The 114,753-nt window shown below is 71.3% G+C and carries 100 protein-coding genes (2 of these 100 running past the window's edge); 59 read left to right on the top strand and 41 right to left on the bottom strand.

The genetic code is table 11. The features are described 5' to 3' along the window. The 6 genes in view from HNR67_RS37785 to HNR67_RS37760 are tightly spaced (at most 50 nt apart) and all read left to right on the top strand, a layout consistent with a single transcriptional unit that may run on beyond the window. Nucleotides 1-478, top strand: the 3' portion of a protein-coding gene (locus tag HNR67_RS37785; protein WP_185007951.1) for a type II toxin-antitoxin system RatA family toxin. 8 nt of this gene lie to the left of the window's left edge; only the last 478 of its 486 coding nucleotides appear in the window; its start codon lies off the left edge, out of view; it ends in the stop codon at nt 476-478. Between the two features lie 44 nt (nt 479-522). Then, nucleotides 523-1,461, top strand: a complete 939-nt coding sequence (locus tag HNR67_RS37780; protein WP_185007949.1) for a hypothetical protein — start codon at nt 523-525, stop codon at nt 1,459-1,461. 36 nt (nt 1,462-1,497) lie between these two features. After that, a complete protein-coding gene (locus tag HNR67_RS37775) occupies nt 1,498-2,727 on the top strand; it encodes a hypothetical protein (protein ID WP_185007947.1) in 1,230 nt (409 codons plus the stop codon). 50 nt (nt 2,728-2,777) lie between these two features. Beyond that, a complete protein-coding gene (locus tag HNR67_RS37770) occupies nt 2,778-4,979 on the top strand; it encodes an MMPL family transporter (RefSeq protein WP_185007945.1) in 2,202 nt (733 codons plus the stop codon). After that, nucleotides 4,888-5,655, top strand: a complete 768-nt coding sequence (locus HNR67_RS37765; RefSeq protein WP_185007942.1) for a hypothetical protein — start codon at nt 4,888-4,890, stop codon at nt 5,653-5,655. The genes HNR67_RS37770 and HNR67_RS37765 overlap by 92 nt, the downstream gene beginning before the upstream one ends. A gap of 25 nt (nt 5,656-5,680) precedes the next feature. Next, nucleotides 5,681-6,535: a putative RNA methyltransferase gene (locus HNR67_RS37760; protein ID WP_185007940.1), complete on the top strand. Its 855-nt coding sequence runs from the start codon at nt 5,681-5,683 to the stop codon at nt 6,533-6,535. Here HNR67_RS37760 and HNR67_RS37755 read toward each other — a convergent pair. Together HNR67_RS37755 and HNR67_RS37750 are read right to left on the bottom strand one after the other, a co-directional pair. Next, nucleotides 6,471-7,541 carry an rRNA adenine N(6)-methyltransferase family protein gene (locus HNR67_RS37755; protein ID WP_185007939.1) on the bottom strand — a complete coding sequence of 357 codons (1,071 nt, stop codon included), beginning with the start codon at nt 7,539-7,541 and terminating at the stop codon, nt 6,471-6,473. The two genes, HNR67_RS37760 and HNR67_RS37755, sit on opposite strands and share 65 nt — an antisense overlap. A gap of 9 nt (nt 7,542-7,550) precedes the next feature. Further along, nucleotides 7,551-8,666: a carboxylate-amine ligase gene (locus HNR67_RS37750; protein WP_185007937.1), complete on the bottom strand. Its 1,116-nt coding sequence runs from the start codon at nt 8,664-8,666 to the stop codon at nt 7,551-7,553. A 506-nt stretch (nt 8,667-9,172) separates the two neighbouring features. Between HNR67_RS37750 and HNR67_RS37745 the strand changes: the two genes are divergently transcribed. Beyond that, nucleotides 9,173-9,799, top strand: a complete 627-nt coding sequence (locus HNR67_RS37745) for a nucleoside/nucleotide kinase family protein (protein WP_185007935.1) — start codon at nt 9,173-9,175, stop codon at nt 9,797-9,799. 1,039 nt (nt 9,800-10,838) lie between these two features. Here the strand turns inward: HNR67_RS37745 and HNR67_RS37740 are convergent. Then, nucleotides 10,839-11,360 carry a GNAT family N-acetyltransferase gene (locus tag HNR67_RS37740; protein ID WP_185007933.1) on the bottom strand — a complete coding sequence of 174 codons (522 nt, stop codon included), beginning with the start codon at nt 11,358-11,360 and terminating at the stop codon, nt 10,839-10,841. Between the two features lie 39 nt (nt 11,361-11,399). Between HNR67_RS37740 and HNR67_RS37735 the strand changes: the two genes are divergently transcribed. Next, nucleotides 11,400-11,957 carry a helix-turn-helix domain-containing protein gene (locus tag HNR67_RS37735; RefSeq protein WP_185007930.1) on the top strand — a complete coding sequence of 186 codons (558 nt, stop codon included), beginning with the start codon at nt 11,400-11,402 and terminating at the stop codon, nt 11,955-11,957. A gap of 85 nt (nt 11,958-12,042) precedes the next feature. Here the strand turns inward: HNR67_RS37735 and HNR67_RS37730 are convergent, their stop codons facing one another. The 3 genes from HNR67_RS37730 to HNR67_RS37720 form a co-directional block, all read right to left on the bottom strand. Further along, nucleotides 12,043-13,227, bottom strand: coding sequence for a glycine C-acetyltransferase (locus tag HNR67_RS37730; RefSeq protein ID WP_185007928.1), 1,185 nt, complete (start codon nt 13,225-13,227; stop codon nt 12,043-12,045). 32 nt (nt 13,228-13,259) lie between these two features. Continuing rightward, nucleotides 13,260-14,291: an L-threonine 3-dehydrogenase gene (gene tdh, locus HNR67_RS37725; protein WP_185007926.1), complete on the bottom strand. Its 1,032-nt coding sequence runs from the start codon at nt 14,289-14,291 to the stop codon at nt 13,260-13,262. 94 nt (nt 14,292-14,385) lie between these two features. Continuing rightward, nucleotides 14,386-15,039 (bottom strand): LuxR C-terminal-related transcriptional regulator, encoded by a 654-nt coding sequence (locus tag HNR67_RS37720; RefSeq protein ID WP_185007924.1) that lies wholly within the window; start codon nt 15,037-15,039, stop codon nt 14,386-14,388. Nucleotides 15,040-15,228: 189 nt separating this feature from the next. Here HNR67_RS37720 and HNR67_RS37715 point away from each other — a divergent pair, with 189 nt between their 5' ends. Both HNR67_RS37715 and HNR67_RS46525 read left to right on the top strand, forming a co-directional pair. Continuing rightward, complete coding sequence (locus HNR67_RS37715) at nt 15,229-15,825, top strand: PadR family transcriptional regulator (RefSeq protein WP_185007922.1); 597 nt, start codon at nt 15,229-15,231, stop codon at nt 15,823-15,825. Between the two features lie 66 nt (nt 15,826-15,891). After that, entirely contained in the window at nt 15,892-18,636 is a 2,745-nt protein-coding gene (locus HNR67_RS46525; protein ID WP_185007921.1) for an ABC transporter permease, read from the top strand. A 176-nt stretch (nt 18,637-18,812) separates the two neighbouring features. Here HNR67_RS46525 and HNR67_RS37705 read toward each other — a convergent pair whose 3' ends face one another. From HNR67_RS37705 to HNR67_RS37675, 7 genes are all read right to left on the bottom strand, one after another. Beyond that, entirely contained in the window at nt 18,813-19,769 is a 957-nt protein-coding gene (locus tag HNR67_RS37705) for a threonine ammonia-lyase (RefSeq protein WP_185007919.1), read from the bottom strand. Next, a complete protein-coding gene (locus HNR67_RS37700) occupies nt 19,766-20,401 on the bottom strand; it encodes a helix-turn-helix transcriptional regulator (RefSeq protein WP_185007917.1) in 636 nt (211 codons plus the stop codon). Before HNR67_RS37700 ends, HNR67_RS37705 begins: the two co-directional genes overlap by 4 nt. Further along, nucleotides 20,398-20,748, bottom strand: a complete 351-nt coding sequence (locus HNR67_RS37695; protein WP_185007916.1) for a RidA family protein — start codon at nt 20,746-20,748, stop codon at nt 20,398-20,400. Before HNR67_RS37695 ends, HNR67_RS37700 begins: the two co-directional genes overlap by 4 nt. 54 nt (nt 20,749-20,802) lie before the next feature. Further along, the gene (locus HNR67_RS37690; RefSeq protein WP_221490184.1) at nt 20,803-25,140 is read right to left on the bottom strand and encodes a caspase, EACC1-associated type; all 4,338 of its coding nucleotides are present in this window, start codon (nt 25,138-25,140) and stop codon (nt 20,803-20,805) included. A gap of 20 nt (nt 25,141-25,160) precedes the next feature. Further along, nucleotides 25,161-25,547, bottom strand: coding sequence for an effector-associated constant component EACC1 (locus HNR67_RS37685; protein ID WP_185007912.1), 387 nt, complete (start codon nt 25,545-25,547; stop codon nt 25,161-25,163). Between the two features lie 82 nt (nt 25,548-25,629). Next, on the bottom strand, nt 25,630-26,223 hold the full coding sequence (locus HNR67_RS37680; RefSeq protein WP_185007910.1) for a Uma2 family endonuclease: 594 nt from the start codon (nt 26,221-26,223) through the stop codon (nt 25,630-25,632). A gap of 55 nt (nt 26,224-26,278) precedes the next feature. Beyond that, nucleotides 26,279-28,792, bottom strand: coding sequence for a DEAD/DEAH box helicase (locus tag HNR67_RS37675; protein ID WP_185007908.1), 2,514 nt, complete (start codon nt 28,790-28,792; stop codon nt 26,279-26,281). 496 nt (nt 28,793-29,288) lie between these two features. Here HNR67_RS37675 and HNR67_RS37670 point away from each other — a divergent pair, with 496 nt between their 5' ends. The 12 genes from HNR67_RS37670 (at nt 29,289) to HNR67_RS37615 (ending at nt 40,743) form a co-directional block, all read left to right on the top strand. Further along, nucleotides 29,289-29,909, top strand: a complete 621-nt coding sequence (locus tag HNR67_RS37670; RefSeq protein ID WP_185007906.1) for a DUF6801 domain-containing protein — start codon at nt 29,289-29,291, stop codon at nt 29,907-29,909. A gap of 3 nt (nt 29,910-29,912) precedes the next feature. Then, nucleotides 29,913-31,154 carry a DUF6801 domain-containing protein gene (locus HNR67_RS37665; protein WP_185007905.1) on the top strand — a complete coding sequence of 414 codons (1,242 nt, stop codon included), beginning with the start codon at nt 29,913-29,915 and terminating at the stop codon, nt 31,152-31,154. A 10-nt stretch (nt 31,155-31,164) separates the two neighbouring features. After that, nucleotides 31,165-32,415: an MCE family protein gene (locus tag HNR67_RS37660; RefSeq protein ID WP_185007903.1), complete on the top strand. Its 1,251-nt coding sequence runs from the start codon at nt 31,165-31,167 to the stop codon at nt 32,413-32,415. Then, nucleotides 32,412-33,431, top strand: a complete 1,020-nt coding sequence (locus HNR67_RS37655) for an MCE family protein (protein WP_185007900.1) — start codon at nt 32,412-32,414, stop codon at nt 33,429-33,431. Before HNR67_RS37660 ends, HNR67_RS37655 begins: the two co-directional genes overlap by 4 nt. Then, nucleotides 33,428-34,417: an MCE family protein gene (locus HNR67_RS37650; protein ID WP_185007899.1), complete on the top strand. Its 990-nt coding sequence runs from the start codon at nt 33,428-33,430 to the stop codon at nt 34,415-34,417. The genes HNR67_RS37655 and HNR67_RS37650 overlap by 4 nt, the downstream gene beginning before the upstream one ends. After that, complete coding sequence (locus HNR67_RS37645; protein ID WP_246492684.1) at nt 34,414-35,502, top strand: MCE family protein; 1,089 nt, start codon at nt 34,414-34,416, stop codon at nt 35,500-35,502. Before HNR67_RS37650 ends, HNR67_RS37645 begins: the two co-directional genes overlap by 4 nt. Before the next feature lie 98 nt (nt 35,503-35,600). After that, the gene (locus HNR67_RS37640; protein WP_407645161.1) at nt 35,601-36,773 is read left to right on the top strand and encodes an MCE family protein; all 1,173 of its coding nucleotides are present in this window, start codon (nt 35,601-35,603) and stop codon (nt 36,771-36,773) included. Next, a complete protein-coding gene (locus HNR67_RS37635; RefSeq protein WP_185007895.1) occupies nt 36,773-37,987 on the top strand; it encodes an MCE family protein in 1,215 nt (404 codons plus the stop codon). Before HNR67_RS37640 ends, HNR67_RS37635 begins: the two co-directional genes overlap by 1 nt. After that, entirely contained in the window at nt 37,984-38,544 is a 561-nt protein-coding gene (locus HNR67_RS37630) for a hypothetical protein (protein ID WP_246492683.1), read from the top strand. The genes HNR67_RS37635 and HNR67_RS37630 overlap by 4 nt, the downstream gene beginning before the upstream one ends. Nucleotides 38,545-38,569: 25 nt before the next feature. Next, a complete protein-coding gene (locus tag HNR67_RS37625; protein WP_185007893.1) occupies nt 38,570-39,238 on the top strand; it encodes a hypothetical protein in 669 nt (222 codons plus the stop codon). A 233-nt stretch (nt 39,239-39,471) separates the two neighbouring features. Next, on the top strand, nt 39,472-40,083 hold the full coding sequence (locus HNR67_RS37620; protein WP_185007891.1) for a DUF6801 domain-containing protein: 612 nt from the start codon (nt 39,472-39,474) through the stop codon (nt 40,081-40,083). A gap of 48 nt (nt 40,084-40,131) precedes the next feature. Further along, a complete protein-coding gene (locus tag HNR67_RS37615) occupies nt 40,132-40,743 on the top strand; it encodes a hypothetical protein (RefSeq protein WP_185007889.1) in 612 nt (203 codons plus the stop codon). A 63-nt stretch (nt 40,744-40,806) separates the two neighbouring features. Here the strand turns inward: HNR67_RS37615 and HNR67_RS37610 are convergent, their stop codons facing one another. Continuing rightward, nucleotides 40,807-44,502, bottom strand: a complete 3,696-nt coding sequence (locus tag HNR67_RS37610; RefSeq protein WP_185007887.1) for a S8 family peptidase — start codon at nt 44,500-44,502, stop codon at nt 40,807-40,809. 465 nt (nt 44,503-44,967) lie between these two features. Between HNR67_RS37610 and ispG the strand changes: the two genes are divergently transcribed. The 4 genes from ispG to HNR67_RS37590 all read left to right on the top strand — a co-directional run bounded on the left by ispG (nt 44,968) and on the right by HNR67_RS37590 (nt 49,298). After that, nucleotides 44,968-46,074, top strand: coding sequence for a flavodoxin-dependent (E)-4-hydroxy-3-methylbut-2-enyl-diphosphate synthase (ispG, locus tag HNR67_RS37605; protein WP_221491304.1), 1,107 nt, complete (start codon nt 44,968-44,970; stop codon nt 46,072-46,074). Then, nucleotides 46,071-47,114: a terpene synthase family protein gene (locus tag HNR67_RS37600; RefSeq protein ID WP_312988967.1), complete on the top strand. Its 1,044-nt coding sequence runs from the start codon at nt 46,071-46,073 to the stop codon at nt 47,112-47,114. Before ispG ends, HNR67_RS37600 begins: the two co-directional genes overlap by 4 nt. A gap of 90 nt (nt 47,115-47,204) precedes the next feature. After that, nucleotides 47,205-48,320: a glycosyltransferase gene (locus tag HNR67_RS37595; RefSeq protein ID WP_185007883.1), complete on the top strand. Its 1,116-nt coding sequence runs from the start codon at nt 47,205-47,207 to the stop codon at nt 48,318-48,320. 12 nt (nt 48,321-48,332) lie between these two features. Continuing rightward, a complete protein-coding gene (locus HNR67_RS37590) occupies nt 48,333-49,298 on the top strand; it encodes a hypothetical protein (RefSeq protein WP_185007881.1) in 966 nt (321 codons plus the stop codon). Here the strand turns inward: HNR67_RS37590 and HNR67_RS37585 are convergent. Continuing rightward, nucleotides 49,284-50,270, bottom strand: a complete 987-nt coding sequence (locus HNR67_RS37585; RefSeq protein ID WP_185007879.1) for an ArsR/SmtB family transcription factor — start codon at nt 50,268-50,270, stop codon at nt 49,284-49,286. The two genes, HNR67_RS37590 and HNR67_RS37585, sit on opposite strands and share 15 nt — an antisense overlap. Before the next feature lie 72 nt (nt 50,271-50,342). Between HNR67_RS37585 and HNR67_RS37580 the strand changes: the two genes are divergently transcribed. Continuing rightward, a complete protein-coding gene (locus tag HNR67_RS37580; RefSeq protein WP_185007877.1) occupies nt 50,343-51,566 on the top strand; it encodes an MFS transporter in 1,224 nt (407 codons plus the stop codon). Between the two features lies 1 nt (nt 51,567). Here HNR67_RS37580 and HNR67_RS37575 read toward each other — a convergent pair whose 3' ends face one another. Then, nucleotides 51,568-52,113 carry a MarR family winged helix-turn-helix transcriptional regulator gene (locus tag HNR67_RS37575; protein ID WP_246492682.1) on the bottom strand — a complete coding sequence of 182 codons (546 nt, stop codon included), beginning with the start codon at nt 52,111-52,113 and terminating at the stop codon, nt 51,568-51,570. 55 nt (nt 52,114-52,168) lie between these two features. Here HNR67_RS37575 and HNR67_RS37570 point away from each other — a divergent pair, with 55 nt between their 5' ends. The 13 genes from HNR67_RS37570 (at nt 52,169) to HNR67_RS37510 (ending at nt 66,198) form a co-directional block, all read left to right on the top strand. Further along, nucleotides 52,169-52,894, top strand: coding sequence for an SDR family NAD(P)-dependent oxidoreductase (locus HNR67_RS37570; protein ID WP_185007873.1), 726 nt, complete (start codon nt 52,169-52,171; stop codon nt 52,892-52,894). A gap of 78 nt (nt 52,895-52,972) precedes the next feature. After that, nucleotides 52,973-54,181 (top strand): cytochrome P450, encoded by a 1,209-nt coding sequence (locus HNR67_RS37565; protein ID WP_185007870.1) that lies wholly within the window; start codon nt 52,973-52,975, stop codon nt 54,179-54,181. Then, the gene (locus HNR67_RS37560; protein ID WP_185007868.1) at nt 54,181-54,384 is read left to right on the top strand and encodes a ferredoxin; all 204 of its coding nucleotides are present in this window, start codon (nt 54,181-54,183) and stop codon (nt 54,382-54,384) included. The genes HNR67_RS37565 and HNR67_RS37560 overlap by 1 nt, the downstream gene beginning before the upstream one ends. Then, nucleotides 54,381-55,640: a glycosyltransferase gene (locus HNR67_RS37555; RefSeq protein ID WP_185007866.1), complete on the top strand. Its 1,260-nt coding sequence runs from the start codon at nt 54,381-54,383 to the stop codon at nt 55,638-55,640. Before HNR67_RS37560 ends, HNR67_RS37555 begins: the two co-directional genes overlap by 4 nt. A 79-nt stretch (nt 55,641-55,719) precedes the next feature. Beyond that, nucleotides 55,720-56,826: a hypothetical protein gene (locus HNR67_RS37550; protein WP_185007864.1), complete on the top strand. Its 1,107-nt coding sequence runs from the start codon at nt 55,720-55,722 to the stop codon at nt 56,824-56,826. Beyond that, nucleotides 56,823-59,192: a hypothetical protein gene (locus HNR67_RS37545; protein ID WP_185007862.1), complete on the top strand. Its 2,370-nt coding sequence runs from the start codon at nt 56,823-56,825 to the stop codon at nt 59,190-59,192. The genes HNR67_RS37550 and HNR67_RS37545 overlap by 4 nt, the downstream gene beginning before the upstream one ends. Nucleotides 59,193-59,212: 20 nt before the next feature. Then, on the top strand, nt 59,213-60,175 hold the full coding sequence (locus HNR67_RS37540; protein WP_185007860.1) for a phosphotransferase family protein: 963 nt from the start codon (nt 59,213-59,215) through the stop codon (nt 60,173-60,175). 106 nt (nt 60,176-60,281) lie between these two features. After that, nucleotides 60,282-61,781, top strand: coding sequence for a CoA-acylating methylmalonate-semialdehyde dehydrogenase (locus HNR67_RS37535; RefSeq protein WP_185007859.1), 1,500 nt, complete (start codon nt 60,282-60,284; stop codon nt 61,779-61,781). Nucleotides 61,782-61,785: 4 nt separating this feature from the next. Further along, complete coding sequence (locus HNR67_RS37530; RefSeq protein WP_221490183.1) at nt 61,786-62,955, top strand: isobutyryl-CoA dehydrogenase; 1,170 nt, start codon at nt 61,786-61,788, stop codon at nt 62,953-62,955. Continuing rightward, a complete protein-coding gene (locus tag HNR67_RS37525) occupies nt 62,952-63,998 on the top strand; it encodes an enoyl-CoA hydratase/isomerase family protein (RefSeq protein ID WP_185007857.1) in 1,047 nt (348 codons plus the stop codon). Before HNR67_RS37530 ends, HNR67_RS37525 begins: the two co-directional genes overlap by 4 nt. Continuing rightward, complete coding sequence (mmsB, locus tag HNR67_RS45325) at nt 63,995-64,894, top strand: 3-hydroxyisobutyrate dehydrogenase (RefSeq protein ID WP_185007855.1); 900 nt, start codon at nt 63,995-63,997, stop codon at nt 64,892-64,894. The genes HNR67_RS37525 and mmsB overlap by 4 nt, the downstream gene beginning before the upstream one ends. Continuing rightward, entirely contained in the window at nt 64,891-65,664 is a 774-nt protein-coding gene (locus HNR67_RS37515) for an enoyl-CoA hydratase (RefSeq protein WP_185007853.1), read from the top strand. The genes mmsB and HNR67_RS37515 overlap by 4 nt, the downstream gene beginning before the upstream one ends. 72 nt (nt 65,665-65,736) lie before the next feature. After that, nucleotides 65,737-66,198 (top strand): hypothetical protein, encoded by a 462-nt coding sequence (locus HNR67_RS37510; protein ID WP_185007851.1) that lies wholly within the window; start codon nt 65,737-65,739, stop codon nt 66,196-66,198. On the opposite strand, the gene HNR67_RS37505 is transcribed toward HNR67_RS37510, so the two are convergent. From HNR67_RS37505 to HNR67_RS37490, 4 genes are all read right to left on the bottom strand, one after another. Beyond that, nucleotides 66,164-66,835 carry a TetR/AcrR family transcriptional regulator gene (locus tag HNR67_RS37505; protein WP_312988956.1) on the bottom strand — a complete coding sequence of 224 codons (672 nt, stop codon included), beginning with the start codon at nt 66,833-66,835 and terminating at the stop codon, nt 66,164-66,166. The two genes, HNR67_RS37510 and HNR67_RS37505, sit on opposite strands and share 35 nt — an antisense overlap. Continuing rightward, the gene (locus tag HNR67_RS37500; protein WP_185007849.1) at nt 66,832-67,284 is read right to left on the bottom strand and encodes an acyl-CoA thioesterase; all 453 of its coding nucleotides are present in this window, start codon (nt 67,282-67,284) and stop codon (nt 66,832-66,834) included. Before HNR67_RS37500 ends, HNR67_RS37505 begins: the two co-directional genes overlap by 4 nt. Then, the gene (locus tag HNR67_RS37495; protein WP_312988954.1) at nt 67,275-68,786 is read right to left on the bottom strand and encodes an AMP-binding protein; all 1,512 of its coding nucleotides are present in this window, start codon (nt 68,784-68,786) and stop codon (nt 67,275-67,277) included. Before HNR67_RS37495 ends, HNR67_RS37500 begins: the two co-directional genes overlap by 10 nt. A gap of 346 nt (nt 68,787-69,132) precedes the next feature. After that, nucleotides 69,133-69,894, bottom strand: a complete 762-nt coding sequence (locus HNR67_RS37490) for an enoyl-CoA hydratase/isomerase family protein (RefSeq protein ID WP_221490182.1) — start codon at nt 69,892-69,894, stop codon at nt 69,133-69,135. 95 nt (nt 69,895-69,989) lie between these two features. Here HNR67_RS37490 and HNR67_RS37485 point away from each other — a divergent pair, with 95 nt between their 5' ends. Next, the gene (locus tag HNR67_RS37485; RefSeq protein ID WP_185007845.1) at nt 69,990-71,603 is read left to right on the top strand and encodes an amidohydrolase; all 1,614 of its coding nucleotides are present in this window, start codon (nt 69,990-69,992) and stop codon (nt 71,601-71,603) included. Further along, on the top strand, nt 71,603-72,052 hold the full coding sequence (locus HNR67_RS37480; RefSeq protein WP_185007843.1) for a GNAT family N-acetyltransferase: 450 nt from the start codon (nt 71,603-71,605) through the stop codon (nt 72,050-72,052). The genes HNR67_RS37485 and HNR67_RS37480 overlap by 1 nt, the downstream gene beginning before the upstream one ends. A 306-nt stretch (nt 72,053-72,358) precedes the next feature. Here the strand turns inward: HNR67_RS37480 and HNR67_RS37475 are convergent, their stop codons facing one another. After that, on the bottom strand, nt 72,359-75,514 hold the full coding sequence (locus HNR67_RS37475; protein ID WP_185007841.1) for a hypothetical protein: 3,156 nt from the start codon (nt 75,512-75,514) through the stop codon (nt 72,359-72,361). A 214-nt stretch (nt 75,515-75,728) separates the two neighbouring features. Between HNR67_RS37475 and HNR67_RS37470 the strand changes: the two genes are divergently transcribed. The 4 genes from HNR67_RS37470 to HNR67_RS37455 are packed head-to-tail and all read left to right on the top strand — an operon-like array spanning nt 75,729 to nt 81,449. Continuing rightward, the gene (locus HNR67_RS37470; RefSeq protein WP_185007839.1) at nt 75,729-77,102 is read left to right on the top strand and encodes a diaminobutyrate--2-oxoglutarate transaminase family protein; all 1,374 of its coding nucleotides are present in this window, start codon (nt 75,729-75,731) and stop codon (nt 77,100-77,102) included. Further along, nucleotides 77,099-78,817, top strand: coding sequence for a pyridoxal phosphate-dependent decarboxylase family protein (locus HNR67_RS37465; RefSeq protein WP_185007837.1), 1,719 nt, complete (start codon nt 77,099-77,101; stop codon nt 78,815-78,817). The genes HNR67_RS37470 and HNR67_RS37465 overlap by 4 nt, the downstream gene beginning before the upstream one ends. Next, nucleotides 78,814-80,091 (top strand): lysine N(6)-hydroxylase/L-ornithine N(5)-oxygenase family protein, encoded by a 1,278-nt coding sequence (locus HNR67_RS37460; RefSeq protein WP_185007835.1) that lies wholly within the window; start codon nt 78,814-78,816, stop codon nt 80,089-80,091. Before HNR67_RS37465 ends, HNR67_RS37460 begins: the two co-directional genes overlap by 4 nt. After that, nucleotides 80,088-81,449 carry a glutamine synthetase family protein gene (locus tag HNR67_RS37455; RefSeq protein WP_185007833.1) on the top strand — a complete coding sequence of 454 codons (1,362 nt, stop codon included), beginning with the start codon at nt 80,088-80,090 and terminating at the stop codon, nt 81,447-81,449. The genes HNR67_RS37460 and HNR67_RS37455 overlap by 4 nt, the downstream gene beginning before the upstream one ends. Before the next feature lie 4 nt (nt 81,450-81,453). Here the strand turns inward: HNR67_RS37455 and HNR67_RS37450 are convergent, their stop codons facing one another. Beyond that, nucleotides 81,454-81,891: a GNAT family N-acetyltransferase gene (locus HNR67_RS37450; RefSeq protein ID WP_185007831.1), complete on the bottom strand. Its 438-nt coding sequence runs from the start codon at nt 81,889-81,891 to the stop codon at nt 81,454-81,456. Between the two features lie 112 nt (nt 81,892-82,003). Between HNR67_RS37450 and HNR67_RS37445 the strand changes: the two genes are divergently transcribed. Then, nucleotides 82,004-82,723: a hypothetical protein gene (locus tag HNR67_RS37445; protein ID WP_185007830.1), complete on the top strand. Its 720-nt coding sequence runs from the start codon at nt 82,004-82,006 to the stop codon at nt 82,721-82,723. On the opposite strand, the gene HNR67_RS37440 is transcribed toward HNR67_RS37445, so the two are convergent. Further along, on the bottom strand, nt 82,701-83,480 hold the full coding sequence (locus tag HNR67_RS37440) for an isocitrate lyase/PEP mutase family protein (RefSeq protein ID WP_185007828.1): 780 nt from the start codon (nt 83,478-83,480) through the stop codon (nt 82,701-82,703). The two genes, HNR67_RS37445 and HNR67_RS37440, sit on opposite strands and share 23 nt — an antisense overlap. After that, nucleotides 83,477-83,959, bottom strand: coding sequence for a hypothetical protein (locus tag HNR67_RS37435; RefSeq protein ID WP_221490181.1), 483 nt, complete (start codon nt 83,957-83,959; stop codon nt 83,477-83,479). Before HNR67_RS37435 ends, HNR67_RS37440 begins: the two co-directional genes overlap by 4 nt. A 298-nt stretch (nt 83,960-84,257) precedes the next feature. On the opposite strand from HNR67_RS37435, the gene HNR67_RS37430 reads away from it, so the two are divergent. After that, on the top strand, nt 84,258-84,953 hold the full coding sequence (locus HNR67_RS37430) for an ArsR/SmtB family transcription factor (protein ID WP_185007823.1): 696 nt from the start codon (nt 84,258-84,260) through the stop codon (nt 84,951-84,953). On the opposite strand, the gene HNR67_RS37425 is transcribed toward HNR67_RS37430, so the two are convergent. Beyond that, a complete protein-coding gene (locus HNR67_RS37425; RefSeq protein WP_185007821.1) occupies nt 84,941-86,194 on the bottom strand; it encodes an alanine racemase in 1,254 nt (417 codons plus the stop codon). The two genes, HNR67_RS37430 and HNR67_RS37425, sit on opposite strands and share 13 nt — an antisense overlap. A 118-nt stretch (nt 86,195-86,312) precedes the next feature. Here HNR67_RS37425 and HNR67_RS37420 point away from each other — a divergent pair, with 118 nt between their 5' ends. After that, nucleotides 86,313-86,819 (top strand): VOC family protein, encoded by a 507-nt coding sequence (locus HNR67_RS37420; RefSeq protein WP_246492681.1) that lies wholly within the window; start codon nt 86,313-86,315, stop codon nt 86,817-86,819. Here the strand turns inward: HNR67_RS37420 and HNR67_RS37415 are convergent. The 7 genes from HNR67_RS37415 to pdhA all read right to left on the bottom strand — a co-directional run bounded on the left by HNR67_RS37415 (nt 86,800) and on the right by pdhA (nt 95,026). Further along, nucleotides 86,800-88,647 (bottom strand): IucA/IucC family protein, encoded by a 1,848-nt coding sequence (locus HNR67_RS37415; protein ID WP_246492680.1) that lies wholly within the window; start codon nt 88,645-88,647, stop codon nt 86,800-86,802. The genes HNR67_RS37420 and HNR67_RS37415 overlap by 20 nt on opposite strands. Then, complete coding sequence (locus HNR67_RS37410; RefSeq protein WP_185007820.1) at nt 88,644-90,356, bottom strand: IucA/IucC family protein; 1,713 nt, start codon at nt 90,354-90,356, stop codon at nt 88,644-88,646. Before HNR67_RS37410 ends, HNR67_RS37415 begins: the two co-directional genes overlap by 4 nt. Nucleotides 90,357-90,411: 55 nt before the next feature. Further along, nucleotides 90,412-90,957 carry a GNAT family N-acetyltransferase gene (locus HNR67_RS37405; protein ID WP_185007818.1) on the bottom strand — a complete coding sequence of 182 codons (546 nt, stop codon included), beginning with the start codon at nt 90,955-90,957 and terminating at the stop codon, nt 90,412-90,414. Nucleotides 90,958-90,959: 2 nt separating this feature from the next. Then, nucleotides 90,960-91,337, bottom strand: coding sequence for a PLD nuclease N-terminal domain-containing protein (locus HNR67_RS37400; RefSeq protein ID WP_185007816.1), 378 nt, complete (start codon nt 91,335-91,337; stop codon nt 90,960-90,962). Between the two features lie 99 nt (nt 91,338-91,436). After that, complete coding sequence (locus HNR67_RS37395; protein WP_185007814.1) at nt 91,437-92,918, bottom strand: dihydrolipoamide acetyltransferase family protein; 1,482 nt, start codon at nt 92,916-92,918, stop codon at nt 91,437-91,439. Nucleotides 92,919-92,947: 29 nt separating this feature from the next. Then, nucleotides 92,948-93,937: an alpha-ketoacid dehydrogenase subunit beta gene (locus HNR67_RS37390; protein WP_221490180.1), complete on the bottom strand. Its 990-nt coding sequence runs from the start codon at nt 93,935-93,937 to the stop codon at nt 92,948-92,950. 3 nt (nt 93,938-93,940) lie between these two features. Next, nucleotides 93,941-95,026, bottom strand: a complete 1,086-nt coding sequence (gene pdhA, locus HNR67_RS37385; RefSeq protein ID WP_312988943.1) for a pyruvate dehydrogenase (acetyl-transferring) E1 component subunit alpha — start codon at nt 95,024-95,026, stop codon at nt 93,941-93,943. Between the two features lie 163 nt (nt 95,027-95,189). Here pdhA and HNR67_RS37380 point away from each other — a divergent pair, with 163 nt between their 5' ends. The 4 genes from HNR67_RS37380 to yidC all read left to right on the top strand — a co-directional run bounded on the left by HNR67_RS37380 (nt 95,190) and on the right by yidC (nt 97,883). After that, nucleotides 95,190-95,696 carry an Lrp/AsnC family transcriptional regulator gene (locus HNR67_RS37380; RefSeq protein ID WP_308301033.1) on the top strand — a complete coding sequence of 169 codons (507 nt, stop codon included), beginning with the start codon at nt 95,190-95,192 and terminating at the stop codon, nt 95,694-95,696. Nucleotides 95,697-96,175: 479 nt separating this feature from the next. Then, nucleotides 96,176-96,856, top strand: a complete 681-nt coding sequence (locus HNR67_RS37375; RefSeq protein ID WP_185007810.1) for an NIPSNAP family protein — start codon at nt 96,176-96,178, stop codon at nt 96,854-96,856. Between the two features lie 58 nt (nt 96,857-96,914). Continuing rightward, entirely contained in the window at nt 96,915-97,175 is a 261-nt protein-coding gene (locus HNR67_RS37370) for a DUF6412 domain-containing protein (protein WP_185007808.1), read from the top strand. A gap of 33 nt (nt 97,176-97,208) precedes the next feature. Next, a complete protein-coding gene (yidC, locus tag HNR67_RS37365) occupies nt 97,209-97,883 on the top strand; it encodes a membrane protein insertase YidC (protein WP_185007806.1) in 675 nt (224 codons plus the stop codon). Here the strand turns inward: yidC and HNR67_RS37360 are convergent. Together HNR67_RS37360 and HNR67_RS37355 are read right to left on the bottom strand one after the other, a co-directional pair. After that, nucleotides 97,835-99,499 carry a purine-cytosine permease family protein gene (locus HNR67_RS37360; protein WP_185007804.1) on the bottom strand — a complete coding sequence of 555 codons (1,665 nt, stop codon included), beginning with the start codon at nt 99,497-99,499 and terminating at the stop codon, nt 97,835-97,837. The two genes, yidC and HNR67_RS37360, sit on opposite strands and share 49 nt — an antisense overlap. 123 nt (nt 99,500-99,622) lie before the next feature. Beyond that, nucleotides 99,623-100,417, bottom strand: coding sequence for an alpha/beta fold hydrolase (locus HNR67_RS37355; RefSeq protein ID WP_185007802.1), 795 nt, complete (start codon nt 100,415-100,417; stop codon nt 99,623-99,625). 329 nt (nt 100,418-100,746) lie between these two features. Between HNR67_RS37355 and HNR67_RS37350 the strand changes: the two genes are divergently transcribed. Both HNR67_RS37350 and HNR67_RS37345 read left to right on the top strand, forming a co-directional pair. Further along, nucleotides 100,747-102,723 (top strand): S8 family serine peptidase, encoded by a 1,977-nt coding sequence (locus tag HNR67_RS37350; protein ID WP_185007800.1) that lies wholly within the window; start codon nt 100,747-100,749, stop codon nt 102,721-102,723. A 120-nt stretch (nt 102,724-102,843) separates the two neighbouring features. Continuing rightward, entirely contained in the window at nt 102,844-103,422 is a 579-nt protein-coding gene (locus HNR67_RS37345) for a TIGR03086 family metal-binding protein (protein WP_221490179.1), read from the top strand. Between the two features lie 244 nt (nt 103,423-103,666). Here the strand turns inward: HNR67_RS37345 and HNR67_RS37340 are convergent, their stop codons facing one another. Together HNR67_RS37340 and HNR67_RS37335 are read right to left on the bottom strand one after the other, a co-directional pair. Further along, entirely contained in the window at nt 103,667-104,434 is a 768-nt protein-coding gene (locus HNR67_RS37340) for a pirin family protein (RefSeq protein ID WP_185007798.1), read from the bottom strand. 52 nt (nt 104,435-104,486) lie between these two features. Then, entirely contained in the window at nt 104,487-105,041 is a 555-nt protein-coding gene (locus tag HNR67_RS37335; RefSeq protein ID WP_185007796.1) for a YceI family protein, read from the bottom strand. A gap of 105 nt (nt 105,042-105,146) precedes the next feature. Here HNR67_RS37335 and HNR67_RS37330 point away from each other — a divergent pair, with 105 nt between their 5' ends. Further along, on the top strand, nt 105,147-105,620 hold the full coding sequence (locus tag HNR67_RS37330; protein ID WP_185007794.1) for a MarR family winged helix-turn-helix transcriptional regulator: 474 nt from the start codon (nt 105,147-105,149) through the stop codon (nt 105,618-105,620). An 861-nt stretch (nt 105,621-106,481) separates the two neighbouring features. Here HNR67_RS37330 and HNR67_RS37325 read toward each other — a convergent pair. Next, nucleotides 106,482-109,394 carry a BTAD domain-containing putative transcriptional regulator gene (locus tag HNR67_RS37325; RefSeq protein WP_185007792.1) on the bottom strand — a complete coding sequence of 971 codons (2,913 nt, stop codon included), beginning with the start codon at nt 109,392-109,394 and terminating at the stop codon, nt 106,482-106,484. 2 nt (nt 109,395-109,396) lie between these two features. After that, the gene (locus tag HNR67_RS37320) at nt 109,397-109,732 is read right to left on the bottom strand and encodes a winged helix-turn-helix transcriptional regulator (RefSeq protein ID WP_185007790.1); all 336 of its coding nucleotides are present in this window, start codon (nt 109,730-109,732) and stop codon (nt 109,397-109,399) included. 372 nt (nt 109,733-110,104) lie between these two features. Here HNR67_RS37320 and HNR67_RS37315 point away from each other — a divergent pair, with 372 nt between their 5' ends. Then, complete coding sequence (locus HNR67_RS37315; protein WP_185007788.1) at nt 110,105-110,941, top strand: LysR family transcriptional regulator; 837 nt, start codon at nt 110,105-110,107, stop codon at nt 110,939-110,941. A 53-nt stretch (nt 110,942-110,994) separates the two neighbouring features. Here the strand turns inward: HNR67_RS37315 and HNR67_RS37310 are convergent, their stop codons facing one another. The 3 genes from HNR67_RS37310 to HNR67_RS37300 all read right to left on the bottom strand — a co-directional run bounded on the left by HNR67_RS37310 (nt 110,995) and on the right by HNR67_RS37300 (nt 112,948). Continuing rightward, the gene (locus HNR67_RS37310; RefSeq protein ID WP_185007787.1) at nt 110,995-111,501 is read right to left on the bottom strand and encodes a phosphoribosyltransferase; all 507 of its coding nucleotides are present in this window, start codon (nt 111,499-111,501) and stop codon (nt 110,995-110,997) included. Then, a complete protein-coding gene (locus HNR67_RS37305) occupies nt 111,498-112,139 on the bottom strand; it encodes a GGDEF domain-containing protein (protein ID WP_185007785.1) in 642 nt (213 codons plus the stop codon). Before HNR67_RS37305 ends, HNR67_RS37310 begins: the two co-directional genes overlap by 4 nt. Nucleotides 112,140-112,258: 119 nt before the next feature. Further along, entirely contained in the window at nt 112,259-112,948 is a 690-nt protein-coding gene (locus HNR67_RS37300) for a TetR/AcrR family transcriptional regulator (protein ID WP_185007783.1), read from the bottom strand. Between the two features lie 158 nt (nt 112,949-113,106). Here HNR67_RS37300 and HNR67_RS37295 point away from each other — a divergent pair, with 158 nt between their 5' ends. After that, a complete protein-coding gene (locus tag HNR67_RS37295) occupies nt 113,107-114,453 on the top strand; it encodes an NAD(P)/FAD-dependent oxidoreductase (RefSeq protein WP_185007781.1) in 1,347 nt (448 codons plus the stop codon). Further along, nucleotides 114,450-114,753, top strand: the 5' end (the start) of a protein-coding gene (locus HNR67_RS37290; protein WP_185007779.1) for an NAD(P)/FAD-dependent oxidoreductase. 1,058 nt of this gene lie beyond the right edge of the window; the window shows 304 of its 1,362 coding nt (coding positions 1-304); it begins with the start codon at nt 114,450-114,452; its stop codon lies beyond the right edge, outside the window. The genes HNR67_RS37295 and HNR67_RS37290 overlap by 4 nt, the downstream gene beginning before the upstream one ends.

The raw sequence follows: 114,753 nt of genomic DNA, 5'->3' as shown, positions 1-114,753 counted from the left end.
CGTAGAGATCCATTCCCTGATCCGGGACACCGACCCGGACACCGTCTTCGACACCCTCGCCGACTTCAGCCACTACGCCGAACTCGTCGACGTGGTGCGCAAGGTGGAGATGCACCGCAGCGACGGCGGGCCCTCCTACAGCAGCTGGGTGGTCGAGTTCCGCAACGGCCTGCTGCAGTGGACCGAACAGGACTGGTTCCGCCGCGAGGAGATGCGCCTCGACTTCATCCAGACCGAGGGCGACTTCGAGGAGTTCTACGGCGGCTGGGTCCTGGAACAGACCCCCGAGGGCATCAAGACCGCGCTGATCGCCGACTTCGACTTCGGCGTGCCCTCCCTGGCCAGCATCGTCGAACCGGTCGCCGAACGACTGCTCACCGACGTCGTGCAGCTGGTGCTGATCGGCCTGTTCGGCGACCGGGTGGAGTTCCCCAAGGACGCCCCGGTCCCCGTCCGCGCGGCCGCCGTCCCGCTCTGAGCGCGTCCCGACCAACCACCACCACCCGCTGGAGGAAATCGATCATGAGCACCGACCGGTCCGCGGAGGCCCTCTACGCGCACCACAGCGCGCCGAACACGGTGCCGCAGGGCAAACTGCTCACCGACCTCGCCCCGCGCAAGATCTTCCGCGCGGCCCAGATCATGTTCGCCAAGAACACCTTGTCCCGCAAGCGGTTGCCGGTCCGGCTGGACCTGGAGGAGTACCGCAACCCGGAGTACGTCTACGACACCGACTCCACCGAGAAGGTGGAGAAGCAGCTGCTGGACGTGCCGCTGACCGCCGACGGCATGCGCTGGATCCACGGCCGCACCGAGGTCTACTTCTACGGCGTGCGCACCGTCGACATCGACTACGACGACTTCGTCTCCAAGGTCGAGATCAGCCGGGTCGGCGACTGCTTCAAGGACGTGCTCGGCATCAACACCCAGGTGCTGCACCGGGACGCCGAAGGCAGGCCCACGCTGCAGATCGAGCGGATCGCCGCACTGGCCCAGCCGACCTACACCGCCTTCCTCGGCAAGGACGAGCTGGACGTCTACAAGCTGGAGTTCGCCGAGTACGGGCCGGACGAGCAGCGCAACTGGATGCGCACCGTGTGCAGCCCCAACCTGTCCACCTCGGTCGACGACAGCTACATGGCGATCAGCCGGATCCCCGGCTCCAACCACACCAAGGTCGTCTTCGTCGCGCACCAGGTGTTCCCGCGGCCGCGGATCATGCAGATGTTCGGGCTGGACCGCTGGATCTGGTTCCGGGACACCCTCACCGAGGCGGCCTACCGCTCCTTCTGGAACACCACCTACGGCAACCTGCTCCGGGTCTACGAGGGCAAGGAGATCGCGATCGGCCGCCCCGGCAACGGCGAGAGCACCGGCGTCCCGCGCGCGGTGAAGCTCGCCGGGGTCGCCCTGGCCGGTCTGTACCTGCTGCGCCGCACCCGCCGCGCCAAGCGCCGCTGAGCGCTCCCACGTCGAGCTGAGAGGACGGAGCCCGCGATGGACTATCCGTACGCGTTCCACATCGCCCTGGATGGCAATGGCCTCAACGGGCTGGAAGGCCGGGCCGGGGTCTGCGTCTTCCGGTACGACCCGGTGAGTGGGCGCTACGCCTACAACGTCGAGTACTTCGACGGCATGGCCGGTGGACACGCGGTCAGTGTCAGCCCGGACAACCGGGTGGGCTTCCTCGGCAGCACCGGCCAGCACCTGATGTTCTACGACGCGCAGACCCTGGAGGAGGTGCAGCGCATCTCCACGCTGCGCTTCGAGCCGACCGACTCCTCCATCAAGGGCAGCACGCACGTCGCCTGGATCAACGACACCCAGGCCGTCGCCGCCATGGGCGACGGCCTGTGGCTGTCCGATCTGGAACGTCTCGACAAGGCCGAACGGCTCGGCGACCACGGCGTCAAACTGCCGCACGCGATGAAGACCTCCGCCTCCGGCCGGTACCTGGTCTACGGCGGCATGGACCACCCGGGGCGGGGCGAGGCGTGCGAGGTCGGCATCTTCGACCTGCACACCCGCACCGCCCGCCGGGTGCAGCTGCCTGCGACCTGCTGGCACGTGGTCTGTCACCCGGTGGAGGACCGGTTCTACGCGCTGTCCTTCCGGGTGCAGCCGCAGGACGGCCGGGACTGGCACGAGTGGAGCATCGCCCAGTTCAAGGAATACGCCTTCGAGGTCGACGCGGAGACCGGCCAGGTGCTGCGGCACTGGACCGCGGGGCACGACACGCCCGCGCACATCAACTCCGACGTGTGCATCTCCGACCGCGAACTCATCTACTGCAACGGCGCCAGCGGCACCATCGTGATGATCGACCTGGACAGCTTCACCAACTACCGGGTGCTGGATGAGAAGCCCAGCCTGCGCAGCAAGCTGCGTGCCGGACGGCAGGTGCTGCGCACCGCGGTGGACACCCTGACCAGGGGATCCTTCGTCACCGGTGGCCACCACTACCTGCGCGCGCTGCGGGTGTCCAGGGGCGCGATGATCGACTCGGTCTACGCCTGCCAGCTATCCGCCGATCAGTCACTCTTGTTCACCGCGAACCGGGGACTGAACACGATCACGGTATACAACTATCCGGAGAACACCGTTCGGCTCCAGGTGCGGATGCCTGAACTCCAGGAGTTCGACACCGGGCTGCGGTGGTGGAGCGATCCCCGGCTCGGCTTCCACCACAGCACGCTGCTCAGCCCACCGGCGAGCCGAGCGCGCTAGCTGCCCGGTTGGTGTCCTGAGTTCCTTTCCACACGCACCAGGAGTCCCAGTTGGACCGCCTCACTGACGCCCTTTTCCGCAACAGCAGGCTCATCGTCGTGGCCTGGATCCTGTTGGCCATCACCGGCGGGGCCTTCGCCATCGGCCTGGAGGGCCGGGCCGTGCCCGGCGGGGAGGCGTCCTCGACCAGCCAGGCCGAGTCGGTGGCCCGCGAGCTGAGCCGCAACGGCGTGCCCGCGTTGTTCGTCGTGGTCACCGGCAAGGCGGCCACCGCGGAGGGCGCGGGGGAGCTGAAGACGGTCCGGGACAAGATCGCCGCCACCGAGGGCGTGCGCGAGGTCATGCCGCTGGCGTTGCCGCCTGCCAAACCGGGCACCGGGCCGCTGACCGTGTTCGGCGTGTCCAGCACCGGCGGCATCGACGGCTCCATCGGCGTGGCCAACAAACTCCTCGACATCGAGGGCCTGGCGCCGGGGGACAGCGAGGTCTTCCTCGGCGGCTACGGCGCGCACCGGGAGGAACTGGTCCAGCTCTCCCGCAGCGACCTGCTGCGCGCCGAACAGGTCGGCCTGCCCATCGTGCTGGTGGTGCTGCTGCTGACCTTCGGCACCCTGTGGGCCACCCTGGTGCCACTGGCCATCGGCGCCTCCGCGCTGCTCGGCGGCCTGGGCGCGGCGGGCGCGCTGGCCTTCGGCATCCCCTTCTCCGAGTACGTCACCAACTCGGCCACCATGGTCGGCCTGGCGCTGGCCATCGACTACGCCATGTTCCTGGTGCAACGCGTCCGCGAACTGCTGCTCGGCGGGTTGGAAGTGGATGACGCGGTCCGCACCGCCATGCGCACCACCGGCGTGGCCGTGGCCTGGTCCGGGCTCACCGTGATCGTGGCCGAGGCCGGCATGTTCATGGTCGACTCCAGGGCCATCCAGACCGCGGCGCTGGGCATGATGCTGGTGACCGCCATGGCCATCGTGGCCGCGCTGATCGGCGCGCCGATCGTGCTGCGCGCGCTGGGGCACCGGATCCTGCGCAAGAAGGAACGCGCCCGGCTGGCCGCCGGCGAGATCAGCACCGCGCACATGGACGGCGAGATGTCCGGCTTCTGGGGCCGCTGGGGCGTGCGGGTCACCAAGCGCCCGTTCATGTGGCTGGTCGCGGGTACCGCGGTGCTGGCCGCGCTCTGCCTGCCAGTGCTCGACCTGGTGCAGAAGGTCGACCTGCCCACCGCCAGCCAGATGCCGGAAGGCTCGCAGGTCCGCCAGTCCACCGAACTGGGCGCCAAGGCGTTCGGGCCCGGCGTGTTCGCCCCGGTGGAGATCGTGGTGCACGGCAGCTCCGGCGAGGTCCGCGGCAACGCCGAACGGATCGCGCGGACCCTGACCGGCAACCCGGACGTGCTGGCCGCCCGGCCGATCCCGCTGGAGAACACCGAGGCGTACCGGGTCAGCGTGGCCACCACGCACAGCCCGTCCGATGACCGCACGCACGAACTGGTGCGCGACCTGCGCTCGGGCAGCCTGCACGATTCGCTCTCCGGCATCCGGTACGAGGTCGGCGGCGAGACCGCGATGCGCATCGACGCCACCGACGCGCTCTTCGCCAGCCTGCCGCTGATGCTGCTGGTGCTGCTCGGATTGGTGCTGCTGCTGCTGATCGTGGCGATGCGCTCGATCGTGCTGCCGATCAAGGCCGTGCTGCTGGTGGTGATCTCCCTCGGCGCCAGCATCGGCGGGCTGCTGCTGTTGTCCACCACCGAGATCGGCGCCCGCATCATCGGCTGGTCCGATCCGGCCGATCTACACCCGATCGTGCCGATCACCATCGTGTCCGTGGTGATCGCGCTGTCCACCGACTACGAGGTCATCCTGATCTCCCGGATCGCCGAGCGGTACCGGGAGACCGGGGACAACACCGGCTCGATCATCGACGGCGTCGCCCGCACCGGCCGGGTGATCAGCAGCGCCGCCGCCATCATGATCGCCATCTTCTTCGGCTTCGCGCTCTCCGACGTGACCCCGCTCAAGCAGCTCGGCGTCGGCCTCGCCTTCGCGGTGCTGATCGACGCCACGGTGATCCGCGGGGTGCTGGTCCCGGCCAGCATGCAGCTCATGGGCCGCTGGAACTGGTGGTTCCCCGGAAAGCAGGAAAGGAATCCCGACAGTGCGCAACCCCTTGGCGACGATCGCCTGGGCGAGCCGGATCGTGCTCGCCAAACGGACGGTTCCCCGGCTGGAGCCACCCTTCGAGATTGATCTCGACGTCTACCACGGCAGCGACTACGAGAAGATCATCCCGGAGCTGGTGGACATGGAGCACCGGCTCAAGGGCAAGCCGGCCGACCGCCGTGGCATGCGCTGGATCCACCAGCCCGACGGCACCGTGCTCTTCCACGGCGAGCGGGTGATCGACGTGCCCTACGCCGACTTCATCACCAGGGTGCCGATCGGGCACGTCGGCCAGTTCTACCGGGACTCCCTCGGCATGACCACCCAGGTGGTGCAGCGGGACGAGCAGGACCGGTCGGTGCACCAGGGCGTGCGGATCATCGCGTTGCCGCAGCCCAACTACGCCGCGTTCATGGGCAAGGTGGAACTCGACGTCTACAAGCTGGAGAAGATCGACTACACCGAGGACGAGCAGCGGGTCTGGATGCTGACCGTGCACAGCCCCAACGGGTCCGCGGTCTGCGACGACGGCTACATGTCCTTCAAGCGCACCAACGACGGCCGCGGCACCGTGGTGTCCTTCATGTCCTGCCAGAACTTCCCGGTGCCGCCGCTGATGGCGCTGCTGCGGCTGGACCGGTGGGCCTGGTTCCGCACCCTGGCCACCGAGATGGCCTACCGGCGCTTCTGCGACGTGATGATGGACAACGTGCAGGACTGCTACAACGGGACCGACTTCCACGTGGGCCGCGCCCTGAGGTGAGCCGCCGCCGTTGTTAGGCTTGGCCGTGCTCGCTGACGTGCTCGGACTGCTGGCCTGCCCGCACTGCGGCCTCGGCCTGGACCTGGCCGGGCCCAGCGCGCGCTGCGCCACCGGACACACCTTCGACCTGGCAAAGCAGGGCTACCTCAGCCTGCTCGCCGGGGACGCGGGCGCGGGCACCGGGGACACCGCGGCCATGGTCGCCGCCCGCGCGGACTTCCTCGGCGCCGGCCACTACCGGCCGATCGGGGAGGCCATCGCCGAGGCACTGGGCGGGCCGGTCACCGGGCCGGTGGTGGATCTCGGCGCGGGCACCGGGCACTACCTGGCCCAGGTCCTGGACCGGTCACCGGCCGCGGTCGGACTGGCCCTGGACCTGTCCAAGTTCGCGCTGCGCCGGGCCGCGCGGGTGCACCCGAGAGCGGGTGCGGTGGTGTGCGACGCCTGGCGCGGGCTGCCGGTGCGCGACGGGGTGGCCGCGGTGCTGCTCAACGTCTTCGCCCCGCGCAACGGCCCGGAGATGGCCCGGATCCTGGCCCCCGGCGGCCGCCTGGTCGTGGTCACCCCGGAGACCGGCCACCTGGGCGCGCTGGTCGACGAGCTGGGGCTGCTGCGGGTGGACGCGGACAAGGGGCGCCGGGTGGACGAGCAACTCGGCACGTACTTCACCCAGGTGGGTGAGATCCGGCGGCGGTTCCGGCTGGGCCTGTCCCGGGCCGAGGTGGCCACCGTGGTCGGCATGGGCCCCAACGCCTGGCACACCGATCCGGCCGAACTCGCCGGCCGGATCGCCACGCTGCCGGAGCCCTACGCGGTCAACGCCCAGGTGCGCGTCGGGGTTTACCGCTCGGCCGCCCCTGCGCTGACCGGCCCTGGTTAGACCGGTCCTGGCCGGGGTTGCCCTGCCCGCCCTTGCCCTTGCCGTAGGCCGCCTTGCCCTGGCCGGTGTTGCCCTGGCCACGACCGGTGGTGTTGCCCTGGTGGTTCGCCCGGCCCTGGGCCGCCTTGCCCTGCGGCGCGCGCAGCCCGCGGTTGGGTGCTTCCTCCCGGCGGGAGCCGTCGGTGCGCAGGTTCTTCGGCAGCGGCGGCCAGGACAGCGACTTGTCCGCGGCCAGCTCGGTGGCGATGCCCAGCCACTGGCTCAGCTTGATGGTGCCCACCGGGGCCTGGGACTCGATGCCGATCTCGTGCAGCATCCGGTGCGCCCGGCCCCGGGTGATGAACGAGGTCAGCGCGGTGCGCGCGGGCACGTTCGGGCCGCCGTAGGCGGTGCTCAGCAGGGCCCAGATCACCCCCTGGAGGTGCTTGCTCTGGCCGGTCTTGCGCTTGAACACCAGGTGCGCGGCGTCGATCTTGGGCGCGGGGCGGAACGCGGTGGCCGGCACCCGGTGCTTGATCGAGATCTCGAACCGGGCCGCCCACCAGGCGGCCTCCAGGTCCCGCGGCCAGGCAGCGGTGAGCCGCTTGGCCATGCCCCACTCGACCAGCAGGTCGGCCTGGGTGAGTGAGCCGTTCGGGGTGTTGAGCAGGCGGCGCAGCAGCGCGGTGGTGATGGAGAACGGGATGTTGGACACCACCGCGAACTCCCGGTGCGGCAGCGGCACCGAGAGCAGGTCGTCGTGCACCACCCGCAGGTTCTCGTGCTCGCCGTAGCGCCGTTCCAGGTCGCCGACGAACTCCTCGTCGCGCTCGACGGCCAGCACCCTGGCGCGGGTGCGCACCAGTTCGGCGGTGATCGAGCCGGTGCCCGCGCCCAGGTCCATGACCAGGTCGTCCGGGCCCAGCTCGGCGTTGACCACCAGCTCGGAGATCACCTTCTGGGACCAGAGCAGGTGGACGCTGGAGTGGTTGGGCTGGTGGTTTCGGGGAGGACGACCTGGCTGCACCCTCCTACGCTAGCTGGGGGAGTCCAGTAATGACGAAACCGTGGTCTGCCGGGCGAGCAGGTCGACCACGTCCATCGGCTCGCCGCGGCGGGCCATCGCCTGCCGTTGCCGGTGCGCGCCGCCACCCACGGTGAACAGGTGTTCGGTCAGCTCCTCGACCAGTTCCAGCTCCCCGTTGTCGAGCAGGAACGGCCGCAGACGCTGCCGAGCGCGCCGCAGCACGACGCTGACCGGCAGCAGCGCCCCTGACTCCGGATCGGGGCAGTAGCCGCCCAGGCCGTCCCTGGCGGCCCGCCAGAGGGCGGCGCGCAGCACCTCGTGCGGGATGGGCTTGGCCGGGACCCCGGTGTCCAGGTCGTGGCTGGCGGCCTGGGCGAGTGCCCTGACCAGCACGCCCAGCAGCACGGCCTCCTCGACGGTGGCGGCCACGTCGCAGACCCGGAACTCCAGGGTCGGCTGGGCCTCGGAGAGCCGGATGTCCCAGTAGACCATCTTGCGGTCCAGCGCCGCGCCCACGTGCAGGAGAGCGCTCACGCTCGCCTCGTAGTGCGCGGGGGACTCGAAGAAGGGCGGCGGCCCTGCCGAGGGCCAGCGGGCCCAGGTGACGTGCCGCCAGCTGGCGTGCCCGCTGTCCTGGCCGCGGGAGAACGGGGAGTTGGCGCTGAGCGCGAGCAGCAGCGGCAGCCAGGGCCGCAGGTGGTTGCTGAGCTTGATGCCGAACTCGGCGTCCGGGATGGCCACGTGCACGTGGCAGCCGCAGAGGGTGTCGATCAGCCCGCCGAACCGGTCGGCGATGACCTGGTAGCGGTCCTTGCCTGCCAGTGGCGGTGGCCAGGGCTCGGCGAGCACCGCGGTCCCGGTGGCCAGCAGATGCAGGTTCCGCTCGCGGGCGCTGGCGGCCAGCCGGCCACGCAGCCGGGTGAGGTTCTCGCCGAGCTGTTCCGCGGTGGTGCAGACCGGCGAGGCGATCTCCACCTGGTAGCGGGTCAGTTCCTCCTGGAGTTCGTCGTCCGAGCCGCTGGCGTCGGCGCCGTGCCGGACCGCGGCGGCCTGGGCCGCCAGCCTGCCGGTGTCCGCGTCGACGAGGATGAACTCTTCTTCGACCCCGAAGGTCCACTCGCTCATGGATTCACCCTGCCCCAGCCGGGGCGGGCAAGGCTGCGCGCATCCGGGTGGCTGCGGGGAGCATCCCGGCGGGGCCGGGGAAGTAGGGGCGGTCGACGCGCTAGGTCGCCTCTCGGCGAAAGGCACGACATGGCTCCAGCCGAACGGTATTCCATGAAGGCGGAAAGTGAGCCCGGGGGACACGTAACACGCCGACCGCTACCTACAACTTATCGCACTTCTGGTTTGTTCCCCAAAACTTGACGAAGAGGGCCGTCGGCCGGCGAGGGGGGTGTTACCGACCGACGGCTGTGGACTGACGCGGGGATCTGTGCCGGGTAGGCGGAGGCGGTGGTCTGGGGGGTTCACCGCGTGCCACCCGGCCGGGACAGCGACTCTCGGGTAGGTCGTCGCCGGATCACACACGCGTCAGTCGATTCGTTCAACGGTCTACTACCTCCCGTTGTTCCGGAACCCGGAAGTGCAGTAGGTCACCCCCCTCGCCCGGGGTTGGCAGGATGGACCCCGTGCGCGTGCGACCCGTCTCCTTCAACGCCCTGGTGACCGAACTGGCAGCCCGCATCACCACCCACCCCGCCCACCCCTGGACCCGGGTCGCCATCGACGGCCCCGACGCCGCCAACCCCGCCCACCTGGCCGACGCCCTCGTCGAACCCCTGCGAGTGCACGGCCACCCGGTCCAACGAGTGAGCACAGCCGACTTCCTCCGCCCGGCCTCCCTCCGCCTGGAACAAGGCCACCAAGACCCAGACTCCTTCTACCTCAACTGGCTCGACACCAACGCCCTCCGCCGAGAAGTCCTGGACCCCCTGTCCCCCAACGGCACCGGCCAAGTCCTCCCCACCCTGTGGAACCCAAAAACCGACCGAGCCACCCGAGCCCAAAGAATCCCCCTACCCCCCAACGGAATCCTCCTCCTGGACGGCCCCCTCCTCCTAGGCCAAGCCCTCCCCCTGGACCTCACCATCCACCTGAGACTCTCCGAACCCGCCCTGGCCCGCCAAACCCCCGCCCCCGCCCACTGGACCCTCCCAGCCTTCAAGCGCTACACCGAAGAAGTAGACCCAGAATCCCTGGCAGACATAGTCATCCGCCTAGACAACCCCGCCCACCCAGCCCTGGTAGACCCCTAAACCCGAGTGTTGGCCGTTCTTGTACGGAGTGTTGGCCGTTGTGGGACACCGTGTTGGCCGTTCTTGTACGCCTTGGGCGATTGCGTGCGGGCGAAGCCCGGACAGGCGGCCGGGGTGGCTTTTCAAACACTCCCCGAGCGGTTCCCCCATCCCCGTCAGCCTGGAGAGGACACACCACATCCCGGGTGCGCAGACCGCAACCTGCTTGGCCCTAGCCACCCAACCGCACGGTCTGCGTGCCCGGGATGTGGTTTGGTATCGGAAGGCTGACGGGGATGGGGGAACCGTACGAGCACTGCTCTTTGCCCTTGTCTTTGACTTTCCCCCCCATCCTTTGATTTCTGCCCGTCCGGCGAGGACGATCTTGATCTTGACTGTCGTTCGGGTACCTCAGCAACAGAGGCCAACAGCGCAAAGATCAAGAGCGGAAAAGATGGCCTCGCCGGCCGGGCAGACCACCGGAGGGGGTGGGACAAGTCAAGAGCCGGGCAAGCAGGTTGCGGGGCGGGGTTTGGGTTGCCGACTCAAGACCCAGCGTGGCTCCGAGGGCTCGCGTGTTCTCCGCACGGCCTTCCGCAAGCCAACCACACCCCGAGGAGCGGCCCCAGTCACGTTGGGTTAGCCGGGCGGCGGATTGTGTTGCAGGGGCCACTCCTCGGGGCGCGGTCAGCAAGCTCCAGGCCGTACGGAGAACACGCGAGAACCCTCGTCGTGGGGTTTTCACCCCCACCCCCAACCCCCGCCCCGCCCCACAACGGCCAACGACCCGTACAACAACGGCCAACACTCCGTACGACAACGGCCAACACTCCGTACGACAACGGCCAACACGGCGTACAAGAACGGCCAACACGCGCGGAGGGTTGAAACCCTCGCGCCCCTCCCGGAGTGTTGGCCGTTGTCGTACGCCGTGTTGGCCGTTATGGGCAGGCGGCGGATCGGGGGCAGGCCCACCCGCCGTACAAGAACGGCCAACGACCCGTCCCGCAACGGCCAACACGCCGGCGAGGGGTGCAAGCCCTCCCCGCTGGCGAGTCGGTCAGCGGGGTTCCGCTGGGGCCCCGTCCTCCTCCGACAGCATCAACTGCGCCCACCGAACGTCATGCCACCCCCCGGCCTTCCACCCGATCCGCCGATAAGTCCCCACCACCTCAAACCCCAACGCCCGATGCAACCCCTCACTGGCCGCATTGGGCAACGTCATCCCCGCCGCCACAGTCCGATACCCCCGCCGCCCCAACCGCTCGAACAACCCCCCGTACAACGCCCGCCCGCCCCCACCCCGCCGACGCCCCAACTCCAGATAAACACTGACCTCGCAAGCCCACCGATAAGCAGCCCGAGCCTTGAACGGCCCCCCATAGGCGTAACCCACCACCCGGCCGTCCTCCTCCAACACCACCCACGCGTGCTCCCGCTGCGCCTCCGCGATCCGCGTGCCCATCTCCGCCACCCCGGGCGCCACCGTCTCGAAGGTGATCGTGGTGTCGGTGACGTACGGGGCGTAGATCGCCGCGCACGCCTCCGCGTCCTCTGCTACCGCGTCGCGCACTCCGTCCATGAAACTATAGTAGCCAAATATGCCTCTATAGTGGACAGCATGTCCGACCCGCTCTCCGTGTCCCTCGCCACCACGGTCCACGACGCCCGCACCGCCAGGGATATCACCATCAACGTCCTGGCCCAGCGGTCCGGCGTCTCCCGGGCGATGATCAGCAAGATCGAACGCGGCGAGGCACAGCCCACCGCGGTGCTACTCGGCCGCCTGGCCGCGGCGCTCGGCATGACGTTGTCCGAACTCATCGCCCGTGCCGAGGGCGAACGCCGCCTGGTCCGGGCCGCCGACCAGCCACAGTGGACAGACCCGGAAACCGGCTACCGCCGTCGCGCGGTCTCGCCCTCCGCCGGGGGACCCCTGGAACTCGTCGAGGTCGAACTGCCCGGCAACGCGATCGTCGAGTACCCCGCCGACACCTACACCCTGGTGCACCACCAGATCTGGGTCCTGGACGGCCGTCTGGACTTCCGCGAGGGCGGGGTCGTGCACGAACTGGCCAAGGGTGACTGCCTCCAGCTCGGCCCACCCCAGCCTTGCGCCTACCTCAACCCGACCAACAAACCCTGCCGCTACCTGGTAGCCCTCGCCCGCCGCCACTGAGAAAACCAACCCCGCAAACACAAACCCCCGCGTGTTGGCCGTTGTCGTACACCGGCCAACACGCGGGGGGAGTGGGAACTGGGGATCAGCCCTTGAGGGTTTCGCGGGCCTTTTCGAAGGCGTGGATGGCCTGCCAGACCTCATCCGTGCTGTGGGCGGCGGACATCTGGGTGCGGATGCGGGCCTTGCCGTGCGGCACCACCGGGTAGGAGAAGCCGATCACGTAGATGCCCTGTTCCAGCAACGCCTCCGCCATCCGGCCCGCCTCGGCCGCGTCGCCGATCATGACCGGCGCGATGGGGTGTTCGCCGGGCAGCACGGCGAAGCCGCGGGCGGTCATCTCGCGGCGGAACAGCTCGGTGTTCTGGCGCAGTTTCTCCAGCAGATCGCCCGACGTGCTGATCAGGTCCAGGGCCTTGATCGAGGCGGCGGTGACCGCGGGGGCCAGGGAGTTGGAGAACAGGTACGGCCGCGAGCGCTGGCGCAGCAGCTCGACGATCTCGGCCCGGCCGGAGACGTAGCCGCCGCTGGCCCCACCGAGGGCCTTGCCCAGCGTGCCGGTGAGCACGTCGATCTTGTCCTGTACGCCGAACAGCTCCGGGGTGCCCGCGCCGGTCGGGCCGGTGAAGCCGACCGCGTGCGAGTCGTCCACCATGACCAGCGCGTTGTGCTTCTCGGCCAGCGCGCAGATCTCGTCCAGCGGGGCCAGGTAGCCGTCCATGGAGAACACGCCGTCGGTGGCGATCAGCCGGTAGCGGGCGTCCTTGGCCTCGACCAGGCAGCGCTCCAGGTCACCCATGTCGCGGTTCTTGTACCGGAACCGCTTGGCCTTGGACAGCCGGATGCCGTCGATGATGCTGGCGTGGTTCAGCTCGTCGGAGATCACCGCGTCCTCGGCGCCGAGCAGGGTCTCGAACAGACCGCCGTTGGCGTCGAAACACGAGCTGTACAGGATGGTGTCCTCGGTGCCGAGGAAGCCCGACAGCCGCGACTCCAGGTCCTTGTGGATCTGCTGGGTGCCGCAGATGAACCGCACCGAGGCCATGCCGAAGCCCCACTCGTCCAGCGCGGCCTTGGCCGCGGCGACGACCTCGGGGTGATCGGCCAGGCCCAGGTAGTTGTTGGCGCAGAAGTTGAGCACCTTCGGTCCGCCGCCGACGCCGACCGCGGCGTTCTGCGGGGTGGTGATGACCCGCTCGGCCTTGTACAGGCCGGCGTCGCGGATCTCCTGGAGGCTGGCGCGCAGGTCCTCGCGCATGGTGCCGAACATCAGGTCCCTTTCGGTGCGAGTGGGGGCGAGACTCAGTTCGTGGTCCAGTCGAGGATGACCTTGCCGCAACGCCCCTCACGAGCGGTGCCGAAGGCCTCCTCGAAGTCCTCGTGGCCGAACCGGTGGGTGATCACCGGGCTGAGGTCGAGGCCGCCTTCCAGCAGCACCGACATCGAGTACCAGGTCTCGAACATCTCCCGGCCGTAGATGCCCTTGATGGTGAGCATGTTGAGCACCACGGTGGAGAAGTCCACCGGGATCTCCTTGCTGGGCAGGCCGAGCATGGCGATCCGGCCGCCGTGCGTCATGTTCGCGATCATCTCGCGCAACGCGGCAGGCTGCCCGGACATCTCCATCCCGACGTCGAAGCCCTCGCGCAGGCCGAGCTGCCGCTGGGCGTCGGCGATGGTGTGCTTGCTGACGTCCAGAGCCAGCGACACGCCGACCTTCTCGGCCAGCTCCAGCCGGTACGGGCTGACGTCGGTGATCACCACGTGCCGGGCGCCCGCGTGCTTGGCCACCGCCGCGGCCATCACGCCGATCGGGCCCGCGCCGGTGATCAGCACGTCCTCGTTCATGATCGGGAAGCTCAGCGCGGTGTGCACGGCGTTGCCGAACGGGTCGAAGATCGCGGCCACGTCCAGGTCCACCGGGTTGCGGTGCACCCAGGCGTTGGTCGCGGGCAGCGCGACGTACTCGGCGAAGGCCCCGTTGTGGTGCACGCCAAGGCCCTTGGTGCGGGCGCACAGGTGCCGCCGCCCGGCCAGGCAGTTGCGGCACTTGCCGCAGACCAGGTGGCCCTCGCCGCTGACCAGGTCGCCAACCGCGACCTCGCGCACGGCCGACCCGATCTCGACCACCTCGCCGACGAACTCGTGCCCGGTGACCAGGGGCACCGGCACGTTGCGCCGGGCCCAGTCGTCCCAGTCCTGGATGTGCAGGTCGGTGCCGCAGATGCCGGTGCGCAGCACCTTCACCAGCACGTCGTCGGCGCCCACGACGGGCATCGGGACGTCCTCCAGCCACAGGCCGGGCTCGTCCTTGGCCTTGATCAGGGCTTTCACCAGGCAACTCCAGAGAACTCAGGGACGCGCGAGATGCCTGGAAGTCTCGTGCGCGCGTGCGCATGCGTCCATCGACGATTACTGAACTGGGGATTCAGTCGGCCTGCACGAACGGGCCTGCCAGCAGCCCGGCCGCCACCGCCACCCGCACCGCCTCCACCCGCCCGTTCACCTTGAGCTTGGCGAAACTGCGCTGCAGGTGGGTCTTCACGGTGGCTTCGCTGACGAACAGGCCCTTGGCGATCTCGGCGGTGCGCCGCCCGGCGGCCACCAGCCGCAGCACCTCCAGCTCCCGCTCCGACAGTTTTGGCCTGCTGCCGTCCTGCTGAACCTCGGCCACCAGTTGGCACAGCAGGTCTGGTGACACGGTGGCCACCCCGGCCCGCGCCCGGCGCACCGCGGCCACCAGCTCGGCCCGGCTCGCCGATTTCAGCAGAAAACCGCGCGCGCCCGCGCGCAATGCGGCCAGCACCCGGCGGCCTTCCTCGGTGAACACCAGCACCTCGGTCTCCGGGTGATATTCCCGAAGATGCCGGATCAGGCCGAGGCCGTCTTCCAGGCAGGTCGCCAGCTCCAGAAGTACGACATCCGGAGGACACTGGCTGAACTGGGGATACGCGGTACGCCATGACGTCGCGCCACCCTGCAGCACCAGGTCCTCGACCGGCGTGAACACGGCCTGCAAACCGGCGGCGACAATCGGTTGGGGATCGATGACGAATACCCGGACAACGGCTGGGCTGGCCATGGAAACCTCGGGAATTCAGGCGGTGGCACCGGGGTCGCCGAACGTTAACATACGCAATATATTGACCGGTCGGACGCTTTTGAATCTTCAATTCGACCTGGGTGTGCCGGTGCCTGCCGGGTCAACTGGTCCAAACCAGATTTCCACAGAGGGGCGACAAGCGCGGGCGGAGATGGTACCTACGGGGTCATGTCAATCCGCCAGGCGCTGTTGGCCCTGTTACAGCAGGGACCCAAGTACGGCTTCCAGTTGCGCGCCGAGTTCGAGACGCGTACCGGATCCACCTGGCCGCTCAACATCGGGCAGGTCTACACGACCCTGGGGCGGCTCGAACGCGATGATCTGGTCGAACCGGCCGGACAGGACGCCGAGGGACACATCTATTACCGGCTGACCCACGGTGGCCGCGGCGAGGTGCAGCGCTGGCTGCAGAGCCCGGTCGACCGCGGCGCGCCCGCCCGCGACGAGCTGGCCATCAAGATCGCCCTGGCGGCCGCGCTGCCCGGGGTGGACGCCCGCGGCATCGTCCGGGTGCAGCGGCTGCACACCCTGCGGGTGCTGCAGAACTACACCCGGCTCAAGGCGCAGGCATCCGCGGATGAGGACCTGGCCTGGCTGCTGGTGCTGGACTCGCTGGTGTTCCAGGCCGAGGCCGAGGTGCGCTGGCTGGAGCAGTGCGAGCAGCGGCTGGCCCGGCGTGCCCAGGCCGTGGAGACCGCCGGTTCCTCGGCGGCCCCCGCACCCGCGCCCGCCGAGCAGGCAGAACCCGGGCGGGTAGGAGGATGACCTGAGCCGCCGCGACCGGAAGACTGCCGCTGAGGTTCGGTAACCCTTTGCTGAGGGGGCGGTCTGGTGCGGGGCGGCGTGTTCTCCCCGCCCGCGGTGCGGGCGGTGTGCCGCTTGGTGCTGCGCTGGATCAGCGCGACCAAGGGCGCCAGCCTGGCGCTGGCCGTGATGATCTCGGTGCCGGTGGCCGCGACCCTGCTCAGCGACGTGCTCTCGGACGCCCAGCGCGGCAACCCCCGGCGCACCATCGAGCAGAACATCGGCCAGGCCGCGGCCAGGGTCACCGACGCCGGCTTCGGCGATGTGCCGATCCTGCAGAACCTGGACGGCACCCAGGTGCGTCCCGCGCCACCGGCGGAGGGCACGCCCGAGCACCGGCACGCGGCCCGGCCCGAGCTGCCGCCGGGCGCGCTGGTGCTGACCATGACCCGCTCGCTGCTGACCACCCAGACTGGCTCCACCCGGCTGAGCACCCAGTTCCAAGAACTGGACTACCCGCACCCACTGGCCCGCGGCATCACCGAGCAGCTGCGCGGCCGGGCGCCCAAGGGCCCGGACGAGGTGGCCGCCTCGCCGGAGTTCCTGCGCCGGGCCGGGATCGACCTCGGCGCCACCGTGGCGGTGCCCGCGGCCGGGCGGTCCTTCCTCATCGTCGGCGAGGCCCAGCCCACCCGTGACCACGGTGAGCTGGTGCTCTTCGCCCAGCCCGGCGCGCTCTACGAGCAGCTGCTGCGGGCCGCGCCCGCCGACGCGCCCCGGCTGGGCGGCCGGATGTGGCTGGTGGACAAGGACATCGACTGGGCGGGCGTGCTCGCCGCCAACGAACACGGGCTCGCGGTGTACTCCCGCGGCGCGGTGCTGGCGCCCCCACCGCCGGAGAAGATCCCGCTGCCCGGCGACCCGCCCGGCGCGTACCGCAGCTTCCACGACCTGCTCATCGACGACCTGACCGGCGGGCACGACCGCAGCCAGTCCACCGGCGAGCGGCTGGGCATGCTGCTGGCCGGGATCGCCGTGGTGCAGGTGATCCTGCTGGGCGGCGCGATGTTCGCCGTCGGCATCCGGCTGGGCCGCCGCCAGCTCGGCGCGCTGGCCGCCAACGGGGCCAGCGGCGGCCAGCTGGTGCTGTTGCTGATGGTCTGGGGATTGCTGCTGGGCCTGGGCGGCGCGGTGCTGGGCTGCCTGGCCGGCACCGGGGCGGCGGCGGTGCTGATCGAGGTGTTCCTGCGTTTCGACCTGCCGCAGATCTGGCGGTTCCAGGTCGGCTTCGACGATCTGCTGATGCCGGTCGCGCTGGGCCTGTTCACCGGGGTGGCCGCGGCCGTGGTGCCCGCGGTCCGGGCCGGGCGGACCAGGGCCGGACAGCTGCTGGCCGAGCGGCGCAGCGACCGGCGGCCCTCCAGGGTCACCCCGGTGCTGGGCGGCGCGCTGGTGCTCAGCGGGCTGATGGTGGCCGCGGCGGCGGCGTTCTTCCTGGACTGGCGTGGACTGGTGCCGGTGGCCACGGTGCTGATCAGCGTCGGCCTGTTCTGCTGCTTCCCGGCCCTGGTCGGCCGGATCGCCTCGCTGGCGCCCGCGCTGCCGGTGAGCGTGCGGATCGCGCTGCGCGAACTCGGCCGTCACCGCGCCCGCAGCGCGCCGGCGATCGCCGCGGTGATGGTGGTGGTGATCGGCACCATCGCGCTGGACACCCTGGACGCCACCCGCAACGCCTACACCTCCGGCCGCTACTGGCCGACCCTGCCGGACCGGCACGCCGCGGTCCTCATCGCCGACGCGGCCACCCGGCCCGCCGGCCTGGACGTGTTGCGGGACAGCCTGGGCGAGGCCCTGCCGGTCCGCTCCTTCGCCGAGGTCACCGCGTTGCCCGGGGCCTGGGACACCTGCGGGGCCGGTGGCTGCCCGCGCACGGTGGAGGTGGCCATGGCCCCCTCGGCGGGCTGCGGCCCCGACTGGACGACCAGGGAGCAGTGGCTGCCGCCGGGCGGCCCGGACTGCGTGCACCACCGGCGGCTGCTGGGCGCGGTGGTGGTCGGCGACGCGGAACTGCTGCGCCGGGTCAGCGGGATCGACGACCCGGCCGCGGCGGCCGCGCTGGCGCGGGGCGAGGCGGTGGTGCTGGACTCCCGGTACGTGCAGGACGGCCGCACCCGGTTCGTGGTGAACACCCCGCAGGGCAGTCACGAACTGGCGCTGCCCGCCATGGCCGTGGACAGCGAGGTCGGGTCGGCGCTGGTGGTGCTGCCACCGCGGACCGCGGAGCGGCTGGGCGTGCCGGTGTCGTTGCGCGCGCTGGACATCGAGCTGGACCGGCGGCTGAGCGGGTTCGAGCAGGACCGGGTCGGCGAGATGGTCAGCGCCGCCGGGCTGAGCGGCTACGTCGAACGCGGCGACACCCGCGAGGCCGCGCTGTTCGCCCTGCTGCTGCTGGCCTGCACCGCGTTGCTGAGCACCACCGCCGCGGTCACCGCCACCGTGCTCTCGCTGATCGACACCCAGCGGCACTCGGTCATGCTGGCCACCGTCGGCGCCACCGTGCGTACCCGCCGCGCCCTGGCCGTGGCCCAGTCCCTGATCATCTCCGGCCTGGGCAGCGTGCTGGGCGTGCTGGTCGGCATCCTGCCCGCCGCGATGATCTCCGCCCAGGGCGCCCGCCGGATGTGGCGCGAGGGCCCCGTGGCCCTGCCCTACGAGCTGGTCCTGCCCTGGCCGGTGATCGGCTTCGTACTGGTGGTGGTGCCCGCCATCGCCGCCCTGGTCGCCCTCGCCTGCGTACGCGGCCGCGTCCGCATCGCCCGCCGCCACACCTAGCCAAGCACCCACCGTGTTGGCCGTTCTCGTACGGTGTGTTGGCCGAACTGGACGGTGTGTTGGCCGTTATGGACGGTGTGTTGGCCGGAGGGTGTACCAGTTCGGCCAAGACTGTGTACGAGAACGGCCAACACTGCGTACGAGAACGGCCAACACGGCGGTGGGGTGTGGATTGGTTAGAGCAGGGTGGCGAAGCGTTCTGGGGCGATGTTGCCGCCGGACAGGATCGCGCCTACCCGTCGTGCCCCGGCCAGTTTTCCGGTGAGCAGTGCCGCGATCGGGGTTGCGCCGCTTGGCTCCAGGACGATCTTCAGGCGCTCGAACGCGAATCGCATCGCCGCCCGGATCTCGTCATCGCTGACCAGCACCACCTCGTCCACCAGGTGCCGGTTGATGGAGAAGGTCAGCTCACCGGGGATCTCCGCCGCCTGCCCGTCCGCGATGGTGCGCGGCACCGGGATCCGCACCCGTTCCCCGGCCAGCAGGGACCGCCGGGTGTCGTCCCCGGCCTCGGGTTCCACGCCCACCACCCGGATCCCCGGCGAGATCCCCTTGGCCGCGGTGGCGCTGCCCGCGATCAACCCGCCGCCGCCGATCGGGGTGAGCACGGTGTCCAGCTCGGCCACCTCATCCAGGAGTTCCAGCGCGGCCGTGCCCTGCCCGGCGATCACGTGCGGGTGCTCGTACGGTGGGATCAACGCCAGGCCACGATCCGCGGCCAGCTTGTTCCCGATGGCCACCCGGTCCCCGGTGAACCGGTCGTAGGTCACCAGCTCCGCGCCGTAACCCGCGGTGGCGTCCTTTTTGGACTGTGGCGTGTCCTCAGGCACCAGGATCACCGCGGTGCTGCCGAACTCCCGCGCGGCCAGCGCGACCGCCTGGGCGTGGTTGCCCGAGGAGTAGGCCGCGATCCCCTTGCGCAGCTGGGCTTCGGACAACCGTGAGACCGCGTTGTAGGCGCCGCGGAACTTGAACGCCCCGATCCGCTGGAAGTTCTCACACTTCAGGTGCACCTCGGCGCCGACAAGCTCGTCCAGCTGACGCGAGCGCAGCACCGGCGTCCGATGCGCCACTCCCGCCAGCCGCGCGGCCGCGTCCCGGACATCGGCGAGGGAAACCGGCAACGTGCTCATGCGTTCTCCTTGGTCTCGGCGAGATAGGCGTAGGCGGAGGCCCGGGAGATCCCCAGTCGGGCGGCGACCCGCGGCACGGCCCGCCGCACCGCGAACACCCCGCGCTGCTCCAGGTCCCGGAACAACGCGAGCCGTTCCTCCCGGCTCAACTCGTTCCAGGACCGCCCCTGGTCGAGCTGACGACTGTCCACAATGGAATCGATGACCAGGTCGATGTCGTCCCCGAACGTGGTGGTGGCCACCGGCGCGGCCACCCCGGCCAGTCCGCCCAGCAACTGCTGCACCTGGGTCAGCCCACTGAGATCCAGGTTCACGCACAGCGCGCCGAACACCAGATTCTCGCTGTCCCGCAACAACATCGTGGAGGACTTGACCATCTTCCCGGCCGCGGTCCTGGTGATGTAGTTGAGCTGGTCCTCGGCCGCCTCGCCCTGGGCGAGCAACCCCATCCCGATCTCACTCATCGCCCCGCCGACACTGCGCCCGGTGACACTGCCCGCGATGGCCACCACCGAGTTCTCCGGCCGCCGGAAGTCGTGCACCACCACCTCGCAGCACTCCCCGAAGGTCGCCACGATCCCGTCCACCACCGGTTCCAGCGCGGCCAGGATCGCGTCCCGCTCGCCGGTCATCCCCGGACCCTGGCCAGCGCGTCGATCTCCACGCAGGCGCCGTAGGGCAGCGAGGCCACCCCGACACAGGTCCGCGCCGGTCGCGGCTCGCCGAAGTACCCGGCGAAGGCGGCGTTGAGCCCGTCCCGGTCGGCGATGTCGGTCAGGTACGCGGTCACCTGGACGACGTCAGCCCGCGTCGCTCCCATCGAGGTCAGGGCCTCGTCCAGGTTCGCGAACGCCTGCGTGCACTCGGCGGTGAAGCCGCCGGGCACCAGGACGCCGGGCGCGCTGACGCCGAGCCTGCCGGACACGGCGACCAGGTCGCCGCTGCGGAAGGCGGTGGAGTAGGGGTGTTCGTCGCTCATGGACAAAATGTACAACGGTTGGACGGAGTGTCCACGGTGATGTGGGTGACAGTGTCAGCGGCAGGGGGGTTCGTAGCTGCGGCCGGGGAGGTAGCGGTCCCATTGCTGCTGGGTGATCGGGTCGCCGACGGAGTCGCAGAGGGTGCCGAGGATGTGCTCGGGGTCGGTGCTCCAGAAGTCGACTGAGTCGCCGGAGCGGGTGACTGCGAGGACCCGGCCGTCAGGGCTGAACGTGAGTGACTCGATTAGGACAATCTTCTTGCCCGGCAGGTAGAACTGGCGTTGCGGGAGGCTGGGGTTGGCCACGTTCCACACCTCAGGGCGGTACCCGGCACTCTCGCTGTCGCGGTGCCGGACGTAGAGCGCGAGCTGGGTTCCGTCCGGGCTGAACGCCAGCGATCCCCCGGCCGAGTTGATCGCGGTCACGCTGATCGGGTCGCCGACCGGCCGCCGGTTCTCCACCCGCCACAGGCGCAGATCGTTGTTGGCCGAGACCGCGAGCAGCTTGCCGTCGGGCCGCATCCCGAAGGTGGGAACCGACGCGTCCGAGGGCAAGGGGAGTCGCCACAGTTCGGTCGGCCGCGCCGGGTCGGTGAGGTCCCAGCCCAGCAACTGACGCGCCCCGTCGATCCGGACATCCGCGATCAGCGTTGTGCCGTCTGGGGAAAACCCCACATCGGTGGTCTCGAACGGCAGCGAGGTGAGCTGCCGTGGTCGCCGGGGATCGGCGATGTCGTACAGTCGGATCGCGGACGGCGCGCGTCTGGGGTACGGCCCGGTGCTGTGGTCGGACACGGCGAGAATTGGCTTGGCCGGGTGGAATTCCACCTCCGGCAGCTCGTTGGCGATTCCCTCGATCGTGCCCAGTACCGGCAGGCCGGGGGCCTTGGTGTCGCGCAGGCGGAGGACCATCCGCTGGTCATCGACCAGTTCTGCCGCGGCGATGACCGCGCCGTCCGGGCTGAGATCGGCCTCGATGGCGATGTTCCTTCTGGGCACGGGAATCGTGCCGACGATCTTCGGGTGGGCCAGGTCGGTGACCTCCCACAGGCCGATGGACACCGCGTCCTGCAACAGGACGAGTCGCCGTCGGCCGTCGGACCGGAACACAAGATCGCCCGCGGCCAGGTAGGACAACGGCAACGCCCCCAGCGCCCCTGGCTGGTCCGGATTGGACAGTCCCCAGGCGTAGACGCCGTTGGCGGTGGCCTGGAGCAATTGCTTGCCGCCCTGGGGATCGAACACGACCGGCCCTGGCCGCAGGAACACGTCCAACTCCTGCGAGGCGCCCGAGGCGATCGCCCCGGAGTTGTACTTCAGCAGGTGCCATTTGTTGTCGCACAGCATGACGAGATGCTTGTCCGACGGGCTGAACGCCACGGACCGAGGACCGTAGCCGCCGAGGCAGGAGTTCCTCGGACCGACGCTCGAATCCACTGGCCGGGGTGCGCGTGGATCGTCGAGCTGCCACAGGTGCGGGGCAGCCCGCAGATCGCCCGGAGTGGCCAGCAGACGCCCGGTCGGGTCGAAGGCAACGCGGTGCCAGGGTTGCGGTGACTTGCGGTCGGATTCGCTGATCTTCTTTCCAGCGAAGGAGAAAAGCTGCCCGCCCGAGGCGTCCCAGAGCTTGACCTGACCGTCGGCGCTCGCGCTGGCGAGCAGGCCCCGCTGGGCCGACACGGCCAGCGAGTCCACGAAACCGGTGTGCCCACGCAGTGATGGCAACGGTTTGGGGGCAGCCGGATCGCCGAGATCCCAGACCGCGATCTCGCCCGAGTTGGTGCCCGCGTACAGGATCTCGCGGTCCGTGCCCAGTGCGAGTGCGGTGACCGGGCCGGGGGCGGTGAGTTCCCGGGGCTGGTCCGGCTTGGCGCGGTCCCACAGTCGGATGGTCTGCGACTCGGCTTGTCCGGCCGCGGCGAGCACGGAGCCGTTGCGGTTGAGGGCGATCAGCCCGGTTCGCCGGTTGGACACTCGCATTGGGGCGTCCGCACCCCGGAGCAGGATCGCGTCGCTGGTGGCGATGGCCAGGACCCGGCCGTCCGCGCTGGGTACGACGTCGGTGGCGGGTTCGCCGTGGTTGAGCACGCCGGGGGTGTGCAGGCTGCTCAGCACCGCGCCGCGGCCGGCCTCCGCGTCGATCCGGTAGGCGAGCAGGCTCAGCTGTTTGGCCAGGCCGGGTTGCCGCTCGCGTTGCGCCTCCGCCTCGGTGGCGAGGTAGCGGGCCAGGTCGCGGTCCTGGGCCTGGGTGGCCTGGCGCTGGAACACGATCGCGCCGATCAGGCCGGTCGAGGCCAGCAGCACCAGCACCGCGAGGAAGGCCGTCACGCGCCGTCTGCGCCGGACGCCACGGCGTTCGTCGTCCCAGGAGGCGGTCATGAACTCGGCGAGCACGGGTTCCAGGTCGGCGGTGTCGGTGCGGGATTCGGCCGCCCGGCCGCGGAGGGCGGCCAGGCGGTTTCCCCGGTACAGCAAGGAAGGATCGCGGTCGGCGCGGTCCCAGGCGGTGGCGTCGGTGCTGAGTTGCTGGTGGGCGTGCAGCCAGTCGCGGTCGGTGTCCACCCACTCGCGCAGCCTCGGCCAGGCCCGCAGCAGCACCTCGTGGCTGAGCCGGGCGGTGTCGCGGTCCAGGGTGAGCAGGCGGGCCGCGGTGAGCCGGTTGATGGCCTGCTGGGCGGCGGCCGGGTCGGGCAGGCCGTGCACCAGGGCGGCGAACTCGACCGGGCGGGCGGTGTCCACCGAGTCGGGGCTGACCCGGACCAGGCGGGGGAGCAGTCGCCGGGCGGCCTCCCGGCCCGGCTCGTCGAGTTCGGTGTAGACCTGTTCGGCGGTGGTGGCGATGGCCTGGGCGATGCCGCCGGAGGCCCGGTAGCCGCGCACGGTCAGCCGGGAGCCGCTGCGTTGCCGCCAGGTCGCCCACAGCACGTGCGAGAGCAGCGGCAGCGCGCTGTCGGCGGTGCCGAGTTCGTGCAGGATCACGTCGGCGAGGCCGTCGTCCAGGGCCAGTCCGGCGGCGGTGGCGGGGGCTTCGATGGCTGCGCGCAGCTCCGCGGCGGTCATCGGTTCGATCAGGAGCTGGCGGTCGCGCAGGGCGGCGAGTAGTTCCGGGTGCGCGGCGGCCTGGCCGTAGAAGTCCGCCCGCAGCGCGAACACGACCACCCCGCGCGACGGCTCGGCTAGCACGTGGACGGCGTGCAGGAACGCGGTGCGTTCGGCCGGGTCGGGGCAGAGCGTGAACAGCTCCTCGAACTGGTCGATCAGCACCAGCAGCCGCGCGCCGGGCCGCTCGGCCAGCAGGCGGTCGGCCAGGTCGGCGGCCGCGGCGGGGTCCGCGTGCAGGTCGGCGGCCTCCGGTGCGGCGTCGAGCCGGGCGGCCAGCCTGTCGAGTGGGCTGGTGCCGGGGGTGAACCGGAGTACCGGCCAGCTCGCCGAACCGGGCAGGCCGGGCAGGCCGTCGCGGTGCAGTGCGGCCAGCAGTCCGGCGTTGAGCAGCGAGGTCTTGCCGGAGCCGGACGGTCCGACCAGCGCGACCAGTCCCGCCCGGCCCGGCTCGGCGACCGCGGCGAGCAGTCCGGCGATCATCCGGTCCCTGCCGTGGAACAGCCCGGCGTCCTCGACGCCGAAGGCACCCAGCCCCGGGTAGGGACAGCGCCCCGGATCAGGGGGCCGCACCGGGTCCGGCGACGGGGCGGGCGCGGCGGGGTTGGGCGCGAGGACCAGGCTGCCGGAGCGGTCGCCCGCCTGCCGCCGGGGGAGTGGGCGCTGCCGGTCCCGCATGGCCCGGAACACCGCGTCGTAGGCCGCGTCCAGGGTGAGCTGGTGCGGTCCGCGTGGGTCGCCGTGGGTGAGCAGGTCGAGGAAGGCCCCGGTGAAGGCGGTGTGCCGGGCCTCCGGCGGGGCGAGCGCGAGCTGTTCGGCCGAGCCGATGAGGTACATGCCGTGCGCCGGGGCCAGGGTGAACGCGGGCCCGGCTGCCCCCAGCGAGGCCCGTCCGGAGAAGCAGCAGTCCAGCACGACCACCACCGAGGCCGCCCGGCTGGCGCCAAGGGCCTGGCGCAACGTGCCGAAGGACAGCGCCTGGTGTTCGGCCAGCCCTGGCACCAGGCGGTCGGTGCCACCGGCCGCCAGGTACAGCTCGCCACCCGGCCCGAGCAGCCCGTGCCCGATGAACCAGACCAGCAGCACGGTCTCGGCCCGCTGCGCCGCCGCGGTCACGGCCAGCGCCATGGCCCGCGCGTCCGGCGGATCCAGCAGCACCCGCACCTGCTCCGCCTCCACCCCGCACCGCTCGACCAGCGCGGTGCGCAGGTCGGCGATGGTGGGTTCGACCGAGGGCACCGAGGTCAGCGTCGGCCCGGGATGGTTGCCGGTGCCGATCAACAGCACCCGCACGCCGGCACCGGCCAGCCCGGTCACCGGTCGCCGGGAGGCAGTTCCCCCTGCTCCAGCATTGCCGCGAGCTGCGCCGCGAGCTGCTGCAACGCGGCCGCGTCCAGCTTGGCCACCTTCTCCGCGTCCAGCTCGGCCGACCGCCGCCCCGGCAACGTCACCTTGATCCGCACTCGCCCGCGCCGGGTCCGCAACCAGGCCAGCACCGCGGCCGCACACGCGCTCACCGCCCCCGCCGGCCCCAGCGCCACCACCAGCGCGTCCACCACCGGCCCCAGCGTGCCCGGCTCGGGCGGCCGCTCGGTCAGGCTGACCCGGCCGCGCAACTCCTCGACCTCGCCAAGCCACTCGTGCAGGTACCGGAGCTGATCAGCGGCATCCGGGCCGTCCGCGGTCACCGTCGCGCTCATTCGCCACCCCCCGTAGCGGTTCGATCACTGACGTGACCGAGGGTAGCGATATCCGGGTGCGGTCACCACGCGCCGGTCCGGGTCAGCGGACGAGCGCGTCCAGCCGGATGTCGACAGGGAACGGCACCCGGCACTCGAGCTGGTCGTGGAAGATCCCGGTCAACGCGTAGGACCGGCTGGCGGGGTCCAGCTCGTACACGTAGACGACCGGTGCGCCGGAGTTGTTCTCCACCCGCCAGAAGTGTGCGATCCCGGCCTCGGCGTAGCGGCGGGGCTTGGTCTCCCGGTCCCTGATCTCCGAGGACTTCGACACCACCTCGACTACCAGCAGCACGTCCTCGGGCAGGTAGAAGGTCCGAGCGAGGTCATCGGCGGCCGCGGCGGTCACCACGGAGACGTCCGGACACGGGCGCTGACGCGACCCGAGCACTACGTCCATCTCCCGGGTCGCGGTCAGCTCCGGCGGTGCCTGGCGTTCCAGCTCATTTCGCAGCCGCTCCACAACCCGGCGGTGGAACTCCGTCTGCGGGCTCATGACGATCAGTTCTCCATCGACCAGCTCAACGTGTTTGAGCGCGTCCAGTTCCCCGTACGGTCCATCGCTGGTGATCCTGTCCAGGTCAGCAGCGGTCCAGCCGTCCGGTGGTACGTAGGGCCACTGGAGTTCGACGGTCATGAGCACAGGATAGGGCGGCTTTGTAGCGTGCGCGAACGTTACGAGGTCGCACGAGTTAGGCCGGGCCCACCTCGGTCACGTGCACCACCGCGGTCCCGGCCTCATCCGACCCGGCCAGATCCACCTCGGCCGTGATCGCCCAGTCGTGGTCCCCGGCCGGATCGTCGAAGATCTGCCGCACCACCCACTGCCCCGGGTACTCGTCCTGGTTGATCATCAGCAGTGCCGGCCCTCGAGCATTGGGTCCGGCCCCGATCTCCGCGTACTCCTCGAAGTACGGTTCCAGGGCCTCCTGCCAGCGGTCCGCGTCCCAGCCGGCGTGCGCGTCGATCTCGCCGAGGGTGTAGTAGTCCCGCCGCGCCGCGAGTTCGACCCGCCGGAACAGCTCGTTGCGCACCAGTACCCGGAACGCCCTGGGGTTGGCGGTGACGGGGGGTGGGCCGAGGTCGACGATGGGGGCGTCGGGGTTTTCCTCGTCCTTGGGGTTGCGGAGTTGTTCCCACTCGTCCAGCAGGCTGCTGTCGACCTGGCGGACCAGTTCGCCGAGCCATTCGATCAGGTCGGTGAGTTCCTCGGTCTTGGCGTCGTCGGGCACGGTCTGGCGCAGTGCCTTGTAGACATCGGCCAGGTAGCGCAGGACCAGGCCCTCGGAGCGGGCCAGCTGGTAGAAGGCGATGTAGTCCACGAAGGTCATGGCGCGCTCGAACATGTCGCGCACCACCGACTTGGGGGACAGCTCGTGGTCGGCGACCCAGGGGTGGCCTCGCCGGTACATGTTGTACGCGGCCTCCAGGATGTCCTGCAGGGGCTTGGGCCAGGTCACCTCCTCCAGGGCTTCCATCCGCGCCTCGTACTCCATGCCGTCGGCCTTCATCTTGTTGACGGCCTCGCCGCGGGCGCGGAACTGCTGCTGGGACAGCACCGGGCGCGGATTGTCCACTGTGGACTCGATGATGGAGACCACGTCGAGCGCGTAGGTGGGGGACTCCCGGTCCAGCAGCTCGATGGTGGCCAATGCCAAGGGGGACAACGGCTGGTTGAGGGCGAAGTCGAACTGGAGGTCGACGGTGAGCCGGACCGTGCGGCCCTCCTCGTCCGGGGTGTCCAGCTTCTCCACCACACCGGCGGCCAGCAGCGCGCGGTAGATCGCGATGGCCCGGCGGATCAGCTTGAGCTGTGCCGGGCGGTCCTCGTGGTTGTCCTCGAGGAGGTGCCGCATGCCGGCGAAGGCGTCGCCGGGGCGGTTGATCACGTTGAGCAGCATGGCGTGGCTGACCTGGAAACTGGAGGTCAGCGGTTCGGGTTCGGCGTCGACCAGGCGCTGGAAGGTCGGCTCGCCCCAGGAGACGAAGCCCTCCGGCGGCTTCTTGCGCACCACCTTGCGCCGCTTCTTCGGGTCGTCCCCGGCCTTGGCCAGCGCGCGTTCGTTCTCCACCACGTGATCGGGCGCCTCGACCACCACGTTGCCGACCGTGTCGTACCCGGCCCGCCCGGCCCGCCCGGCGATCTGGTGGAACTCGCGCGCCTTGAGGATCCGGGTGCGCACCCCGTCGTACTTGCTCAGCGCGGTGAACACCACGGTCCGGATCGGCACGTTGATGCCCACGCCCAGGGTGTCGGTGCCGCAGATCAGTTTGAGCAGCCCGGCCTGGGCGAGCTGCTCAACTAGGCGCCGGTACTTGGGCAGCATGCCGGCGTGGTGCACGCCGATGCCGTGCCGGACCAGCCGGGACAGTGTTTTGCCGAACCCGGCGGTGAACCGGAAGTTGCCGATCTGCGCGGCGATCGCGTCCTTGTCCGCCCGGCTGGAGACGTTGATGCTCATCAGCGCCTGGGCCCGTTCCAGCGCCGCGGCCTGGCTGAAGTGCACCACGTAGATCGGGGCCTGCTGGGTGTAGAGCAGTTCCTCGATGGTCTCCTGCAGCGGCGTGGTCACGTAGCTGTGGAACAGCGGCACCGGGCGCTCGGCCGAGCTGACCACGGTGGTGGGGCGGCCGGTGCGCCGGGTCAGGTCGGTCTCGAACCGGCTGACATCGCCCAGGGTCGCCGACATCAGCAGGAACTGCGCCTTGGGCAGTTCGATCAGCGGGACCTGCCAGGCCCAGCCGCGGTCGGGCTCGGAGTAGAAGTGGAACTCGTCCATGACGACCTGGCCGACCTCGGCGTCCGCGCCGTCCCGCAGCGCGATGTTGGCCAGGATCTCCGCGGTGCAGCAGATGATCGGCGCGTCCCCGTTCACGCTGGAGTCGCCGGTCATCATGCCGACGTTCTCCGCGCCGAACATCTCGATCAGCGCGAAGAACTTCTCCGACACCAGGGCCTTGATCGGCGCGGTGTAGAAGGTGCGCTGCTTGTTGGCCAGTGCGGCGAAATGCGCGCCCGCGGCGACCAGGCTCTTGCCCGAGCCGGTCGGGGTGGACAGGATCACGTTGGCGCCGGAGACGATCTCGATCAGCGCTTCCTGCTGCGCCGGGTACAGCTCGATGCCCTGGCCGGCGGCCCAGGTGCTGAAGGCGTCGAAGAGGGCGTCGGGGTCCTGGCCGTCCGGCAGGTGTTCGGTGAGCGTCATGGTGCCCCCGATCGTGCCCTACCCAGGCGCGCGGGTGGGCCACCAGGGGGTCGGAAGCAGGCGTGTCGGAGTGCCTTGGACCGGGCCGTTCGGGCTAGCCGGGGCCTGAATTCGGCGGTATCGCAAACGCCTATGCCGGGGAATGGGTGCGCCCATATCACCCCATCGGGTCATTATTTTGATGCACTGACAACTTGGCCCGCGAAATCCGTGCCGGAGTGAGCACGTTCGGCCGAACCGATTGTCAGTTCGGTGACAAAACCAGTCGAACGTTGGCCTCTTGGGGGATTTTTCTCCACCTGGTTCTTGCCTAGCCATGACACGCAACAGTAACCTACCGGCTAGTAGGAGGCCGTTCGTGCAGGTCACCTGCTGTACAGTCCCCTGCCTTCCGGGTTTCTTTCGGCGACTCCACCTGCCCCGGATTTTTCTGTCAACGAGTCGTTCGAGTGAATTCGGCGAACAATGACGCTCGCTGACCAAGGGAGAAGTTCACATGGCTACCCGCCACTTGACCAAGATCCTGACTCGAACAACAGCAGTGCTGGCCGGACTGGCCCTGGCCTTTGTCGGCACCGGCGTGGCCCAGGCCGCGCCGGTCACCAAGACCCTGAACTACACGTGTGAGTTCCCGCTGATCGGCCCCGACCAGCTGGTGGTGACCATCTCGGTGAACCTGCCGGACTCGGCCGTGGTCGGCCAGCCGGCCCAGGCCACCGACTTCAAGGTCAGCGTGCTGGTGCCGGAGCGGATCGTGGAGGCATTCGACCTGTTCGAGGCGAAGAGCCTGGACGGTTCGGCGGTCGCGCACTTCGACGTCAAGGACGCCGCCGGGGTGAGCAAGACGGTCGATGTCACCGGCATGACCGTGCCGTCCACCCCGATCCCGGACACCGGCGACCTCACCGTGCCCGCCTTCGGTGACGTCCCGGCGACCACGGTGGACAACCCCGGCCAGGCCGAGGCGATCGTCAGCAACGGCTTCGACGCCAAGCTGACCCCGCGCAAGGCCGACGGCACGCCCACCGAACTGGGCACCTTCGACCTGCCCTGCAAGGAAGACCCGGGGCAGGACCAGAAGCTCGGCGAGATCCCGGTCGCCGCGGCGAGGAAGTAGAAGATGATCAGGACTGGACCGGCACACCGCCTGGGCGCCGTCACCGCCGCGGCGATCCTGGTGCTGGCACTCGGCGTGTCCCTGGTCGGCGACGGCAGCGCGGCCGCTGACTCGCCAGGACGCCGGATCGCCTACACCTGTTCCGCGCCCGACCTGGCCGCCCAGGCGGTCGTCACGGAGGTCGCCGCGGTGGTCCCGGCCAGTGGTTCGGTCGGCGTGCCGGTCCAGTCCACCCTCACCGTCACCGCGACCCTGCCGGAGACCGTGCTGCCCGCACTGGGCGGTGCGAAGTCCGTGGTCGGCAGCGCGGTGCTCGGCCTGACCGCCGCGGGCGCGGGCGTCACCGGCGCGCTCACCCCGCCGGAGCTGGCCATCGCGGCCACCGAGGTGCCGGACAAGGGCGAGCTGAAGGTGGTGGCCACCGGCAAGGCCCCGGCGCTCACCCCGAGCAAGCCCGGCGAGGTCACCCTGGCCGCGACCGACCTGACCCTGACCGTCGGGTCGTCCACCGACGACGCCACCGCCGCGCCGCTGATCCTCAAGTGCGCCAAGGACTCCGGCCAGACCGGCGAGCTGGCCAAGTTCCCGGTGACCGGCCGCACCGGCACCACCGTGCCCGGCACCAGCACCACCTCGCCCACCACCGGCTCGACCATCCCGAGCACCGGCGTGACCGTGCCAGGCGATGGCCAGGTCGGGCCGTTCGCGCGGCGGATCCGGTACAAGGTCGATGGCAAGTCGCGGATCAAGAAGCTGGACTCCGAGCTGACCATCGGACCCGGCGAGATGCTCACCGAGGTGATCATCAAACTCCCGGTCGGCGAGATCAAGGGCGACCTCACCCTGCCGCCGTCCCAGGGCTACTTCGTGCTGTTCAAGTTCGTGCCGAACAACGCGGTGGTCGAGTTCGAGCCGGTCGGCCAGGTGGAGGGCGTCATCGAACGCGGCCAGGTCAAGGCGACCTCGAAGATGTACCTCAGGCTCAAGAACGTCAAGGTCGGCGGCCAGCCACTGGACGTAGGGCCGAACTGCCGGACGGTGGAACCAGCCGTGATCAACCTGATCTCGGCCACCCCGCCGCCGCCGTTCCTGCCCACCAGACCCACGCCGATGACCGCCACCTACACCATCCCGCCGTATGCGAACTGCGGCGTGACCGAGCCCCTCGATTCGCTGCTCACCGGCCTGATCTCGGGGCCGGGCAACACGTTGAACCTGAACCTCACCTTCGTCGGCTACGAGTGAGGGCCGCGCCATGACGTCCAATCCGCACGTCCTCCGCGGCCGCCTGCTCGGCCTGCTGTTCCTGGTGATCATCTCGCTGCTGCTCGGGCTGACCGTCGCGGTCTACCGCGGCGACCTCAGCTCCGCGGTCTCGGTGCGGCTGCGCACCGACAACATCGGCAACCAGCTGATGACCGAGTCCGATGTGAAGGTGCGCGGACTGGTGGTCGGCTCGGTGCGGCGCATCTCCAGCAGCGGATCCGGGGCCGAGCTGGAACTGGCCATGCAGCCGGACAAGCTGGAGTTGATCCCCCGCAACGTCTCCGCCCGGCTGCTGCCCAAGACCCTCTTCGGCGAACGCTATGTCGCACTGGTGCTCCCGGCCGAGACCAACGGGCAGACCATCGGCGCGGGCGATGTCATCGAGCAGGACCGCTCCACCACCGCGGTCGAGCTGGAACGCCTGCTGGCCAACCTGATGCCGATGCTGGAGGCGGTGCAGCCGCACAAGCTCGCGGTCACCCTCGGCGCGATGTCGGCGGCGCTGGCCAACCGGGGCAAGGCACTCGGCCAGAACCTGGTGCGGCTGGACCACTACCTGCGCGAGATCAACCCCGAGGTGCCCGCGCTCACCGAGGGCATGCGGCAGCTGGTCAAGGTGGCCGACACCTACAGCACCGCGATCCCGGACGCCCTGGACGCGCTGACCGACCTCACCGTCACCACCAAGACCTTCGTCGAGCAGCGGGAGAACCTCAAACTGCTCTACCGCAGCCTGGGCGCCACCGCCAACGACCTCGGCGGCTTCCTGCGGGCCAACAAGGACAACGTGATCCGCCTGTCCGACGCCAGCCGCAACACCCTGGAGACGATGGCCAGGTACTCGCCGTCCTGGCCCTGCCTGGCCGACACGCTCACCCGGTTCAAGCCGATCATGAACGCGGCCTTCGGCGCGGGCACCGACCGGCCGGGCCTGAAGGTGAACCTGCACCCGGTGCCCGCGCGCGGGGAATACAAGGCGGGCAAGGACGATCCGGTCTACCGGGACCGCGGCGGCCCGCGCTGCTACCCCTTCGGCACCCCGCCCAGCGGCGGCAAGACGGTCGCGCTGCCGGTCACCGGCGACACCGCCGACCTCGGCCTGGCCAACTCGCCGCAGGAAAGCCAGTTCCTGGCCCAGATGCTCGCCCCCGCGCTCGGTCGCGCCGCCGACCAGGTGCCCTCCTGGAGCGGCGTGCTGCTCGGCGCGATCTACCGGGGAACGGAGGTGACCCTCCAGTGAGGGGACTCACCGCGCCACTGCTCAAGTTCAGCCTCTTCGCCGTGCTCACCGTGCTGGTGACCGCCCTGCTCGCGGTCACCATCTCCAACACCACCGCGGTCGGCGCGAGCTTCTACACCGCGCGGTTCAGCGACGTGACCTCGCTCAACGAGGGCGACGACGTGCGCATGTCCGGAGTCCGGGTCGGCAAGGTCGAGGGACTGCGACTGGCCGGCCGGGGGGTGGTCGAGGTGCAGTTCTCCGTCGAGGGCAGGCGGCGGATCTTCGCCTCGGCCACCGCCGCCATCCGCTACCGCAACCTGGTCGGCCAACGCTATCTGGCCCTGGACCAGGGCAGCGGCACCACCGCCACGCTGCCGCCGGACGGCACCATCGCACTGGACCGCACCAAGCCCGCGCTGGATCTCACCATGCTGTTCAACGGGTTCAAGCCGCTGTTCCAGGCGCTGAACCCGGAGGACGTGAACAAGCTGTCCTTCGAGATCGTCCAGGTGCTGCAGGGAGAGGGCGGCACGGTGGACAGCCTGCTCGCCCGCACCGCCTCGCTCACCTCCACCATCGCGGCCAAGGACAAGGTGATCGGGGACCTGATCAACAACCTGAACACCGTGCTCACCACGGTCAACTCCCGCGGCGACCAGCTCTCCACGCTGATCGGCACCATGCAGAAACTGGTCAGCGGACTGGCCGCGGACCGCAAACCCATCGGCGAGGCCATCAACTCGATGTCCGAGCTGTCCGGGGCCACCGCCGACCTGCTCAACAAGGCCCGCGCCCCGCTCAAGGCCGACATCGCCGGACTCGGCGCGCTCTCGGGCAACCTGATGGAACAACCCAAACTGCTGACGGAGTTCCTGGACCGGCTGCCGACCAAGTTCGAGGCCATCGGCCGGATCGGCTCCTACGGGTCCTGGTTCAACTTCTTCCTCTGCTCGGCCTCCGCACCCGGTGTGCCACCGGCCCAGGGCGGACCGCCGGTCGGCATCCCGCTCACCCAGGAAAGGTGCAAGGGATGAAGCCGTTCCGGGAACGCAACCCGCTCCTGGTCGGACTGACCGGGCTGACCACCATCGGCGCGCTGGTGCTGGCGACCTTCTTCGTCGAGGACATCCCGCTCATCGGCGGCGCCACCTACCAGGCCGAGTTCACCGAGGCCGCCGGGCTCAAACCGGACGACGAGGTCAGGGTGAACGGGCTGAAGGTGGGCAACGTGAGCACCGTCGAGCTGGCAGGGGACCGGGTTTCGGTGCACTTCAAGGTCTCCGGCGTCGACCTCGGCGACAAGACCGGCGCCTCGATCCGGATCAAGACCCTGCTCGGCCAGAAATACCTCGCCCTGGATCCGCAGGGCAGTGGCCGCCTGGACACCGACACCCCGATCCCGCGCGAGCGCACCGCCACCCCCTTCGACATCAGCGATGCCTTCCAGGGCCTCACCGACAGCATCGGCAAGATCGACACCAAGCAGCTCGCGGAGAGCTTCACCGTGCTGTCGGAGACCTTCCGGGACTCGCCCGAGCACGTGCGCAAGGCCCTGGACGGGATGTCCGCGCTGTCCACCACCATCGCCTCCAGGGACCAGGAACTGGCCAGGGTGCTGGAGAACAGCCGCAAGATCACCCAGACGCTGAGCGACCGCAACGAGCAGATCGCCACCCTGCTCGCCGACGGCAACAAGCTCCTCGAAGAGGTGCGCAGGCGACGCGAGGCGATCAGCAAGCTGCTCACCGGCGTCCGCGACCTGGCCCGCCAGCTCACCGGACTGGTGCAGGACAACAAGGCCCAGCTCGGCCCGGCCCTGGACCGGCTGGACAAGGTGGCCGAGGTGTTGCAGCGCAACCAGGACAACCTGACCAAGGCGCTTTCCCTGGCAGGGCCCTACTACCGGCTGCTCACCAACGCCACCGGCAACGGCCGCTGGGTGGACAGCTACATGTGCGGCCTGCTCCCGCCGAGCACCGGCGAAGAGGGCTGCGTGCCACCCAAGGGAGGCGGCAAATGAGCTGGTTCCGCAGTCGCGGCAAGGGAATGAGACTGCTGATCGGCGCGGTCGCGCTGGTCGTGGTCGCCGGTGTGGCCGGGCTGTGGTGGTGGCGGGACGGGGCGGGCAAGGTCAAGGCCACCGCCTGGTTCGCCGCCGCGGTCGGCGTGTACGCCGGATCCGACGTGCGCATGCTCGGCGTCCGGGTCGGCACCATCGACCTGGTGGAACCGCAGGGGCAGCGGGTCAAGGTGGAGTTCACCCTGGACAGCGGGGTCAAGGCACCGGCCGAGGCCAAGGTGGTCTCGGTCGCGCCCAGCCTGGTCTCCGACCGGTACCTGCAACTCGCCCCCACCTACTCCGGCGGTCCGCAACTCGCCGACGGCGCGGTCATCCCGGTCGAGCGCACCGCCAGCCCGGTCGAACTCGACCAGCTCTACGAGAGCATGGAGAAACTGGCCAGCGCGCTGGGACCCAACGGGGCCAACAAGAACGGCGCGCTCTCCGGACTGCTGGACACCGGCGCGGCCAACCTGGCCGGAAACGGGGCCGCGCTGAACAAGCTGTTCAACGACCTCGGCCAGGCCGCCAAGACCCTGGACGGCTCGCAGGTGGACCTGTTCGGCACCGTGGACAACCTGGCCAAGTTCACCGGCATGCTGGCCCGCAACGACAACCAGGTGGTCGCGGCCGAACAACAGCTCGCCGAGGTCACCCGGTTCCTGGCCGCCGACCGGGACGCGCTGCGCGCCGCACTGGCCGAACTGCCTGCCGCGCTCGGCCAGGTCGGCGACTTCGTCAGGGACAACCGCGGCCGGATCAAGTCCACAGTGGACAAACTCACCGGCATCACCAAGGTGCTCGCCGACCAGCGCGGCGCACTGGCCGAGGCCGTCGACGTCGCGCCACTGGCCATCACCAACCTGCTCAACGCCTACAACCCGGCCACCCGCACCATCGACGGCCGGGTCAACCTCAACGAACTGGCCCCCAGAACCAAGGCCCGCCTCATCCCGGTAACCCCCACCACCGACCGGAAAAACCTCCCCGTCCTCCCCCTCCCAGTGGTAGGCGACCTGCACACCCTCCCCACCGGAGGCAAATAATGCCCACCCCACCCCGAGTGTTGGCCGATGTCGTACGGGGTGTTGGCCGTTCTTGTACGCCAGGTTGGCCGAAGTGGTACGCCACCCTGACCGAACTCGTGCGTGCCCGCCGCCTGGCACCGCTCCCCGGCACCCGGCTGACCCGAGGGGCCGTACCACTTCGGCCAAACCGGCGTACAAGAACGGCCAACACGCCGGTGGTGGTGGGGTTGGTCTTGGTGCTGGCGAGTGGGTGTGGGGTGGGTGGGTTCGACGGGTTGTACAACCTGCCGTTGCCTGGTGGGGCTGATCTTGGGGATCGGCCGTACCGGGTGACCGCGCAGTTCCGGGATGTGCTCGACCTGGTGCCGCAGGCCGCGGTGAAGGTCAACGACGTCACCGTGGGCAAGGTCGAACGCATCCAGCTCACCGAGGACGGCCGCACCGCCGACGTCACCGTCGCGGTCAACGGCGACGTGAAGCTGCCGGCCTCGGCGCTGGCCCGGCTGCGTCAGTCCAGCCTGCTCGGCGAGAAGTACGTGGAACTGGCCAAACCCAAGGAACCCGGCGCGGACACCGGCACCCTGGTCGACGGCGCGGTCATCCCGGTCGGCCGCACCAACCGCAACCCCGAGGTGGAAGAGGTCTTCGGCGCGCTCTCCCTGCTGCTCAACGGCGGTGGCGTGCAACAACTCCGGGACATCAGCCGGGAACTCGCCGCCGCCTTCGAGGGCAACGAGACCCAGCTCAAATCCCTGCTGTCCACAATGGACAAATTCGTCACCCAGCTGGACCAGAACAAGGACAGCCTGACCAAGGCCCTTGACGGGATGAACCGGCTCAACACCGTGCTGGCCGGGCGCACCGGGCAGATCGACAAGGCCATCACCGACCTCGGCCCCGGCCTGCAGGTCTTCCACGAACAACGCGAGTCGATGGTGGCGATGCTGGCCGCGCTGGACAAGATGGGCAAGGTCGCGGTGGAGACCGTGCAACGCAGCAAGGACGACTTCGTGGCCGATCTCAAGGCCCTGCAACCCATCCTGCACCGACTCGTCGAGGCCGGGCAGAACCTGCCGCAGTCGCTGGAGATCCTGTTCACCTACCCGTTCCCGGACGCCGCGCTCAACGCGATCAAGGGCGACTACCTCAACACCTACCTCACCCTGCACGTGCAGAACCCCGGCCCGGAAGCACCCAAGGCCGCGCCCAAGCCGGACAAGGCGGCGAAACCGGTGCTACCGCTGCCACCCGTGGACGGCGTCCCGGTGATCGGAACGGGGACCCGCTGATGCTCACCGCCCGGATCCGTTGGCAGATCGGCGTTTTCGTGCTCGTCGCGCTGATCGGAGTCTCCTACGTCGGCGCCCGCTACGCCGGGCTGGACCGCTGGTTCGGCTATGCCGGCTACACCGTGCGGGTGCAGCTGGCCGACTCCGGCGGCATCTTCACCAACGCCGAGGTCACCTACCGCGGCGTGCCGATCGGCCGGGTCGGGCCACTGCGGCTGACCGCCCGCGGTGTGGAGGTCGACCTCATCCTGGACGACGACGGCCCCCAGGTGCCCACCGACACCGAGGCCGTGGTGGCCAACCGGTCCGCGGTCGGCGAACAGTTCGTCGACCTGCGCCCACGCCGCGACGGCGCGCCCTACCTGGAAGCCGGGGCGGTGATCAGCCAGGGCAACACCAGCATCCCCAAACCGGTCGAGCACGTGCTGGCCGCGGTGGACGGCCTGGTCGCCTCGGTGCCCACCGACTCACTGCGCACCGTGGTCGACGAACTCGGCACCGCCTTCACCGGCGCGGGCCGCAACCTGCAACAGATCCTGGACTCGGCGGGCTCCTTCACCGAGGCCGCGATCACCCACCTGCCGCAGACCAAACAGCTCTTCACCGACGGCCGCACCGTGCTGGACACCCAGGCCGAACAGTCCCAGGCGTTCAAGGACCTCACCCGCAACGCCAAACTCCTGGCCCAGCAGTTCAAGGAGTCCGACGGCGACTTCCGCCGGGTCATCGCCGCGGTGCCGCCGGTCTCCGAACAGGTCTCCGCCGTGCTGCGCGAGTCCGGCCCCAACCTCGGCGTGGTCATCGCCAACCTGCTCACCACGGCCAACGTCCTGGTCACCCGCAACGCCGGACTGGAACAACTGCTGTTCACCGCACCGGCCGCGGTGGCCGCCGGCACCTCGGTGGTCAAGGCCGACGGCGCGCACTTCGGCATGGCCGTCACCTACTTCAACCCGCTGCCCTGCACCCAGGGCTACCAGGGCACCGAATACCGCAACGGCCTGGTCACCGGCCCCGGCAAACCACTCAACACCCAGGCCGCCTGCACGCTGCCCCGCGGCAACCCCACCGGCGTCCGCGGCGCCCAGAACGCACCCAAGGGCGGCAGGCCACCCGCCGCCACCTCGCACTGGCTGCCCGCCCAACAGGACAGCCTCAGCCCCGACACCGCCACCCTGCGCGGACTGCTCGGCCTGCCGGGAGGAAACCGATGAGCGCACCAGCCGAACCGGCCGCACCGGAAGCGGACACCGCCGAGCCGGTCGCCCGCCGGAACCCGTTGCGGCTACCCGTGATCGCCGCCGCCACCGCCGTGCTGCTCGCCGTGGGCTCCGGCTGGTGGTGGCTGGCCTCGGCCTCCGGCGACAACGTCCGGTACGCCGAACTGCGTGAGCAGGTCCGCGCGGTGGGGGAGCGGGCGGTCGCGGAGTTCAACAGCCTGGACTACCGCCGGGTCGACGAGGGCATGCGCCGCTGGCTGGACACCTCCACCGGCGCCCTGCACGAGGAGCTGCGCAGCACCGGCGCGGCCAGCAAGAAACAGATCGAGGAGACGAGGACGGTCACCACCGGGCGGGTCACCGACGCCGCCGTCACCGAACTGGACGACCGCGCGGGCAAGGCGAAACTCCTCGCCGCGGTGGAGATCGAGGTCGCCCCCGACGGCGCGGCCGCCACCACCAAGCGCAACCGCTTCCAGGCCGAACTGACCCGCACCGAGACCGGCTGGAAGCTCAGCGCGCTCGGCCCGGTGCCGGTCGCCGCCTCCTGATCTCCCTGTGCGGAAAGGACTTCCGATGGCACCCACCCGACGCGCCACCGTCCCGCAACGGCGCAGGCCCGCGGTGGCGGGATCCCGTCCGGTGCGCACCGCCACCCGTTCTGCAGGGGAACGGGAGGCGGAGCCGCCGGCCGAGTCCGGGGCCGGACCCGCTGAGGTAGCGCGGGTCCGGCCCCGGACGCCCAGGCCGCCACTGGCCCGCTGGCTGATCGCGTTCGCGGCGGCCGCCGTACTGCTCGCGGGCTTCTTCCTGGTGCAGGGCTGGCGGACCACCAACAGTGCCGTGGCCCAGAACCAGGCGCTGGTCAACGGACCGGGCACGGCCGAGGTGGCCGGACAGGTCGCCGAGGCACTGCGCCGGGTGTTCTCCTACCGGCACGACGACACCGCGAGCACCGAGGCAGCCGCGAGCGAGGTGCTGGTGGACGCCGCGCGGGCCCAGTACGACACGCTGTTCGCCCAGGTCCGCGAGCAGGCCCCGCAACAGAAACTGGTGCTCTCCACCAAGGCGGTCAGCACCGGCGTCCGCGAGCTGACCGCCGAACGCGCGGTGCTGCTGGTCTTCCTGGACCAGACCGCCACCCGCGGCGACAACAACCAGACCTCCGCCTCGGCCGCCCAGCTCGGCGTCACCGCCCGCCGGGTCGGCGAGAAATGGTTGATCACCGAACTACAACCGCGCTGAGGACTGCATTCAGATGACAACTCCACCGCGCGACCGACCCGGCTGAATTATCACCCGAGTACGTTTCTGTGATCGGATCACAGTAAGGGCACGGAATTTCTTGTGACGTTACCTACTTGCGAGTAGGCTCCGTTTCGTCGCAAGTTGTGCGGCATCCGCGGATCAGCCGTTCCCCTCTCTGAGATTTGATGTCAAAGGAGACGTCCGATATGAGAGCCGCATTCTCCGCACGGTTGTCCCGACGTGTCGCCGCCGTGCTCGGCGCCACCGCCCTGGTACTCACCGGCGGGGTCGCCGACGCCGCCTCCCGCGCACCGGCCAAGGCCGCCGGGGTGATCGTCAAGACGCTGAACTACACCTGCGAGTTCCCGCTGATCGGGGCCTCCTCGCTGACCACCAAGATCGAGGTGACCATGCCGGAGACGGTCAAGGTCGGCGAGATCATGCGCGCCACCAACCTCTCCGCGACCATCACCGTGCCCGAGGCGACCGCCCAGGCGCTGCTGCTCTTCGAGGCCGAGACGATCGCGGGCGACGCCGAGGCGCTGCTCGCGGTGGACGTCAACGGCACCCTGATCGACGTCACCCTGCCCAGCCTGGTCATCCCGAGCACCCCGGTGCCCAAGACCGGCGACCTGGTCGCGGTGGCCCGCGGCCCGGTACCCGGCATCGGCGTGCGCAACCCCGGCGCGATCGGCGTCAGCGTCGGCAACCACCACTCCAAACTCACCCCGCGCAAGGCTGACGGGTCCCTGACCGAACTGGGCACCTTCGACCTGCCCTGTACCCAGGACGCCGGTCAGGACCCGCTGCTCGCCCGGATTCCGGTTACCGCCGCCAGGTAAGCGAAATGCGAATTCCGTTGGTTCGTTCGATCCGTGGAGGGAAAGTCCATGAGGAGATCGGGTAAGTCGGCGTTACGGGTGCTCGCGGTGGCCCTGACCGGCATGCTGGCCTTCGCTGGCGGCGCGGCGGCGGCGGAGCCGGACGGCGCGGCGGTGAAAATCAACTATTCCGTCGAGGGGCAGAGCGTGGTCAAGAAGACCGGCTCGACCCTGCCGCTGGGTCCCGGTTCGCTGGCGGTGGACCTGAACGGGGCCACCGGGGACATCAAGGGTGACCTGGTGCTGCCACCCGCGCATTCGGAGTTCAAGGTCTTCGGGCTGATCCCGGTGACCGCGACGATCGACTTCCTGCCGCAGGGGCAGACCACCGGCAAGATCGTCCGCGGGGTGGTGACCTCCAGCTCGCAGGTGGTGCTGCGGCTGCGGGATGTGAAGGCGGGCGGCATTCCCTACCCGGTCGGGGACAAGTGCCAGAGCAAGGCCCCGATGCAGATCGACCTGACCAGCGAACCCGGCTTCAACCCGCTCACCGGCGGCAAGCTGAGCGGGGCCTACACCATCCCGGACTTCGCCAACTGCCACCTGGCCGAACTGCTGATCAACTTCATGATTCCCGGCCCGGACAACACCATCAGCCTCAACCTCAAGCGCGTGGTGTGACCACTCGCTGAGCCGGCCGCCCCTGACCACCATGACGACGGCGGTCAGGGGCGGCCTGTCAGTTCAGCGCAGGGTGTAGGCGCGGTGCAGGGTCTGGTTCGCCTTGGCGCCCGAGCCGTCCTCGGCCGTCAGCCTCAGCCAGACCACGTCACCGGCCTTGCCCAGTGCGGGCAGTGTGCCGGTGAAGTCCGTGCCTGCCTTGCGCAGCACCACGTTCTGCCAGTTGGTCCCGTCCAGGCTGACCGCCAGGGTGGCCTGCACGGCCCCCTCGCCGTCCCGCACCGACACCGTCACCGGCAGCGTTTTCCCGGCCTGGGCGGTGTTCTCGGTGTCCAGGGCGAGTTGCGGGGTCACGTGCAGCAGCCGGACCGGGGTGGGCTGGGCGGTGGTGTCGGAGCGGAAGGTCCAGCCCGCCTGCACCGTCCGGCCGCCGTAGGTGCCCTTGGTGCTGATCTCGTAGGTGGCCGGACCGGTCGGGATCTGCCAGTAACCGCTGGCCGGCGAGCCGTAGGTGCCGATCACCTTGCCGCCGGCGGACAACGTGGTCTCGCCGGTGGTCGCCGGGTAGGCGACCCGCCCGTGCTGCCCAGGCGCGCCGGGTGCGGCGGGCTGGGGCACGAACAGGTTGTGCTGCAAGCTGATCTCGTCGCCGCGGCGGACCAGCCCGCCGCGACCGTGCGGTGACCGGACCGCGAGCGGGCCTGCGTTGTACTCGCGGCGGTGCGTGCCGTACCGGCCGAAGCGGGTCGCGGCCACCTCGATCTGCTGGGTGTCCCCGCCGCTGGGCTCGGCCCCGAAGCCGTCGCCGAGTTCGCTGTCCTTGTGCCACCAGCCCGGGGTGACGTACTCGGTGCGGGTCGCGCCCAGCGGCACCGGCGGCGCGCCGAGGCGGAACGGGTAGCTCTCCGGCATGGCCACCGCGGTGCGCCCGTCCAGACCCGGTCGCCAGGCAGGACGGACCGTGGTGTGGTGGCCGTCCTCGCGGTAGCTGGATTCGATCCTGGTCAGCTCGTGCCGGTGCGCGCGCAGCCTGCCGCCCTCGGCCATCTTGCCTGAACTGGTGAACGCCAGGTCATAGCTGATCGGGCTGGTGCTGATCCCGTTGAGCCGCATCGACACCGGGCCCTTGCCGAGCAGTTCGCGCAGCGTGCCCAGGCGGTGTTCGGCGGCGCTGAGCACCACCACCGGCTGCTTGCCGCGCCTGAGCCGGGAGGGCTCGGTCAGCAGCACGGCCTTCGCACCCGCGGCGCCGATGGCGGCCACCTTGTCGTTGGCCGGTTCGCCGGTGGGCGGGGTCAGCAGGACCAGTTTGTCCTTGAGGTCCTTGCCTGCCAGGTCCGCCGGGGTGCCGGCCTTGACGTCGAGGACCGGCAGCAGGTGCTCGCCGAGTAGCTGCGGTGAGGCCCGGTTGCGCCACAGGCCCAGCGGATGCCGTTGCGGGGCAACGATCTCCGCGCTGATCTCGGGCCGGACCGCGGTGACGTGGGTGAGGTGCCGGAAGTGCTCGACCGAACCGCCGAGTGAGCCGAGGTAGACCGGCGCGTCGGTGTCGGTGTAGGCCGGGAAATCGGTCGGGGTGCAGCACGGGTCCTTGGCCGATCCCTTGCCGTGCAAGGGGCTCAGCTCGATCCCGGCGATCCGCAGGCTCGGGTCGTCCAGTTCGACCTCGACCCGTTTCGCGGTGCGCGCGTCCGCGTGCAGGCTGATGTTCTTGTCCAGTCGCAGCCGGGGCGCGACCTGCTGGGTCAGCGAGACCGGGTCGGCGTCGTACCTGCCCCGCGGACCGTGCTCCTTGACCGTGCTGGTGACCAGGTAGTCGCCCTTGGCCGCGCGCACGGTGCCGGTGCCGTCGGCGCTCAGCTCCAGGGTCTGCCGGAGGTCGTTGTCCAGACCGCTCACGGTGACCTCGCCGGTGGTCGCGGCGGGCTTGCCGTCCCGGCCGGTGACCTTGACCGTGAGGTCGTAGCGCTCTTCCTCCACATAGGAGCTGACCGCGGTGCGCACCTCGACGTCACCGGATTTCGCGGTGAGCCAGCCGCCGTAGAGCCCGACCCGTTTGCCGGGGTCGACGGTGATGCCGACCTTCTCGGATCCCTTGGCGGGCACGGTGATCCGCTGGCCGCTCAGCTTGAACTGGTCCGGGTCGGGTGCGCCGCCCTGCTTGTCCGAAATGGACAGTGCGAGGTCCAGGGTGACCGGGGTGTCGCCGTCGTTGCGGTAGACCACGTCCTTGCTCGCGGGCTGCTGACCCTGGTGCGGCCACCGGAAGTAGCCGAGGGAGAACCCGCCCTGCTCTGCCGTGACCTTCTGCTTGGTGGCGCGGTCCAGGTCGACCACGCCGGCGCCCTGGCCGTGCACGGAGACCCCGGCGAGGGGTTTGGCCGTGCTCATCAGCGCGGCCTTGAGCCGGGCCGCGCTCCAGTCCGGGTGCGCCCCGGCCAGCACCGCGGCCGCGCCGGTCAGGTGCGGGGCGGCCATCGAGGTGCCCGACATGGCCACGTACCGCTCGCCACCGGCCGAATCCGCCTTGGCCGCAACGATATCGCTGCCCGGCGCGGTGATCTCCGGCTTGAGGCCGTAGTCCCCGGCCCTCGGCCCACGCGAGGAGAAGTCGCTGAGCTGGCCGTCCTTGGTGGAGCTGGCCACCGCGAGCGCGGCGTCGGTGGTCGCCGGGTGACCCACCGGGGCGTGCTCGCCGCTGTTGCCCGCGGCGATCACGAACAGCGTGCCGTGCGCGGCGGAGAGGCGTTCGATGGCCTCGCTCACCGGGTCCGGCTGGTGCTGGGCCAGGCCGAAGCTCATGTTCACGGCCTTGGCCTTGTGCTCGACCGCGGCCCAGGTCATGCCGGCCAGCGCCGCGTCCTCGGTCGGGCCCTGATCGCCGACCTTGCCGAAGAACAGCTTGGCGTCCTTGGCCACGCCGACCTGCTTGCCGCCCCCGGCCGCGCCGTTGCCCGCCACGATGGAGGAGACGTGCGTGCCGTGGCCGATGGTGTCCTTGATGCCGTGCGGGGAGTTGGAGAAGTCCTTGGCCTGCTGGAGCACCCCGGCGAAGTCCGGGTGGTCCACGTCGATACCGCTGTCCAGCACCGCGACCGGCACGTCCTTGGCGGTGTGCCCGGCCTGCCAGGCCGCGGGCGCGCCGATCAGCGGCACGCTCTGGTGCAGCGAGTACTTCAGGGTGGCGTTGAGCCACACCTTGCCCGCCGCCCGGCCCCTGGCCTGGTCCTTGATCGAGTTCCAGGTGCCGCCGGTGCTGTTCTTGGGCGCGGACACCGCGGCCAGCCCCAGCGCGGGCAGCTCCCTGGTCCGGGTGGTGCCGGTCAGCGCCTGCGGCGCCGAGCGGGCGCCGTCCCCGGCCACCAGCAGCGGCACGTCCTGGCGCTTGGCGTCCTCGTAGCCGGACTCCAGCAGCAGGCTGATGTTGAACAGCCGAGGGTCCACCCGGCCCGAGCTGATCAGCGGGTCGGCGTCGGCAGGCCGGAGCTGCCACTGCCCGTGCTCGGTCCAGCGCCGGAAGGACATGCCCTCCCGGCCCGGCCCTGCCTCGAAGCGCACCGGCGCGCCCTGGGCGTTGACGTGCACCAGGTCGCCGGTGACCAGGGTGATCCGCCGCGGCTCGGTCCCGCCGGTGCTCGCCCCGGCCTGCGGCGGGCCGGGCGGGGTGGCGGCGGGGTCGGCGAGGGCGGGGGTGCCCAGTGCCAGCAGGGCGGCCGCGAGCGCGGCGGCAGGCACGGTTCTCTTCCCGGGATGTCGCATGCACTCCATGTTCCAGATTCATCAAGTGTGCGGTGTCGCATTGACAAAAGCTCGAAGAAAGAGCAGTCGAAAGTCGGTTCGGACCCTGATTCTTCCCCGATATTTCGCGGAGGGTGACTAAGGGTTCGGCAATTCCAACGCCAGCCTGTCATCCAGCCGGGTGGGCCGACCGGTGTGGTGGTCCGCCAGCAGTGGGATCCGTTGGTGTACAGCGGCCATTCGCGGGTTTCCGGCCGGTAATGATCTCCCCGAACGGCCCAGTCTGCGGCAAACGAGTGAGCCATCACGAATTCGTGTGAACGCGCTTGGCAACGCGCTGACCTGCCGACTTCGTGACTTAGGCTCCCTGCCATCCGATGTTGGGTGTCATTCGATCGAACCCTCTTCCCCCACCAGTGCGTCCTGTCGTCGTGCTTTCCGCGGTACGGCGGTGAAGGAGGAATTGTGTCCGCTGTGTCCCTCGGAATGCCGGTGCTGCCGCCGGTGCCGCTCGCCAGTCGCAGGCCCAGCCGGGCGTTGCGGGTGGGCTCGGTGGGTGTGGGCGGCGACGCGCCGATCAGCGTGCAGTCGATGACCACCACGCCGACCGCGGATGTGAACGCCACCCTCCAGCAGATCGCCGAGCTGACCGCGGCGGGCTGCCAGCTGGTGCGGGTGGCGGTGCCGAGTCAGGACGACGCGGACGCGCTGCCGGAGATCGCCCGCAAGTCCTCGCTGCCGGTGATCGCCGACATCCACTTCCAGCCCAGATACGTCTTCGCCGCCATCGAGGCGGGCTGCGCCGCGGTGCGGGTCAACCCCGGCAACATCCGCCAGTTCGACGACCAGGTCGGCGCCATCGCCAAGGCCGCCGGGGACGCGGGCGTGCCGATCCGGATCGGGGTGAACGCCGGTTCACTGGATCAGCGGCTGCTGCGCAAGTACGGCAAGGCCACCCCGGAGGCCCTGGTCGCCTCGGCGCTGTGGGAGTGCTCGCTGTTCGAGGAACACGGGTTCACCGACCTGAAGCTCTCGGTGAAGCACCACGACCCGGTGGTGATGGTCAACGCCTACCGTCAGCTCGCCGCGCAGTGCGACTACCCGCTGCACCTGGGCGTGACCGAGGCCGGACCGGCCTTCCAGGGCACCATCAAGTCCGCCGCCGCTTTCGGCGCGCTGCTGGGCGAGGGCATCGGCGACACCATCCGGGTCTCGCTGTCCGCGCCGCCGGTGGAGGAGGTGAAGGTCGGCATCGGCATCCTGGAATCCCTCGGGCTGCGCGAACGCGGACTGGAGATCGTCTCGTGTCCGTCCTGCGGCCGGGCCCAGGTGGACGTGTACAAGCTGGCCGAAGAGGTCACCGCGGCGCTGGAGGGCATGTCGGTGCCGCTGCGGGTGGCGGTGATGGGCTGCGTGGTCAACGGGCCGGGCGAGGCGCGTGAGGCCGACCTGGGCGTCGCCTCCGGCAACGGCAAGGGCCAGATCTTCGTCCGCGGCAAGGTGATCAAGACCGTGCCCGAGCACCGGATCGCGGAAACCCTGATCGAGGAGGCCATGGCGCTGGCCGAGCGGATGGAGGTCGAGCGGGAGTGACCCAACCGGTGGAGCAGGGCCTCGAGCTGCTGCCGTTCTACTGCCCGATCGAGCCCGCCCTGCACCCCGCGGTGGCCGACATCGAGACCCGGGCCGTGGCCTGGCTGGACCGGATGGCGCTGCCGGGGGTGTCGCGCAAACGTCTGCTCGGCACCCGCAGCGCCGAGTTCTTCTGCCGCTTCGTGCCGCAGGGCGTCACGCACAACGTGCTCGCCGCGACCCTGTGGGTCTACTGGGGTTTCGCCTTCGACGACACCCGCTGCGACACCGGCGCGCTGGCCAGCAGCCCCGGCCGGTTCCTGCCGGAGGCCACCAGGGTCCAGCACGCGCTGGAGACCCCCGGCGGCCCCGGCCTGGACGACCCGTACGCGTTGGCCCTGCACGACATCGGCGCCCGCTTCCGCGGCTGCGCCACCCCCACCCAGGTCCGCCGGTTCACCGAGGCGCACCGCCGCTGGCTGCTCGGCGTGGCCTGGCAGGTGGCCAACCGCGCCGGTGACCACATGCCCGGCCTGGACGAGTACCTGCGGCTGCGCCTTGGCACCTGCGGCGGCGCGCCCACCATGGCCATGCTGGAGATCGGCCTCGGCGCGGAGGTCCCCTCGGCCGAGATGGACTCGCCGCGGGTGCGCGCGCTGACCGACTGCGCCAGCCTGGTCGCCGCCCTGGACAACGATCTGCACTCCTACCGCAAGGAACGCCTGCTGGGTCAGACCGAGCAGAACGTGGTCACCGTGCTGCTGCACGAGTCCCCGCATTCCCTGGAACAGGCCGTGCACGCCGCGGTGTGCCTGCGCGACCGCCTGATGAGCCTGTTCCTCCGGCTCTCACACCGGGTCCGGCGCGGTGGCTCGGCCCCACTGCGGTCCTATGTGGACTGTCTGGGGCACGGCATCCGCGGCAACATCGACTGGGCGCTGCGCGTTCCGCGGTATCAGGGCCTTGGCACCCCCGGCTGGTCCGAGCGCCCGCTGGACCCCCGGCCGGACCCGCTGCCGTACTCCACCGTGTCCTGGTGGTGGGACGAACTCCGGGAATGACCGCCCCCGAGGTGCCGCGATGGATGGCCAAAGGGGCACACCGCCCCGCGCTCGCCCGGCGGGCCGGAACCACTGTCTACGTTGGACTTCGTGCGAGTCCTCTTCTCCTCCAGTGCCGGCCACGGCCACCTGCTGCCGCTGTTCCCGTTGGCCAGGGCGTGCGCGCTGGAAGGCCATCAGGTGGCCGTGCTGGCGCCGGAGCAGGTGCGCCCGCTGGTCGAGGCCGAGGGCCTGGAACTGCTCGCCGCGGGCCCGTCCCAGACCGAGCTGCTCGCCGAGGTGCACCGCCGCACCGGCGTGGACCTGACCCGTGAGTTCACCCCGGCGGCCGAGGTCGACTTCTTCGTCGGCGCCCGCCTCGACCTGTCCGCCGAACCCGCGCTGAGCCTGGCAAGGGACTGGAAACCGGACCTGGTCGTGCACGAGATGGCCGACTACCTCGGCCCGTTCGTCGCCGCCGCGCTGGACGTGCCAGCCGTCATGTTCTCCTACGGCACCCGCCGCCCCGACGACCGCACCGAAGCCCTCGACCAGGGCGCGATCCCCAGCTACACCCAGCACGCCCTGACCCCGCGGGCCCCGATCTACTACCTCGACACCTGCCCGCCCACCCTCAACTACCCGGACTGGCAACCCCCTGCCCCGCGCCTGCTGCTGCGTCCCGAACCGCACACCCAGCCCGGCGCCCCGGCCAACCCGTTGCCGGACAAGGGATCCCGCCCGCGCGCGCTGGTCACCTTCGGCACCGTCTTCGGCGGCCCCAAGGTGGTCAACCCACTGCTGCGCGAGATCGCCACCCTGGACGTGGACATCCTGGTCACCCAGGGCCTCGCGGCCGACGCCGACTTCGACGCGCCAGCCGCCAACGTGCACTTCGTCGCGTTCACCCCGCTGTCCGACCTGCTGGCCGAGGCGGACGTGGTCGTCACGCACGGTGGCGCCGGCACCACCCTGGCCACCCTCGCCCGCGGCCTGCCCCTGGTGGTGGTGCCCCAGGGCGCGGACCAGTTCCGGCAGGCCGAACGGGTGACCGCGGTGGGCGCGGGCCTGGCCGTGCACCAGCCGGGCGAGGTCGCCGCCGCGGTGCTCCGGTGCCTGACCGAGGACGGGATCCGGGCGGGTGCGGCGCGGCTCGGGCGGGAGATCGCGGCGATGCCCTCGGCGGCCGAGGTGGCCGAGGTGCTGACCGGGACCGCCGCGCGCTGACATGCTGTGGAGATGCGAGGTCGCTGGAGCGGGATCCTGATCGCCGTCGTGCTCGGCCTGTCGGCGTGCGGCAGCGAACCCCCACCGCCAGCTCCCTCGCCGACCCTGCCCGCCACCTGGCCCACCCCGCAGGGCGCCCCGGTCCGCCAGGTCCCGATGCCCGCCGGTCAGCTGCTCGGCTACCTGCCCGAACTCACCGCGGGCCACGTGCTCTGCACCGCCCCGGCGCCCGAGGACTGGACCGGCGCACTCCAGGGCGAGGTGCGCACCGAGGTGTTCCTGACCGACCGGTGCCACGTGGTCTCGGCCCGGTTCGAGCTGACCGCGCGGCTGTCCAACGACCTGGTCACCGGCGCGGACACGGTCGCGGGCCGCCGGGCCAGGGTGGACCGGCAGCAGGCGGCCAGCGATCTCGACGTGGAGCTGGTCACCGAGGAGGTCGCCAAGCGCTATCCCGGCCTGCGGCCCACGTTGAGCGTCACCGTGCGGCTGCGCGAGAACGGCGCCACCGACGAGCAGGGCCAGACCGGGCAGATCGCCAAAACCCTGGCCGAGGCGATGCTGCGGCGGGCCGGGGGAGAAGGACCGGAGCTGCCGCGGCTCAACGACCGGGGCGAGATCGTGCCGCTGACCCCTCGGCAGCCGGTGCCGGGACTCGGGGTGGCCGATCAGCCGTACCCGGTCGCGGCGGAACAGTTGTGCCTGATCCTGCGGGAGGCCCTCGGCGGTGAGCCGGTGGCCGAGCCGCGCGGGGTGTGCACGCTCCGCACCCGGACCACGCGGGTGGTGGCCACCATGACCCAGGCCAGTCGCGACCGCGGTTACCAGGACAGCGTGGCCGGGCGGCCGGTGGCGCGGGACGGGGCCGAGCAGGTGTGGATCGGGCTGCGGGACGACTCCGCGCAGCAGGTGCACCTGGCCGGGCCGGTGCCGGAACCGGTGCTGGCCGCGATCGTGGCCCGGCTAACGGGGCGCTGACACCAGCAGTTCGCCCACCCTGGTCCGGGTGTACTTGACCTGCCTGCCCAGGCGGTGCCCGGTGACCAGCCCGGCCGCGCTCAGCGCGCCCAGGTGCTGGGACACCCCGCCCGCGGTCAGGCCGGTGCGGCGGGCCAGATCGGTGGTGGACAACGGATCGCCCAGCGCCAGCAACAGGGTCGCCCTGGACCTGCCGAGCACCCCGGCGAGGGCTTCCGGCGGGCATTTGCCCTCGCGGTGGTCCCACAGGGTGGCGATGCCGCGCGGCGGGTAGAACAGGGTCGGCTGCCAGTTGCCCTCGACCATGGTCAGCGCGTCCGGCCAGGTGAACACCGAGGGCACCATGAGCAGGCCGTCGCCGGTGAGCTTGCGGGTCAGCACGCAGCAGCGCCGGTCCACCCGCAGGATTCCGCCAGCCCAGCGCACGTGCGGGTGCAGGTCCTCGAACAGCAGCTGGTGCCCGCCCTGGGTGAGCCGCTTGGCGCGGAAGTGCACCTCGGCCTCCAGGAGGTCCCGCAGCCGCGGCCAGTACGGCTCGATGGCCAGTTCCCAGTAGGCCCGCAGCACCGTGACCAGCTCGCTCAGCCGGTCAGGGTCGGCGTGCAGCCGGTGGGCGAAGGTCGCGGTCGGCGGGTACTCGAAGAAGTCCAGGTCCTTGCGGATCTGCTCGGGACTGGCCGTGGCCATCAGCGCCAGCTCGGCGTCGAAGTCCGGCACCGCGGTGTCCGGCGGCGGGGTCAGGAAGTCCGGGAAACCACTGTGCGGACCGGGGATCAGGTCGGCCAGTGGACTGACGTCCAGGCCGGTGGCGGCCAGCCGGTCGCGGGTCTCGCGCAGCCACGGGAAGTGCAGCGCGTGCTCGCCGGGGGTCTTGAGCACCCGCACGCTGACCACGGTCTCCCACAGCGGCGAGAACGCGAACCGGGTCCGCGCCAGATCGTCGACGGAGAACTCCAATGCCAGCTCAGGCATGCCGCCACCCCCATGTTTTAGCTGAGTCTAAATCATTCCGAGATGGCTGGGTAAGGGGCTCAGGATCAGCCCGTGACCACCGAGACCACCCTGCCCCGCCCGGCGCGCACCGGCCCGTTCGCCGGCCTGCCGCGCCCGTTCTGGATCCTGTTCTACGGCACCCTGGTCAACCGCATCGGCGGCGTGGTCTCCGGCTTCCTGGTCCTCTACCTCACCGCGATCGGCATCCCGCTGGAACAGGTCGGCCTGGTGCTGGCGGCCAAGGGCGTGGGCGCGCTGATCAGCCAGCCCGTCGGCGGCGTGCTCACCGACCGGGTCGGCCGCCGGTTCACCCTGGTGCTCGGCCTGCTCGCCAGCGCGGCCTGCCTCACCTTCCTCGGCGCCGCGCAGGGCCTGCCGCTGCTGATCACCGCGGCCTTCCTGCACGGCGTGGCGGCCGACATCTTCCGCCCGGCCGCCGCCACGCTGATCGCCGACGTGGTCGAGCGCCCACTGCTCACCAAGGCCTACGGCCTCCAGTTCTGGGCCCTCAACCTCGGCTTCTCGGTGGCCAGTGTGATGGCCGGACACCTCGCGGGCGCGGGCTACTGGCTGCTGTTCGCGCTCAACGCCACCGGCTGCACCGCCTTCGCGATCATCGTCCTGCTGGGTATCCCGCGCTCGGCCGAACGCCTGGTCAAGTCCACTGTGGACGGTCCGAAGTCCGGTCTGCGGGCGCTGTTCCGGGACCGGCTGCTGCTCGGCGTGGTGCTCCTGGTGCTGGCGCACGGCACCGTGTACAGCCAGGCCGAGGTCATCATTCCCCTGGCGGTCAAGGATTCCGGGCTCGGCGCGGCCGGGTACGGCACCATCATCGCGGTCAACGGCGTGCTCATCGTCATCCTGCAACCCCTCGCAGCCGCCTGGGTGGCCAGGTTCGACCGGATGCGGGTGCTCGCGGTGGCCTGGGCCGTGGTCGGCGCGGGCATGGCGCTGACCGGACTGGCCGACACGGCACTGGAGTACGTGCTGACCGTGATCGTGTGGACCCTCGGCGAGATCGCCATGGCCGGACTGCTCGGCTCACTCGCCGCCGACCTCGCGCCACCGGCCGCCCGCGGCCGCTATCAGGCCGCCATCGGCTTCGGCTTCAGTGCCGCCGCGTTCACCGGACCACTGCTGGGCACCTGGGTCTACCAGCACGGCGGACCCGCCGCGGCCTGGTTCGGCTGCCTCGTCCTCGGCCTGCTCGGCGCGGCGGGCGCACTCGCCATCGGCCCGGCCATCCGGCGGCGGACCGAGCCGGCCGCGGCCTGAGTCACTCCGGTTCCGGCTGGACCAGGGTCTGCTCCAGCCGGGCCAGGAAACCGGTGAGGGTGGCGCGTTCCTCGGCGGAGAGCGCGGCGATCAGCTCGGCCTCGTGCTCGAGCAGTTGGCGCACAACGGTTTCGATCAGCCGGTGCCCGGCATCGGTGAGGCTGACCGCGACCGCGCGCCGGGAGGCGGTCGACGGCGCCCGCGCCACCAGACCGGCCTCCTCGGCGCGGGCGATCCGTTGCGACACCGCGCCCGCGGTGATCAGCGTCCGCCGGGTGATCTCGCGGGTGGTGAGTTCATAGGGCGGGCCGGACCGCCTGATCACGCTCAACAGGTCCAAAGTGGACGGATCGACGCCGAGCCTGGCCAGGGTGCGCCGCCGGTCGTCGGCCAGGACCTTCGCGATCCGCCACACCGGCGTGATGATCTCGATCGACTCGGTGCGCACACCGGGCAGTTCCCGTTGCCACGCCGCGGCGATATCGGCCGCGGGCCAGGCCGAGGTCGACTCCAGGGGATACCCCGCGGTCTCGCGATCCTTGGACAAGCGCCCACCCCCCTTGCTACGTTTAGTGCTAAACATAGCAGACTGGGGAGTAGTGATGAGTCGAATCGTGCTGGTCACCGGTGGCGGCAGCGGACTGGGCAAGGCGGTCGCGGCCCGGTTCCGCGCCGCCGAGGACACCGTGTTCATCACCGGGCGCGACACGCACCGCCTGGACCGGGTCGCCGCCGAGCTGGGCGTCAAGGCGATCCCTTGCGACGCAACGGATCCGCGGCAGGTCGCGCGGCTGGCCGGCGAGCTGGGGCCGGACCTCGACGTGCTGGTCAACATGGCGGGCGGCAACACCGACCTGGACGGGACCGAGCGGCCGGGCACCCGCCTCGAACAGCTGCGCGGCGCCTGGCTGGCCAACCTGGAGGCCAACCTGCTCAGCGCCGTGCTCACCACCGAGGCCGTGCTCGACCGGCTGCGGCCCGGCGGCGCGATCGTCAACATCGGGTCCATCGCGGCCGAGCACGCCTCAACCTCCTACGGTGCGGCGAAAGCGGCCCTGGCCGCGTGGACCGCCGGACTGTCCGCGGAGGTGGGGCCGAAGGGGCTGACCGCCAACCTGATCTCGCCCGGCTACCACGCCGAGACCGAGTTCTTCCGCGGTCAGCTCAGCGAGGAACGCAAGGTCCAGCTGATCGAGGCCACCCACAACGGCCGGGCCGGACAGCCCGCCGACATCGCCGAGACCACCTACTTCCTGGCCTCCGCGGGCGCCAGGCACATCACCGGGCAGACGCTGAACGTCAACGGCGGCGCGCACACCACGCGCTGACCACAGGTCCACCGGGCCGGGCTGATTTATACGGAACATTAACTTCACGACTTTGTGAAAAGTCTGTAGCTTGGCGACATGACGATCTCGTTGCCGAACGCGTTGCCCATCACCCGGCCCAGTGGCTGTCCCTTCGACCCGCCGGAACGGCTCGGCCAGCTCAGGGAGTCCGAGCCGATCGCCCGCATGCGGTTCGCCGACGACCACCTGGGCTGGGTGGTCACCGGGCACGCGCTGGCCCGCCAGGTGCTGGCCGACCCCCGGTTCAGCTCCCGCGGCGAGCTGCGCCACCTGCCGATCGACATCCAGCGGTTCAAGGGCCTGAGGCTGCCGCCGGTGCCGCGCGGCATGTTCATCCAGATGGACGCGCCCGAGCACAGCCACTACCGCAAACTGCTCACCGGCCAGTTCACCGTGCGCCGGATGAACCAGCTCGTCCCGCGGATCGAGCAGATCGCCGAGGAACACCTGGAGGCCATGGCGCGCAAGGGCCCGCCGGCCGAACTGGTGCACGACTACGCCCTGGCCATCCCGTCCCTGGTGATCTGCGAACTGCTCGGCGTGCCCTATGCCGAGCGCGGGGTCTTCCACGAGCGCACCAAGCTGATGATGAACCTGGAGACCGGCGCCGAAGAGGCCATGGCCGCCTTCGGCGAGATCATGGGCTACCTCAGCGAGCTGATCGACCGCAAGCGGACCGAACCGGCTGACGACCTGCTCAGCGGGCTGGTCACCGGTGGCGAGCTGGACCAGGAGGAGCTGGTCTCCTTCGCCGTGCTGCTGCTCACCGCCGGGCACGAGACCACCGCGAACATGCTGGCCCTCGGCGCGTTCGCGCTGCTGCGCAATCCCGCGCAGCTCAAGGCGTTGCAGGCGGAGCCGGAACTGGTGGACTCGGCGGTCGAGGAGCTGCTGCGCTACCTGACCATCACCCACTTCGGGCTGCAGCGGGCCGCGCTGGAGGACGTCGAGATCGGCGGGGTCCAGGTGCGCAAGGGCGAGGCCCTGGTGCTGCACACGCCGACGGCCAACCGCGATCCGGCGAAGTTCGAGCACCCGGACGAGCTGGACCTGCACCGGCATGCCAGCGGGCACCTGGCCTTCGGACACGGCGTGCACCAGTGCCTCGGCCAGCAGCTGGCCAGGGTGGAGATGCGGATCGGGTTCCGCAAGCTGTTCGAGCGCTTCCCCACGCTGCGGCTCGCGGTGCCGGCCGAGGAGGTCCCGATGCGCACCAAGATGGGCATCTACGGCGTGCACAGCCTGCCGGTGACCTGGGAGTCCTGATGCGGATCGAGGTCGACACCGGCCGCTGCTGCGGCGCGGGCATGTGCGCCCTCACCGCACCCGCGGTCTTCGACCAGGACGAGGAGGCCGGGACGGTGCTGCTGCTGACCCCGGAACCGCTGGCGAGTCAGTTCGCCGCGGTCCAGGAGGCGGCGCAGCTCTGCCCGGCGGGGGCGATCACGATACTGGAGGACAAGGCGTGAGGATCGCGATCGTCACGGCGGGCTCGCGCGGGGACACCGCGCCCTATGTCGGTCTCGGCAGTCGGTTGCAGGCCGCCGGACACGAGGTTTCGCTTGCCGCGCAACGGTTGTACGAGCCGATGATCCGGGCGGCCGGACTGGGGTTCCGGGAGATGCCCGGCAACATCCGGGAGGACTTCGCCACCGGGGCCGGGCAGGACTTCCAGCGCCACGGCACCGGGCTGCGCGCCCTGCCAGCGCAGATCCGCTTCGCCGGCAAGATGATCAGCGATCTCGGCCAGGGCACCCAGCAGGCGATCGAGGGCGCGGAACTGGTGCTGACCCACCGCGCCGCCTTCGGCTACGCCTACTGGGCGGCCAAGGCCGCGGGGGTGCCGAGCCTGGGGCTGGAACTGTTCCCCAGCGGCATCGTGCCCTCCGGCGACTTCCCGCCGGTGTCCCTGGCCGGACGCACCCTCGGCCACCGCGGCAACCTGGCCGGACACGCGCTGATGCGCGGGATCGCCCTGGCGAGCAGCCCGCTGCTGCCCGGGTACAAGCAGTACCTGCGTGGTCTGGGGGTGCGCGATGTCGGCGAGCTGTACACCGACGTGCGCCGCGGCCGCTGGCCGGTGCTGCACGGCTGGAGCCCGCAGGTGCTGCCCCGCCCGGCGGACTGGCCGGCCGCGGCCGAGGTGGTCGGCTACTGGTGGCCCTGGCAGTCCCCGGACTACCGGCCGCCCGCCGAGCTGGCCGAGTTCCTGGCCGCGGGGGAGCCGCCGGTGTTCCTGTCCTTCGGCAGCATGGCCGTGGGCCGGGCCGAGGAGCTGTCCGCGCTCGCGGTCGAGGCGATGCGGCTGGCCGGGGTGCGCGGGGTGATCCAGGCCGGGTGGAACGAGTTGTCCGCCACCGGCGAGCACGTGCTCGCCATCGGCGACGTGCCGCACGAGTGGTTGTTCCCGCGAATGGCCGCGGTGGTGCACCACGGCGGCGCGGGCACCACCGGCGCGGGCGTGCGCGCGGGCGTGCCCGCCGTGGTGGTCCCGGTACTGGGCGACCAGCCGATGTGGGCCGCCCGCCTGGCCGAGCTGGGCGTCAGCCCCGGTGCCATCCCGATGAAGAAGATCAACGCCCCCCAGCTGGCCACGTTGATCAAGGCCGCCGCCCGCGGCCCCGGCTACCACCGCCGCGCCAGGACCCTCGCCGACCGGGTCACTCAGGAGGACGGCGCGGCCAGGGTGATCGAGGCGGTGGCCCGCCTGGGAGCCAGAGCCTGATCACACTCGGGCCGCTCTCGGTGGGAAACCGGGTCGCGATGTGACACGGTGGTAACCGAAGATCGACGAGGGGGTGCGCGTGCCCAACGCCACTGCGGTGTCCGGTCCGACCTGGACCCAACCACTTGGCACACCCGGCTACCCCCACTACCCCCTCAACGTCGAAGCCCCCGTCTTGGCCGCCCTCGACCGCCTCCTGCCCGGAATCTCCCCGCCGTCCGGATCCGGCCCCGAGTGGCTCACCCTCACCGGCCGACATACCTGGCCCGCCGAGGACCGCCCACGCCGGGCCAGCCTGCGGATGCTCGCCCGCGCGGCCCAGCTCCTCCCCGAAGCCGAGGACTGGCAGGAAGCGGCCGAACAAGCAGTCGCCTACGACACCCACCTCACCGAAGACCCCGTACTCCGCGGCCTGGAAGCAGCCCAGACCTGGCGAGGAATCCTGCTGAGACGCCACTCGGCAGATGCCTGGAGACGCTGGTGGGCCACCCTCGCTGATCATCCCGACCCCCACGAACTCACCACCCAGTCCCTGCCGGACGTCACGGTCGCCGCCTTCACCGCCGACCTCCCCCCGCACACGGACCCCCAGGGCCACCCCGCCCCCGCCGAACTCACCCTGACCCGCCGGCCCCCCATCCCCGGCGCGCTGGCCGTCCTGCTGATCGGCGCCAGGCGAGCAGAGTCGTTGCGCGGCAAGGCCAAAGCCGCCTTCCTGGGCGAGACCGGCGTCTACCTGGACCCGGGATTCGTGGCCCACCGCGCGGAATCCCACCAAAGCCTGCGAGCCCTCGGCAGGCAGTTGGTCGAGGACATGCTGGCCCAGGCCCACCGCATCGCGGTCCGCCACAACCAGCCCGGCCCAGCCCTCGTCACCGGCCACCCCATCCCACCGGGCCAACTCACCCCACCCGGCTACCCGGCCTCGCCCGGCCAGGCAGCAGCCGGAACCGACCAAGGCTCGCCCGGCCCCGTCGACGGCAGCCCACTCCCGCCCGCCACCGCACCCCACCTCCCCCTCGGCACCTACCGCGGCCGCCTCCTCCCCACAGACCCCACCCCGATTCCGCTCCGCCTCAACACCCTCGGCGACCTCGCCCTCAGCCACCACCTCCTCTCCCGCACCGAGGACGACGGCCTCGGCGTCACCCCGCTCGGCGCGCGACTGCTGGAGGTCTCCCCGTGAGCACGCCGCTGTCCCTGCTCGCCGAGTGGACCGGCCCGTTGCGCGAGCTGCTGATCACCGGCCACGCCGTCGACCTGGACTTCCTCGAACGCCACTGCCTGCCAAGGGCCCGCAGCCTTGGCGCCCGCGTCACCGTGCTCACCGGGCACGGGGCGGCCCAGCACGAACCGGGCGACGTCCGGTTCGCCGGGCGCGCCTACCAGCACGGCCATGCCGTGGGCGCGGGCGCGTTCCTGCCCCGCCTCGCCGTACTGCTGGGCGAGGACCGGGTGTGGGTGGCGGTCGGCTCCGGCGATCCGACCCTGCCCGGCTGGCAGGGCGGCGGGCTGTGGCTGGCCGTGCGCGGCAGCCTGGACGACGGGCCGGTGGCCCTCGCCGATCTCGGCACCTGGCTGGCCGACCTCGGGCAGGCGCTGACCCTGCCGTCCTGGCTGGCCGACACCCTGGACGAGATCGCCATCGCCATGGTGCCCGCCAGCACCCGGGAAGCCGGACTGCGCTTCCTCGGCAACCTCGACCGCCCGCTGCTCGCCCAGCTGCCCGCCGGACCGACCCGCGTCCTCGGCCTCGCCGCGCCCGCCGCCGACCCGGCCGCGGTGCGCGCGCTCACCGAACACCTCCAGCCGCGCGAGGTCCGCACCGCGCCCGCGGGCGCGACGCTGATCGAGTGGCAGGCCACCAACGGCCGCTGGACCGCGCTGGCCGGCGGCCACCTCAGCGAGTCCGGGCTGCTGCGCTCGGTCGCCGACGGCGGGGACTGCGTGCTGGCCGGTCTGCACCCGCGCGCGGAACCCGTGCTGCCCGAGGACGCGACAACCGTTGCGCCGGAAGGCAATGGAGATCCACTACCGCCCAAAACCGTTGTGGCCCAGGACACAAAGGGACCCCGCCTGCTCGGCGCATTTCGCGAGGACGACACTACGGTGGTGGAGTTCCTGGTGCCGCGCGGCACCCACGGCGTCATCGTGGAAACCCTGACCGACAACGGCTGGCTCGCCGCCCATCGCGTGCCCGCGGCCGAGCTGTACGTCGACGGTCCCGTGCGCGCCCGGATCCCCGCCGAGGAACCGGGGGTCGCGCTCCGGGTGAGCGCACTGGTGGACGAGCGCCGGACCGCCTCCGCCGGCGTGCACGTCATTGACCTGACCGCGTGCGCGTCCCGCGCCGAACAGGTCAGCAGCCAGGGCCTGGCCCACTGGGGACTCTCCGACCGGCCCGCGGCGGAGCTGCTCGCCGACCCGGCCCGCCTGGCCCGGTTCACCGACACCCTCGGCAAGTTTACCGCTGATCAACTGCCGTTCCGGCCGGATTGGGCCGCCTTCGCCGGGTTCACCCATTCGGTGCTGGGCGCCCCGCTGGCCGAACGCGTGCTGCCCGGCGCGGTGTCCGTGCTGCCCGAGCCGCGCCCCACCGCCTGGTCCGTCGGCGAGCTGGCCGAGCAGGGCCACGGCGGCGGCCTGCTGATCCCGGAGCAGGACCGGGACAAGGTCCGCGGGCACACCCGCCGCTGGCTGGCCGCGATCACCGCGGACTCGCCGCTGCCGGTGCGGATGCTGATCACCTGCCTCTACCTGGACCTCATCGCCGCGGGCGTGTGGGGCCACGACGACGACTGGCGAAGCGGTCTCGGCGAGCTGGCACAGGCCCTGTGCCCCACCGAGACCGAGCAGAAGGCACTGCCCGACCAGGCACAGGCGCGGCTGAGCACCCTGCTCGCCGCCTGCCTCGCCCTGTTGTTGCAGGACGCCGATCTGCAGGGCGGCTCAGCCGCCGATCGGACCGCGCGCCACGCGTGGGAGCGCTGTTATGAATGGGCCGCGTTCGGCAGGCCCGAGTTGGTGGAACCGCTGTTGCCGGACTTTCGGCGGTTCGAAGGGAGAACGACCACGGTGACCGAGGTCGAGCAGGTGTTGGAACTGGCCGAGAACTCGGTGGACGAGCCGAGTGCGGCCGTACAGGAGGATTTGCGCGAGCGAGGGTTCGAGATCGACCGGCTGGACGGCGCGTGGGTGGTGACCGGCGAATGCCGGCGACCGCTGCGCGAGGCAGCCCGGATGATCACCGACTTCGCCGCGGTCAGCAAGCAGGGCGGCACCGCGGTGGTGGTGAGCAACCGTCGCACCATGGCGCTGCTGCTGTGGAGCGGTCGTTCGCTGGCCTTCACCGAGGGCAAGCCGCCGACCTGGCGCAGCTACCAGCTGTCCGGGCTGAGCACCCCGCACAGCCTGATCGGGGGCAGTGAGGGCGTCCCGTCGACCAAGGACATCCGCAAGCTGCTGCCGCTGCCGGACTCGGTGCGCGAACTGGCCGAGCGCTGCGGCGTCGACCTGCCCTCGCTGATCAGCAGGGACCTGGTGGGCCGCTGACGCCGCCGACCGGCCCCGAGGTGTCGCTGCCCGGCCCCGCGAGTGTCCTGCCCGGCCTGATCGCCGCCGCCGGACTGCCCGCGGTGGTCCGGGTCGAGCGGCTCGGCGGCGACGGACTGGACAACCGGCTGCACCTGGTCGTGCTCGCCGGCGGCCGGAAGGTGTTGCTGCGGCAGAACAAGCAGCCCCGGAAGCCGCCGGCGCCCAAGGCCGCGTTCCTGGCGGCCAACGGCGTCGGCGCGCCCGCGCTGCTGGCCGCCAGCGAACGCGGCGACGTGCTGGTGGATTTCGTCGAGGGCCGCACCCTGGCCGAGGTGCTGCGCCTGGGCGCGGCGGACGTGCCGGTGTGGCAGGCGGTCGGCCGGGCCTTCGCCGCGGTGCACGCGGTCGGCTTCCCCGCGCACCTGCACGGCGAGTTCCGCCCGGACGGCCTCGAGCTGACCCCCGGCGACCCGGTCGAGCGGCTGCGTGCCGAACTGGCCGGGACCCGGTCCTGGGTGCGCGCGCACCGCCCGGCCCTGCTGCCGCTGCTACCGGTGGTCGAGGCCGCGCTGGACCGGCACGCCGACGCGGTGCGCGCCGAGCGACCCTGCCTGGTGCACGGCGATGTCAACCTGTTCAACGTGATCATCAGCCCGGACCGGGCCACCCTGATCGACTGGGACTACCCGGGCGTGCGGCAGCCCCTCGACGAGCTGTCCGCGTTCCAGGAACACGCCTATCTGCACGGCGCGGAGCTGCCCCCGGCCTTCTGGACCGGCTACGGCCGCACCGTGCCCGCGCACCTGTTGCTGCTGCACCGGGTGGTGGGCTGCCTCGGCTGGCTGGCCAGTGAGGACTGGGCGGAGTGGGCGGCCGACGACGGCCTGTCCGCGGAGTCCATGACCAGGGTCGGCGACTGGCGGGACCTGCTGCTCGCGTGGATCGACCGGCTGCCGACCCTTGTGGAACACTTGGACTTCCGTCACTCTGTATCGACATAGTCGGACGTCCTACTATATGTTCGGCCGTGGGTGGCGCTGATCACTCACCGGCCCACGAGGCAAACCCTTGTGCGGCGGGTTCGCCAATGCACAGTGGGGTGCGTCCATGGTCCACGAACTGACCCATTTCGTCGGCGGCAAGCCGGTTCCCGGGACGTCGGGGAACTTCGGCGACGTTTACGACCCCAACACCGGGCGGGTGCAGGCCAGGGTGCCGCTGGCCTCGGTCGAGGAGACCAGGGCCGCCATCGCCGACGCGGCCGCCGCCCAGGTGGAATGGGCCGCCTGGAACCCGCAGCGGCGGGCCAGGGTGCTGCTGCGCTTCCTTGACCTGGCCCAGCGCGACCTCGACCTGCTGGCCAAGCTGCTCTCCAGCGAGCACGGCAAGACCATCGCCGACGCCAAGGGCGACATCCAGCGCGGGCTCGAGGTGGTCGAGTTCGCCGCGGGCGCCCCGCACCTGCTCAAGGGCGAGTTCACCGACGGCGCCGGCGGCGGCATCGACGTGCACTCGCTGCGCCAGCCGCTGGGCGTGGTCGCCGGGATCACCCCGTTCAACTTCCCCGCGATGATCCCGCTGTGGAAGATCGCCCCCGCGATCGCCTGCGGGAACTCCTTCATCCTCAAGCCCTCCGAGCGGGACCCCTCGGTGCCGCTGAAGATCGCCGAGCTGTTCCTGGAAGCCGGTCTGCCGCCGGGCGTGCTCAACGTGGTCAACGGGGACAAGACCGCGGTGGACACCATCCTCACCGACCCGCGGATCGAGGCGGTCGGCTTCGTCGGCTCCTCCGACATCGCGCACTACGTCTATTCCACCGCCACCGCCAACGGCAAGCGCGCCCAGTGCTTCGGCGGCGCCAAGAACCACATGATCATCATGCCGGACGCGGACCTGGACGGCGTGGTGGACGCCCTGATCGGCGCCGGCTTCGGCTCCGCGGGTCAGCGCTGCATGGCGATCTCGGTCGCCGTCCCGGTCGGCCAGGCCACCGCGGACGCCCTGGCGGCGAAGCTGACCGAGCGGGTCAAGGAACTGCGCATCGGCCACTCCTTCGACGCCGAGGCCGAGTTCGGCCCGCTCTCCAGCGCCGGACTGCTGGAGAAGGTCCGCGGCTACGTCGACTCCGGTGTCGCCGAGGGCGCCACCCTGCTCGCCGACGGCCGTGACTTCACCCTGGCAGGCCACGAGGACGGCTACTTCCTCGGCGCCTGCCTGTTCGACCACGTCACCCCGGAGATGAGCATCTACCAGGAGGAGATCTTCGGCCCGGTGCTGGTCATCGTGCGCGCCGAGGACTACGAGCAGGCACTGCGACTGCCCTCCGAGCACGAGTACGGCAACGGCGTGGCGATCTTCACCCGCGACGGCGACACCGCCCGCGACTTCTCCCGCCGGGTGCGCGCGGGCATGGTCGGCGTCAACGTGCCGATCCCGGTGCCGGTGGCCTACCACACCTTCGGCGGCTGGAAGCGCTCCGGCTTCGGCGACCTCAACCAGCACGGACCCGACTCGTTCAAGTTCTACACCAGGACCAAGACGGTCACCTCGCGCTGGCCCTCCGGGGTCAAGGAAGGCGCGTCCTTCGTCATCCCGACCATGGACTGAAGCCATGACCATCTCCGAGATCCGGCCGGATGTGTTCGGGCTCAACGAGGATCAGCGCGCCATCAGGGAGATGGCCGCCGACTTCGCCGCCGAGCACCTGGCCCCGCACGCGGTGGACTGGGACCAGCGCAAGCACTTCCCGGTCGACGTGCTGCGCAAGGCCGCGCAGCTGGGCATGGGCGGCATCTACGTCGGCGAGGAACACGGCGGGTCCGGGCTCAGCCGCCTGGACGCGGTGCTCGTGTTCGAGTCCCTGGCCACCGGCTGCCCGTCCATCGCCGGGTACCTGTCCATCCACAACATGGTCGCGGGCATGGTCGACCGCTTCGGCGACGACGCCCAGCGCACCCGGTGGCTGCCCGGCCTGGTCTCGATGGACCAGCTGGCCAGCTACTGCCTCACCGAACCCGACGCGGGCTCGGACGCCGCCGCGCTGCGCACCAGCGCGGTCCGGGACGGGGACGAGTACGTGCTCACCGGGGTCAAGCAGTTCATCTCCGGCGCCGGCACCTCGGACTTCTACCTGGTGATGGCCCGCACCGGCGGTCCGGGTGCGAGCGGGGTGTCCGCGTTCGCGGTGCCCAAGGGCACGCCGGGGCTGGAGTTCGGCCCGAACGAGCAGAAGATGGGCTGGAACGCCCAGCCCACCCGGCAGGTCGTCCTGGACGGCGTGCGGGTGCCCGCGGCCAACCTGATCGGCGGCGAGGGCAACGGTTTCCGGATCGCCATGTCCGGGCTGGACGGCGGCCGGATCAACATCGCCGCCTGCTCCCTCGGCGGCGCGCAGGCCGCGCTGGACAAGGCGATCACGCACCTGGGCCAGCGCACCGCGTTCGGCGGGCCGCTGAGCAAGCAGCAGGCGCTGCGGTTCACCGTGGCCGACATGGGCACCGAGCTGGAGGCGGCCCGGCTGCTGCTGTGGCGGGCGGCCTCCGCGCTGGACGCCCGGCACCCGGACGCCACCCGGCTGTGCGCGATGGCCAAGCGGTTCGGCACCGACACCGGTTTCGAAGTGGCGAACCAGGCGCTGCAACTGCACGGTGGGTACGGGTACCTCGCCGAGTACGGAGTGGAGAAGATCGTGCGTGACCTCCGGGTGCACCAGATCCTCGAAGGGACCAACGAGATCATGCGGGTCATCGTCTCGCGCGGCCTGATGGGCGGTGACAAGTGAGCGAGGACAAGGACATCCTCATCCGGGTATCCGGTGGCGTCGGCCGGATCACGCTCAACCGCCCGCGCGCGATCAACGCGCTCAGCGACGACATGCTGCGCGAGATGGGCGCCGCGCTCACCAGCTGGGCGCAGGACCCGGCGGTGCACGCGGTGCTGCTCGACGGCGCGGGCGAACGCGGCCTGTGCGCCGGTGGCGACATCCGCAGCATCTACCAGGCCATCCAGGGCGGCACCGACGGCCCGATCCAGTTCTGGCGCGAGGAATACCTGATCAACGCGCTGATCGCGAACTACCCCAAGCCGTACGTGGTGTTCATGGACGGCCTGGTGATGGGCGGCGGGGTCGGCGTGTCCGCGCACGGCTCGGTCCGGGTGGTCACCGAACGCTCCGCGATCGGCATGCCCGAGGTCTCCATCGGCTTCATCCCCGACGTCGGCGGCACCTACCTGCTCTCCCGCGCGCCCGGCGAACTGGGCACGCACCTGGGCCTGACCGGCGGCCGGGTCGGCGCCGCGGACGCGATCCTGCTCGGCCTGGCCGATCAGTACCTGCCCAGCAGCGCGCTGGCCGAACTGGCCGAGCTGCCCGCCGACGAGCTGCTGGTGCAGATCGCCGCGCGCGCCGAAGTACCCCCGGCCGGCCAGTTCGCCGCTGACCGGGAGTGGATCGACTCCTGCTACGCCGCGGACAGCGTCGAGCAGATCCTGGACAACCTGCACGCCAGCGGCCACCCGGCCGCCGAGGCCGCGGCCAAGGAGATCCAGGCCAAGGCGCCCACCGCGGTCAAGGTGACCCTGCGCGCGCTGCGCACCGCCCGCGGGCTGGCCACCCTGGAGGACTGCCTGAACCTGGAACACCTCCTGGTCAGCCGGTTCCTCACCGCACCGGACCTCGGCGAGGGCATCCGCGCCGCGGTGATCGACAAGGACCGCAACCCGACCTGGCGCCCGGCCACCCTGGCCGAGGTCGACGAGGCCGCGGTGCGGAGCTACTTCCTCGCCCAGCCTGGGCAGCAGCCCGTGTTCGGAGGTACGGCATGACCGTGATCGGATTCCTCGGTCTGGGCAACATGGGTGGCCCGATGGCCGCCAACCTGGTCAAGGCCGGGCACACCGTGCACGGCTACGACCCGGTCGCCGCCGCGGTGGACGCCGCCGAGCAGGCAGGCGTCGCCCCGGCCGGCAGCGCGGTGCAGGCCGTGCGCGAGGCCGAGGTGGTCATCACCATGCTGCCCAGCGGCGCGCACGTGCTCGACTGCTACCGCGAGGTGCTGGTCGAGGCCAAGCCCGGCACCCTGTTCCTGGACTGCTCCACCATTGACGTGGCCGCCGCCCGGCAGGCCGCCGAGGCGGCCGTCAGCGCGGGGCACGCCGCGATCGACGCCCCGGTCTCCGGAGGCGTCGTCGGCGCCCAGGCCGCCACCCTGACCTTCATGGTAGGCGGCAGCACCGACAACTTCGCCCGCGCCGAGGGCCTGCTGGCCGTGATGGGCCGCCGCTCGGTGCACTGCGGCGACTCCGGCGCCGGCCAGGCCGCCAAGATCTGCAACAACCTCATCCTCGGCATCTCCATGGTCGCCGTCGGCGAGGCGTTCGTGCTCGGCGAGAAGCTCGGCCTGTCCCACCAGGCCCTCTTCGACGTGGCCTCCACCGCCTCCGGCCAGTGCTGGGCGCTGACCACCAACTGCCCGGTGCCCGGCCCGGTCCCCGGCAGCCCGGCCAACCGGGACTACCAGCCCGGCTTCGCCACCGCGCTGATGCTCAAGGACCTCGGCCTTGCCGAGGCGGCGGCGGCCGAGACCGGCGCGGACACCGCGCTGGGCAAGCACACCGCCGAACTGTTCCGCGCCTACGCGGCCGACGGCGGGGCCGGCACCGACTTCTCCGGCATCATCAACGCCATCCGCGACCGCTCGGCCAAGGGAGAACAGGCGTGACCCACCAGACCATCCTCGTCGAACGGCACGGCCGGGTCGGCCTGATCACCCTCAACCGCCCCAAGGCGCTCAACGCGCTGAACCTGGAGCTGATGCGGGAGGTCACCACCGCGGCCCGCGAACTCGACCGGGACCCGGACATCGGCGCGCTGGTGATCACCGGCTCGGCCAAGGCGTTCGCGGCCGGGGCCGACATCAAGGAGATGCAGCCCAACAGCTACCCGCAGGTCTACCTGGACGACTGGTTCGCCGAGTGGGACCAGCTCGCCCAGGTGCGCAAGCCGATCATCGCCGCGGTCGCCGGGTACGCCCTTGGCGGCGGCTGCGAGCTGGCCATGCTCTGCGATGTGCTGCTGGCCGCGGACACCGCCAAGTTCGGCCAGCCCGAGATCAAGCTCGGCGTGATCCCCGGCATCGGCGGCTCGCAGCGGCTGACCAGGGCCATCGGCAAGGCCAAGGCGATGGAACTGTGCCTGACCGGCCGGATGATGGGTGCCGAGGAGGCCGAGCGGGCCGGACTGGTGTCCCGGATCGTCCCGGCCGACGACCTGCTGGACAACGCGCTGGCCACCGCGACCATCATCGCCGGCATGTCCGCGCCGATCGCGATCATGGCCAAGGAGGCGGTGAACCGCGCCTACGAGACCACGCTGGCCGAGGGCGTCCGGTTCGAGCGCAGGCTCTTCCACGCCACCTTCGCCACCGCGGACCAGAAGGAAGGCATGGCCGCCTTCATCGACAAGCGCGACCCGAAGTTCCTGCACAACTGAGTCCGCAGTCGGACACGCCCGACCCGGCCTGCCTCCCACCGGTTCCGCCGGACCCGGTGGGAAGCTGGCCGGGTGAAGGCGCTCTCCCCGGCGATGCGCACCGTGCTGGCCTCGCTCGGCGTGGTCGGCCTGGTCGCGGTGTCCTACGTGACGTATCTGCTGACCGTGGTCTACCGCCCGATCGACGCCTACTCGATCACCTACCAGGTCACCGGCGGCTCGGGTCCGGTCAGCGTCGAGTACAGCCAGGGCACCGGCGCCGACCGCACCCAGGCGCCCACCCCGGCCCCGGCGGCCAGCATCACCCCGCCGTGGAGCACCGAGGTCATCATCCCGGCGGGCGCGGAGGCCAAGATCGCCATCGCCACCCCGCCGGCCGGACTCACCTGCGTGATCATCCAGGACAAGGGCCGCGGCCGGGAACGCGTGCTGGCCAGCCGGACCGCGGAACCGGGTCAGCCGCTGGTCTGCACGGCGCGCACGCCGACCGGCGAGACCCTCAACGCCGCACCGGCACGCCCCACACCTCGGTGACCAGCCTGCTCCGCCGCCTCGCCGCCTCGACGTCCACTGTGGACGGTTCCGCGTGCAGCGCGCCGAAGGCGATCTCGGTGTAGTGCGTGGCCAGTTCGGTCAGCGCCAGCCTGCCGCGCGGGGAGTACCACCTGGCCACCCCGCTGCACATCTCCAGCAGTGCCAGCCGGGTCACCGCCTGGGCCGAGGTCCGGAACACGCCACTGGCGCAGCCGTCCTCGATGGCCGCCCGCCACAGGTCCTCGTACTCGTCCCGCTGGGCCACCACGGTGGCGCGGGCGGTGGCGGAGAGCGCGCGCAGTTCGTTGTCCACCACCGCGGTCTCCAGCGGGTGCACCGCGTGGCTGAGCACGTGCACCTGCACCAGCCCCGCCAGCCGCGACCGCGGATCCGGATCGTCCAGCACCACCCGCCGACCGGCGGTCAGCAGCCGGGTCATGCACTCGCGCATGATCGCCAGCAGCAGGTCCTCCTTGGTGCCCATGTAGTGGTACAGGCTGGCCGAGGACAGGCCCGCGGTCTCGGCCAGATCCCGGATCCCGGTGCCGTGGAAACCCTTGGCCGCGAACAGGGTCAGCGCGGCCTGCCGGATGCGTTCCGCGGCGGGCGGTGCTTTGGCGGCCTTGGTCACGGTCACCGGCGCTCCTCGTCCGCTGGGGGTCCCTCGGTCCGGTGCAACCCGCCGAGGATGTCACGCATGGTGGCAGACCACGGTTCCGGACGACCGTCGGGGCCAAGCTTCACCACCGCCCGCCGCCCCCTGGCGTAGGTCGGCCCCTCGGTCGGATCGGTGCAGCGGAAGCCGTACACGCAGCTCGTGCGCCCCAGGTGGTGCACCCAGAGTTCGGTGCGCAGCGGACCGGGGGAGCTGAACGGGGCGAGGAACTCCAGGTTCAGCTCGCGCACCGCGTACACCAGGTCGGGGTGCCGGTCGGCGAAGCTGGTCCAGCCGTAGCCCAGGGACTCGAACAGGGCGGAGGTCGCCCGCTCCACGTGCAGCGCGAACCGGGCGTTGTGCAGGTGCCCGTTGAGGTCCAGCTCGTCGAAGTACACCGGCGTGTCGTGCCGGAACCCGGTCACACCCATCGCGCCTCGACCCGGTCGAAACTGCCCGCGGACACCCGGGGCAGCTCGCCTTTGGCCACCCGCTCCGAAGCGGTCAACGGCAAGGCGTCCCGGAACACCCAGAACCGGGGCACCTTGAAGTAGGCCAGTTGCCCGGCGCAGAACTCCGCCAGCGCCACCGGATCCGCGGTGACCCCGTCGGCCGGGACCACATACGCGAGCACTTCCTCGCCGCGCAGCTCATCCGGCACCGCCACCACCGCGGCCAGCCGCACATCCGGATGCAGCAACAACGCCTGCTCCACCTCGGCCGCCGCGATGTTCTCGCCACTGCGCCGGATCATGTCCTTGGTGCGCCCCACGTAGTAGATCCGGCCCTGCTCGTCCATCCGGGCCAGATCCCCGGTGTGGAACCAGCCACCGCGGAAGGCCAGCGCGGTCGCCTCCGGATCGCGGTAGTAGCCGTGCATCATCCCGCTGCCGCGCAACACCAGCTCGCCGGTGTGCCCGCGCGGCAACGGCTCGCCGGACTCATCGGCGATCATGGCTTCCCGCTCCGGCGTCGGCAGCCCGAGACACCCGGTACCCACCCGGGTCTCGTGCCCCGCCACCGAGTCCCGGATGTCCCCACCCGTCTCGGTCATCCCGAACGCCTCGAACCAGGGTACTCCCCAGCGCCGCTCCAGTTCGGCGTGCAGCTCCAACGGGATCGCGGAGGCGTACACCGCCCGCACCCGGTGCGCGGTGTCGAGTTCGGAGGCAGGTTGCCGCAGCAGCAAGGTGGGCATCAACCCGAGGCAGTAGAACCAGGTCACCTGATGGTGCCTGACCCGCTCGGCGAAGGAGGCCGGATGGAACCGGTCCAGCACCACCAGCCGCGCCCCCGCGAGCAGCCCCAGCACCACGTTCCACTGCGGATCGATGTAGTGAAAGGGTTGCGCCGTAAGCAGGACATCCCGCTCATCGATGGCAGGAAAGTCCCGCACCAACCCCCGCGCCAAGGTCAGCCAGTACCGATGCGGCAACACACAACCCTTGGGCCGCCCGGTGGTGCCCGAGGTGTACTGGATGTTGACCGCCTGCTCCGCCACCGGCGTCACCAGTTCCACCGCGGGCGCGTCCCCCAGTTCCGCCGCGGTCAGCACCAGTTCCAGCTCGGTCCGCGCCCGGACGGACTCGAGCAGCCCGACGAACTCCGCCGCCGCCACCACGATCCGCGCCCCGGAATGCGCGAGCACATGGGTGGCGTCCAGTTCGCGGTACTGCACGTTGACCGGCACCATGACCGCGCCAAGCTTGGCGATCGCCAACCAGCACAACGGGAACTCCGGCTGATTGCGCAACATCAACGCCACCCGGTCACCCGGCCGCACCCCACGAGCGGCCAGCGCGAACGCGAGTGCGTCGGATCGCCGATGCACCTCGGCGAAACTCAGCTCAACCCCGGTCTCGTCAAAGGTCCAGGCAATCCGCTCCGGCCACCGTTGCGCCGCAACAGCGACCAGGGTCGCCAGATCCTCCACCCGGGTCTCCTCGCCGGCCCCCGGCACACCGCGCCGCTCCGACTGCTCGGCCTGCGACGACTCCCCACCTCGCACCGACAGCGCGGGCTGCGATGGCTCCCCGCCCCGCTCCGGCTGCGCAGACCCCCCGCCCCCTGCCGCAACCGCGGTCGGCCCAGGCCCCCTGGTCCCCACCTGCCCCGGGACCCCGTCCCGCACTGCTGCCCCAACCCCTTCCGGCCCTTCGGATCGCACCGTGGCCCCCGCCAGTCCGGCCTCCTCGGCTCGTTCCCGCGCCACAACCCGCCCCGAGACCCCGGCCCGGCTTGCCGCCCCGCCCCCCTCCGGTCCCTGTTCCCCGCCCCGCCTAGCCATCGGCCCGCCGCCGGAACCCGTCCGTCGCCGCGGTCACATCCGCCGACCCGTCGGTGATGAGCGCGTGCGCCACCTCCAACTCCAACGCCCCCTCCACGCTCGAGTCGATCCCGCGATCCAGCGCCCGCTTGGCCAAGGTCATCGCCTGCGCCGGCTGCGCCGCCATCCGCCGCGCCCAGTCCAGCGCCGTGGGCAGCAACTCCTCCGCCCCGGTCACCGCGTTCACCAACCCCAGCTCCAGGGCCGTGTGCGCGTCCACCCGCTCGCCGAGCAGCAGCAACTCCTTGGCCTTCAACGGCCCCACCAGCAACGGCAGCAACCGCGACGCCGCCCCCGTCACACTCAGCCCCAGGCTCACCTCGGGAAACCCGAAGATCGCGTCCGGCGCGGCCAGCACCAGGTCACAGCCCAGTGCGAACTCCGCGCCCGCGCCCAGCGCGTACCCGTGCACGGCCGCGATCACCGGCTGCGGCAGGCCCCTGATCAGCCGGGTGACCTCCTGGATCTGCTCCAGGCGCAGCCTGCTCGCGTGCCCGTCGCCGGACTCCACCGGCTCCTTGAGGTCGTGGCCTGCGCAGAAGGCGCGGCCGTTGCCGGTGAGCACCACGGCGCGGGCGGGGGAGTCGGCGACCGCCCGCAGGGCCGCCACCAGGTCGGTGACCAGCGCTGGGGCCACCGCGTTGAGCCGGTGCGGCCGGTTGAGCGCGAGCACCGCCACCCCGTCGGCCTCGGTGTGCTGCACGGTGCGCTCCAACGGCCCGCCCTCTCCTCGGCGATCAGGGTCTCGACTCCCGATCGATCGATCGATAGAGTCCCGGACGCACGGCGGAAGGTCAAGGGAGGCAGCGAATGCGGGTGGACACGGTCTTCCACAACGCGCGGGTGCGCACCGGTGGCGCGGCGGGGGTCACCGACGCCCTCGCGGTGCTCGACGGCCGGATCGTGGCCCTGGGCCAGGACTGCGCGGACCTGTCCGCCCGGCAACGGATCGACCTGGGCGGATCGACGGTGACCCCCGGTTTCCACGACGCGCACAACCACCTGTCCTGGTACGGCATGAGCCTGGACGAGGTCCCGCTCAACGACTGCCGCAGCACCCAGGAGGTCTACGCCGCCATCGCCGGCCGCGCGGCCGAGCAGCCCGCGGGCACCTGGGTGATCGGCAGCGGCTACGACCAGACCAAACTCGCCGGCGGCCACCCGACCCGCACCGGCCTGGACCGCGCCGCCCCTGACCACCACGTGTGGCTCAAGCACACCTCCGGCCACATGTGCGTGGTCAACTCGCTGGTACTGGGCAAACTCGACCTGTCCACCGTGCCCGAGGGCGGTGACCTGGGCCGGGACCAGCACGGCGACCCCAGCGGCCTGCTCCGCGAACAGGCCCAGCTGCTGCTGCGACCGCTGGTCTACCCGACCCCGCTGGACGTGGTGGAGCGCGCGATCGACCGTGCCACCCGGCAGTACCTCGCCGAGGGCATCACCAGCGTGCAGGAGGCCGGGGTCGGCGGCGGCTGGATCGGCCGCACCCCGCTGGAGATCGCCGCCTACCAGCGCGCCCGCGCCGCCGGGAAGCTGCACGTCCGGACCACCCTGATGGTCATCTCCGACGCCCTGCACGAGCTGGACCGGCACCCCTCCGACCAGGTCAGCCTCGGCCTGGACCTCGGACTGCACAGCGGGTTCGGCGACGACCACCTGCGCATCGGCCCGGTGAAGATCTTCGCCGACGGTTCGCTGGTCGGCCGCACCGCCGCCATGCACGAGCCGTTCGCCGGCGAACCGGACAACCGCGGCTACTTCCAGCTGCCCGAGGCCGACCTGCGCGAGCTGATCGACCGCCTGCACGCCGCCGGCTGGCAGATCGCCACCCACGCCATCGGCGACCGCGCCATCGCCGAGGTGCTCGACGCCTACGCCGCCGCGCTGCGACGCAACCCGCGCCCCGACCACCGCCACCGGATCGAGCACTGCGCCATCGCGGGCCCGGCCGAGATCGCCCGGATCGCCGAACTCGGCGTCATCCCGGTCCCGCAGGGCCGGTTCCTCAGCGAACTCGGCGACGGCATGGCCTCGGCCCTTGGCGACCACCGGATCGACTGGTGCTACCGCCAGCGCAGTTTCCTGGACGCGGGCATCCCGCTGCCGGGCAGTTCGGACCGCCCGGTGGTGAACGGGAACCCGTTGCTGGGCATGGCCGACATGGTGCACCGGCACACCTCCTCCGGCGTCCCCTTCGGCCCGGAGAGCGAACGCCTCACCCCGGAACAGGCCCTGCGCGCCTACACCTGGGGCTCGGCCTACGCCGCCTTCCGCGAACACCGGGTAGGCACCCTGACCCCTGGCAAACTCGCCGACTTCGCCGTGCTGTCGGCCGACCCGGTGACCGAGGGCTTCGCCGCGGCAGAGGTCCGCGCCACCGCCCTGGACGGCACCCTGACGCACAACCCCGAGGGTTTCTGATGCCGGTACGCGAGGCCACCCCAGCAGACCTGGACGACATCTGCGACCTGATCCAGGAACACGCCACCTACGAGGGCAACCAAACCCTCACCCTCAACCGCGCCGAAATGGCCGAACACCTCTTCGGCCCCCAGCCCTGGGCCGCGGTCCTGATCGCCGAACCACCGGACCACCCCGGCACCACAGCAGGCTTCGCCCTGTGGCACAACACCTTCTCCACCTGGGCCGCCCAACCCGGCATCTGGCTGGACGACCTGTTCGTCCGCGCCGGCTACCGCGGCTACGGCCTGGGCCGCGAACTACTCGCCGAACTCCGCCGCCGCACCGACGGCCGAGTCGAATGGGAAGTCCGCTGGGGCAACACCTCCGCCGAAGGCTTCTACCGCAGCCTGGGCGCCGAACCAGTGGACGGCTGGACCCGCTATCGCTGGAACGTCCCGGCAGGCTGAGTCGGGTAGACCGGCTCGGTTGGGCAGACCGGCTCAGTTGGGCAGACCGGCTGAGCCGAGCAGCCGAGCCAAGGTAGGACAGCCGGTCAGGGCGGCCCCGGACAGAGTGCGGGCAGCCGCGCCTGCCACCTGCCACCTGCCGAGGCTTGGCCCGGCTGTCGCTGCCGACGACCAGCCCAGGCCGACCCAGGCCGACACCCAATCACCGCCGCGCCATCACCGGCCGCACAGCGCCGTCACCGCATCGCCGTCACCGGAGCGCTGTCACCACAGCGCCGTCACCGCCACACCCTCTCCGCGACACCCTCACCGCACGCCACGCAGCGACCGCGCCGCCGCCCGCACGTCCGGATCCGCATGCCCCAGCAACCCAGCCCGCCGCAGCACCCACGGCTCCGACCACCGAGCCAGCTTCCCGCCCCGCCCGAGCAACCGCGCGGCCAGCAACCCCGGCACCACCCCGGGCAGCCCACCCAGGTGATCCACCACGGCCAGCACCGTCTCCGCCCACACGGCCCGGTCGTAAGCGCCGCCGCCGTACTCCCTGGGCAGTCGGAACGCCCGGTCGTCGATCACCTCGACCAGCTCGTCCCACAGCTCGGTCCGCACCCCGTCCACCAGGGAGGCCCGCGCCATCAGGTCGAGCAGACCGGCCGCCTCGCGATGCATCCCGGCTGCCCGGAATCCATCGACCAGCACCCGGTCCAGCCGGGCCTGTCCCGCCGGATCGCTGTGCCGCAGCGCCCGCTCGCCGTACAGCCGCTCCAGCCACTGCCACGCCGAGTCGTCGCCACCCCGGGCCGCCGGCACCAGGTCGGCCACCAGCGAGCGCAACGCCGGTAGTGCCTCGGCCACCGGCATCGAGCCCAGCAGGCAGTCGGCCACCCGCCGGTACATCCGCTCCGGCAGGTCCTGGCGCAGCAACCCGCCCAGGGTGGCACCGCGGTCCGGCAGGTGCCGCCACCAAGACCGGAACGCGAGGTCCGTCTCGGTCAGGTTGTCCTTGTCCACCGTGGACACCGCGCGGGCGACCAGGCTCGCGAACTCCGGACGCCGGGATGGCAGCACCCGGTCCACCTCGGTCGCCAGCACCGCGCCACGTACCGCGGCCGTACCGGCCACCGCCTCGGTCAACGCCTCGTGCACCCCGGGTTCGCCAAGGAACCCGGCCAGCGCGCCGGCCACCGCCGCTCGAACATCCTGATGCAGCGCGGATTTCGCCCATGTCCGCAACAGCACCCGGGCCGACTCGCCGCCTGCGAGCCTACCAAGAATCCGCGCCGCTTCCTTCGCAGTGCCGACCGAGGGGGCCTCATCGAGCAGATTCCCCAGTGCCGCAACGGCTTCGGCGTCCGGCAGGGTGTCCAGCGCCCGGTGCAGCGCACGCACCGCGGCCCGCGCCGCCGGACCGCTCGGACCCCCGGCCACCTGCAACAACACCGGCAACGCCACCCCGGTCGGCGCGGTCGCGCCCAGTGCCTCCACCGCGGCTGCCACGATCGGCTGACTTTCGTTCGCTGCCAGTGACATCAGCGTGGGCACCTCGCGCACACCGGCGATCGCGGCCACCCGCGTCCACAACTCGGCCCGCTCGTCCAGCGCGATCGCCCGCGCCCGCTCCGCGTAGCGCGCCCGCTGCACCGCGGTCCACCGGTGCAGCACCGAACGCGGCGCCCTCGGCAGCGGATCCAGCACGGGCAGCACCAGATCCAGCAGATCAGTGCGCCGGGTGCTGACCTCCCGCCACACCGCGGGCTGCCCGGCCCACTCCGGCCGGCCGCGCACCACCTGGCCCACCCGTTCCGCGCGTGGCCCGGATCTGTTCAGCCACAACCGAATCGCGGTCTCGGCCTGCCGGGGATCCTTGGTGTGCCTGGCAAAGGGCCACAGCAGCCGGTCGAGTTCGGGTACCGCGTCCAGCGCGGCGCCGAACATCTCCGCGGCCCGCAACGCCGGTCCGTATCGCCCGGCCTCCGCCTCGCGCAGCACCGGCCCCCGCAGTTCCGCCCACAGCCGCGCCCACACCTCGGGCGCGAGCCGGACGGCGAGCCGCCGCGCGGGCGCCCGCCGGTCCCGCTGCAACCGGGCGAACAACGGCACCAGCGCGATCTGCCGGGCCGGATCCCCGGTGGCCGCGATGGTGCGGCGCAACCAGTCCAGGAGCGGCTCGAACGTCCACCGCGAACTGTCCTTGGCGTGCACCGCGATGCTGACCGCCTCGGCCAGCACCGTCACCGGCACCGCGGACAGCAACCGGGCGGGCGCCTCCCGGAGGCTGTCGAGCACCTCCGCGCGCACCCGGTCCTGATCATGCAGGGCACTGGTCGCGTCCTGGACCACGGTGGCGAACAACGCCGGATCGCCGAGCCGGATCGCCCGCTCCACGGTCACCCGCCAGCCCTGCTCCCTGGTCAGCACCCGGTGACTGCCGGTCGCCTCGGCCAGCGCGGCCCCGGCCTCCGGCGCGGGCAGCAGCGCCTGGAACTCCAGCCGCCCGGACCGGTCCAGTTCCAGCGCCGTCCTGGCCAGCTCCACCCGGTCCGCCACGGGCAACTCGGCCAGCAGCCGCACGTCGGCCTGCCGCGCCACCTGCCCCGGGTACACCTGTTCGAGCAGCTCCCGTCGCCGGTCGAGCGGCAGCTCGCGCAGCAGCAACTGGCCCATCACGGTGTCGTCGAGCCTGCGGAAGACCTCGGGCAGCCCGGCCCCGGCCGCCTGCGTGATCGCCGCGGCCAGCCTCGGCGTCCGGTCCTCGGCGTCCAGTGCAGGCCCGTGGTCCGGGGAGATCAGCAACCGGGCCACCGCGCCGGGGATCCGCCGGATCAGCAGCGGCAGCAGACCGCGGTTGCGCCGCCGCCAGCGCCACTGATCCGACTCGTCCAGCCCGGACAGCTCGGCGGCGAGCCGGTCCAGCACGACCTCCGGGACCAGCCGGGCAAGGCCGCGCAGCAGCCCTGGCGCGGCCCCGAGCCGCGGCAGCCACACCTCGATCACGCTGGGCGAACAGGCCATCAGCAGGGTCCGCGCCTCGGTCAGGTCGAACCGCGCCGCCACCTCCGGCAGGAACTCATCGGCCAGCCCGCGCCGCCGGGACTGCCGCAGCATCCGGTAGAGCAGCAGCCGATCCCGGCGCGGCGCGGTCCGCAACACCCCGGCCAGCGCGGTGTCCGGAATCGGCAACCGGGTCGAGACGGCCAGTGCCCTCGGCCGCAGCCGGGGGTCGGACAGCGCGCTGACCAGGGTTTCCAGATCCTGTCGCACCACGGCGAGGAACAGGCCCAGCTCACGCTGGTACTCATCGCCGATGTCCAGTTCTGCCTGTATCGCCCGGTATTCGGGTGCGCTCAAGCCCCGGGCGAACACCGCGATCGCGGGCATTCGTCCGGCATGGGGCTGGTCGAGAAGTACGGACAGCAGGTCGGCTCCGGAGCGCGGCTCACGGTCGCCGTCACGGCCGCTCACCAGGCGTGGTGGGCGAGGCCCTTTCCGTTGATCATGTGCCGATCATCGCAAAACCACGCGGTCCGGCGCAACCCTCGCCCGCCGAGATTAGGATTCGGCTGATGCGGACGATGGCCCTGCACACCGACCGGCGGCAGCTCCCCCACCACTTCAGTCGCCTGGCCGCCGACACCGGACGGCCTTCGCGCGAACACTCGACCCTGGGGGATGCCTGATGACAGCCTGGACCGACGCCGCGCACGCGCAGGTCGACCTCGCGGCGGTGCTGGGCAGGCAACGGGATCGCGAGTCCGCCGCGCGCACCTACGCCCGGAGCTTCCCGGTGGTGCCGGTGCACGCCGAGGGCCTGCGGGTCACCGGCGCCGACGGCCGCGAGTACCTGGACTGCCTCGCCGGGGCCGGCACCCTGGCCCTCGGCCACAACCACCCGGTGGTGCTCGGCGCGATCCGCCGGGTGCTCGACTCCGGCGCGCCACTGCACGCGCTGGACATCAGCACCCCGGAGAAGGACGACTTCACCACCGCGCTGCTGGACACCCTGCCGCCGGAACTGGCCGCGGACTGCCGGATCCACTTCTGCGGCCCGGCCGGCACCGACGCGGTGGAGGCCGCGCTCAAGCTGACCCGCACCGCCACCGGACGGCAGAACGTGCTCGCCTTCACCGGCGCCTACCACGGCATGACCGCGGGCGCGCTCGCCGCCAGCGGCAACATCGCGGTGCGGGAACCGTTGGCGGACAACGGGTTCAACGTGACCCGCCTGCCATACCCGTACGACTATCGCTGTCCGTTCGGTGTTGGCGGCCCTCGGGCGCACGAGATCGGCGCCCGCCTGGTCGAGTCGCTGCTCACCGACAGCCACTCCGGCGTCCTGCCACCCGCGGCCATGATACTGGAAGCGGTGCAGGGTGAGGGTGGCGTCATCCCCAGCCCTGACAGCTGGTTGCGGGAGATCCGCCGGATCACCGCGACGCGGGGCATTCCGCTCATCGTGGACGAGGTGCAGACCGGGGTCGGCCGCACCGGCGAGTTCTGGGCGGTGCAGCACAGCGGGATCACCCCGGACGTGCTGGTGCTGTCCAAGGCCATCGGTGGCAGCCTGCCGCTGGCGGTGATCGTCTATCGGTCCACTTTGGACAGTTGGCGGCCCGGTGCGCACACCGGCACCTTCCGCGGCAACCAGCTGGCCATGGCCGCGGGCGCCGCCACCCTGCGTTTCGTCGCCGCCGAACAGTTGCCCGCCCGCGCCGCATCGCTCGGCGAGCGCCTGCTCACCGAACTCCGCGTGTTGCAGGCACGCACCCACTGCATCGGCGACGTCCGCGGCCGCGGCCTCATGCTGGGCCTGGAGATCGTTGACCCGACGGCGGCGCCGGATCCGCTGGGCGCCCGCCCGGCCGCACCGGAACTGGCCGCCGCGATCCGCACGGAATGCCTGCGCCGCGGCCTGATCCTGGAACTCGGCGGCCGGGCCGACGCGGTGATCCGGCTGCTGCCGCCCTTGACCATCACCGACGCGGAGGCCGACAGCGTGCTCAACCGACTGGGCGAGGCCGTCACCGCGGCCGAACGGGGAGCGAACCGATGACCGCCAAGTGGAGCGCCCGAACCGGTGGCGTGCCAAGGACTTCCGACCGCCCGGAGCACACCGGCGAGCCCGTCCGTCACCCGGCGGACGCCGCTGACCAGGCCACCGGCGAGGCTCGCCCCGCCAGCCCCGCCAGCCCCGCCAGCCCCGCCAGCCCCGCCAGCCCCGCCAGCCCCGCCAGCCCCGCCAGCCCCGCCAGCCCGGGCAAGGCGACCGGCGCCAATACAGCCGCCACTGACGAGCCCGCCGCCCAGCCCACCCGCCGCACCCCCGGCCCGCTCGACCCGGCCGCGCTCGCCGGCGGCGTGGCCGGCGCCACCGCGCTCGCCCCGCTCATCGACCTCGTGCTGGAGTCCCTGGCCAAGGGCACCGTCGAACGCGGCGGCCCGACCCCGGCCGGTTCCCCGGCCGCCATCGCCGCCGCCGCGGCCACCGCTGTCGAGCACAACCCGTTGCCGGACAAGGGCATCGGCGCCGAACCCGCGCTGGCCGAACTGAGCCGCCTGATCGCCATGGGATCCGCCGACCCGGCCGATCCGCGCTGCGCCGGGCACCTGCACTGTCCGCCGCTGGCCATCGCGGTCGCCGCCGAGGTCGCCGCCGGTGCGATGAACCAGTCCCTGGACTCCTGGGACCAGGCCCCGGTCGCCACCGAGCTGGAACCCTGGGTGGTCCGGGCGATGGCCGAACTCGTCGGCTACCAACCGGATCAGGCCGGGGGAGTGCTGACCTCCGGCGGCACCGAGTCGAACCTGATGGGCCTGCTGCTGGCCCGCGAGTTCGCGCCGACCCAGCGGCCCAGGGTCTACTGCAGTGCCGCCGCGCACTTCTCCGTGCAGCGCAACGCGGGCATCCTCGGCCTCGGCGAGGACGCCGTGATCCCGGTGCCGGTCACCGCGGACCAGCGGATGGACCCGGCCGCCCTGGTGGCCACCCTGATGGCCGACCGGGCCGGCGGGTACCGGCCGATCGCGGTGGTCGCGACCGCGGGCACCACCGACTTCGGCGTGATCGACCCGCTGCCCGAACTCGCCGCCATCGCCACCGCGCACGACGCCTGGTTCCACGTGGACGCGGCCTACGGCGGCGGCGCGCTGTTCTCCGACCGGCTCGCCCCGCTGCTGCGCGGCCTCGACCTGGCCGACTCGATCGCCATCGACCTGCACAAGTTCGGCTGGCAACCCGTTGCGGCAGGCGGCTTCCTGACCCGCCGCGCGAGCGCGTTCGACCCGCTCACCCGCCGGGTCGCCTACCTCAACCCGACCGATGACGAGGACCTCGGCTACCGCAGCCTGCTCGGCTACTCGCTGCGCACCACCCGCCGCCTGGACGCGCTCAAGCTCGCGGTGACCTTCCGCGCGCTGGGCCGCACCGGACTCGGCGTGCTGGTGGACGCCTGCCACGACCTGGCCGGACACGCCGCAACGGCCATCGACGCGCATCCCCGACTCGTGCTCGCCGCCCGGCCCGTGCTGAGCACCGTGGTGTTCCACTTCCAGGCCCGGCACCGCGATCCGGACCAGGTCAACGCCGCCCTGCGGCGCAGGCTGCTGACCGAGGGCAGCGCGGTGGTCGGCCGCACCGAGGTGGACGGCCGGATCCGGCTCAAGCTCACCCTGCTCAACCCGCACGCCACCACCGCCGACGTGGACGCCCTGCTGGCACTCGTGGTCGAGGCGGGCGAGGCCGAGGACACGGCGGAGGCCACCGGATGAGCACGGACGTGCACGACCTGGCCGGGATCGGGCTCGGGCCGTTCAACCTGGGCCTGGCCGCGCTCGCCGACGCGGTGCCCGGCCTGGACGCGGTGTTCCTGGACCGGCGCGCCGAGTTCAGCTGGCATCCCGGCCTGTTGCTCGACGGCGCCCGGCTGCAGGTCCCGTTCCTGGCCGACCTGGTCACCATGGTCGACCCGACCAGCCGCTGGTCCTTCCTGAACTACCTGCGCGAACACGACCGGATGTTCCCGTTCTTCTTCGCCGAGCGCTTCCACGTGCCGCGCCGGGAGTACGACCACTACTGCGCCTGGGTCGCCCGCTCGCTGCCCTCCTGCCGGTTCGGCGCCGAGGTCACCGCGGTGTCCTGGGACGCGGACCGGGCCGCCTTCCGCCTCACCCACGACGGCGGGGAACTGCTGGCCCGCAACGTGGTGCTCGGCGTCGGCACCCAGCCCAGGGTGCCCGCGGCGTTCCAGCCCTTGCTGGGCAAGGAGATCTGCCACGCCGCCGACTACCTGACCAACCTGCCCGCGCTCACCGCGGCCGCCGACGTCACCGTGATCGGCTCCGGTCAGTCCGGCGCGGAGGTCTTCCTCGACCTGTTGCGCCGCCAGCCGGAGACCGGCAGCCGGGTGCGCTGGCTGACCCGCGGCCAGTTCGCGCCCATGGAGTACTCCAAGATCGGCCTGGAGCACTTCACCCCGGACTACACCAGCTACTTCCGCGGCCTCGATCCGTCCACAAGGGACAGACTGGTGCCCGCGCAGTGGCAGCTTTACAAGGCGGTCAGCGCCGACACCCTCGCCGAGATCCAGGACCTGCTCTACGAACGCACCGTAGGGGGTGGCCGGGTCGCCGCCGAACTGACCCCGCACACCGAGATCCGCACCGTGGAAAGCGTCGATGGTCGCTATCGCCTGGGCTGCCATGAGATCCAGCAGGATCGGCCGTACACAGTGGACACCGATCGGGTAGTCCTCGCCACCGGCTACGCCGCGAGCGTACCACCGTTCCTGGACCCGCTGGACCACCTCGTGCACTGGGACGAGCGCCGCCGCCAGCGCGTCAACGCCGACCACCGGGTCGAGCTGGACCCGGCCGTCACCGGCGGCCTCTACGTGCAGAACGGCGAGCTGCACACGCACGGCGTCGGCGCGCCCGACCTCACCCTGGGCGCCTGGCGGGCGGCCACCATCCTCAACGCGGTCACCGGCCGCACCGTGCACCGCCTGCCCGCACGCACCGCCTTCACCAGCTTCGGCGCCCCGTGACCACCCGTCCGGCGGTCCCGCTGTCCTGGGAGGAGTTGCGGGCCTCGGTGGCGGATGGCCTGGTGGACAACGTGATCGTGGCGCTGCCCGATCTCACCGGCAGGCTCCTTGGCAGCAGAGTGGACGCCGAGCACTACCTTGACACGGTAGGGGTCGGCGGCGCGGCCGCGTGCGCCTACCTGCTGGCCGTGGACGTCGACATGACCACTGGACCCGGCTACGCGATCGACGCCGCCGCAACGGGTTTCGGCGATTTCACGCTGCTCCCCGACCCGGCCACGCTACGCCTGCTGCCCTGGGACGAGGGCACCGCGCTGGTGCTCGCCGACGCGCACTGGCCCGGCGGCGACCCGGTCGGGGTGGCGCCCCGGCAGATCCTGCGCACCCAGCTGGACCGGCTGGCCGCCCGCGGCCTGACCGCGCGGGTCGGCGCGGAGCTGGAGTTCCTGGTGTTCCGGGAGGACTACCAGGATGCCTGGGAACGCGGCTACCGCGACCTGCGCCCGGCCACCCGGCACAACGTGGACTACGCGGTGGCCGGACTGTCCGATGTGGACCCACTGGTCAACCACATCCGCCGGGACATGGTGCGGGCCGGGCTGCGCCTGGAGTCCGCGCGCGGCGAATGCCACTCCGGCCAGTACGAGATCGTCTTCCGCCACCAGGACGCGCTCACCACCTGCGACAACACCGTGCTGTACAAGACCGGGGCCAAGCAGATCGCGGCCGCGCACGGCCGTGCGCTGACCTTCATGGCCAAGTTCGACGCCGGCGAGGGCAACTCCTGCCACCTGCACCTGTCCCTGCGCGACACCGAGGACCGGCCGGTGTTCGCCGAGGGCGACGGGATGTCGGCGCTGATGCGGCACTTCATCGCGGGCCAGCTCGCCTGCGCCCGTGAACTGGTGCTGTTCCAGGCGCCGAACGTCAACTCCTACAAGCGATTCGCCCCCGGCGCGTTCGCGCCCACCACGCTGGGCTGGGGCCGGGACAACCGGACCTGCCCGATCCGGGTGGTCGGCCATGGCGAGTCGCTGCGGCTGGAACACCGGGTGCCCGGCGGCGACGCCAACCCCTACCTCGCGGTCGCCGCCGTGATCGCGGCCGGCCTGCACGGCATCGACCACCGGCTGGAACTCGAGGAACCCTTCCAGGGCAACGCCTTCGCCACCGACCGGCGCACCCTGCCACCGGACCTGGCCACCGCCGTCGACCTGTGGCTGGCCAGCCCGGTCGCCGAGGCTGCCTTCGGCGCGGAGGTGGTCGGGCACTACGCTCGCGCCGCCCAGGCCGAGCTGGACGCCTTCGCCGCGACGGTCACCGACTGGGAGCTGCGCCGCGGCTTCGAGCGCCTCTGACCGCTCAGTCCAGCGGCACCTGGTACTGGATGAACCCCTTGTTCAGCGCCACCTGGTCGTAGAGCCGCCGGGCGGTCGCGTTCGTCTCCTGGGTGTGCCAGTAGACCCGCCCGCAGTCCTGTCCACGGGCCCACTCCACCACGGCTTCGATCAGCGCGCGAGCCACGCCCCGGCCGCGGGCGGCCGGCGCGGTGAACAGGTCCTGGAGGTAGCAGGAATCGGCTGACGAGGTGCTCGGGTGCACCAGGAAGTGCGTGATGCCCACCAGTTCGCCGTCCAGCCGGGCGCCCAGCGCGTGCATCCTGGTCCCGGTCTGGAACTCCCGCCAGGCCCGGTCGTAGCCCTGCTGCGGCATGACCCGCTGGTAGAAGTCGGTGTAGCCGCGGAACAACGCCTCCCAGGCCGGCCGTTCGTGCTCGGCCAGTGGCCCGATCTCAACCATCCCCAGCTCCTTCGTTCGCGATCACCGCAGCCGATCACGCGAACCAGAACTTGAGCAATCGCTTAAAAGCTGCTTCCATATTGAGCGAACGCTCAAACTGAGGGGGAATACGATGAGAAGAACGCTGCTGACCCTGCTCGCGTGCCTGGCGCTGACCGGCTGCGCCCAGCCCGCCGAACCCGCCGCGTCGGCACCGGCGAGCAGCACCCCGGCCGCGCCTCCGGCGACCACCACACCTGGCCTGCCGCCGGAGCAGGAACGCGCCTTCCGGCACCTGACCTTCCAGGCGGTGCTGCCCATCGACACCGTGCAGAGCAGCGGCACCCGCTTCCACGAGCAGCACGTGGACAAGGGCCCGATGACCAGTTGCTGGGCCGAGCTGAGCACGCCGCCCGCGGTCAGCTACCTGCGCCGCTGGCAGTCCGACCACGACTGGGCGAGCAGCGCCGGGCACCTCTACCAGGGACGACGAGCCGAGCAGCTGATCGCCGAGCTGCGCGAGCTGGCCACCAGGACCTGTCCGGCCTGGAAGGATCCGGAGCTGGGCTCCTTCCAGTACCGGGGTGAGGTGACGATCAAGGGCACCACCGGGGTCGACGCCGCCTTCGCCTTCTGCGCCGACAACCGGCAGCCCACCGGCGAGGAGCGTCTGTACTGCTGGGCCTACCTGGCCCGGAACGGACCGGGGACCACGATGCTGAGCATGGTCGGCACCGGCGGTCCGAAGCTGGAGCTGGTCGACGGCGGCGATGCGGGCCTGGTGGAGAAGATGAAGTTCCAGACGTTCATCCTCGGCTCGATCGCCGAACTCACGCCGCTGGACCTGCCGTGAGCCGATCGATCTCGGCATAGCCCGGCACGCCCTCGGCGATCGCGCGGCCATCCCGCACCGCCGCCGCCGTCTCCACCACCGCGTGCAACGCCGCCCGGAACAACAGCGACCCGGTGCTCACCCGGCGCACCCCGAGTTCACCCAGCTCAGCCACGCTGTGCCGACCTGGCACAAACAGCAGGTTCACCGGCACGCCCGCCTCGCCGACCACCCGCCGGATGCCCTCGGCGTCGGCCAGCCCCGGCACGAACACCCCGTCCGCACCCGCCTCGACATACCGCCGCACCCGCCGCAGCGTCTCGCCGAGATCGCCGTGGTCCAGCCAGAAGGTGTCGGTGCGGGCGTTGATGAACAACTCCGGGGCCGCCACCCGGATCGCGCTGATCAACTCGGCCTGCGCTCCGGGATCAGCCAGTCCAGCATAGCGCCCGTCCTCGATGTTGATACCCGCGACGCCGGCCGCGGCCAGTTCGGCGGCCAGCGCGCCGACCTCGGCCGGGTCCGCGCTGAAGCCGCCCTCGATGTCCACCGTCACCGGGCAGGGCAGCCGGGTCAGCAGGCGGGCCAGGGCCAGGGTCTCGCCGCGGGCGGCGCCCTGGGCGTCCGGGAGTCCGGCGGCGACCGCCACGCCAAGGCTGGTGGTGCCGATGGCGGCGAACCCGGCGCCGGCCAGCAGCGCGCCGGAGCCGAAGTCCCAGGCGTTGGGCAGCAGCAGCGGTTCCGGGCCCGCGTGCAGGGCGTGGAAGGCGGTGGTCATGGGCTGTCCTCTCCGAGCAGGCCCGCCACCATGGCGAGCGCGTGGGTGCGGCCGGGGCAGGCGTGCGCCCCGGCGCCGAAGGCCAGGTCGCCGCCGAGTTCGAGCAGCAACTCGGCGCCGTCCGGGCTGATCCGCCGGGTGTGCCGGACCGGCGGGGCGAGCCGGAGCGCGGCCTGGACGGAGCCGTGTTCGCGGGCCGCCGCGCGCAGGGCGGCGGTGGCTTCGGCGGACTGGACCAGCAGGCAGATCCGGGCCGCGGTGCGCTCGTCCGCGCGCCTGCCGCAGCAGGTCACCAGCTCCGCGACCGCACGATCGGCTGCCGCCTGATCAGTGCCAGGGCCGGTCGCGGTGTGCGGGTGATAGGCCCTTGCCACGGTGGCAACGGTCTCGGCCCGGATCCCGGTCAACCCCATCGCCTCGGCGAGCAGCAAGACCGGCTCGACCTGCGGATTTGCCGCTGCCAGCCGGAACAACCCCATCGGGTGTACGTGTGCCAGCTCGGCACATGCTAAGGAGCGCCGCCGCTGATGCGCCGATCCGCTGCTGAACCGGGCCACCGAAGCCCGTAACCAGGCCATATCCGGGTCCGGGCCGGGTTCACCTGCTCGTGAGTGGCAGTGCCAGGTCGGCACTGCATAGCTTGATTTCATCAGCACGGCCCGCACCTGAGCGGGCTCACTGACCACAACCGACGCACGCTGACCAGGAGGCATGACACGAACGCTAGGCACGGGTCGTTTCGGTCGCGGCCGAAACATCCGGCCGCACAATGAGGCCATGACCTCGACCGAGCTGGCCGCCTTCGCCGGGCTGCTCGCCGACCCCACCCGGGCCGCGATCTGCCTCGCCCTGCTCGACGGCCGGGCCTGGACCGCCGGTGAACTGGCCGCGCACGCCAAGGTCGCCGCCTCCACCGCCACCGAACACCTCAACCGCCTCCTGTCCGGCGGCCTGCTGACCGAACGCCGACAGGGCCGCCACCGGTACGTGCAACTCGCCGACGCGCGCACCGCCGAACTCCTGGAAGGTCTCGTTGCCCACCTCAACCCCGCCCCGCAGCGCCCGTCGGGCCTGCGTGCCAGCACCGCCGCGGCCGCCCTGGCCCGTGGCCGCACCTGCTACGACCACCTGGCCGGACGGCTCGGGGTGGCGATTACCGACGCCATGACCAGCACCGGCCTGCTGACCCAGGCCGACGGTCTCGGTGTCACCCCGGCCGGCCGGAGCTGGCTGACCACCGAACTGGGCGCCGACCTGTCCTGTCCCACCGGGCGACCCCTGGTCCGGGCCTGCCTGGACTGGACCGAGCGCCGCACCCACCTGGCCGGCGCGGCCGGAGCCCAGCTCTGTCAACGGTTCCGCGACCGCGGCTGGCTCAAGCCGGTCGGCAGCGGCCGCGCGGTCCGCCTCACCCCGGCGGGCGAACGCGCCGTGGCCGACCTGCTCGGCCTGGACCCGGCTCAGCTCGTCTGACCTGTCCCGTCCGCGGACACGGTCCGCCGGTCGGCGGGCGGATGGCCGAGGAAGTTCGGCATCGCGAACTCGTAGCCGTACGACCCGGCCATCGGGAACACCACCAGATCACCCGCGCGCACCCGCGACACGTGGAAGTCCCGCGCCAGCGTGTCCTCCGGCGTGCACAACTCGCCCACCACCGTCACCGGCACGTCCACCGCTTCCGGCCGCGGCCAGTCCACCGGCCAGGTGTCCACCGGGAGCACGGCGAACGGATGCCGGATGTCCCAGGAGGTGGGTAGCTGGAAGTGGTTGATGCCACCGCGCAGCACGGCGAACCAGGTGCCGTAGGCGTGTTTGACGTCGACCACCTCGGCCGCGTACCACCCGGCGTCGGTGACGCACCACCGGCCGGGCTCGAAGACCACGTCCACCCCGGAAGGAGGTTCTATCTGGCCCAGTAGCTCACAAAACTCCATAGTGTCGAACTCGGGACCGCCCTCGAAGGGCACCCCGATCCCGCCACCCACCCCGACGGCGCGCAGCTGGACTCCGTGCTCGGCCGCCGTGGCCGCGCTCCACTCCAGGCACCACCGGACATAGGCGGCGTGGGCGACCGCGTCCATGTTCTGACAGACGGCATGCACGTGGAAACCCACGACGTCCAGGTTCGGCAGCGCGGCGGCCGCGCCAAGGGCCGCGGGGACCTCATCCTCCGGGAGGCCGAAGACCGTGGCGGCGCCGCCCATGGTCAGTGAACCGGCCACCTCGACCCACTTCGGGTTGACCCGGATGGTCACCGCGACCCGTCTCCCGGCCAGCCCGGCTGCCTGGTTCAGCCGGGCCAGCTCCAACCGGCTCTCCACGTTGACCACGCCGATGTTGTTGTGCAGCAGTCTGTTCAACGTCGGCAAGGTCTTCCCTGGGCCGGAGGAGACCAGCAGCGCCGTCGGGGACACCGCCCGTGCCAGGTCGGCTTCGGCGGCCGAGGACACCTCGAAGCCGTCCAGGTGCGGGGCCATCGCCGCCAGCAGCGGGCGGTAGGTGTTGGCCTTGACCGCGTAACACACCTTGGCCCACCCGGGCAGCGCGGCACGCAACCCGCGCACCCGCTCGGCGGCCACCGCCGGGTCGTAGACGTAGCCGCTCACCGGCGCCAGCGGATCCCCGGCGCGGGCGAGCAGCTCGGCCCGGATGTGCGGTGGCAGGTCCGTCGCGGCGAGCGCGGGGCGGCCTTCGGCGGAGATCGGCAGGTCCACGGAAGAAAATCCTAGCCGCCCGGGAACTAGGACCGGATCGTTCCTACTTGGCTCGTAACTTGGTTCTCAGCGGCGCGGCCGAGCGCCCGGACCAGCAGCGCAGACCGAGGAGATCACGATGACGGTTCCGTTCCCCGCCAAGAGCTTCATGCCCGAGGGCTACCACACCGTGACGCCGTGGATCATCGGCCCGCACACCGCGGAGCTGATCGATTGGCTGGGCCTGGTGTTCGGCGCGACCGAGCTGGGCCGGGTGCAGGACGAGCAGACCGGCGCGATCGGGCACGCCGAGGTGCGCATCGGCGATTCGGTCGTCATGCTCTTCGACTCCCGGCCGCACTGGCCTGCCACCCCGGCGCACCTGCGGCTCTACCTGGAGGACGCGGATGCCGTGCACGCCAAGGCGGTGGCCGCGGGCGCGGAGTCGGTCACCGAGATGACCTACCTGTTCTTCGGCGACCGGGTCGGCCGGGTGCGGGACCCGTTCGGCAACCTGTGGTGGCTGCACACCCGGATCGAGGACCTGCCCGAGGACGAGGTGTACCGGCGCATGCAGCTGCCGGAGTTCATCGAGGCGATGCGGTACGTGTCCGGCTCGGACCTGATCATCCCGACGGCGGGGTGACCACGGGCGCAGAGGTGTTGGCGCACAGCGGGTTGCGCACCGTGCGGTGGATGACGTCGAAGTTCTCGTCCTTCTCCGCCCGGTCGTGGAAACCGCCGCCGGTGAGCTGCTCGCGGTTGAGGCTGACCCGGTCGAACTCCGGCGCGGTGAACCCGTACTCCTCGTGCTGGGCCGCCAGTTCGGGGAACCGGGCGCGGTAGGCGAGCAGCTCGGCGCGCACCAGGCCCCAGAACTCGTCCTCGCCGACGCCAAGGTGGCGGTCCAGGATCGGGGTGAGGAAACGGAAGTGGCCGGTGAACATGGCGGACAGGATGGAGTGCGCGAGCTGGTCCGGCCGCCACCGGAGCAGCACAGCCTTGGCAGGCTCGGCGAGGTCGGCGTAGCCGGGCAGGTCCTCGGTGCGCAGCTTCACGTCCTCGGCGAAGTCCTTGAGCATGATCCGCCGGGGCAGTTCGTCCGGGCCGTAGACCACCAGGGTGTTCTCGCCGTGCGGGCAGAAGGCGATCCCGTTGCCGTGCAAGGCGTGCAGCAGTCCGGGCAGCACCGCGCGCAGGAACGCGGCCAGCCAGGTCCGGGCGTCCGCGGTGGACCGCTCGACGAGTTCCGCGATCAGCGCCCGGCCGTCGGCACCGGTCAGCAGCAGGGTGGCCAGGGAGCGGGCGCGTTCGCCCTCGGCCAGGTAGCCGGTCGCGGGTTCGCGCCAGATCGCGCCGAGCAGTTCGTGGTAGCGGTAGGGCGCGTCCGGGACCGCGGCGAAACCCGGGTGGTGCACGGCGACCGAGGCGACCTCGCCGAGCAGGTCCATCCGCCCGGCCAGGTACGGGTCGCGGTGCGGGAGCAGGTGCAGCCAGCGGGTGACCTCGGGCGCCTGGGCCGCGGACTCGGCGGGCAGGCCGCGCCACACCAGGGTGTTGCGGATCAGCAGGGCCAGCTTGACGTTGCGCTTGTGCGGGTGGTCGACGTTGACCAGGGTGCGCACCGAGGCCAGCGCGCGGTAGTGGTCCGGGGCCTCGCCCAGTTCCACGATCCGGCCCTCGGCGAGTTGCTGGGCGAACAGCGGGCGGACCGCGTTCTCCAGGTGGAACGGGTGCACCGGCAGCCAGACGTAGTCCGCCGGATGCTCCAGACGAGCGGCGAAACGTTGGCGGGTAGCGGGATCCAGCTCCTCGGCGAGCAGGGTGTCCGCGCTCAGGCCGGGCACGGCGGCGAAGGCGGCCAGCTCCCGGTGCACGGCGAGCCAGGGCAGGCGGAAGTGCTGGCGGTGCTCGGGCGCGTAGCGGCGGGTGTCGGCGGCGGAGAAGCCCAGGCGGCCCTTGTTGAGCAGGATGCAGGGGTGGCCCTGTTGCCAGGACTCCAGTTCGGCGTAGGACAACTCGGCCAGGCCGGCCGCGGTGGGCTGGGTGGCCAGCAGGTGGGCGTCGGCGGTCCAGGTGGCGGTGAGGTCGCGCAGGGCCTCGGCCAGGGTGGGGCCGTCCAGGCCGAGGGCGGTGCGGGCGTCGGTGAGGAAGAGCAGCGGGTCCTCGGCCGGAACGCTCGGCGGGCCACCGTCTGCGATGGTCGCGGCCGCGTGGTCCTGGCGGCGGATCGAGTCCTCGGCCACCCGCCAGGCACCGAACGCGCCGCGGGTGGCGGTGAAGGTGTAGGTGGCGGCGGGGAAGTCGAGGTGCTGCTGGTCCGCCCCGGTGGTCGGGGTGAGCAGCTCCTCGTAGCAGAACTCGGCGATCGCCTTGGCCACCAACGTCTTCCCGGCGGCCCGCCAGGCGGCCCGGCCGCGGTCGCCCACGCCACCGGCGGCCGTGTCACCGGCGGTCATGCCGCGATCCGTCATGCCATCGCTCCCGGCACCGCCAGCGGATTGGGCACCGGCACGTACACCGACTGCGATTCCAGCGGACCGACCAGTTCGTCCATGCCGTGTGCCTGGGTGAGCAGGTTTCCCTTGCAGGGCAAGGTCGGGGCGTCCAGCAGCAGGGCGGCCAGGCGGAGGTCGTCGCCGTGTTCGGCGTAGAGGCGGCCGAGGGTGCGGCGGGCGGTGGCGAGCAGGTCGCGTTCGTCGGCCAGGCCGGCCGAGCCCAGGGCGCCGATCATGCCCAGGACGTTGTTGATGCCGACGTAGTAACCCAGGCGTTCGTCGATCAGCTCGTCCGGGCAGTAAGTGCCCAGGTCCTTGCCGACGTCCGGGAACCACCGGTACAGCCGTTGGCTGCGGGTCTGTGAGTAGTAGTAGCCCTGGTTGTCCCGGTAGCGGCCGCCGACCGGCCAGCCGTGTTCGTCCAGCATCAGCAGGGTGTTCTGCTGGTGCGCCTCCAGGCCGAGGCCGTGGGTGGCGTAGAGCCAGAGCACCGGGACGATCAGGGCTTCCAGGTACCGGTCGAACCATTCGCCGGCGATCTCCTCGACCGGGCGGCCGGAGCGGGTGGCCAGGTCTTGCACGATGGTGGCGAGCCGGGAGCGGCCGGTGGGCTGGTCGGGGCGGTCGGCGATGAGTCCGGCGACCACGCCGACCCGGTCCGCGGTGCCGAACGGGCTGTCCCGGACCACCACCTCTAGGCCGGTTTCCGCGGTCGAGCCGGGGGTGGTGACGGCCTGCCAGGCGGGGTCGCGGACGATGCCGAAGCCGGGGTGCGCGGCGGCGATGGCCTCGGCCAGACCGGCGTCCAGGAGCCGGTGCACCTGGAGGCCGCGGGCCAGTTCCGGGCGCAGGTTCTCCCGTTTGGAGTTGGTGATCCGGATGCCAAGGGAGAACTTGAGCATCACCGGGGCGTCGTGGCGGAACAGGGTGCGTACCGAGGAGGTCGGTGTCCACTGTGGACCGAGCGGGCCGAGATCGTGCAGCAGGCCCTGGTCCAGCAGCGCGCGGATGCTCGGTCGGCTGCGGATCTCCCTTGCCTGCCAAGGGTGCGCGGGTACCGCGACGGTGCCGGGCGGCAGCCGCAGGTCCGGGCCTGCCAGTTCGGCGAACAGCTCGTGCGCCGGGCGGCCCAGCGCGGAGTCCTCGGCCACGACGGACGGATCGGCGGCGAAGTAGTGCAGTGCGAAACCGCCGCGCAGCTCGGGGGAGTAGGCGGCGGCCTCGGCCGGGCTCAGGCCCTCCCGGCTCTTCGGCGTCGGGTGCAGGGGGTGGCCGAGCACGGCGGCCTGTTCGGCGCGCAGGAACGGGTTCGGCTCGGCGTCCTCGGGCACCCCGGCGCGTACCGCGAGGTGCTGGGCGACCCGGTTGCGGGAGTCGACCACCCGGCCGACGAAGCCCGCGGTGTCCACCGCGGTGTCCTGGCGGCGGGCGGCCGCCTCGAAGGCGAGCAGGGCAGCCAGGGTGGTGGCGTCGAGTTCGGCGCCGGTGTGCAGGCTGACCGGGCCGAAGCGGTGCCAGCCGACCGCGGAGGTGTAGGTCAGCGGGACCCGCACGCTGACGCCGAGGCTGGGCAGCGCCAGCGTCAGCACGTCCCCGGCCGGGCACTCCGCCGGGAACTCCCGCAGCCAGCAGCGCACCAGGTTCTGCACCGCGGCCGCGTCCGCAGTGCGCTCCGGCTCCGCCATGCGCGCCTCCTCCGTCGTGATCACCGATTCGGAGCTTAGACGGGGAAAGTCGCGTTCAGGGGGTGGCGCGGATCATGAAAGCGGCACGTTTGCCGGGCAGTTCCAGCTCGCCGTGACAGGCGAATCCAGCCCGCTCGAACACCCGGATCGAGGCCAGGTTGCGCACATCGGGCTCGGCCACGATCCGCCGGACCCGCCGGTCCTGGGCGAACTGCCAGTCGGTGACCGCGCGTAGCAGCGGGGCGCCCAGTCCACGTCCCCTGGCCGAGCCGGGGCCGATGAGCAGGTGCAGGCCGATGTCACCTGCCTCGGCCGGGTAGTGCCCGGCCAGGCCCTCGCGCCACGGGTCGTACAGCTCCCAGTAGCTCATCGGGACCCCGTCGAGCAGGCCGAGGCTGGGCGCGCAGTAACCGTTGCCGGACTGGAAGCGCAGGTAGTCGGCGATCTCCGGCCGGGGTCTGGCCAGTTCCCAGAACTCGGCCACGGCGGGATCGTTCATCCAGGCGTGCAGCAGGTCCAGGTCGAGGACCGGGTCCAGGCGGCGCAGGGTGAACCGGCCGCAGTCCAGCTCCCGGGCGCAGTCGGCCGGGTCCAGCAGCACGTCTACTTGTCGTCTTCCTTCTTGTCCTGCTGACGTGCGGCGCGGCGCTGTTCCTCGACCCGGTCACGCAGGCTGCGCAGGAACGCCTCGTCGTCATCGGGGCTCTGCGCGACGTGCCTGCCGGGCCGGTCGTACTCCGGGAACCGGTTGGCCACCCTCGGGTTCGCACCCCTGGCGCCGGGGTCGTTGCTGAGCAGGCCCTGCGGACGGCCGAGCACCAGCCACACGATCGAACCGACGGTGGGGATGATGATCACGATCATCAGCCACAGCATCTTCGGCAGGTGGTTGGTCTCACCGTCGGGCGTGCGGATCACGTCGATGATGCAGAAGATCCACAGGGCCAGTACCAACAGCCCGAACACGCCTACGAACGGCATTCCGCTCGTCCCTTCCCCTTGGACACCCGGTTGGAGCAGCGCCCAGTATCGCACGATCGGGGGCGGCAGTAGTCCTGTTCCGCCACCCCCGATCGCGACCTAGCCGAAGGCGACGAAGTTGCGGGTGTCGGACAGGATCGCGGCCAGGTCGGCCAGGAACCGGGACCCCTGCTCACCGTCGACCAGCCGGTGGTCGAAGGACAGCGCGAGCGTGGTGACCTGCCGGATCGCCAGCTCGTCGTTGTGCACCCAGGGCTGCTTGCGGATCGCGCCCAGGCACAGGATCGCGGCCTCGCCGGGGTTGATGATCGGCGTGCCGGTGTCCACTCCGAACACCCCGACGTTGGTGATGGTGATGGTGCCACCGCTCAGGTCGGCCGGCGTGGTCTTGCCGTCCTTGGCGGTCAGCGTCAGTTCGCCGAGGGACTTGGCCAGCTCGATCAGGCTGAGCCGGTCGGCGTCCTTGATGTTGGGCACCATCAGCCCGCGCGGGGTTGCCGCGGCGATGCCCAGGTTGACGTAGCGGGGGAGCACGATCTCCTGGTTCGCCTCGTCCCAGCGGGAGTTGACCGTCGGATTGCGGCGCACCGCGAGCAGCAGCGCCTTGGCGATCAGCGCGAGCGGGGTGAGCTTGATCCCGGCGAAGGCGGGGCTCTCCTTCAGCTCGGCCAGCAGCTCCATGGTCGGGGTCACGTCGATGGTGATGAACTCGGTGACGTGCGGCGCGGTGAACGCGCTGGCGACCATGGCCTCCGCGGTCAGCTTGCGCACCCCGCGCACCGGGATGCGGTCCTCACGGGCGGCCGGGTCGAAGGCGGGCGCGGCGGGCGCGACCGGCTCGGCGACCGGGGCCACGGCCACGGCAGACGAGCCGTTGCCGTTGGCGGACAACAGGTCCTGGCGGGTGATCGTGCCCTGCGGGCCGGTGCCGACCACGGTGGACAGATCGATGTCCAGGTCCTTGGCCAGCTTGCGCACCGGCGGCTTGGCCGCCGGCCGGGAGCTGCGCGCGGCGAGTGAGCCGGGCGCGGCCGAGGCGGCGGGACCGACGGGCGCCGCCGGAGCGGTCCGGGCGGCGGCCTGGGCGGACCGCGCGGGTGCCGCCGGGGTGGCGGCGACCGGAGCGGCGGCCTGGGCAGCGACCGGAGCGGTGGCGGCCTGGGTCGCGGGGGTGCTCGCCGGGCGGGCCGGGGTGTCCTTGCGCGGACGCCGCCGGTTGCTCGTCGAGGTCTTCGCCCCGTAGCCGACCAGCACGCTCTCCCGCTCAGCCGGCGCCTCGGCGGCTGGCTGCGCGGCGGCGGCCGGAGCCGCGGCCGGCGCGGGCGCCGAGCCCTCGCCACCGCAGTCGATGGTGATGAACGGCGAGCCCACCTCCATCGTGCTGCCCGGCTCGTGGTGCAGCGTCACCACGGTGCCCGCGTACGGCGAGGGCATCTCCACCGCGGCCTTGGCGGTCTCCACCTCGGCGATGATCTGGTTGAGCGCCACCGTCTCGCCGGGGCCCACGTGCCAGGTGATCAGCTCGGCCTCGGTGAGGCCCTCCCCCAGGTCGGGGAGGTTGAACTGCTTGAGGTCGGCCACTTCCGCTCCAGGAAACTCAGGTGAGGGGATCAGTACGCGAGCACGCGGTCGGTGGCGTGCAGCAGGCGGTCGAGGTCGGGCAGGTGGTGCTCCTCGAGCTTGCTGGCCGGGTAGGGCAGGTGGAACCCGCCGACCCGCAGCACCGGGGCCTCCAGGTGGTAGAAGCAGCGTTCGGTGATCCGCGCCGCGATCTCCGCGCCCATGCCCATGAACACCGCGGCCTCGTGCGTGACCACGAGCCTGCCGGTGCGCAGCACGGACTGCTCCAGCGTGTCGAAGTCCACCGGGGACAGCGTGCGCAGGTCGACGACCTCGATCGAGACGCCGTCCTCCGCAGCGGCCTCGGCCGCGGCCAGCGCGGTGCCGACCACCGGGCCGTAGGCGGCCACGGTCAGGTCGGTGCCGGTGCGCGCGATCCGGGCCTGGTGCAGCGGTTCCCTGCTGGTCAGCGCGCGGTCCAGGTCGACATCGCCCTTGTGCTGGTAGAGCCGCTTGGGCTCGAAGAACAGCACCGGGTCGTCGCTGGCGATGGCCTGCTGCAGCATGCCGTAGGCGTCGTCGGAGTCCGCGCAGGCGACCACGCGCAGACCGGCGGTGTGCGCGAAGTAGGCCTCCGGCGACTCCGAGTGGTGCTCCACCGCGCCGATCCCGCCGCCGAAGGGCACCCGGATGGTCAGCGGCATCTTCACGTTGCCCTGGGACCGGTAGTGCAGCTTGGCCACCTGGGAGACGATCTGGTCGAAGGCCGGGTAGATGAAGCCGTCGAACTGGATCTCGCAGACCGGCCGGTAGCCGCGGAAGGCCAGGCCGACCGCGGTGCCGATGATCCCGGACTCGGCCAGCGGGGTGTCCATCACCCGGTCCTCGCCGAAGTCCTTCTGCAGGCCGTCGGTGACCCGGAAGACACCGCCCAGCTTGCCGATGTCCTCACCCATCAGCACGACCCTGGGGTCCTGCTCCATCGCCTTGCGCAGCCCCGCGTTGAGGGCCTTGGCCATGGACATCCTGGTGGTCGCCATCGGTCAGTTGCTCCCTTCGAACCCGTCGAGGTAGGCCGCGTACTGGGCGCGCTCCTCCGCGACGAGGGGGTGCGCTTCGGCGTAGACGTTGTCGAACATGCTCAGCGGCGCCGGGTCGGGCAGGGCCAGGCAGCCCGCGCGCAGCTCGGCGGCGACCGCGTCGGCCTTGGCCGTCACGCTCTCCAGATAGGCATCGTCGGCCAGGCCCTCACGCTGCAGCAGGGCCAGCATCCGGGCCAGCGGGTCGCGCTCGCGCCACTCCTCCAGCTCGCCGGTGGGGCGGTAGCGGGTGGGGTCGTCCGCGGTGGTGTGCGGGCCCATCCGGTAGGTGACCGCCTCGATCAGCGCCGGTCCGCTGCCCTCGCGGGCGCGCTGCAGCGCCCAGCGGGTCACCGCGAGCACGGCGAGCACGTCGTTGCCGTCCACCTGGATGCCGGGCATGCCGTAGCCTGCCGCGCGCTGGTAGATCGGCACCTGCGCCTGCAGGCCGACCGGCTCGGAGATGGCCCAGTGGTTGTTCTGGCAGAAGAAGACCACCGGCGCCTGGTAGGTCGCGGAGAAGCCGAGCGCCTCGGCGATGTCGCCCTGGCTGGTGGCGCCGTCGCCGAAGTAGGCGACCGCGGCGGCCTCGACCCCGTCCCGCTTGAGCCCCAGCGCGTAGCCGGTGGCGTGCAGGCCCTGGGCGCCGATGATGATCGCCGGGATGGCCATGTTGATGTCGTAGGGGTCCCAGCAGCTCAGGCTGGTGCCGCGCCACATGCCGAACACGTCGGCCGGGTCGACGCCGCGGCAGTAGGCCACGCCGTGCTCGCGGTAGCTGGGGAAGACGAAGTCCTCGGTCTGCAGCGCCCGGCCGGAGCCGATCTGCGCGGCCTCCTGGCCGAGCATGGGCGCCCACAGCCCGAGCTGGCCCTGCCGCTGCAGCGCGGTGCCCTCGGCGTCGATCCGCCGCACGACCACCAGGTCCTCGTACAACCCGCGCAGGGCCGCGCCGTCCAGATCGGCGATCAGGCCCTCGTACACGGGATGCGGCCGCCGCTCACCCGTCGGGGTGATCAGCTGGACCATCTGGTCCGTGGTGACGGTCACCGCGCGCTCCTCTCCTCGGCTCCACTGCCAAGTAGTGTGACTCATCTCAGCGAAACCTGGCCGTTGGCTCAATAGCTGGCGCAAATTCTTTACCAATGGCACAGTCGGGTGGCGCCGGTCACCCTTCCTGAACCGGTACTGAACTGTCCTCTGGAGGGGCCCAGTGACCACTTCGTCGTCTTCGACGTCCTTCGACAAACTCGACCTCGCGGTGCTCCGGCTGGTTATGGAGCAGCCTAGGGCGGGCGTGCGCGAGTATGCCCGCCTGCTCGGTGTGGCGCGGGCGACGGTGCAGTCGCGGCTGGACCGGCTGGTCAAGGACGGCGTGATCGACGGTTTCGCGCCCCGGCTGTCCCCGGCCGCGATGGGGTACCCGGTACTGGCGTTCGTGCACGTGGACGTCTCGCAGGAGCGTTTCGCCGAGGTCCCGCGCAGTCTGGCGGCCATTCCCGAGCTGATCGAGGCGCATTCGATCGCGGGGGAGGGCGACATCCTGTGCCGGGTGGTGGCCAGGGACAACCGGCACCTGGAGGCGGTGATCGAGCGGATGATCAACACACCGGGCGTGGTGCGGACCAGGACCGAGGTCGCGCTCAACGCCAGGGTCCCGCACCGGGTGCTGCCGCTGGTCGGCGTGCTGGAGCGGGAGACGGGCGTGTTCTCTGGGTAACACGGGAGCCCGCCGCGTTCGGACGGGCCGATGCGACGGGCTCAGGTGGTGACGCGGGTGCTTGGTTCAGGTGTTGCCGGTGTGCCGCTCAGTCCAGATCAAGCGTGAACTCGGCGGCGCAGGCCGCAGTGCACGGCCAGACCTGGTTGCAGGCGCTGCACCGGTTGTCGGCGCAGAAATGGCAGCTCAGGGTCTGAACCGCCGCCTGTCGATAGGTGTCCAACAACGTTGACCAGGCATCTGCTTCGGTCGCCATTGACGATCACAGCCTTCCCCACTGTGGTGATCCCTGCGTCACAGGATCGCACGTTGTGACTTGGGTCTCAACGGAATGAGGCCAACAAACGGGTGATGCTCCATCAAGTTTCTTAACAGTATGTGACTGTGCGTGGGCGTGTGAGCGGTCACAGCCGCCAAACACTGTCAGAAGATGGCAGCGAAAGGGCCATACCGTGCGGCTCCCCGGACAGAGGAGCCCCATGTCGTACCCCTCCGTGATCGAACTGCGTCAATACACCCTCCATCCGGGTCGCCGGGACGACCTGATCGAGCTGTTCGACCGGGAGTTCGTGGCCACCCAGGAGGCGGTCGGCATCCAGGTGCTCGGCCAGTTCCGCACCCCGGTGGACCCGGACCGGTTCGTCTGGCTGCGCGGTTTCCCGGACATGGCCGCCCGCCGGCAGGCGCTGACCGCCTTCTACGACGGCCCGGCGTGGGCCGAGCACCGGGCCGCGGCCAACGCCACGATGATCGACTCGGACGACGTGCTGCTGCTCCGCCCCGAGTCCGGCGAGCTGTCCGCGGGCGTGCGCGCCTGGCCCGGGGTCTACCTGGCCACGCTGTGCTTCCTGGACCATCCGGTGGACGCGGAGTTCCGCGCGCTCTTCCGGGCGGAGGTGGCGCCGATGCTCGCCGAGACCGGCGCACCCGCGCCCGCCGCGTTCAGCACCGAGTACGCGGAGAACACCTTCCCCCGGCTGCCGGTGCGCACCGGCGAGCACGCCTTCGGCTGGCTGACCCGGTTCAGCTCGATGGTGGCACTGGCCGGGCACGAGTCGGCCAGGGTGCGGACCGCGGCCTGGACGCGACTGCGTGCCCGGCTGCGTGCCGAGCCGACCGCGTTGCCGCTGCTGCCCACCACCGGGTCGGCGCTGAAGTAGCGCGGCCACCGTGCGGCGGCGCGGGGAACTCCGCCCGCCCGCCGCGCGTTGACCCGGTGTGCAGGGGCTTTGGCTGGCGCTGGTCGGGTCGCCCGACACACTGCTGCTGACCACGATCGCGGTCGTGGCGCTGCTGGCCGCCCTGCTCACCACCCAGCTCGCCGCCCAGGTCCGGCGCACCCTGCCCGCCGCGGGGCAGCCCTGGACCCCGGACCTGCTCGGCCGCATCGCACACAACCGCTATCTCCGCCTCGGCGATCCGGACGCCCCCGGCCGTCCCCGTCCCCGAGCACCCGGCGTGACCCGCGCCTTCGCCTGATTCCCTTACCTCATAGCGAAAACTGGGTCCCGCATGTCCATCTTCGACGCGCCGGTGCACGGCGCGTACCTCGTGGTGTCCGCCCTCGGCGGCCCCCTGCACACCGTCGGCGCGATCATCGTCTTCACCCTGCTCGTACGCACCCTGCTGCTGCCGCTGAGCCTGGCTGCCCTGCGCGGCGAACGGAAGCGCTCGGCCTGGCTGACCAGGCTCCGCGACCTCCAGGAAACCCACAAGAACAGCCCCAAACGCCTGGAACGCGAACTGGCCAAGGCGCAGGCCGAGGGCGGTTCCCTGTTCGCCGGGATGCTGCCCACCCTGGCCCAGGCGCCGTTCTTCTTCGTGATGTACCGGCTGTTCCTCGCCGACACGGTGGCCGGGCAGCCCAACGGCCTGCTCGCGCACGACCTGTTCGGCGCGCCACTGGGCGAGCGGGTGTTCAGCCTGCTCGGCTCGCACCCGCTGGTCGCCGCCGGACTGCTCCTGCTGCTGGCCGGCACCGCCTACTGGTCAGGACAACTCGCCGCGCGGGCCGGCACGACGAGCGTCCTGGTGCGCCTGCTCCCGTTCGCCCTGGTGGTGTTCAGCCTGTTCCTGCCGCTGGCCACCGCGATCTACCTGCTCACCACGACCACCTGGACCATCGCCCAGCGCGCGGTCTACGACGCGGTGGTGCCCAAGGAGATCCCGGCGCCCGTGCGGGCCTGAGCGGGCAGGACGTGCACGCCGGTGCGGTCGGTGCTCAGGCACAGCGAGCAGATCACGCCACCGGCCGCGCTGGCGAGCACGTCCTGCCGCTCGTACTCCTGGTGGCACACCACGCATTCGTACCGGGTGCCGCTCGGGTTGCCGTCGGCGTCCAGCAGTGGTTCCTCGATCCCGTCATCGGTGCGGCGCAGGTAGAACCGGCCCTTGGTCAGCACCGCCATCAGCGGCGTCAGCACCAGCGCGATCAGCACCGCGGCCGGCGGCGAGTAGGGCTGCAGCGCCTCGCCGAACAGGCCGAAGTAGATCGCGATCGAGATGCCCGAGGAGGCCAGGAAGGACACCACGCCAACGGGATTGACCGCGTACAGCATGCCGCGGCGGAACTCCGGGACGGTCGGCGAGAGTCCCAGCAGCCGCTTGTTGACCATGATGTCGACGGCCACCGTGACCACCCAGGCGATGGCGCAGTTGGAGTAGAAGCTCAGCAGCGCGTTGAGGAAGCTGAACATGTCCGCCTCCATCAGCGCCAGTGCGATGCCCAGGTTGACCACCACGAACACCAGCCGCCCCGGGTAGCGCCGGGTGACCCTGGTGAAGGAGTTGGTCCAGGCCAGCGAACCCGAGTACGCGTTGGTGACGTTGATCTTCACCTGGCTCAGTACCACCAGCAGCAACGCCAGCGGCACCACCAGCCAGCCCGGCATGAGCTGCCGGAAGGCCGCGGTGAACTGCTCGATCGGCTCCACCGCGCGGGTCAGCCCGACGCTGTCGGCGATGTAGACGGCCAGGAACACCCCGATCGCCTGCTTCAGCGCGCCGAAGACCACCCAGCCCGGTCCGGCCAGCACCACCGCGGTCCACCAGGACCGCCGGTTCGCCACCGTCCGCGGCGGCATGAACCGCAGGTAGTCGATCTGCTCACCGATCTGCGCCATCAACGACAGGCACACCCCGGCCCCGAGCATCACCGCCGCCGCCGTCACCTGCCCGGATCCCTTGCCGGGATGGTCCAGGAACCGTTGCACCGAACCGGGATCGGCCAGCACCAGGTAGGCCAGCGGCAACACGATCAGCACCAGCCACAACGGATTCGTCCAGGTCTGCAACCGGGCCAGCGTGCGCATCCCGTAGACCACCAGCGGAATGATCACCAACGTGGACACCAGATAACCCAGCCACAACGGCAGCCCAAGCCCATAACGCAGTCCCTGGGCCATGATCGAGCCCTCGAGCGCGAAGAAGATGAACGTGAAACTCGCGAAGATCACACTCGTGAGCACCGACCCGTAGTACCCGAAACCAGAGCCCCTGGTGATCAGGTCGAGGTCCAGGTTGTACCGCGCCGCGTAGTAGGCCAGCGGAAAACCCGTCACGAAGATGACCCCGGCCGCCACCAGGATCGACAACAACGCGTTCAGCGTACCGTGGTTCAGCCCGATCCCGGCGCCGATGGAGAAGTCCGCCATGTACGCCATGCCACCCAGCGCCGACCCGCCCACCACCGCGGGCGTCCACCGCCGGTAGCTCCGCGGCGCGAACCGCAGCGTGTAGTCCTCCAGCGTCTCCCGGGTACCCGCGTCCACCCGGCGAGCTGCCACCTGCTCGTCCACCGTCATGCCTGCGGACGCTAGGAACACCGTGTTTCCAGCGTGCGGCGCGGGCGTGACGAACAGGTTCCGGCAACGCCGAGGCGCCCGCTCTCCCTTGCGGGACAACGGGCGCCTCGGTCAGTCAGTCAATCAGCGGGTGCCGCGCACCGCCCCCAGGATCGTCGCGTAGGTCGCGTCCGGCCGGGACACCGACACCGCGTGCGAGGCGTTGACCTCGGTGGTGTGCGACTTGGCGCGGGCGGCCATGGCGCGCTGGGAGTCGGCCGGGATGGCGTTGTCCTGCTTGGCGACCAGGTACCAGCTGGGGATGTCCTGCCAGGCGGCGGCGGTGGCCTGGAAGCCCAGGGCGCCGGCGTCGATCGGGCGCTGGGCGGCGGCCATCAGGGCGGTGGTGCGGCGGGGCAGGTCGGCGGCGAAGACCTCGTGGAAGCTCTCCGGCCTGATGTAGAGGTCGTTGCCGACCACGCGGGTGGTGTCCGGGCCGAGTTTGCCGCCCGCGGAGAGCTGACCGGCGGACTCGCCGACGGCGGGGGCGAAGGCGGCGATGTAGACCAGGGCCTTGACGTCCTTGTCACCGGCGGCGGCGTGGCTGATCACGGTGCCGCCGTAGGAGTGGCCGACCAGGATGACCGGGCCCTTGACGCTGTCCACGACCTGGCGGATGGCGGCGGCGTCGGTGGGGACGCCGCGCAGCGGGTTGGCCACCGCGAGCACCGGGAAACCGTTGCGCTGCAGGCGCTGGGTGACCTCGTTCCAGCTGCCCGCGTCGGCGAAGGCGCCGTGCACCAGCACGATGGTGGGTTTGGCGCCCTGGTAGCCGCTGTCCTCGGCGCTGGCCGCGGCCGGGGCGAGCGTGGTGGACAACGCGGCGACACCCAGGGCGGCGGCGAAAAGCGTGGTGCGCAGGGAGAAACGGCGGGACATGACTTCCTCCGGTACTGGTGGGACTTCAAGAAAGAACGTTCGTTCTGTCTGGTGAGGACAGTAGGCACCGGGGATCCGGCTGTCAACACCCCTGGTGCGGCCGATCGGGTGCGCGGGACTGCGGCCAGGCGGGGCGGGTTTTTCCGTTTGTTGCCACAGAATGCTGTTATCGCCGCAGCTCAGGGCGTTGATGTCGATAAGGGTGGGTGGCGGGATCCGGCCAGTGTCGCCAAAGCGCCCTACCGGGTCCGGTGTGTTCCGGATTACGTTCCGACCCGATCACGTGCCCCGCGCCGTGGCGGCGGACACCCCTGCGAAAGGACCCTGACGTGAAACGGTTTCCCCTGCGGCGGACGGCATTAGCCCTCGCCCTCGGCGTCGGCGCCGCCGTCATCGCCCCGGCGCTGGCCGTCGGCGCCCCCGGACCCACGCCGAGCCCCGCCCCGGTGGAGATCGCCGGCAAGAAGCCGGCCGTGCCGGTGCCGGTGGACACCCAGGCCGGGCTGCGCGCCTACTTCGTGATCACCGAACCGAGCCAGGTCGCGGCCGGTAAGACCGCGGTGACCAGCAACGGCGGCACCGTCTACGCCTCCTACGACGCCATCGGCGTCATCGTGGCGCACTCCACCGACGCCGATTTCGCGGCCAAGGTCCGCCCGGCCCAGGGCGTGCAGAAGGTCGGCGCCACCCGCACCTCCGACGTGCCCGCGGCCGCCGCCAACCCGGCGATCCCGCCCTCGCCCAGCCAGACCACGCCCACCGCGGCCGAGACCAACCGCTCCGACATGACCCAGATCGGCGCGGACAAGGCCTGGGACATCAACCCCGGCTCCGCCTCGGTCACCGTCGGCATCCTGGACACCGGCGTCGACGACCAGCACTACGACCTCAAGCCGAACTTCGACGCGAGCAAGTCCGCCTCCTGCGCCTACGGCAAGCTGGACACCCGCGAGGGTTCCTGGCGCCCGGTCGGCGATCACGGCACGCACGTGGCTGGCACTATCGCCGCGGCCCGCAACGGCAAGGGCATGGTCGGCGTCGCGCCCGGGGTGAAGATCTCCTCGGTGCGGGTGGCCGAGGCAGGCAACCAGCTGTTCTTCCCGGAGAACACCGTGTGCGCCTTCGTCTTCGCCGGTGACAAGGGCCTGCAGGTCACCAACAACAGCTACTACACCGACCCGTGGCTGTTCGCCTGCCCCACCGACACCGACCAGGCCGCGATCCTGGAAGGCGTCAAGCGCGCGGTCGCCTACGCCGAGGGCAAGAACGTGCTGAACGTGGCCGCGGCCGGCAACGAGAACTACAACCTGGCCAAGAAGACCACCGACAGCACCAGCCCCAACGACTCCACCCCGGTCAACCGGACCATCACCGACGCCTGCCAGAGCCTGCCGACCGAACTGCCCGGCGTGGTCGTGGTGTCCTCGGTCAACGGCAGCAACGTGAAGTCCTCCTTCTCCAACTACGGCACCGACAAGGTGCACGTGGCCGCCCCCGGCGACAACGTCTACTCCACCGTGCTCGGCGGCCAGTACGGCTCCAAGTCCGGCACCTCGATGGCCTCCCCGCACGTCGCGGGCGTGGCCGCGCTGCTGGCCAGCGTCAACCCCGGCATCAGCACCGCGGACCTGCGGGCCAAGCTGGCCGCCCAGGCCAACGACATCGCCTGCCCCTCCGGCGAGACCCGCTGCACCGGCAGCACCGCGAAGAACTCCTTCTACGGTGAGGGCCTGGTCGACGCCAAGGAGTCCGTGGAGGGCCCGGCCAGTCCGGTCTCGGTGACCAGCCCCGGTGACCAGAGCGGCAAGGTCGGCCAGGCCGCCTCGCTGCAGATCAAGGCCACCGACGCGGGCGGCAAGACGCTGACCTACGCCGCCAGCGGCCTGCCCGCCGGGCTGACCATCAACTCCACCAGCGGGCTGATCTCCGGCACGCCGACCGCCGCGGGCAGCAGCAGCGTCACGGTGACGGTGACCAACGCCGACGGCAAGACCGGCACCGCCAAGTTCGGCTGGACGGTCACCTCCGACGGCGGTGGCGGCACGGTCACCGTGACCAAGCCGAGCGACCAGTGGGGCTTCGTGAACTGGGCGGTCACCCCGCTGCAGATCAGCGGCTCCAGCACCGCGGGCGGTTCGCTGACCTACACCGCGGCCGGCCTGCCGACCGGTCTGAGCATCACCCCGGCCGGTCGCATCTCCGGCACGCCGACCAAGGCGGGCACCTACACGGTGACCGTCACCGGCACGGACGCCGGCGGAGCCAAGGGCACCACCAGCTTCGGCTGGCGGATCTACGGCTTCTGACCTGTCTTGATTGACTGAACCGGCCTGTCACTCGCGCTCCGGAGCGGGTGGCAGGCCGGTTTTCCCTCCGCTGTCGGTGGCCTGTGGTTGAGTGACCCGGACCACACCTGGGGAGGAAGAATGACCATGATCGACCACGGGGCCGCCACCGCCCGGATGACGGAGCTGCTGGCCGGCGTCACCGACGCGCAACTGACCGCGCCGACGCCGTGCGCGAACTACCAGCTGGGTGACCTGATCGAGCACATCGGCACGCTCGCGCTCGCCTTCACCCAGGCCGCGGGCAAACAACCCAGCGACGACCTGGTGCCCGACGGCGACGCCGCCCGGCTGGAGCCCGACTGGCGCACCACGATCGCCGCGCAACTCGGCGAACTGGCCGTGGCCTGGCGGGATCCGGCCGCCTGGACCGGGATGACCAAGGCCGGGGGCCTGGACATGCCTGCCGAGATGGCCGGGCAGGTCACCCTGAACGAGCTGGTCGTGCACGGCTGGGACGTGGCCCGCGCCACCGGTCAGGACTACCTGGCCACGGACGCGGAGGTGGCCGCGGCGCTGATCTTCGTGGAGCCGTTCTCCGGGCCGGAGGGCACCGAGGGGTTATTCGGGCCCGCGGTGGCGGTGGCCGGGGACGCGCCCCCACTGGACCGGCTGCTCGGGCTCAGCGGCCGGGATCCGCGGTGGGTGCCCGCGGGCTGAGTCCCAGGAGGGGGCTGCCGGCCAATCGTCCACTGTGGCACGGCGGACCACACGTAGCTCGTTCCCCGCTGAGCAACGGATTTCTTACGAGAGTCTGTCCATTGTGCGCGGGCAATCCTTTGCATGGATTGTTGGGGTCGAAACGAGGTGCGTGGTTAATGTAAGGTGTGAAATAAGTCCGACGGACCAGAATGCAGCCGGTGAAACCGCCGTCTTCACCGGCTGCATTCGTATATGTGAACAATTAGCTCGCGAGTGTCGCGTGCATCTCCCAGAGGAGAATCTCGGCGTCCTCGGTCGCGGTGATTCGCTGGCCGCCGATGGCGGCGAATCGCACCGCGTCACCGGTCGCCAACGCACCGGAGTCTTCCAGCGTGACCGCCCCGCGCGGCACGAAGAGGTGCAGGAACGGGGCTTCGGGCAGGGTCACGGACTGCCCTGGAGCAAGTCGGGCGGCGTGCAGTGCGGCGTACTTGTTCTTGATCCGGATCGCCGACTCGCCCCGGTGTTGATCCATTCCGGAGGCGACCGGAACGAGGCCGCCGGCGAGCAACTGGTCGTCGATCTCCAGTTGCTCGTAGCCCGGCGTGATCCCCGATTCGTCCGGCACCACCCACATCTGCACGAAATGCACCGGATCGACATGTTCGACCCCGCCGCGCAAGCGCCAGGAGTCGTTCTTCTCCGAGTGCAGGATGCCGCTGCCCGCGCTCATCCGCTGGGCCAGGCCGGGGTAGATCACCCCGGAATGACCGGTGGAGTCCTGGTGCACGAGGGAACCCCGCAGCACCCAGGTGACGATCTCCATGTCCTGGTGCGGATGGGTGTCGAACCCGGTGCCAGGGCTGACCACGTCGTCGTTGTTGACCAGCAGCAGCCCGTGGTGGGTGTTGGCCGGATCGTGACTGCGCCCGAAGGAGAAGGAATGCTTCGAGTCCAGCCAGTCGATTCTCGTGGCCGACCGGTCGCGAGCGCGCCGGATGTCGGTCCGGGGACTCAGCGTCCTCGTCATCCTTCTTTCCTTTCGAGTCAGTCGTCCGGTGTGGACTGTCTGAAGTAGACGGTCAGGCGGCGCGGACCGCGGAGACCTCGAACTCGAGCACGATCTTGTCGCTGACCAGCACGCCGCCGGTCTCCAGTGCCGCGTTCCAGGTGATGCCGAAGTCCTTGCGGGAGATCGAGGTGGTGCCCTCGAAACCGACCCGGACGTTGCCGAACGGGTCCTTGGCGGTGCCCTCGAAGGTGAAGTCGATGGTCACCGAGCGGGTGACGTCCTTGATGGTCAGGTCGCCGGTGAGCGCGAAGTCGTTGCCGTCCTGGGCCACCGAGGTGGACACGAACTGGATCTGCGGGAACTTCTCCAGCTCCAGGAAGTCGCTGCCGCGCAGGTGCTCGTCCCGCTGGGCGTTGCGGGTGTCGATGCTGTCGGCCTTGATGGTCACCACGACCGAGGAGTTGGCCGGGTTGTCCCCGTCGACCTTGATCCGGCCGTCGAACTCGTTGAAGGCGCCGCGGACCTTGGTCACCATCGCGTGCCTGGCCACGAAGCCGACCCGGCTGTGCGCGGCGTCGATCGCGTAGTCGCCGGTCAGCTCGCTGAGGGAGAGGGTGGAGGTCATGGTGTGCTCCTTGGTTCAGGTCTGGCCACGCCGTCTGGTTGACGTGTCATCTACATCCTGCACAACCGATGTTGATGTGTCAACTATTCCGCTAGACTGGGTGCCGTGACCGACACCCGATGGCTCGATGACTCCCAGCAGCAGGCCTGGCGCGCCTTCATCCGCGTGCACGCCGAGCTGACCGTGCGCATCGCCCGCCAGCTCCAGGCCGACTCGGACCTGTCGCTGGCCGAGTTCGAGGTGCTGGTGAACCTGAGCGAACTGCCCGAGCCCCGGATCCGGGTACTGGAGCTGGCCAAACAGCTGAACTGGGAGAAGAGCCGGGTCTCACACCAGCTGGGCCGGATGCAGAAGCGCGGCCTGATCACCAGGGCAGGCTGCGAGGAAGACCGCCGAGGCTCCTTCATCGAACTGACCGACCAGGGCCGAGCCGCGATCGAAGGCGCCGCCCCCGGCCACGTCGCGGTAGTCCGCCGCCTGATGTTCGACGCCCTGGCCCCCGACCAGGTACGCGCCCTCACCGCCCTCTGCGACCAGGTCCTGACCAACATCGAAACCGCGAACTGCCCCAAGGAATAACCCACCCACAACAGCCAACACCCCGTACAACAACGGCCAACACGGCGTACAAGAACGGCCAACACGCCGGGGAGGGGTTCGGGTTTGAACCCCCTCCGCGCGTGTTGGCCGTTGTCGTACCCAGTGTTGGCCGTTCTTGTACGGCACGTTGGCCGTTCTTGTACGCCATAGGCACTGCGAGCGGGCGAAGCCCGGACACCAGCAGTCGGGGTGGCTTTTCAACACTCTCCGAGCGGTTCCCCCATCCCCGTCAGCCTGGAGAGGACATACCGCATCCCGGGTGCGCAGACCGCAACCTGCCGCCGCCCTAGCTTCCCAACCGCACGGTCTGCGTGCCCGGGATGTGGTTTGGTATCGGAGGGCTGACGGGGATGGGGGAACCGTACGAGCACTGCTCTTCGTCTTTGCTCTTGTTCTTGACTTTCCCCCCCATCCTTTGATTTCTGCCCGTCCGGCGAGGACGATCTTGATCTTTGTTCGGGTACCTCAGCAACAGAGGCCACAAGCGCAAAGATCAAGAGCGGAAAAGATGGCCTCGCCGGCCGGGCAGACCACCGGAGGGGGGAGGGCAGATCAAGAACCGGCATGAGCAGGTTGCGGGGCGGGGATTGTGCTGCCGGGGCCGGACCCAGCGTGGCTCCGAGGGCTCGCGTGTTCTCCGCACGGCCTTCCGCAAGCCAACCACACCCCGAGGAGCGGCCCCCGTCACGATGGGTTCGCCGGGCGGCGGATTGTGTTGCAGGGGCCGCTCCTCGGGGCGCGGTCAGCAAGCTCCAGGCCGTACGGAGAACACGCGAGAACCCTCGTCGTGAGGTTTCACCCCAACCCCCAACCCCACCCCCGCCGTCCGTGAGGTTCAGGTCAGGCAAGGTGGCGGGTGGCCAAGGTAAGGGCGGTTTGGGTGGCTTCGGGGGTTGGGGCGGGGGTGGTGAGGGCGGTGGTGGCCTGTCGGAGGGCTGGGTCGCCGGTGAGGTCGGCCAAGGCGGCCAGGATGGTGGCCAGCAGGGGGAGGTTGCCTCGCGCCGCTGCCACCGTGAAGGCTTCCTTGAGCAGGGGTTTTGCGGATTCGGGGTGACCTGTGGTTAGTTCGATGCGGGCCAGGGTGGTCTGGGATCGGCAGCGCAGTTCCTCGGTGGCGAACGCGCCGGGTGGGCTGGCGGCCAGGGCTTGTGCGCAGAGCGTGCGGGCCGTGTCCAGGTCGCCGGTGTGGAAGGCGAGTTCCGCCTGACCCAGTTGGGCGATGGCCACCCAGTCCGGTGCGCCTGCCTGACGGCCCAGGATGGCGACCTGGGTGAGGTCGGTGTGGGCGGCTGGCAGGTCACCGTGGGCGAGGTGGCCGCTGGCGCGGCGGTTGAGCAGGTCCGCGGCTTCCTCGGTGGCGCCCAGTTCCTGGGCGAGGGTGATGGCTTCGGCGTACAGCTCGTGCGCGTGGGGTCGGTCGCCGCGGCGTTCGGCGAGTGGGGCGAGGTCGGCCAGGGCCTGGATGGTGGCCCAGCGTTCGCCCAGGGCGCGGAAGCTGGTCAGGGCGGTGCGCAGGTGGGTCTCGCCGGTGACGGTGTCGCCGCGGAAGACCGCGATCACGCCGCTGCTGAGGTCTCGCAGTGCCCGGCTCCACGGATCGGCGGTGAACAGCGCGCCGTACTGGCGGGCGGTGGCCTCCGGGTCCGCGGGCGGGCCGGCGACCACGCCCCACAACACCCAGAGCAGGGGCTGCCGGGGCGCGCTGGTCCGGGCTGCCATCACCCGGCGGACCTCGCCCAGGTGTGGGCGCAGGTGGGTGTGGTCCGGGGTGCCGAAGGCCGTGGTGAGCACGCAGAGCGCGTACTCATCCGCCAGGTCCGGCGGCGCGATGGCACCCAGCTGACTGGTCAGCGGGCCGGTGAGATGGGCGCCCTCGGCGCGGCGGCCGCGTAGCCACCAGTACGGGGCGAGCGCGGCGGTCAGCCGCAGCGCGCTCGGCCGGTCGGTGTCGATGGTCCAGCGCAGGGCGGTGACCAGGTTGTCGTGCTCGGCGTCCAGGCGGGTCAGCCAGTCGAGCTGCTCGGCGCGCAGCAGGCTGGGCGATGCCTGCTGGGCCAGGGCCAGGAAGTGCTGGGCGTGGGCGTGCCGGAGGCGGGTGGTCTCGCCGGTGTCGGCGAGGCGTTCGGCGCAGAACGCGCGGATCGTCTCGGCCATCCGGTAGCGCTCGCCGTCCCTGGTGACCAGCGACTTGTCCACCAGGCCGGTCAGCGCGCCGAGCAGGTCGGGCACGGCGCAGACCTCGGTCAGCGCGGGCAGGGTGGCGCCACCGGCGAACACGGTGAGCCGGCCGGCGAGCACCCGCTCGGGGCCGTCGAGGAGGTCCCAGCTCCACTCGACCACGCCGCGCAGGCTGCGGTGCCGGGCGGCGGCGGTGCGCTCGCCCCTGGCCAGCAGGCCGAAGCGGTCGTCGAGGCGGGCGGCGATCTGGGCCACCGGCAGGGTGCGCACCCGGGCGGCGGCGAGTTCGATGGCCAGCGGCAGGCCGTCCAGGGCCTGGCAGATGCGCTCGACCAGGTCCGGGTGCGCGGCCGGGTCGTGGCCGGGGTCGGCGGCGCGGGCGCGGTCGGCGAACAGGGCGGCCGCGGCCCGGGGTTCGAGGCTGGGCACCGGGTGGCGGGCCTCGCCGGTGATGCCGAGTCCCTCGCGGCTGGTGGCCAGCACGCGCAGGGCCGGGTTGGCGCGCAGCAGATCGGCGGTCAGCTCGGCGACGGGCTGGACGAGGTGCTCGCAGTTGTCCAGCACCAGCAGGGGTGGCCGATCGGCCAGCGCGGCGCGCAACCGGTCGAGTGGCTCCCGCGCGCCCTCGCGCACGCCGAGCGCGGCGAGCAGGGCCCGCGGCAGGTCGGCACCCTCGGTGAGCGGGGCCAGGGCGAGGAAGCAGGCCGGGAGGTCCGTGGCGGCCTCGATGGCCAGCCGGGTCTTGCCCGCGCCGCCGGGTCCGGTGAGGGTGACCAGCCGGTGTTCGCGCAGCAGCGCGCGGACCCGGACCAGGTCCTCCACGCGGCCGATGAAGCTGGTGAGCTGGGCGGGCAGCGGGGTGGCGCGCCGGTCCTCGCCGCGCAGCGCGAGCTGGTGCGCCTCGGCGAGTTCGGCCGAGGGGTCGGCGCCGAGTTCCTCGGCCAGCCGGGTGCGGGCCTGCTCGAAGGCGGCCAGTGCCTCGGCTGGGCGGCCGTCGGCGAGCTGGGCGCGGATCAGCAGTGCCCACAGGCGTTCCCGCAACGGATGCGCGCCCAGGTGTGCGCGCAGGGCCGGGACCAGGCCGGGGCGGCCGAGGGCGAGCGCGGCCCTGGCCTGGTCCTCGATCGCGGTCAAATGCAGTTCGGGCCAGTGGCTGGGGCCGAGTTCGGCCGGTGGCTCGCCGCGCCATAGCGCGAGCGCCTCGGTGAGGTGTTCCTCGGCGGACTGGTGCTCGCCGCGGTCCAGCGCGGCCCGGCCGTCGGCGGCCAGTGCGGCGAACCGGTGGGCGTCCACTGTGGACGGATCGACGGCCAGCCGGTAACCGGTCGGGTGGAACTCGACCAGGCCGGGGCCGAGTACCCGGCGCAGGCGGGAGACCTGGGACTGCAACGCGTTCGCCGCACCGTCGGGCGGGGTGTCGGCGTAGAGGCCGTCGATGAGCGTCTCGGCCGGCACGATCCGCCCGGCCTCGGCGGCCAGCAGCGCGAGCAGGGTGCGGACCTTGGGACCGCCCAGGTCGACCGGGGTGCCGTCGTCCTGGTGGGCCTGGACCGGGCCGAGGAAACCGAAGCGCATGCTCAGCAGTCGGCGGGCAGGTGCTCGGCGGCCCACTTGGCCAGCGCGTCCAGCGCGGGCAGCAGCGCGGTGCCCCGGGGACTGAGGTGGTAGGAGACCGACAGCGGCGGGCCGTCCCTGACCTCGCGCCGCACCAGTCCGGTGGCGGCCAGCTCGGTGAGCCGGTCGGAGAGCATCGAGTCGCTGATCCCGCCGATGGCCCTGCGCAGTTCGGCGAACCCGGCCGGGCCGGTGGCCAGGGTGCCGATGATCACCCCGTTCCAGCGCTTCCCGAGCAGCCCGAACACCCGGACCAGCGCGCCGTCGCAGCTCCGGTGGTCGGGACAGTCCTCGGCCATGCCGTCCAGGGTAGTGGCCCGTCCTCTTATCGGGCTTCGCGATAACAGTGATCATGATCGACTTGTTTCCGCAGGGCCGGTGCGGCGGCAGGATGACCCGTGCAGGTGAACCGCAGGGGTTGGCATGAAGGGGTCAAGAGTGATGTCTCGAAGCCGGACGGCGTGACGCCCCGTGACGACCTCGGAGTCACCGGCGCGCTGAGCAGCATGCCCGCGCGTTCAGCCACCCGGAGCCGGTGCTCTCCGTCATCCCGGAGGCCATCCAGCCGACGGCCCCCAGCCGCCGGAGGATGTGCGTGCCGGCGCACCGGCCTGCCACGTCCCGCCCGTCGTGGTAGGCCGGTGCTGTGCGGAACGTGACAGGACCAGCCCGTGCTTGACCCGGTGTGGTTGCGGAGTTTCCTCACCGTCGCCGAGACCGGCGGCTTCACCGAGGCGGCCCGGCGGTTGTGCATCGGCCAGTCCACGGTGAGCCAGCACGTGCGCAGGCTGGAACAGGTGACCGGCAGGCAGCTGTTCGTGCGGGACACCCATTCGGTGATGCTGACCGGCGACGGCGAGGCGCTGATCGGCTTCGCCCGCAACATCCTGGACCAGGAACGCCTGGCCATGTCCTACTTCGCCCGCCCGGAACTACGCGGCAAGGTCCGCCTGGGCGTGTGCGAGGACCTGGTACTGGGCCACCTCCCGGTCACCCTGCAGCGGTTCCGGGAGACCTATCCGCTGGTGGACCTGGAACTGACCGTCGAACTGAGCAGTGTGCTGCACGACCGGCTGGCCGCCGGCGGCCTGGACCTGGTGCTGGCCAAACGCCGCACCGAGGCCGACGGCCACCTGCTGTGGCGGGAACCCCTGGTCTGGGTGGGCAGGCCGGGGTTGCGGCTGGCCAAGGACGAGCCGGTCCCGCTGGTGCTGTACCCGGAACCCAGCCTGACCAGGGCCAGGGCCCTGGAGGCGTTGCGGGCGTGGGGGTTGCAGTGGCGGATCGGGTGCTGGAGCGACCGGTTGAACGGGTTGCGGGCGGCGGCGCTGGCCGGGCTGGGGGTGGCGGTGTTCGCCCGGTCGGTGGTGCCGGAGGGGCTGGTGCCGGTGGAGGCGGATCTGCCGCCGCTGGCCGAGGTGGATTTCGCGGTGCTGGGTGGGCGGCGGGCCGGGCATGGGCCCGCGGCGGCGCTGACGCAGCTGATCACGACGGCGCGCTGGCCGTAGGGCGAGGTCGCGGTGGCGGCGAGAGGCGGCCACCGCGAACGCCGCCGCCTGGCTCAGGCGTCCAGGACCTGCCCGGCCCGGCTGACCACGGGCGGCAGCACCGACCACGGGAAGTTGATCCACTTGTCCGTGTGCCGCCACACGTACTCGCACTTCACCAGCGAATGCGGCTTCTCGTAGATCACCGCGCAGCGCACGTCGGCCACGTGGTCGACGCAGAAGTCGTGCACCAGTTTGAGCGTTTTGCCGGTGTCCGCGACGTCGTCGGTGACCAGCACCTTCGCCCCGGACAGGTCGATGACGTTGGGCACCGGCGGCAGCATGACCGGCATGTCCAGGGTGGTGCCGACGCCGGTGTAGAACTCGACGTTCATCACGTGCAGGTTCTTCACCGCGAGCGCGTAGCCGAGGCCGCCTGCCACGAACAGGCCGCCGCGGGCCACGGACAGGATGATGTCGGGGAGATAGCCGTCGTCGGCGACGGTCTGCGCGAGATCGCGGATCGCGTCCCCGAACAGGCTGTAGGTCAGGTTCTCCCGGTCTTCCGGTGCTGCCGTCATGCCGGCAATCCTCGCTCATCCCAGGCGAGTCGGCGCAGGGTGGCCTCCGGGCCGCGGACCCGGTCCCGGCCGGCGCGTTTGGCGGCGAGCAGGCAGGCGTCGGCGGCCAGCACCAGGTCGGCCAGCCGGGTGCGGGTTCCCGGTCCGTGTTCGGCCAGGCCGATGGACACGGTCAGGTCGGTGATGGTGCGCGGGCCGCGCACGGTGCGGGCCGGGACCTGCAACGCGCGCACCTCGGTGCGCAGCGCACCAGCCAGGCCGGCGGCCGCGGCCAGGTCGCCGCCGGGCAGGAAGGCCAGGAACTCGTCGCCGCCGTGACCGCCGTAGCGGCCGAGCACCGCGCCCGCGCCCGCCGGGTCGGCCTCGGTGACCTGGCGCAACACCGAGGCCACCGCGCGCAGCACCCGGTCCCCCGCCGGGTGTCCCAGGGTGTCGTTGACCCGTTTGAAATGGTCCAGGTCCAGCAGCACCAGGGCGGCGGGTTCGTCCCGGCGGCGGGCCGCGGCCAGTGCGCGACCGGCCTCGGCGTCCCAGCCCCAGCGGTCCAGCAGTCCGGTGAGCTTGTCGGTGGCCCAGGCCCGCGGCTCGTGTCCGCAGGAGCGGCAGCGGGCCGAGGGCGGGCTCTGTCGGTGGTTCATCCCGGTGGCACCCATGTTCGTTGGGACCAGGCGGCGAGAGACCTCGCGGGTCGGTGGGATTCACGGTCCCTCGCCGCCTGGGGTGGACAGACGTCGGTCTTGGGGGGACTGCCGGACGTCTATCCGGTCTGTGGGCTGGGCAGCTCCACCGGGGTCAGCGCCGCGGCCGGGTCCAGGTCCACGGTGGTCAGCGCGGACAGACCGGCCACGGTGTGCTCGATCATCCGGCTGAGCTGGGCCAGCAGCTGGGCCCGGCCCGGCCGCCGGTGTTCCAGCCACCAGTGGCAGACCGCCTGCACCATCCCGGCCAGCGCGTACCGCACCGGGTCCGGTGGCGGGGACGGGTGGAGTCCGGGGATCTCGCCGAGCACGTCGGCCAGCGCGGCGATGATCGGATCAGGGACGGTGGACCTGCCGGTCACCGCGTTGCTCATGGTGAACCGGTACAGCCACTGGTGTTCCATGATCACCGCCAGGTACGCCTCCACCGCACCGCGGATCCAGCGTTCCCGGACGCTGACCCCGCGCAGTTCGGCCAGTGCCGGCCGCAACCGGGCCAGCATCAGCTCGGTGGCCCGCTCGCCAGCGGCCTTGAGCAGCCCGGCCTTGTCGTAGAAGTAGTGGTACAGCAGGGGTTTGCTCACCCCGGCCGCGGCGGCGAGCTGGTCCATGCTGATCCCGGCCCCGTGCGTGGTGATCACCCGGATAGCGGTTTCCACCAGTTCCGCCCGCCGTGCGGCCGGGGCCATCCTCCTGCGCCGCCGCTCGCACGGGCGGCGGACCGTGCTGTGCTCCAGGGGAGTGTCCATCGTTCCTCCGCGCTCGGCTGTGCCCTGTCTGCCCCAACAGAGCTGGTCGGCGGCCCGGTGGATACCGGGTAGCGCCAACTTTTTCGCGCTGTGCGATCACGTGTATCCGCTCCGCCACCGGGTGGTCTCTGTTCCGGTGAGACGAAGGGGTGATCGCGATGGCGGGGTCAGGGAGATCAACGTCCACAGTGGACGTCGCGGTGGTGGGTGGCCGGGTCGCGGGCGCCGCGCTGGCGGCCAGGCTGGCCAGGGCCGGACTGCGGGTGGCGGTGTACGAGCGGGCGGTGGAACTCGGGCCGACGCTGTCCACGCACATCTTCCACGGCACCGCCGACCTGCGCGCCGAGGGCGTCTACGCGGACCTCCTGGCCGCCGGGGTGCCACCGCTGCCCGAGGTGCGGGTGCGCCTGGACGAGCTGCGGCTGGTCTTCCGGCATCCGCACGACCCCGGGCTGTGCCCGCCGCGGGAGCTGCTGGACAACCTGCTGCTGGACCGCGCCCGCGCGGCCGGCGCCCAGATCCACCTGGGGCGACCGGTGGTCGGGCTGGTGCACGCGGCCGGCCGGGTGGCCGGGGTGGAGGTCGCGGACCAGGACGGGCGGGTGCGGCCGGTGCGGGCCCGCCTGGTGGTCGGCGCGGACGGGCGCAGTTCGCCGGTGGCCCGCTGGGTGCGGGCCGCGCAGTACCTGACCTTCCGCAGCGGCCGCGGCCAGGTGTGGCGGTACTACCGCGGTAAACGGCTGCCCAGGGCGCTGTTGTGGCACCGGGTCGGCGCGCGGCTGGCGCACATCCTGCCCACCGGCGAGCAGGAGTACTACCTGTGCGCGCAACCCCCGGTGGGTGATCCGGTGGACTTCCGGCGCACCGGCCCGGACGCGCTGCTGCCCTGGGTGGCGCAGGTCAGTCCGGAGATCGCCGAGCTGGCCCATGGCGGCGAGCCGGTCGGCGGGCTGCGCCGGATGAGCGGCTACCCGTGCTTCTTCCGCCAGCCCTACGGGCCGGGCTGGGCGCTGGCCGGGGACGCCGGACACGCCAAGGACGCCACCATCGGCCACGGCATCACCGACGCGCTGCGCAACTCCGCCGCCCTCGCCGACGCGCTTCTGTCCACTTGGGACGATCAGCGCGGACTGCCGGAACGGTTGCGGCACTGGGCACAGCAGCGGGACGCGGCCGAACTGGCCAACTTCTGGTACAGCCAGGAACTCGGCGACGCGGCCCCGGTCGGCCCGTTGCGCAAGGCGGTCTTCCGCGGGCTGGGCGCCACCGGCATCCGCAGGCTGGACGAGGTGATGGCGGACAAGCGGGCCGCGGACACCCTGCTCACCGTGACCCGGCTGGCCCGCGGTGCGCTCAGTCAGGTGCTCGCCGGCGCGGCGGTGCCCTCGGTGGCCCGCGAGGCCGGTGACCTGCTGCGGCTGTCCCTGTTGCGGCGCAAGGCTTTCCGTGAACGAGCGGCCGCCGCGCCCAGCCTGTACCCCGAACTCGCCGGAGCCCTCCGATGAGCCTCGCGCGTACCTCGCCCTGGGGTGCCGGGCAGCCGGTGGAACCCGCGCTGCCGCCGCTGATCGGCAGGCACCGCGCGGACATCGTGGTGGTGGGCGGCGGGATCGCCGGACTGTCCCTGGCGCACCGGCTGCGCGCTGAACTGCCCTCGGCGCGGATCATGTTGCTGGAGGCCGTGCTGGTCGGCGGCGGCGCGACCGGGCACAGCACCGGACTGGCCAGGCCCGGTGTGTGGGGCTCGATGCGGTTGCTGCACAAGCGGGTCGGACCCGCCGCGGCCGACGCGCTCACCCGCGCCT

The organism is Crossiella cryophila (assembly GCF_014204915.1).
Taxonomy (GTDB): domain Bacteria; phylum Actinomycetota; class Actinomycetes; order Mycobacteriales; family Pseudonocardiaceae; genus Crossiella; species Crossiella cryophila.
This window is presented reverse-complemented; position numbering and strand designations above follow the sequence as displayed.

Bases quoted from the DNA above. Each gene is read 5' to 3' on its own strand.
- HNR67_RS37780 (WP_185007949.1), top strand. From the start codon at position 523: ATGAGCACCGACCGGTCCGCGGAGGCCCTCTACGCGCACCACAGCGCG.
- HNR67_RS37775 (WP_185007947.1), top strand. From the start codon at position 1,498: ATGGACTATCCGTACGCGTTCCACATCGCCCTGGATGGCAATGGCCTC.
- HNR67_RS37750 (WP_185007937.1), bottom strand. From the start codon at position 8,666: ATGAGCGAGTGGACCTTCGGGGTCGAAGAAGAGTTCATCCTCGTCGAC.
- HNR67_RS37740 (WP_185007933.1), bottom strand. From the start codon at position 11,360: ATGGACGGAGTGCGCGACGCGGTAGCAGAGGACGCGGAGGCGTGCGCG.
- HNR67_RS37735 (WP_185007930.1), top strand. From the start codon at position 11,400: ATGTCCGACCCGCTCTCCGTGTCCCTCGCCACCACGGTCCACGACGCC.
- HNR67_RS37730 (WP_185007928.1), bottom strand. From the start codon at position 13,227: ATGTTCGGCACCATGCGCGAGGACCTGCGCGCCAGCCTCCAGGAGATC.
- HNR67_RS37720 (WP_185007924.1), bottom strand. From the start codon at position 15,039: ATGGCCAGCCCAGCCGTTGTCCGGGTATTCGTCATCGATCCCCAACCG.
- HNR67_RS37715 (WP_185007922.1), top strand. From the start codon at position 15,229: ATGTCAATCCGCCAGGCGCTGTTGGCCCTGTTACAGCAGGGACCCAAG.
- HNR67_RS37705 (WP_185007919.1), bottom strand. From the start codon at position 19,769: ATGAGCACGTTGCCGGTTTCCCTCGCCGATGTCCGGGACGCGGCCGCG.
- HNR67_RS37700 (WP_185007917.1), bottom strand. From the start codon at position 20,401: ATGACCGGCGAGCGGGACGCGATCCTGGCCGCGCTGGAACCGGTGGTG.
- HNR67_RS37695 (WP_185007916.1), bottom strand. From the start codon at position 20,748: ATGAGCGACGAACACCCCTACTCCACCGCCTTCCGCAGCGGCGACCTG.
- HNR67_RS37685 (WP_185007912.1), bottom strand. From the start codon at position 25,547: ATGAGCGCGACGGTGACCGCGGACGGCCCGGATGCCGCTGATCAGCTC.
- HNR67_RS37680 (WP_185007910.1), bottom strand. From the start codon at position 26,223: ATGACCGTCGAACTCCAGTGGCCCTACGTACCACCGGACGGCTGGACC.
- HNR67_RS37675 (WP_185007908.1), bottom strand. From the start codon at position 28,792: ATGACGCTCACCGAACACCTGCCGGACGGCCAGGACCCCGACGCCCTC.
- HNR67_RS37670 (WP_185007906.1), top strand. From the start codon at position 29,289: ATGGCTACCCGCCACTTGACCAAGATCCTGACTCGAACAACAGCAGTG.
- HNR67_RS37665 (WP_185007905.1), top strand. From the start codon at position 29,913: ATGATCAGGACTGGACCGGCACACCGCCTGGGCGCCGTCACCGCCGCG.
- HNR67_RS37660 (WP_185007903.1), top strand. From the start codon at position 31,165: ATGACGTCCAATCCGCACGTCCTCCGCGGCCGCCTGCTCGGCCTGCTG.
- HNR67_RS37650 (WP_185007899.1), top strand. From the start codon at position 33,428: ATGAAGCCGTTCCGGGAACGCAACCCGCTCCTGGTCGGACTGACCGGG.
- HNR67_RS37645 (WP_246492684.1), top strand. From the start codon at position 34,414: ATGAGCTGGTTCCGCAGTCGCGGCAAGGGAATGAGACTGCTGATCGGC.
- HNR67_RS37635 (WP_185007895.1), top strand. From the start codon at position 36,773: ATGCTCACCGCCCGGATCCGTTGGCAGATCGGCGTTTTCGTGCTCGTC.
- HNR67_RS37630 (WP_246492683.1), top strand. From the start codon at position 37,984: ATGAGCGCACCAGCCGAACCGGCCGCACCGGAAGCGGACACCGCCGAG.
- HNR67_RS37625 (WP_185007893.1), top strand. From the start codon at position 38,570: ATGGCACCCACCCGACGCGCCACCGTCCCGCAACGGCGCAGGCCCGCG.
- HNR67_RS37615 (WP_185007889.1), top strand. From the start codon at position 40,132: ATGAGGAGATCGGGTAAGTCGGCGTTACGGGTGCTCGCGGTGGCCCTG.
- HNR67_RS37610 (WP_185007887.1), bottom strand. From the start codon at position 44,502: ATGCGACATCCCGGGAAGAGAACCGTGCCTGCCGCCGCGCTCGCGGCC.
- ispG (WP_221491304.1), top strand. From the start codon at position 44,968: ATGCCGGTGCTGCCGCCGGTGCCGCTCGCCAGTCGCAGGCCCAGCCGG.
- HNR67_RS37590 (WP_185007881.1), top strand. From the start codon at position 48,333: ATGCGAGGTCGCTGGAGCGGGATCCTGATCGCCGTCGTGCTCGGCCTG.
- HNR67_RS37585 (WP_185007879.1), bottom strand. From the start codon at position 50,270: ATGCCTGAGCTGGCATTGGAGTTCTCCGTCGACGATCTGGCGCGGACC.
- HNR67_RS37570 (WP_185007873.1), top strand. From the start codon at position 52,169: ATGAGTCGAATCGTGCTGGTCACCGGTGGCGGCAGCGGACTGGGCAAG.
- HNR67_RS37565 (WP_185007870.1), top strand. From the start codon at position 52,973: ATGACGATCTCGTTGCCGAACGCGTTGCCCATCACCCGGCCCAGTGGC.
- HNR67_RS37560 (WP_185007868.1), top strand. From the start codon at position 54,181: ATGCGGATCGAGGTCGACACCGGCCGCTGCTGCGGCGCGGGCATGTGC.
- HNR67_RS37535 (WP_185007859.1), top strand. From the start codon at position 60,282: ATGGTCCACGAACTGACCCATTTCGTCGGCGGCAAGCCGGTTCCCGGG.
- HNR67_RS37530 (WP_221490183.1), top strand. From the start codon at position 61,786: ATGACCATCTCCGAGATCCGGCCGGATGTGTTCGGGCTCAACGAGGAT.
- mmsB (WP_185007855.1), top strand. From the start codon at position 63,995: ATGACCGTGATCGGATTCCTCGGTCTGGGCAACATGGGTGGCCCGATG.
- HNR67_RS37500 (WP_185007849.1), bottom strand. From the start codon at position 67,284: ATGGGTGTGACCGGGTTCCGGCACGACACGCCGGTGTACTTCGACGAG.
- HNR67_RS37485 (WP_185007845.1), top strand. From the start codon at position 69,990: ATGCGGGTGGACACGGTCTTCCACAACGCGCGGGTGCGCACCGGTGGC.
- HNR67_RS37480 (WP_185007843.1), top strand. From the start codon at position 71,603: ATGCCGGTACGCGAGGCCACCCCAGCAGACCTGGACGACATCTGCGAC.
- HNR67_RS37470 (WP_185007839.1), top strand. From the start codon at position 75,729: ATGACAGCCTGGACCGACGCCGCGCACGCGCAGGTCGACCTCGCGGCG.
- HNR67_RS37465 (WP_185007837.1), top strand. From the start codon at position 77,099: ATGACCGCCAAGTGGAGCGCCCGAACCGGTGGCGTGCCAAGGACTTCC.
- HNR67_RS37460 (WP_185007835.1), top strand. From the start codon at position 78,814: ATGAGCACGGACGTGCACGACCTGGCCGGGATCGGGCTCGGGCCGTTC.
- HNR67_RS37450 (WP_185007831.1), bottom strand. From the start codon at position 81,891: ATGGTTGAGATCGGGCCACTGGCCGAGCACGAACGGCCGGCCTGGGAG.
- HNR67_RS37445 (WP_185007830.1), top strand. From the start codon at position 82,004: ATGAGAAGAACGCTGCTGACCCTGCTCGCGTGCCTGGCGCTGACCGGC.
- HNR67_RS37440 (WP_185007828.1), bottom strand. From the start codon at position 83,480: ATGACCACCGCCTTCCACGCCCTGCACGCGGGCCCGGAACCGCTGCTG.
- HNR67_RS37435 (WP_221490181.1), bottom strand. From the start codon at position 83,959: ATGGGGTTGTTCCGGCTGGCAGCGGCAAATCCGCAGGTCGAGCCGGTC.
- HNR67_RS37430 (WP_185007823.1), top strand. From the start codon at position 84,258: ATGACCTCGACCGAGCTGGCCGCCTTCGCCGGGCTGCTCGCCGACCCC.
- HNR67_RS37420 (WP_246492681.1), top strand. From the start codon at position 86,313: ATGACGGTTCCGTTCCCCGCCAAGAGCTTCATGCCCGAGGGCTACCAC.
- HNR67_RS37415 (WP_246492680.1), bottom strand. From the start codon at position 88,647: ATGACGGATCGCGGCATGACCGCCGGTGACACGGCCGCCGGTGGCGTG.
- HNR67_RS37410 (WP_185007820.1), bottom strand. From the start codon at position 90,356: ATGGCGGAGCCGGAGCGCACTGCGGACGCGGCCGCGGTGCAGAACCTG.
- HNR67_RS37400 (WP_185007816.1), bottom strand. From the start codon at position 91,337: ATGCCGTTCGTAGGCGTGTTCGGGCTGTTGGTACTGGCCCTGTGGATC.
- HNR67_RS37390 (WP_221490180.1), bottom strand. From the start codon at position 93,937: ATGGCGACCACCAGGATGTCCATGGCCAAGGCCCTCAACGCGGGGCTG.
- HNR67_RS37375 (WP_185007810.1), top strand. From the start codon at position 96,176: ATGTCGTACCCCTCCGTGATCGAACTGCGTCAATACACCCTCCATCCG.
- yidC (WP_185007806.1), top strand. From the start codon at position 97,209: ATGTCCATCTTCGACGCGCCGGTGCACGGCGCGTACCTCGTGGTGTCC.
- HNR67_RS37360 (WP_185007804.1), bottom strand. From the start codon at position 99,499: ATGACGGTGGACGAGCAGGTGGCAGCTCGCCGGGTGGACGCGGGTACC.
- HNR67_RS37355 (WP_185007802.1), bottom strand. From the start codon at position 100,417: ATGTCCCGCCGTTTCTCCCTGCGCACCACGCTTTTCGCCGCCGCCCTG.
- HNR67_RS37345 (WP_221490179.1), top strand. From the start codon at position 102,844: ATGACCATGATCGACCACGGGGCCGCCACCGCCCGGATGACGGAGCTG.
- HNR67_RS37340 (WP_185007798.1), bottom strand. From the start codon at position 104,434: ATGACGAGGACGCTGAGTCCCCGGACCGACATCCGGCGCGCTCGCGAC.
- HNR67_RS37335 (WP_185007796.1), bottom strand. From the start codon at position 105,041: ATGACCTCCACCCTCTCCCTCAGCGAGCTGACCGGCGACTACGCGATC.
- HNR67_RS37325 (WP_185007792.1), bottom strand. From the start codon at position 109,394: ATGCGCTTCGGTTTCCTCGGCCCGGTCCAGGCCCACCAGGACGACGGC.
- HNR67_RS37320 (WP_185007790.1), bottom strand. From the start codon at position 109,732: ATGGCCGAGGACTGTCCCGACCACCGGAGCTGCGACGGCGCGCTGGTC.
- HNR67_RS37310 (WP_185007787.1), bottom strand. From the start codon at position 111,501: ATGACGGCAGCACCGGAAGACCGGGAGAACCTGACCTACAGCCTGTTC.
- HNR67_RS37305 (WP_185007785.1), bottom strand. From the start codon at position 112,139: ATGAACCACCGACAGAGCCCGCCCTCGGCCCGCTGCCGCTCCTGCGGA.
- HNR67_RS37300 (WP_185007783.1), bottom strand. From the start codon at position 112,948: ATGGACACTCCCCTGGAGCACAGCACGGTCCGCCGCCCGTGCGAGCGG.
- HNR67_RS37295 (WP_185007781.1), top strand. From the start codon at position 113,107: ATGGCGGGGTCAGGGAGATCAACGTCCACAGTGGACGTCGCGGTGGTG.